Genomic DNA, 115343 nt, shown 5'->3' on the forward strand with positions numbered 1-115343 from the left:
CGGGAGTGGCTGAGGGCCGCGGGTTGGTCCTGGGCCGGGAGTGGCTGAGGGCCGCGGGTTGGTCCTGGGCCGGGAGTGGCTGAGGGCCGCGGTTGCTCCCGGTCAGGAATCGCGGATCACTCCTGCTCGCGCAGTTGCTCCTCGGCCAAGCCGCGGCGCCAGTAGCCGACGAAGGTGATGTGCCTGCGGTCGATCCCGCGCTCGCGCACGAGATGGCGCCGCAACTCCTTCACCTGGCCGGACTCGCCCGCGATCCAGACGTACGGCCGTTCGGCGGGCGGGAGTTGGGCGGCTCGCACGGCGTCGACGGCCATGGGGGAGCGGTCGTCCCGTACGAGCCAGCTGATGTCCGCGTCGGCCGCGATCGCCAGGTCCTGGACGTCGTCCGTGTGCTCGACCTCCAGCCAGGCCCGGGCGCGGGTGTCGGCCGGGAGTGCTTCGAGGATGGCGGAGGCGGCGGGTACGGCGGTCTCGTCGGCCCAGATGACCACCAGGTCGGTGTCCCCGGGCGGCCGGAAGCGGATCGCTCTGTTGTCCTCGATCGCCGGTCCGAGCAGCAGGACACGGTCCCCGGGGGCCGCTTCGTATGCCCAGCGGGAGGCGGGGCCCGCGGGTGTCGCCGCCCCCGGTTCGACGCCGTGCAGCACGAAGTCGATGTCGATCTCGTCGGGGTCGCGCCGCAGCGCCCGCAGCGTGTACGAGCGCATCACCGCCCGTACGTCGTCCGGGAGTTCGCGCCAGCCCTGCCACCAGTCGTCGCCCAGCTCGATCGGGACGCGGGGCTCGGCCTGGCCCGGGTGCGGCAGGAAGAGGGAAAGACTCTGGTCCTGGCCGCCGGAGGCGAACGCGCGCAGGTCAGGGCCCGCGAAGGTCACCCGGGCCAGCGACGGGCCGAGCCGTCTCGTCCGCAGGACCTGGAGAGAGAAGAAACGGAACGGGGCGGCTACGGTCGTCGGCATGAGTGCTCCTGAGGTGTGGTCAGGGTGCGCTGTCGCTGTCCGGGGTGGGTCAGGCGACCTTCTTGGCGTTCTCGATGGCCTCGGCGAGGCTGTCGAGAAGCGGGGTGCACTTGTCGTACGAGATGATCGGCTCGGGGGAGCGCGGGATGACCTGGCCTGCCTTGACGGCGGGCAGCTGCTTCCAGGTCGCCTCGGTGATGTCGGCGGGCTGGATGGTCGCGGAACGGTCGTCCATCATGATGATGTCCGCCGGGTACTTGTCGACGTTCTCCCAGCTCAGGCTCTCGTACCAGCCGCCGCTTGCCTTCAGGACCTTGGGGTCCGGCTCGACGATGTTCACGCCGAGCGCCTTGAAGTACTCCAGGTCGATGGAGAGGTTCGAGCCGGAGACGTAGAAGATGTCCTGGCTGGCGGAACCGGCGAGCACCTTGATGTCGGGGTGCGCCTTGGCGGCGGCGCGCAGCCGCTCGGCGGCCGTCTCGAACTTCTTCTTCGCATCGACGACCTTCGCGGCCTTCACATCGGCGCCGAGCGACTCGGCGAGCGCGTACATGCGCCCCAGCGACACGGGCAGCTGGCGGTCGTAGACGGAGATGCCGACGCTCGGGGCGAGCTTGAGGATCTTGTCCTTGGACTCCTCGGGGACATACCAGAGGGTGCCCGCGTCGTCGAAGAGGGTGGAGATCAGGACGTCGGGGGTGAGAGCGGCGTACTTCTCGATGTTGAACTGGCCCCACTCGTTGCCGAGGATCGTCACCTTGCTGATGTCGATGTCGCCGGCCTGCACGTCGGCCTTGCCGTCCGCGGTCTTGGTCGGGCCGAAGACGCCGTCGACCTCGATGCCGTAGTCGAACAGCGCGGCGGCGACGCCGATGAACGCGACGATGTTCGCCGGTATCCTGTCCAGCTTCACCGTCGTGCCACGGTCGTCCTTGAACGTCCAGGGACCGGCCGCCGCAGCCTTCGTCTCGTCCGCCGAGCCACCGCTCGTCGAGTCGTCGTCTCCGCAGGCGGCGAGAACGGCACCGAGGCCGAGGGCGCCGCCGGCGGCGAGGATGCCGCGACGGGTGAGGTGGGTGGCGCGGGCGTTGGACATGTATGGCTGCTTTCGACACGGGGCGGGAGCGCCCGCCTGACAGGTTCGAAGGTAGGTTAGCCTAACCTCATAAGGTGTCCAGGGGGTGGGGCTTTTCTCCTTTGGTCTGTGGGTTGCCGACGGGGGTGTGTGCGCGTCCGTGCGCCACGGAGCCGAGCGGGCGCGACGCCTCAACTCCCTTTCATCCCCTGGGTGTTCATCCTTTCCTTGCCGTCCGCTGTCCGGTGTCCGCAGCTCGGCCTTGCATGATCATGCGTTCTATTGCATAATCTTGCCATGTCCAAGGTTCTCACCTCCCTCCCCACCGGCGAGCGCGTCGGCATTGCCTTCTCCGGCGGGCTCGATACCTCGGTCGCCGTCGCCTGGATGCGCGACAAGGGCGCCGTGCCGTGCACGTACACCGCCGACATCGGCCAGTACGACGAGCCCGACATCGCGTCCGTGCCCGACCGTGCCTTCGCCTACGGCGCCGATATCGCCCGGCTCGTCGACTGCCGTGCCGCGCTGGTGGAGGAAGGTCTTGCGGCGCTCGCCTGCGGCGCCTTCCATGTCAGGTCGGGCGGGCGCCCGTACTTCAACACCACTCCGCTGGGTCGTGCGGTGACGGGCACGCTGCTGGTGCGGGCCATGCTCGAGGACGGCGTGCAGATCTGGGGCGACGGCTCCACGTTCAAGGGCAACGACATCGAGCGGTTCTACCGGTACGGGCTGCTCGCCAACCCGCACCTGCGGATCTACAAGCCCTGGCTGGACGCGGACTTCGTCACTGAGCTCGGCGGCCGCAAGGAGATGTCGGAGTGGCTGCTCGCGCACGAGCTGCCGTACCGGGACTCGACGGAGAAGGCGTACTCCACGGACGCCAACATCTGGGGCGCCACGCACGAGGCCAAGACCCTGGAGCACCTCGACACCGGCATCGAGACGGTCGACCCGATCATGGGCGTGCGGTTCTGGGACCCGTCGGTGGAGATCGCCACGGAGGACGTGACGATCGGCTTCGACCAGGGCCGCCCGGTCACCATCAACGGCAAGGAGTTCGCCTCCCCGGTCGACCTCGTCATGGAGGCCAACGCGATCGGCGGTCGGCACGGTCTGGGCATGTCCGACCAGATCGAGAACCGGATCATCGAGGCCAAGAGCCGCGGTATCTACGAGGCGCCCGGCATGGCGCTGCTGCACATCGTCTACGAGCGCCTGGTCAACGCGATCCACAACGAGGACACCGTGGCCGCGTACCACAACCAGGGCCGCCAGCTCGGTCGGCTGCTCTACGAGGGCCGCTGGCTGGACCCGCAGGCGCTGATGGTGCGTGAGTCGCTGCAGCGCTGGGTCGGCGCGGCGATCACCGGCGAGGTGACCGTGCGGCTGCGGCGCGGCGAGGACTACTCGGTCCTCGACACCCGGGGCCCCGCCCTCAGCTACCACCCGGACAAGCTCTCCATGGAGCGGACCGAGGACTCGGCGTTCGGCCCGGTCGACCGCATCGGCCAGCTCACCATGCGCAACCTCGACATCGCGGACTCGCGCGCGCGGCTCGAACAGTACGTGAGCCTCGGCCTCGTCGGCACCGCTCACCCCACGCCGATCGGCGCCGCGCAGGCTGCCGCGACCGGCCTGATCGGCGCCATGGACGAGGGCGGCGCCGAGGCCATCGCCTCACGCGGCGAGGCCCCTGATGAGGAGAGGTTGCTGGACCGGGCGGCCATGGAGGCGGGGACGGACTGAGACCCGGGGGCCGGTCAGGGGGAACGGTCACCGGCTTCGGTCGTTGGAACCTGGGCTGCGGGCCCCGGCGGATTCATTCCGCCGGGGCCCGCCGGTCTTGAGGCATCTCATAACCTTGGCGGTCAGCGACCCGAACAGAGAAAGCGAACGCAGCGCTTCATGAACAGTTCCGGTATACGCCGCTGTGGTGCCCGCACTGTCCGTACTGGTGCCTTCGCGGCCGTGTTCCTTCCCCTTGCCCTGGTTGCCGGTTGCGGCGACTCCACCACTTCCGGTGGTGAGGACGGTGAGGGCTCGGCCTCCCCTTCGACTGCCCGGAGCGTGTCCGAGGCGCTCACCGACGCTCAGTTGGACAAGGTGTCTCTGGCCGCGAGTGACCTGAAGGGCTTCCTCGTCAAGGAGCCCGGCGCGGCCGAGGTGCTCACGCAGGAGGACGTGCGTACGGGCGAGGCGGACTGTGCGGCGGTCAGCCAGGTCATGTGGGGTGTGGCCTTGGGCGATCCGGCGGCCACCGCACTGCGGCGGGTGACGTCCGAGCTCGACAACGCGGCGATCGACGCTGCGGACTCCGAGGAGGAGTTGGATGCGGCGTTGGCGGTCACCAGCACCACCGTGAGCCTCGCTTCGTACGACAGTCCGGAGCAGGCGCGGACGGCATTCAAGTCCCTCAGCAGCGGGATCGCCGAATGCGACGGAGGGTTTCAGTCCGGCGCCATCGGTACGGGCCACACCGGCAAGGTGAGTTCGGATACCCCGCCCGAAGTGGGTGGCGAGACTGTCGCCTTCACCGCGACGCTCGGTCAGGACGACGGGGGGCTCCTGGGCCCGACGAGGGCCGTGGTCTTCCGCCATGGCAGCACCATCGCCCAGTTCAGTACCGTGAACCCCAACGCTGGGGTGTCGGACATCGACTTCGACGTTCCGAGCACTCTGGTCCAAGCCCAGGACGCGAAGTTGGGCTGAGAAGCCTGGGCCGAGTTCAAGTGCTGTCCCGTAGCTGGTGACTGCGGTCCAGGGGCAGGGCGGCTGGAGTGCGGAAACGATGTGGCCGTGGGGCTCGCCGTGCCGGTATCGTCCGGTCTCCTGATCAGCCGTTTCGGCGGCTTTCGACATGCAGAGAGCGATGCCCGTGACCAGCCGGCAAGCAACGACGACCCTCTGGCGCCCAACTGGCCCCAAGGAGCTGGACCTGGTCCGGGAACTGAACTGGCGCGCCTGGCCGCCCCGCCTCCCCGAGCAGCCGATCTTCTATCCGGTTCTCAACGAGGACTACGCGGTCAAGATCGCGAGGGACTGGAACGTGAAGTACGACGGCGCCGGCTTCGTCACGCGCTTCGAAGTCGAGTCGGATTTCCTCGGCCGGTATCCCATCCAGCAGGCCGGCGGACGGACGATCCTCGAACTGTGGGTTCCGGCCGAGGAACTCGACGAGTTCAACGCCCATATCGTCGGTGAGATCCAGCTGGTTCACGAGTTCACCGAGGGGCGACAGGCATACTGACGAGCAGGGATACACAGTGCGATGATCAGGTTCGACTCGATGTGCCCAGCTTTGCTGCGGGCTCTTGGTGACGCGGGCTGGCACTCCAAGAGGAGGGTGAGTGTCGGCACGTGGCTCGACTCCTTGCACCGGGAAGGCTATTTCCCCAATCTGCAGGCTCAAGAAATCCTGGCCGCACTGGGAGGACTGGTCATTCAGCCGATAAATCGGTCTGGCCCAAACTTCAGTAATGACGAACCCTTCACCTGTGATCCTATTTCGGCAGGATCGGGTCAGCGAAGTCTGGCTTTGGAGATTGAAGGCGCCTTGGGTGGAAAATACTTTCCGATCGGCGAATGGCTCAGCTGGTCGAGCGTTTTTATGGGGACTGGTGGGGAAGTGGTCGCTGCCGGCCTCGGATGGATATGGGGAATGGGCTCCACCTTCGAAGACGCTTTGGAGTTGGCGGTCTGTGCAGACCGGCCCTTGGTGTGTCTGTATTCGCCCCCGGGGCTTCATCCGTGGCCTCGTTGAATCCTCGCCTGTGTGAAGGGTTGTCCCGTCGCGTGAGGGTGCGGGCTTGAGAGCGAGGGCTTCCAGCGGTCGAGATGGTTCGGTCCTTCGCCAACTGGGCCTGTGCGTCCTCGAAGGGGTCGCCGATGACCAGGCGGGAGGCGGCGTCTCGCCATGCCGGGCGGCCTGTGCGGGCCTGCATCTCCATGTCGGCGATCCTGAACTGGATGGCCTGATAGGAGCCGATGTTCCGGCCGAACGAAGCCAGGGATGGGCGGACTCGGATGACGCCCTGGCCAACCCCTGCGAACCCGCCTTTGGCGTCCGCTGCTGTCCGAACGTCGCCGTCTTGTTTTCAGCTTCCTTGCGGCGCTCGCTGGTTGCGATCATGTCCTTACGTGTTCGGCCTTGTGTGTCGGTGATCGGTGATGTTCGGGGGTGTGGTGGCAGCCACGGTGGATGCGACGGGTGTGGAGGCGGTGGTTCGGGGTGACGCGGCGCTGCGGCGGTCCCTGTACGGGCCGGTCGCCGATGCCGTCGGATCCAAGGTGGGGCAGCAGGCGCTGCCGTCCACCGGCGGTGGAGCTCCGCTGCGCCCTTCGATGGTGTACTGGGCCTACCGCAACTACGAGGCTTCCCTGACGAGTTCGGGGACGAGGCTGCGTCGGCGGATCTGGCGGTGGTCCGTCGTGCGGCAGTGGCGGTACGGATCCTGCTGAAGGCCGCGGTCGCGCTCGACGACATCCAGGACGGCAGCGACGTCCGCTATGGCGAGGCCGCACTCCACGTCGCCCATGGCACACCGCTCGCCCTCAACACCGGGTCCTGGCTGATCACCGCCGCGCTGCGGTATGCGGCCGATCCGGCCGTCGTGGAGAGCCTGGTGGGGGCCGTCGGCAAGGGGTTCACCGGTCAGGCCGTCGACATGTCCACGCGTTCGGCGCACACCCGCGCCGAACTGTTGGCCGAGCCCCACGACGCACGCGTCGAGTTCTGGGAGTCGATGTCCGCCCTCAAGACCGGCACGCTGTTCCGTATGCCACTCGACGCGGCGGTGGCAGGCCTGCGCGTCGTGGAGGCTGAGCGGCGCACACTGGATGACGCCATGCGCAAGCTCGGGCTGGCGAGCCAGCTGTTCAACGACCTGACCGACTTCGTGCCCGAACTCGGCGGGGCCAACACCCACGAGGACTTCGGCGGACTGAGCAACCGGGTCTTCCTCGAACTGCTCAAATCCGCGCCGCCCGTTGAGAGCACCGCGGACGAACTGGTCGGCGAGCGGCTGAAGTCGTACGTTCTCGGCCATCCCCAGCTGGAGGAGACGCTCCTCGTCCTCGCGGCGGAAGCGGTCGAACTGAAGCGCGCGGCAAAGGAAGCCGTGCACGGCGTGTGCCGCTCGGACCGCAGCGCGGCGTACTTCGACGTGACGATCGAACGCAAGGGGCACCTCATCGACCGTCTCCATCAGACGGTCCGGCAGCGGAGTGGCGCGTGAGGACCACAGTGGTCGAGCGCCTGCGGGCGGGCACGCGTGCATCGCACGAAGCGTTGGAGGCCACCGCCTTTTCGACCTCGATGTCCGCCGGGACACTGCCACTTGACCGCTACGTCGGGCAACTCGACGTGTACCGCGCGGTCCTGGGAGCGCTGGAGGACGAACTGTCCCGCGCGACCGACCCGTTCGTCCGCTCGGTGTGGTCGGCGGACCTGGCCAAGCTCGCACTCGTCGAGCGGGACCTGAGGTACTTCGCCGACTCCGGTACCGTCCCGAGGCCCTGGCAGCCGCGGAGGCGCAGCTCTTCACGAAGGACGTCCGCCTGACCGCGGCATCGGACCCCCGGGAACTGCTCGGCTTCCTCTACGTCATGGAAGGCTCCACCCTCGGCGCCCTCATGTTGCGCCAGTTCGTCACCGCGGCCTACCGGTTGCACACCACGGAGGGCGTCGCCTACTACAGCAGCGGCGACCGCGACCGTTGGGCGTGCTTCACCGCGCGCATGAACGAGGCCCACTCCCGGCCGGAGGACCAGGAACGCGTCATCGCCGCCGCCCAGCGGGCCTACCATCACATCGCCGTGATCTCACAGGCCCTGTCGGCAGGACTCACGCCGGGCACGTGAACCACAGCGACGATGAGCCGCCTCGCACGAAGACCTGAAACGAGTCAGCCCACCAACCCCAACTCCCGCGCGATCAGCATCCGCTGCACCTCACTCGTCCCCTCCCCGATCTCCAGGATCTTGGAGTCGCGCCACATACGGGCCACCGGGTACTCGTTCATGAAGCCGTAGCCGCCGTGGACCTGGGTGGCGTCGCGGGCGTTGTCGACGGCGACGGTGGAGGAGTAGAGCTTGGCGATGGCCGCCTCCTTCTTGAAGGGCTCTCCGGCGATCAGCCGGGAGGCGGCGTCACGCCATCCGACGCGGGCCATGTGCGCCTTCATCTCCATGTCGGCGATCTTGAACTGGATGGCCTGATAGGAGCCGATGTTCCGGCCGAAGGCGTGGCGCTCCTTCGCGTACTTCACCGACTCGTCCACGCAGCCCTGCGCAAGTCCGGTGGCCAGGGCCGCGATCGCGATGCGGCCCTCGTCCAGGATGCGGAGGAACTGGGCGTAGCCGCGGCCCTCCTCGCCGAGAAGGTTTGCGGCGGGTACGCGTACGTCGGCGAAGGACAACTCACGGGTGTCCGAGGCGTTCCAGCCGACCTTCGAGTACGGGGCCGCGACGGTGAAGCCGGGAGTGCCGGACGGCACGATGATCGCGGAGATGCGCGGCTTGCCGTCGGGCTTGCGGCCCGTGACCGCGGTGACGGTCACCAGGCCCGTGATGTCCGTGCCCGAGTTGGTGATGAAGCACTTGGTGCCGTTGATCACCCACTCGTCCGTGTCCGGGTCGAGCCGGGCCGTCGTACGCGTCGCGCCCGCGTCCGAGCCGCCGTCCGGCTCGGTCAGGCCGAAGGCGCCGAGGATCTCGCCCGAGCAGAGGCGGGGGAGCCACTGCGCCTTCTGGGCCTCGGTGCCGAAGAGGTGGATCGGCATGGCGCCGAGTGAGACGCCCGCCTCCAGGGTGATGGCGACCGACGAGTCGACGCGGGCGAGCTCCTCCAGCGCGACGCCGAGGGCCAGATAGTCGCCGCCCATGCCGCCGTACTCCTCGGGGAACGGCAGCCCGAACAGGCCCATGCGGCCCATCTCGCGCACGATCTCGTACGGGAACTCGTGCCGCTCGTAGAAGTCACCGATCTTCGGCGCGACGACATCGTGGGCGAACTCCTCGACCGTACGGCGGAGTTCGTCGAGTTCGGGGGAGAGGCGGTGGTCCAGGGACATGGGGATCACTCCTGGTGGGAGAGGGCACGGACAGTGCGGGACGGGCTGGGTCGGCCCAATCGGCCGGCCATCCACACGCTGGTGGCGGTGAGACGGCCGAGGTCCACCCCGGTGTCGATACCGAGGCCCTGGAGCATCCACACGAGGTCCTCGGTGGCGAGGTTCCCGGTGGCGGACTTGGCGAACGGGCAGCCGCCGAGGCCGCCCGCCGAGGCGTCGACGGTCGTGACGCCGTGCTGCAGCGCGGCCAGGGTGTTGGCGAGCGCCTGGCCGTACGTGTCGTGGAAGTGCACGCCGATCGAACTGGTCGGCACGCCCTCTTCGTTGAGCTCGGCGAGCAGGCTCTGCACATGGCCGGGCGTCGCCACGCCGATGGTGTCGCCGAGGCTCAGTTCGTCGCAGCCCATGTCGAGCAGCGCCTTGCTGACGCGGACCACCTGGTGGATGGGGACGGCGCCCTCCCAGGGGTCGCCGAAGCACATGGACAGGTAGCCGCGGACATGCAGCCTCTCCTGCCGCGCGTGGGTCACCACCGGCTCGAACATGGCCAGTGCCTCGTCGACCGTCCTGTTCAGGTTGGCCTTCGCGAAGGACTCCGTGGCGCTGGCGAAGACGGCCACGCGGGTGGCGCCCAGGGCGAGAGCCCGGTCGAGACCGCGTGCGTTCGGTACGAGGACGGGGAGGTGGACGCCCGGCAGATCCCGTACGAGGGGGAACAGCTGCTCCGCGTCAGCGAGTTGGGGCACCCACTTCGGGTGGACGAAGCTGGTGGCCTCGATGGTGGTGAGGCCCGCGTCGGCCAGGCGGCGGATGAACTCCGCCTTGACCTCGGTCGGGACCGTGGCGTTCTCGTTCTGCAGGCCGTCGCGCGCGCCGACCTCGTGGATCCGCACCCGGGCGGGAAGGTCCTGGGCCGGTACGACCATGGGGAGGCCGAGTTCGGGGGTGCTCACGCCGTCGCCTCCCCACGCACAGCTTCTGCCGGTGTGATGACCGCCAGGACCTGGTCCATGGCGACCGTTGTGCCCGGCGTGACGTCCAGCTCGCTCACGGTTCCGGCGTGCGGGGCGGAGATGACGTGTTCCATCTTCATCGCCTCGACGACCAACAGGCTCTGCCCGGCGGCCACTTCGTCGCCGACGGCGACCTTTACCACGGTCACCGTGCCGGGCATGGGAGCGGTGAGCGACTCGGCACCGGCGTGCACGGCGCCGGTGAGGGACGCGGCCACGGGGTCGTGGTCGCGGACGTGCCAGGCGTCGCCGTCGCGGCCCAGCCAGTCGCCGGCGCGGTGGAAGGTGTGGCGTACGCCGTCCAGGACCACCGACACCTGGCCGGCGGTGACGGTGTGGGTGCCGCGCGGAACGTACTCCACGGGGTCGAGCACGCGCAGATGGAATCCCACCGGCTTGGGTTCGCCGCCCAGCCGCCAGCCGTTCGGCACCGAGAAGGGGTCGGTCCAGCCGCTCGTGCGGGGGGTGAGGGCGTCGAGGCGTACGGCGGCCGCCGCCGCGTACACCTCCTCCGGCACCTCCGCCGGGACCAGCGAATCCGCCTCCCGCTCCACCAGCCCCGTGTCCAACTCCCCCGCCACCACGGCCGGGTGGGCGAGCAGCCGCCGCAGGAACCCGGCGTTCGTCTGCACCCCCAGCGTCACCGTCTCCGCAAGCGCCGCCCGGAGTTTGCGGAGCGCGGTCGCGCGGTCCGGACCGTACGCGATGACCTTGGACAGCATCGGGTCGTAGAGCGAACCGACCTCGCTGCCCTCGCTCAGCCCGGAGTCGGTGCGTACGCCGTCGCCCTGGGGTTCGTGCAGCGCGAGCACCGTGCCGCCGGAGGGGAGGAATCCGCGCGCGGGGTCCTCGGCGCACACCCGTGCCTCGACCGCATGCCCGGTGAGCGTGATGTCCGCCTGCCCGTACGGCAGTTGCTCGCCCGCCGCCACCCGGAGCTGCCACTCCACCAGGTCCAGGCCCGTGACCAGCTCGGTGACCGGGTGTTCCACCTGGAGGCGGGTGTTCATCTCCATGAAGAAGTACGAGGACGGGTCGCTGCCCGGCACGATGAACTCCACCGTGCCCGCGCCCTCGTAGCCGCAGGACCGGGCCGCCTGGACCGCCGCCTCGCCCATCGCGGCGCGGGTGGCGGCGTCGAGGAACACGCTCGGCGCCTCTTCGATGATCTTCTGGTGGCGGCGCTGGAGGGAGCACTCGCGCTCGCCGAGGTGGACCACGCGCCCGTGGGCGTCCGCCAGGACCTGGATCTCGATGTGCCGGGGGCGGTCGATCCACCGCTCGACGAGGAGGGTGTCGTCGCCGAAGGAGGCGCGGGCCTCGCGCCGGGCGGCCGCGATCTCGTCGGCCAGTGTCGAGGAGTCGCGCACCAGCCGCATGCCCTTGCCGCCCCCGCCCGCGCTGGGCTTCAGCAGTACCGGCATACCGATCTCCCGGGCGGCGTCGGCCAGTTCCGAGTCCGCGAGCCCGCTGCCGGAGGAGCCCGGGACCACCGGGACGCCGGCCGCCTGCACGGTCTCCTTGGCGCGGATCTTGTCGCCCATCAGCGCGATCGCGTCCGCGGGCGGCCCGATGAAGACCAGCCCGGCGTCGGCGCAGGCCCGCGCGAAGGAGGCGTTCTCCGCGAGGAAGCCGTACCCGGGGTGCACCGCCTGCGCTCCCGTCCGTGCGGCGGCTTCGAGGAGTCGCTCGGCGGACAGATAGCTCTCGGCGGCCGGCGCCGGACCGATCCGTACCGCCGTGTCCGCCTCGCGCACATGCCGGGCGTCGGCGTCGGCGTCGCTGAAGACGGCCACTGAGCGCACGCCGAGTGAGCGCAGCGTACGGATGACCCGGACGGCGATCTCTCCCCGGTTGGCCACAAGTACCGTGTCGAACATCAGGTCCCTCACATCCGGAAAACGCCGAACTGGGTCTGCGTCTGATCTTTTTGGCCCAGGGGCGCATTGGCGCACGCGGTCAAGGCAAGCCCCAGCACCTGCCGGGTCTCCATCGGGTCGATCACGCCGTCGTCCCAGAGGCGGGCCGTCGCGTAGTAGGCGCTGCCCTGGCGCTCGTACTGCTCGCGGATCGGGTCCTTGAAGGCCTCTTCGTCCTCGGCGGGCCAGGACTCCCCGCGCCCCTCCAACTGGTCGCGCTTGACGGTCGCGAGGACGGAGGCGGCCTGCTCGCCGCCCATCACGGAGATCTTGGCGTTCGGCCACATCCACAGGAAGCGCGGTGAGTACGCCCGGCCGCACATCGAGTAGTTCCCCGCGCCGTACGACCCGCCCACCACCACGGTCAGCTTGGGCACGCGGGTGCAGGCGACGGCCGTGACCATCTTCGCGCCGTGCTTGGCGATGCCACCGGCCTCGTACTGCCGCCCCACCATGAACCCCGAGATGTTCTGCAGGAAGACCAGGGGGATGCCCCGCTGGTCGCACAGCTCGATGAAGTGGGCGCCCTTCTGGGCGGATTCGGAGAACAGGATGCCGTTGTTGGCGACGATCCCGACCGGGTGGCCGTGGATGTGCGCGAAACCGGTGACCAGGGTCTGCCCGAACTCCGCCTTGAACTCGGCGAAACGCGAACCGTCGACCACGCGCGCGATGACCTCGCGTACGTCATAGGGGGTGCGGGAGTCGACCGGCACCGCGCCGTACAGCCCGTACGGGTCCACCTTCGGCTCGACCGACGTCGCGACCGCCCAGGGCAGGGGGCCGCGCGCGGGGAGGGTGGCGGCGATGTTCCGGACGATCCGCAGCGCGTGTGCGTCGTCCTCCGCGAGGTGGTCGGTGACACCCGACACGCGCGCGTGGACCTCGCCGCCGCCCAGCTCCTCGGCGGTGACGACCTCGCCGGTGGCGGCCTTCACCAGGGGAGGGCCGCCGAGGAAGATCGTGCCCTGATCGCGCACGATCACGGCCTCGTCGCTCATCGCGGGCACATACGCGCCGCCCGCCGTGCAGGAGCCGAGGACGGCCGCGATCTGCGGGATGCCGGCGCCGGACATCCGGGCCTGGTTGTAGAAGATCCGGCCGAAGTGCTCGCGGTCGGGGAAGACCTCGTCCTGCATGGGGAGGAAGGCGCCCCCGGAGTCCACCAGGTACAGACAGGGGAGGCGGTTCTCGAGCGCCACCTCCTGGGCGCGCAGGTGTTTCTTCACCGTCATCGGGTAGTACGTGCCGCCCTTGACGGTCGCGTCATTGGCGACGATCACGCACTCGCGGCCGCTCACCCGGCCGATACCGGCGATCACTCCGGCGGCCGGGGCCTGTCCGTCGTACAGCCCGTCCGCGGCGAGCGGGGCCAGCTCCAGGAAGGGCGAGCCCGGGTCGAGGAGAGCGTCCACGCGGTCGCGCGGCAGCAGCTTCCCGCGCGCGGTGTGCCGGTCGCGGGCCCGTTGGCCGCCACCCAGCCGGGCCGCGGCCAGCTTCCGCCGCAGCTCCTCGCCCAGCGCGCGATGGGCCGCCTCATTGGCGCGCCAGGCCTCCGACGCGGGGTCGCCCGCGCTCGTCAGCTCCGGTGCCTCGTGGTGCATTGCGCGGACCCCTCACCTTGTTAATGAGCGTTAACGCGTTTCCTCCAGGTTAACGACCGCTAACCTCTCTGTCTAGAATTACTTTCATGGCCATGAGAACCGACGCCCCCACCCGTCGCGAGCAGATCCTCAAGGAGGCCGCCCGGCTGTTCGCCGAGCGCGGCTTCCATGGCGTGGGAGTGGATGAGATAGGGGCGGCGGTCGGCATCAGCGGCCCCGGTCTGTACCGGCACTTCCCCGGCAAGGACGCGATGCTCGCCGAGCTGCTGGTGGGGATCAGCGGGCAGCTGCTGACCGGCGCCAAGCGGCGGGTCGCGGACGCCGACGGGAACCCTTCGGAGCGGGTCCTCGACTCGCTCATCGAGGGGCACATCGACTTCGCGCTCGACGACCGCCCCCTGATCACCCTGCACGACCGCGAGCTGGACCGCCTCCGCGACAGCGACCGCAAGCTCGTACGACAGCTCCAGCGGCAGTACGTCGAGCTGTGGGTGGAGGTCGTACGGGCGGTGTATCCGTCCCTGTCGGAGCCCGCCGCGCGCTCGGCCGTGCACTCGGTCTTCGGCCTGCTCAACTCCACACCGCACCTGGGCCGCCCGGGCTCACTGCCGGGCCGCGCCACCACTGCCGCCCTCCTGCACCGGATGGCACGGGGGGCCTTCGAGGCGGCGGGGGCGTGACGAGCGTCTCGGGACGGTTGCTCTGGACGCCGGTCGCGACTGCCCGGTAACCTAAGGCTGAGCAAGCGCTTAGCCATAGGAACCGCAACCATCAATTGAGCAACCCCTATGGCGAGCAACCACATACGCGAGAGCGGCGTCGGTTCAGCCGCAAAGAAGGGGTGTCGGCAGGTGCGCCGTACTGTGTTCAACGAGGACCACGAGGCGTTCCGGGAGACCCTTCGGGCCTTCATCGAGGCCGAGGTCGTCCCCGTCTACGACGAGTGGTTCGCCGCGGGCCAGGCGCCGCGCGACTTCTACTACAAGCTCGCCGAGCTCGGCGTCTTCGGTATCCGCGTCGATGAGGAGTACGGCGGCGCGGGCATCGACTCGTACAAGTTCGAGGCCGTGATGTCCGAGGAGACCGCGCGCGCGGGTGTCTCCTTCGGCGGCTCCGGTGTGCACGTGCTGCTCGGCCTGCCGTACATCAAGGCGCTCGCCACCGACGAGCAGAAGAAGCGCTTCCTGCCGAAGTTCGTCTCCGGCGAGGAGATGTGGGCCCTGGCGATGACCGAGCCGGGTACCGGCTCCGACCTCGCGGGTATGAAGACCACCGCGAAGCTCGCAGAGGACGGCACGCACTACGTCCTGAACGGCGCCAAGACCTTCATCACCGGTGGTGTGCACGCCGACAAGGTCATCGTCTGCGCCCGCACCTCCGCGCCCACGGCCGAGGACCGCCGCTTCGGCATCTCGCTCTTCGCCGTGGACACCAAGTCCGAGGGCTACTCGGTCGGCCGCAAGCTGGACAAGCTCGGCCTGAAGACCTCCGACACCGCCGAGCTGGCGTTCGTCGACGTGAAGGTGCCGGTCGAGGACCTGCTCGGCGAGGAGAACAAGGGCTTCTACTACCTCGGCGGCAACCTGCCCTCCGAGCGCTGGGGCATCGCGTTCGGCGCGTACGCGCAGGCCGCGGCGGCCGTCCGGTTCGCCAAGCAGTACGTCCAGGAGCGCGTCGTCTTCGGCAAGACGGTCGCCCACTTCCAGAACACCAAGTTCGAGCTGGCCGCCTGCCAGGCCGAGGTGGACGCGGCGCAAGCCGTCGCCGACCGCGCCCTTGAGGCCCTCGACGCGGGCGAGCTGTCGCCGGCCGAGGCCGCGAGCGCCAAGCTGTTCTGCACCGAGGTCGCGCACCGCGTCATCGACCGCTGCCTCCAGCTGCACGGCGGCTACGGCTTCATGAACGAGTACCCGATCGCCCGCCTGTACGCGGACAACCGCGTGAACAGGATCTACGGCGGCACCAGCGAGATCATGAAGTCGATCATCGCCAAGGACATGGGCCTCTGACGATCCTTGATAAGGACGATGACCGTTGATAAGGACATGGGCCCGTAAGGTTCTCGAAATTACTGGCCAGTAGAAATGGCTCCATGAGTCAGGCACTTCAGTCTCTCCTCGATCTGCTCGACCTCGAGCAGATCGAGGAGGACATCTTCCGCGGCCAGTCCCGGTCCTCCGTCGTCCCAAGGGTCTTCGGCGGACAGGTCGCCGCACAGGCGCTCGTCGCCGCGGGACGGACGGTCCCCGAGGACCGGTTCGCGCACTCGCTCCACTCGTACTTCCTGCGCACCGGCGACGCGGGCGCGCCCATCGTCTACACCGTGGACCGCATCGGTGACGGCCGCTCCTTCACCACCCGCCGGGTGGTCGCGATCCAGCACGGGCAGCCGATCTTCCACCTCTCCGCTTCCTTCCAGAAGCACGAGGAGGGCTTCGACCACCAGACGCCGATGCCGCCCGCGCCCGACCCCGCCACGCTGCCCACGGCCGAGGAACGGCTCACCTCGTACGAGAACCTCGACCCCGAGGTCGTGGCGAGGATCCTGGAAACGCGCGCCGAGGTCGATCTGCGCTACGTCGACGACCCGCCGTACGGCAGGTACGGGCAGCCGCGCGAACCGCGCTCGCAGGTGTGGTTCCGCGCCAACGGCAAGCTTGCCGACGACCCGCTGCTGCACGTCTGCCTCGCCACCTACGTCTCCGACATGACCCTCCTGGACTCCATCCTGCTCGCCCATGGACGCGGCGGCTGGGCCGTCGGCGACGTCGTCGGCGCCTCCCTCGACCACGCGATGTGGTTCCACCGGCCCTTCCGCGCCGACGAATGGCTGCTGTACGACCAGGAGTCGCCGTCCGCGTCCGGCGGGCGGGGCCTGGGCCAGGCCCGTATTTACACGCAAGACGGACAACTGGCCATCACGGTGATCCAGGAAGGCGTGGTCCGCGTCCCACGGTGAGCGTGGCCCGGGTATGACTTGAGACATGGCTGAGGTTTCTGAGCAGGACAGCGGCGGCGGCGAGAGCACCTCCACGGTGCTCGTGGCCGCCGCGGCCAATCTGGGGATCGCACTCGCCAAGGCCGTCGCCGGGGTGATCAGCGGGTCCAGCGCGATGCTGTCCGAGGCGGCGCACTCGGTCGCGGACACGGTCACCGAGGTGATGCTGCTGGCCGCACTGAAACGCAGCGAGAAACCGGCGGACGAGGACCACCCGCTCGGCTACGGCCCCGAGCGCTACATCTGGGCCCTCCTCGCGGCCGTCGCGACCTTCGTCGGCGGCGCGGTGTTCTCGCTCTACGACGGCATCCACACCCTCGTCGCGGGCGAGGAACTCGGCGACCCGCTGATCTCGTACATCGTGCTCGCCGTCGCCTTCCTCCTGGAGGGCTACTCCCTGCGCACCGGCGTCCGCCAGGCGCGCGGCGAGGCCGAGCGCTTCGGGGCGTCCTTCAAGCTCTACCTCCGGCACACCCCCGACACCGCCGTGAAGGCCGTCGTCCTGGAGGACACGGCCGCCCTGGCGGGCCTGCTGCTCGCCGCGGGCGGCCTGCTCGGCGGACAGCTCACCGGCTCCGGGGTCTGGGACGGCCTCGCGTCCCTGTGCATCGGCGTACTCCTGCTGTACGTCGCCTGGGTCCTCGGCCGTTCCAACGCCGAGCTGCTCATCGGGCGCCCGCTGCCCAAGCCGATGCGGGAGCGGATCAGGGCCGAACTGCTCGCGCTGGAGCACGTGGAAGCCGTACTGGACCTGACGACCCTGGTGCAGGGGCCGCACGAGGCGCTGGTCGCCGCGAAGGTCGACTTCCGGGACGCGTCGACCGCCGCGCAGATCGAGTGGGCCTGCGAGCGGGCGGAGCAGCGGCTGCGGGAGGTGTTTCCCGCGGTGAGCCGGGTGTACCTGGATCCGACGCCCGGGTATGCGCAGCGGCGGGAGGAGGGGCTCAACCCGTGGCCGTGACGGGCGGTACCGGTGGTCAGGTTCTCCCCCACCCGGACCTGTGAGCGGGGCCCCGCGGGCGGCAGGATGGGACGACCGGGCGCGCGAGGGGGAGACATGACCATGACCGAGGTGGACGGCGGTACGTGGAACTGGCGCGGGCCGGGGATTCGGGAGGCCTTCGTGGACGCCGCGGCGTCCGTCGTGGGACTGCTCGGCGAGCCGGCCGTCGCCGGGGCGTGGGAGAAACCCAGCGCGCTGCGGAAGTTCAGCATCGGGGGACTGGCCGGGCACACGGCCTGGCAGGTTCTGTTCATCCCGGAGCTGCTGGCCTCCCCGTCGGCCGACGGGGAGACGGTGTCGCTGCGCGAGTACCTCCTGAACCGCGTGGCGTGGATCGGCGCGGACGTCGACAGCGAGTTCAGCATCGGTATCCGGCGCAGCGGGGACACCGTGGCCGCCCTCGGCCCCGCGGAGCTGGCGGCGCGCGCCGGGGCCGTGGTGGACCTCCTGCGCGCCGAGCTGCCCGAGGCGCCGCCGAGACCGGTCCGGCTGCCGTCCTGGGACGGCTGGGCCCTCGGCCTCGACGACTTCCTCCTCACCCGGCTGCTCGAACTCGTCGTCCACACCGACGACCTGGCCTTCAGCGTGGGCATCCCGACGCCCGAACTGCCCGACCACGTCACGGATTCTCCTCGAACCGTCCCGAGGAGGCTTGATCAGGTTGGTGGGGGCGTTCGAGAAAATTCGCGTGACTCCGAATCGGAGTCACGCCCTCTGACCTGCTGCGGTAGGTACGGGATTTCAACCCACCGGGACTCTCGCCACGTCGGCCTTCACCAGCGCGCGTGGTCGTGGCGCCCTACCAACTGTTGCCGCTGACCGTCGCTTTGAAGCCGGTGGAGTTGTTGACGAACGCCGTCATTCCCGACTTCAGCCCGGTCAGGGTGTTGCCGGTGATCGTCGCGGACCCGGTGGGCGCCGGGTAGTTCGGCGGCGCGACCACGACGCCGTTGCGTCCGGGTGTGGTGATCGTGTTGTTCTGGAGCAGGGTGTTCGTGGACGTGGAGAAACCGACCGCGTCGTAGAACGAGTTGCTGATGGTGTTGCCCGTCAAGGTGACCTTGTCGACGACTCCCACGCCCTGGCCGTCACTGGCGTTGCCGATGTGCACCGTGGGCTGGTTCTGGCTGTAGGCGTTGCCTCCGGATCGCGTGATGACGTTGTTCGTCACCGTCGCCGACGTGAGGTCGCTGCCGTTGACGCCGAACCGGCCGGCCGCCAGGCCGATGAACCGTGAGGTGTCGCTGACGTAGTTGCCGCTGATGACGTGACCGCTGCCGCCGAAAATCCCGACACCCTTGCCACCCCAGGGGGCGATCGCGGTGTTGTTGGTGAACGTGGTGTTCGTCATCGGGGGGAAGTCGATCCTGGTGCCGCTACCGTTGATCTGGTAGGCGGTCGAGTTGATCGCCAACGAGTCGTCACCGGCGCCGCGGATGAAGTTGTTGGTCGCCGTCAGGTTGTTCCCGACCTGGCTCTTGCCGCCGCTGAGCGACTGGTTGTTCAGGTTGATCCCGTCGGCCCAGTTGTCGGTGAAGCGGCTGTTCTGCACCTTGCCGCCGGTGCCCGACGCCCAGATGCCGGACATCGTGTGCTGGGCCCACATGCCGTTGGTCACCCAGTTGGTACCGGTGGTGTCCAGCGCACCCCCGTCACCACCCAGAAGGTAGTTGCGGCTGATGGCGTTGGCGTCGATGTGGAAGTTCTGCACCGTGCACGAGGTCACCGAGAACAGTGCCGCCAGGCCGACGTTGTTGGGCAGCGGCACATCACGGTAGATGGTGCTGTACCACATCCCCGCCCCGGCGATCGTGATCCCGGTGGCCGTCAGGCCGGCGGTGCCCTTCACATAGAACGTTCCCTGCGGGATCCACAGAGTCTTCTTCTCGGTCTGCGCCTGGTTGATGCAGTTCTGGATGGCGGCCCGGCTGTCCACCGACCCGCCGGCAGCCGAACCGTTGGTCGGGGCGGTGCTGACGACCGCGCCGCAGCTCGTGATGGAGATCGAGTTGGCCGGCTGAGCGATCGGCGCCGGCGGGTTCTCCACATCGATCACGTCGATGTCGTAGGAGGACGCTGTGTTCGTCGAGCCCTTCTTCAGCATCAGCGTGCCACCGGCGGCGATGGGGGTGCCGGTGACGAAGGCGTCCGACTCGTCCCAGAAGACACGCGGACTGCCGTGCGCCGGGTTCTGGTCGTCGCTGCTGTTGTAGGTGGTGCCCTCGTAGATCCAGGTCTGCTTGGAGTTGAGGTTCAGCACCTGCCGGAACACACCGTCGACGTACAGGTCCAGCGTGGCGGTGATCCCGCCGCCCGACGCGGAGTCGGGAATGCTCGCGCGCACGTTGACGTAACTGATCGGCTTGCCCGTGTTGTTCGTCCACTGGACCGACTGCCCGGTCGCGCCGAGGTGCGCGTAGGAGTGCCCGGACGCCTCCAACGCCGCACTGGAGTACTTTGTCGTCGGCGCCGCGGTCACTGACACCCTCGTCGCACCGCCGGCCAGACCGCCGGCCTCCCCTTCATAACTGGTGAACGGCGTCGTCGCCCCGGCAGCGGTGACCGCCGCAGGCACGGCAGCAGTGACGGCGGCGGTGGATTCTGTGGCGGCGCTTGCCTCGAAGGAAAACCACCCCGCGCCCGCCACGGCAACGGCGCCGGCAGCGATCACAGCCGGTAGGCGCCGCCGCAACAGACCAATTCGGTGAACACCTCTTGAAATCGCATACATTCGGACACTCCTTGTGGGGGGGGAAATGCCCCGACGCTCGTCCTGGGCCCACGCAATACTCAGGTCGCACACAGGTTCCGACGACGGAGCGCCCCGACCGTACAGAACGCCGTATCGGGGCACAAGAGTTCGAGTAACGGATCAACGGATGAACGGAGATGAAAAGATCCACTAAAAAATGGAATTGGTCCGAGTCGCCTCATCGCCTCCCCTCGCGCAGGGCTGCGGTGCCTGATGAGGCATCAACGTCACCGCGTGGGCGCTGAGTTGGGTGCGTCGGTCAGCTGGGGTGGCCGAAGGCGTGATGGCCCAGGCACGCACCATCGAGCTGCCCAGGAGTCGGCACACCCGTCCCCCGAGCAGAGCAAGGGCAACCACGAGGCGGTCGGCCGCGGATCTCGACACACCCACTCCGCTCTCCCCATGACCGGCCTGTCGACCCACAATCCAGAACCCGCGACCAACCTCTGCGCGGGGTCAGGTCTCCTTATAGGGGGTCAAGGAGCATCCGCGCGAAATAGGGGGTCAAGGAGCATCCGCGCGAAGACCGCTGCTCGTACGTGGCACCACTCCTCCACCCGCCAAACGATCACCATCACTCCGAGCGGCTGGCAGCAGCAGGTCGCGCTCAGGACGCTTCTCTCCGGTGACGTTCCCCTGGACCCCGTGGTCGACCCGATCGATGCTCCGTCGGACTGGGCGGCACGGATCGACTTCAGCGCGGCCAGCGTGTTCACGGCACCCTTCCTGCGGCGGTTGACACCCCACATGCGGTCGTCGCCGACCGAGTAGCAGCCGTGGAAGTACCGGACCCCGAGGGTGCGGTGGTAGGTGGCCGGGAGCCGGTCGGGGCGCCCCTGGCAGTCAGCCCGAGCCTGCGGGTGGCCGGATCCCGCGGGGGCCGAACTCGTCGAACGCGAAGAGCCGGTCCGGGAAGCGGTCCAGGAGCTCCTCGATCCGGTCCAGTTTCGCCTCGCGATCCGGGTCGGGTGACTCCTTCCACGTCTTGGTGCGCTGGAAGGTGACGCCGCGGTCGCTTGACGTCCCTCCCGGCATGCGAGGTCGGCCGAAAGATCGGCGCCGTCCAGTGCCGCCGGGCGTCAACACCCACTACCGCAGGCGCCGCGACGGCCACGGAGACTGGCACGCAGCCGCCCAAAGGAACCTCTTCAACCGCATGCTCGGCCAGCTCTACCACTGCCTCCAGCACCGCGCGTTGTTCGACGAACACACCTCCTGCCCCGTCGAACTCGCCGCCGCAGCTTGACACGTGGAACGCCTGAGGTGTCCATGCGGCCACAGCACTAGCGGGGCCGGGTCAGACCAGGCCCGCCGCGTTCAGCAGGTACGCCGTCATCGGGTCGTAGAACCGCGGGCTGGTGACGTGGTCGTCGAGCGGGATCACGACCTGGAGGGTGCCCTCGGACTCGGCGAGGAACAGGGCGGGATCGTTGCAGTCGGCGTACCCGATGGAGTCGAGGCCCTGCTGGCCCGCGAAGCCGGCCCAGCCGTGGTCGGCGAAGACCAGGTCGGGCAGCGGCCGGCCCGCGCGCTCCAGACCGCCCAGGATCGCGCGCATCGGCTCACCCGAATGGGTGTGCCAAAGCGTGGCGCCGTGCTCAAGCACCGCGACGTCCGCGAACTGCATCACGTACCCTTCGTCCGTCTGCAGCCCGTCCGGGATGACCACGATCTCGCAGCCGGCGGCGCGCAGGGCGGCGGCGGTCGCGCGATGGACATCGAGCAGACCACCGGGGTGCCCGGTCGCGAACAGCACGCTCTGGGTGCCGTCGGCCGCCTTACGCAGTCGCGCCGCCGCCCGGTCCAGCGCGTCGACCGTCAGCTCCGGGTCGATGGTGTCCTGCCCGTAGCGGTACTCCGGGTCGTCGTTCACGCCGCAGCGCTCCGCCATCACCGCGAGCACGTCCTGCTCGTCGGTCCAGCGGTCACCGAGCTCAAGCCCGAGCCACCAGTTGCGCTCGCCGTTCGCCAGCTTGCGGTAGTGGGAGAGGTTGTTCTCGCGGGGCGTCGCTACGTCGCCCGCGATACGCGTCCTGACGAGGTGGTCGACGAGCTCTTGGCGGCTGGGGATCCCGGGTATCGGCATAGGTCCATTGTGCCGTCGGTGCGGGTGTGCGACCTGGATGTCCCGAACGCTGGGACGGGGGTCACTTGGTTCTACGAGGGTGGGGCGGCCCCGGATGGCCTCTTGCCGCCGACCTGCGCGAGCCCGCTACGCCGCTCCGCGGCGTGCCTTCCCCGTCCGCTCCGCCGCTCGGCGGCGTGCCTTCCCCGTCCGCTCCGCGGCAAGATCCGCTCCGCCGCTCCGCGCCGTGCTTCCCGCCAACCCACCCGTCTGGGTTACTTGGAGGGGGCTTGCCCCGCCCGGTCTCTCCACGCCCGCCGGATCCCTCCAAGCCCGCCCGATCCCCCACCCCTCACCCCTCCCGCAACACGAACCACAACTCCATCCGCACATCCGGATCATCGAGGTCCGCCCCCAGCAACGCCGAACACCGCGCGATGCGTTGGCGGACCGTGTTGCGGTGTACGGACAGGGCCACCGCCGTGCGGTCCCAACTGCCGTGCAGGGAGAGCCAGGTGCGGAGCGTCTCGGTGAGGGCGGGGGTCGCGGCGATGGGGGCGAGGAGGGCGCGGGCGTGGGCCTCCGCGTCGGACGCGGGGACGAGGTCGGCGAGGGCGGGGCGCTCGCCGTGGCGGACCAGCGCCGTACGGATCGCGCGGGCGCGGGCCAGCGCGCGGGCGGCCTGCGTGTCGGCCGCCGCCCACTCGTGCGGGCCTGCGGGCGCGCTGACCCCGCAGGTCCAGCCCGCCTGCGGGGCGGGTTCACGGTCGCCGGGCACGAGGACCCTTACGACCTCACCGCCCACGTCGACCAGCGCGGAGCCCAGCGCCGCCCCCAGCGCGGACGCGGCAACGGTGTCCGGCGCGGGGCCGTCCCCGGCGGGCCGCGCGTGTACGACGACCCAGCGCTCACCGCCGCCCAGCAAGGGGGCGACCGCCTCGGGGGAGGCCCCCAGCAGCAACCGCACGAGCGCCGCCGACCGCGCCGCCCCGCTTCCGCTCTGGTGCTCCCCGGTGAGGAGGGAGAGCAGCACGGCCGCCACGGAGGCGATGGTGTGATCCCCGGGCTCACGGCGCGCCGCCCCGATCCCGAGTACGAAGCCCTGTCCGGACCCGAGGGCGTAGGCGGCGAGGTGCGTGCCGCCCACGGTGTTGGTGGCGGAGGAGGGTGTGGCGCCGCCCTGGGTCCCTCCGGGCCGTACGACCCGTGCCAGCTCGGCGAGAGCCTGCTCAGCCGAGGTCTGCCCGCCCGGCGCCTGTGCGGTCGGCGTTTGCCCAGCCGAGGGCTTTGCCGCCGGCGCCTGCTCGCCCGGCGCCCGCGCGGTCGCCCCTTGCCCGCCCGATGCCCGCCCGCCCGGTGCCTGCCCCGCAGCCCCCGTCGGCACCGTCACCCTCCCCGCCCGCGCCAGCTCCGCCCCCTCCGGCCCGTACAGGACGGCCCAGCCGCCCACGCGCTGTGCGAGCTGCCGTAGTACCGTCGCTACCGGATCCGGGCGGGCGGCCGCCGCGGCGAGGCTCTGCTGGGCCTCTGTCACGCGGCGGAGTTCCGTGTGGCGGGCCTGGGCCATGAGCTGCCAGACCGCGCGGGCTACGCCGGAGAAGGTGGTGCGGGGCGGGACCTCGATGAGCGGGAGGCCGTACGTGTCGCAGGCCGCGACGAGCGCGCGCGGGACCGTGTCGTGGACCGGGGCCACGCCGAAGCCGAGGGCCGCGCCGCCCGCGGCGACGATGCGGGCGACGTAGTCGTCGAAGTAGGTACCGGAGCCCGCCGCCTCCGGGATGTGGACACCGGCGGTGAGGAGAAGCTCGCCGCCCAGCAGATACGGGTACGGGTCCGCCATCTCCGAGGTGTGCGCCCAGTGGATCGCCGTGTCCGCATCGGAAGGACCGGCGATCCGGACCAGGCCGAGATCCTCCCGGGCCAGCAACGCGGAGAGCAGCACCGGAGGGGTCGGCGGGACGGGCGGGACAGGTGAGACAGGTGAGACAGGTGAGACAGGCGGGGCGGATGCGTCCGGCACAGTGGACGTTCCCTCCATACAGATCGTCGGCAATGGATGAAACGTACACTTCAGTGTCGCTTTCCGGCCACCTAGTGTCGTGACCGCCGGCAGCCGCGGGTACGGGCGGATGTCCCCGCGACCAGCACCGGCCAAAGCGCCCCCACACACCACCTGCACGACACGCCACCGAGCGCGCGGAGGAGACCCATGGCCGTCGACTACACAGTGATCGTCGTCTATCTGGCCGGCATGCTGGCGATGGGCTGGTGGGGCATGCGCCGCGCCAAGTCGAAGAGCGACTTCCTCGTCGCGGGGCGGCGCCTCGGTCCTGCCATGTACTCCGGGACCATGGCGGCGATCGTCCTCGGCGGCGCGTCCACCATCGGCGGGGTCGGCCTCGGCTACCAGTACGGGCTCTCCGGCGCCTGGATGGTGTTCACCATCGGGCTCGGACTCCTCGCGCTGTCCGTCTTCTTCTCCGCCCGCATCGCCCGCCTGAAGGTCTACACCGTCTCCGAGATGCTCGACCTCCGCTACGGCGGCCGCGCCGGAGTCATCTCCGGCGTCGTGATGTGGGCGTACACCCTCATGCTCGCCGTCACCTCGACCATCGCGTACGCCACGATCTTCGACGTCCTCTTCGACATGAACCGGACGCTCGCGATCGTCCTCGGCGGCTCGATCGTCGTCGCGTACTCGGCGCTCGGCGGCATGTGGTCGATCACCCTCACCGACATGGTGCAGTTCGTCGTCAAGACCATCGGTGTGCTGCTCCTCCTGCTCCCCATCGCCGTCGTGAAGGCCGGCGGGTTCAGCGAGATGAAGGCGAAGCTGCCGACCGAGTACTTCGACCCGCTGGGCATCGGCGGCGAGACGATCTTCACGTACGTCCTCATCTACACGTTCGGCATGCTGATCGGGCAGGACATCTGGCAGCGCGTGTTCACCGCGCGCAGCGACACCACGGCGAAGTGGGGCGGCACGGTCGCCGGTACGTACTGCCTGGTGTACGCCGTCGCGGGCGCCGTCATCGGTACGGCGGCCAAGGTCATGTACCCGACGCTGCCCAGCGCCGACACCGCCTTCGCGACCATCGTGAAGGACGAACTCCCGGTCGGGGTCCGGGGTTTGGTGCTCGCCGCCGCCCTCGCCGCGGTGATGTCGACCTCCTCCGGCGCGCTCATCGCCTGCGCCACCGTCGCCAACAACGACATCTGGTCGCGACTGCGGGGAGCCGCCCCGGACAAGGACGGCGAAGAGCGCGACGAGGTCAGGGGCAACCGCGCCTTCATCCTGATCATGGGCATCGCGGTGATCTGTACGGCGATCGCGCTCAACAACGTCGTCGAGGCGCTGACCGTCGCGTACAACCTGCTGGTCGCTGGGCTCCTCGTCCCGATCCTCGGCGGCCTGCTGTGGAAGCGCGGCACCGCACAGGGTGCGCTCGCCGCCGTCGTGGTCGGTGGCGGCGCGGTCATCGGCCTGATGGCGACGTACGGCATCCTCGCGAACGAGCCCATCTACTACGGGCTGCTCTCCTCGCTCGCCGTGTACGTGATCGTCTCGCTGGCCACCCCCGCGACCGACGCCGCCGTACTGGCCGCCTGGCGTGAACGCCTCGCGGGCCTGCCCGCCGAACCCTTGTCCGAGCCGGTTCCGGCTCACCAGTAGAGTCGTACTAGCAGTACTTAGCAGTACTTAGCTGTATTTAGCTGTATTTAGCTGTATTTAGCTGTGCATACGCGATGTTGCGTAGGAGAGAAGGCATTTCATCATGAGCAGCAACGAGACGCCCCGCGGCCCCGTCGACTCGTCCCGCATTCCGCGGTACGCCGGCCCCGCGACCTTCGCCCGGCTGCCGCGCCTCGACGAGGTCGGCACCGCCGATGTCGCCGTGGTCGGAGTGCCGTTCGACTCGGGCGTCTCCTACCGGCCGGGCGCCCGCTTCGGCGGCAACGCGATCCGCGAGGCGTCCCGGCTGCTGCGCCCCTACAACCCCGCCCAGGACGCCTCGCCCTTCGCCCTCGCGCAGGTCGCGGATGCCGGTGACATCGCGGCGAACCCGTTCAACATCAACGAGGCCGTGGAGAGTGTCGAGGCGGCGGCCGACGAACTGCTCGGCACCGGCGCCCGGTTGATGACGCTGGGCGGCGACCACACCATCGCGCTGCCGCTCCTGCGCTCCGTCGCCAAGAAGCACGGCCCCGTCGCGCTGCTCCACTTCGACGCGCATCTCGACACCTGGGACACGTACTTCGGCGCCGAGTACACGCACGGCACGCCGTTCCGCCGCGCGGTGGAGGAGGGCATCCTCGACACCGAGGCGCTCTCGCACGTCGGCACCCGCGGCCCGCTGTACGGCAAGCAGGACCTCACCGACGACGAGAAGATGGGCTTCGGCATCGTCACCTCGGCGGACATCTACCGCCGCGGCGCCGACGAGGTCGCCGACCAGCTGCGCCAGCGCATCGGCGACCGCCCTCTCTACATCTCCATCGACATCGACTGCCTCGACCCGGCGCACGCGCCCGGCACCGGGACGCCGGAGGCGGGCGGCATGACCTCCCGCGAACTCCTGGAGATCCTGCGCGGGTTGTCGTCCTGCAACCTGGTCTCGGCGGATGTGGTGGAGGTCGCGCCCGCGTACGATCACGCCGAGATCACCGCGGTGGCGGCGTCCCACACGGCGTACGAACTCACCACGATCATGGCCCGCCAGATCGCCGCAGCCCGTCAGGAGGCCTGACCCAAGTGACCCACGACCACGACCTGGTGCTCCGCCCCACGGCCGCCCAGACCTCAGCCGCCCTGAACCCGCCCCCCGGGCGCACCGGCGGGGACCTGGTCGTGGAGACCCTCACCGGTCTCGGCGCGACAACCGTCTTCGGTCTGCCCGGCCAGCACGCGCTGGGCATGTTCGACGCCCTGCGCCGCTCGTCCCTCCAGTACGTGGGCCTGCGTGTCGAGAACAACGCGGGGTTCGCGGCGGACGCGTACGGCCGCATCACCGGCGAGGCGGCCCCCCTGCTGCTGTCGACCGGTCCGGGCGCCCTGACCTCACTGGCCGCGCTCCAGGAGGCGGCCGCGGCCTCCTCGCCCGTCCTCGCCATCAGCAGCCAGATCCCCACCGCCGGGCTCGGCGGCGGACGCCACGGCTATCTGCACGAACTCCCGGACCAGCAGGCGTCGTTCAGGGGAGTGGTGAAGTCCGTGCACACGGTCCGCAGCCAGTCCCAGATCCCGTCGGCGATCGCGGCGGCGTGGGAGTCGGCCCTGACGGTTCCGCACGGCCCGGTGTGGGTGGAGATCCCGCAGGACGTCCTCCTCGCCGAGACGGCCCTGCCGGTGGTGACGGCGATGGACGCGACCCCCGAGGACGTCGTCCCACGCCCCGAACTCACCGCGGTGGCGGCCCAGTTGCTGTCGCACGCCGTCCGCCCCGCGATCATCGCGGGTGGCGGCGTCGTACGGTCGGACGCGTCCGGCAAGCTTCGCCAACTCGCCGAGAAGCTGAACGCCCCGGTCGTCACCACCTTCGGGGGCAAGGGTGCCTTCCCCTGGGAACACCCGCTCTCCCTCCAGTCCTGGCTGGAGGACCGCCACACGACCGACTTCCTGGAGGACGCGGACGTTTTGCTGGTGGTCGGCTCGGGCCTGGGTGAACTGTCCTCGAACTACCACACGTTCAAGCCCCGGGGCCGGGTCATCCAGATCGAGGCGGACCTCGGCAAACTGGAGTCCAACCACCCGGCGCTCGGCATCCACGCCGACGCACGGCTGGCCCTGTCGGCGCTCCTCGAAACCGTGTCCGACCGCAAGGACGACACGGCGCCGGAGCGGGTGCGTACGGTGCTCGCCCGTGTCGGGGAGCGCATCGCCTCCCAGGAACTCACCCTGGAACAGGACGTGTTGGCGTCAGTCCGGCGGGCGCTCCCGGCCGGCTCCCCGTCCTTCTGGGACATGACGATCCTCGCCTACTGGGCCTGGTCCGCCTTCGACCCGCGCGGTGCGAACGCCATGCACTCCGCCCAGGGCGCGGGCGGCCTCGGCTACGGATTCCCCGCCGCACTGGGCGCGGCGACCGCCGACCCAACCCGCCCGGTCCTCGCGGTCTCGGGCGACGGCGGCGCGTTGTATTCCATCGCCGAACTGGCCACAGCCGGCCAGTACGGCCTGAACGTCACCTGGCTGATCGTCGACGACGGCGGCTACGGCATCCTCCGCGAGTACATGACGGACACCTTCGGCCAGTCCACGGCGACGGAGCTGACGCGCCCGGACTATGTGGCCCTCGCCGAGTCCTTCGGGGTGCCGGGCGTGCGCACCACCCCCGAGACGCTGGAGACGGACCTGGCGAAGGCCCTGGCGGCGCCCGGCCCTTCGGTGGTGCTGCTTCCGGCGGTACTGAGGATGTTCGCGCCGACGCACCTGGACTGACCGCCCCGGCCCCCCGGGGTCACCTGGCTCACCTGGGCAGCGCCAGCTCCGCCCAGGCCGCCTTTCCGGTGCCGTGCTGCCGGGGGCAGAAGCCCCAGCGTTCGGCCAGCGCCTGGACGAGGGTGAGCCCTCGGCCGCCTTCGTCTCCGGGGGCCGCCCGACGGGGAACCGGCCGGCGGTCGTCCGCGTCGGTGACCTCCACGCGCAGGAGTCCGTCGTACGTCGCCAGGCGCAGACCGAGTTCGCGGCCGGGCGGGGTGCACGCGTGCTTGAGGGAGTTGGTGATCAGCTCCGAGAGCAACAGCTCGGCCGTTTCGGCCACTTCGCCGTCGATCTGCCAGTCGGCGAGCTGGGTGCGGAGCAGCTGCCGGGCGTGCGGAGCGCTGCGCGCTGCGCGGGGGAGTTGCCAGGTGGCGTCGGTGACGGTGCTGTTGGTGGCAGCGGTGTTGGTGGCGGCGGCTTCGGGCATCGGGGTCCCCTCCTGGCCGAGCAGGTTACGGAGGTTGAACTCCCCGCTGGATACGGGGAGTTCAACCGGTCGGACCGTGCTACCGGATCACCGTCCTACCAGATCGCCTCGACCCACTCGGGGTGGTCGATGAACGGGTTGCGGTTGTGCTGGTAGGTGTCGTAGATGACCTGGTTGCGCTTCTCCTCGAAGGCGCTGGGCGGGTCCGCCTCGTTCCACGCCTTGAGTACGGAGAGCTTGCCCATGTAGGGGTTGCTGCCGTTGTTCACCAGCTGGTTGGGCTCAAGGTTGGCCCAGCCGTCGTCGCCTTCGTAGCGGACGGCCATGTAGAGGATCATGCGGGCGACATCGCCCTTGTCGGCGGCGCGCGGCTCGAACGAGTCGGTGTCCGTGTAGCTGCCGGTCGCGCCGCTGACGGCGCTGCCGCCGTTGTCGAAGTCCTTGTTGCCGCGGATGCTGTTGACCTGGACGTCGGCGGGACGCAGGTGGTGCAGGTCGGTGCCGGGACCGGTCGCCTCGCCGAAGTCGCCGTGGGACTTGGCCCACACGTGCTCGCGGTTCCAGTCGCCCACGTCGCCGCCGTTGAGGGACTTGGCGCGGGAGGTGCCGCTGTACAGCAGGATCACGTTGTTGCTGTTGTTCGGGTCCTGGTCGGTGACCTTGAGCGCGTTCCAGACCGCGTCGTACGAGATCTTGGTCTGGGGGGCGATGATCGTGTGCAGCGAGGACTTCAGGCTCGTGCCGGTCTTGCCGATCGCGTTCTTGTAGTACGTGGTGTCGTACGCGGTGGTTGTGGCGGCGGCGGGGGACGCGACCACGGTCGGGAGGGTGACGCCGACGAGAACGGCGGACGTGGCCACCGCAAGCGCCTTCCATCTACCTATCTGCGCAACGGACATGGGGGGTGCCCTTTCCCGTAATCGGCACGCTTGCGATCGCGGCGCTCGGCTCAACGATGCTGCGATCTACGCGTGTTGACTTTTTTTCGTAACCGGGAGCGTGGCATGTCTTGGGGGTCGGCCGTGTAACCGGTGAGAGGCGTTTGTGTGACGTTCCGGAATAGAGAGCAACCCCTGACCGTGGGAACGGTCAGGGGTTGCTTCAGTCGAGGGTTAACCCCAACTGGCCGAGGGTTTCCCCTAGTTGACGTCGGACGGGTCGAGCCGGTAGAGCGACTGGGTGTTCTGGGTTCCGGTCGCGGTCTCGGAATCGGAGGAAGAGGCGGTGCTGCTGTACTCGCTCGCCTTCACCGCCGTACCGTTCTTCTCCACCCAGGCGGTGACCTCCGAGCTGAGCGTGCTGTTGCCGCCGAAACCGCCGCCGCCGAGCTGGATGTAGTGCAACTCGCCCTTCTTCACCAGCTCCTCGAGCTTGGCGACCGTCATCGCCTGGTCGGTGCCGGTGAAGCCCCACATGGAGATGACGGGCTGCCCGGTGCTCACGATGAGCTGCGAGGCGGCCTGCGAACCGGACACCGCGAGCAGCCACTCGGCGCCGTCACGGTTCTTCTCCAGGTAGGTGATCAGTGCGGTGTCCGTGCCGCCGCCCTCGCGGCCGCCACCCATACCGCCACCCATAGCGCCGCGCTGGCCACCGGCGGCGCCACCGGCCGCCGCACCGGTCCCGCCCGCGCCGTTCGGAGGCGTACCCGTACCGCCGCCCGGTCGCGTACCGCCCTGCTGCCCCCCGGGCATCCCGCCGCCCGGTGCGCCACTGGGCAGGCCACTCGGCGGCGTACCACCGCCACCGGCCTGACCGCCACCGGCCTGACCACCGGGGGCTCCGGCCTGGCCGCCGGCCATGGCGGCACCGCCGCCCGGACGGCCGCCCCCGCCACCGAAACCGCCGCCGCCACCCGTCGAGGGCCCGGCCGTCGGGTTGGTACCGCCCATGCCGCCGCCCGTGCCCGAGGGTACCGACGCGGCGTACGCGGCCGGTCCGGCGAGCGACGCCACGATCGCCGCGACGACGGAGGCCGTCAGCAGCCGTGCCCGGTGACCGGAGCGGAAGACGAGCAGACCCACGATCGCCAGCACCATGACGACCGTGATCGCCGGCCAGAGCCAGGTGTTCCAGTCGGTGGCCCGGCGTAGCAGTACGACGGCCCAGACGGCGGTGACCGCGAGCCCTGCGGGCAGCACCCACGCCCACTTCTTGTCGGTGCGGAAGGCGCGCAGCAGCAGCGCTCCGCCGCCTCCGCACAGTGCCGCGATGCCGGGGGCGAGAGCGGTCGTGTAGTACGGGTGCATGGTGCCCTCGGCCATGCTGAAGGTGAGGAAGTGGAGCGCGGTCCAGCCACCCCACAGCACCAGCGCGGCGCGCGTCAGGTCCGTGCGCGGCGCACGACCGCACAGCACCAGGCCGCCGACCAGCGCGATGCCCGCGAACGGCAGCAGCCAGGAGATCTGGCCGCCCAGGACCTCGTTGAACATCCGGCCGATGCCGGCGGTCCCGGCGAAGGTACCGCCACCTCCTCCTCCGCCACCCGCGCCGTTGCCGTCGCCGCCGAAGACGCGACCGAAGCCGTTGTAGCCCATGATCAGGTTCCAGGCGGTGCCGTCCGTCGAGCCGCCGATGTACGGCCGGTCGGAGGCGGGCACCAGGGAGACGGCCGCCGCCCACCAGAAGCTGGAGACGGCCAGTGTCACGGCGGCCAGCGCCAGGTTCACGGCCTTCTTCTTCCAGCCGAGCTTCGACGCGTACAGGTACACGGCGAAGACGGCGGGCAGGGCGATGTAGGCCTGGAGCATCTTCGTGTTGAAGGCGAGTCCGAAGCAGACCGCCGAGCCGAGCAGCGGCAGCAGCCTGTCGTCCCGCGTCGCACGCAGCGCCAGTGCCGCGCCCGCCACCATGAGGAAGACGAGCAGTGTGTCGGGGTTGTTGTCGCGGTTGATGGCCACCGTGATCGGGGTCAGTGCGAGGACCAGCGCGGCGACGAGGGCCGCGCCGTGTCCGAAGATCCGCTTCACGGAGGAGTGCAGGATCCAGATGGTGCCGAGCGCGGACGCGATCAGGGGCGCCATCATCTGCCACGTGCCGAAGCCGAAGACGCGGCAGGACAGGCCCATGACCATCAGTACGACGGGCGGCTTGTCGACGGTGAGGAAGTTGCCCGCGTCCAGCGAGCCGAAGAACCAGGCCTTCCAGCTCTGCGTGCCGCTGAGCACAGCGGCGCTGTAGAAGGTGTTCAGGCCGGACGAGGACAGACTCCAGGAGTACAGGATCCCGGCCAGCAGCAGAATCGCGATCAGTGCGGGGAGTGACCAGCGCGGTGCCTTGTCCGGTGGCCCGAGGGGTACGGGCGGCGTCGGAGTGGGCGAGTCGGGGGCGGCCACAGGGGCGTGGGGGAGGGGGTCGGTGGCAGATGTCACGGGTGGATCTTCCGCGACCCATGTGGGCGACAGCTGTGCTGAACCTGGGACTTCGCTGTGGGTGGGTGAAGGGGGGCCCATGAATGCGTATGAATGTGTAAAGGGCACCCTTCGGCGCCCTCGCCGACCCGGACGATGTGTCGCGCAGATGCGGTGCTGCCGGTCGAAACAGTCCGCCGGACCGGCCTGGGGCAAGTGATAGTGATCACCGGTACGTACACGGCACGCGGGGACCTCGATCGCCTCATCGTGTTGTTGCGGAAGGAAGTTCCCTAGGGCGGCGGCCCGGGGCGGCCAACGGGCAGGCTGATGTCGCCGAGCTCACACCCCCGGATCAGGGGCCACCGCCGGGGTGTTGGGCACCTCACACCTTCGAGGCAACCGTCGTACAACCATTCCCCCCATCCTGTGAGTCAAGAGATGCGAGCGTGCCGGGGGCGCGTTCGCATCGCTTCTAGGGGATGGGAAGCCTCAATGACTCACCGAATATCGCGGCGTACCCGTGTGCTCGGCGCGGGTGTCGGCGCCGGGATGCTCATGCCGTTGGTGGCGGCGGCCGCGCCCGCCGCCGCGGTGGCGCCGCAGGTCAGCTGTACGTCCGCGAAGGCGGCCCTGGCCACCAAGCTGCAGAAGGACATCACCACGGCGCTCGCGAACCGTACGGGGACCATCGCGGTCGGGCTGTACGACCGTACGACCAAGACGACCTGCACCCTGCGGAACAGTACCGCCTACGACTCGGCCAGCGTCGTCAAGGTCGCCGTCCTCGCCACGCTGCTCTGGGACGCCAAGAAGCACAACCGCTATCTCACGCAGCGTGAGTCCGACCTCGCCAAGGCGATGATCACCAAGTCGGACAACACCGCGACCAGCACCCTGTGGAAGCAGCTCGGCCTGACGAAGATCAAGGGCTTCCTCGCAGCCGCCGGGATGACCCAGACCAAGCCGGGAGCGAACGGCTACTGGGGCCTGACCCAGATCACCGTGCGCGACGAACAGAAGCTGCTCGCGCTCACCACCGCGAAGAACTCGGTGCTCAGCGACAACGCCCGCACGTACATCCTCAAGCTGATGAGCCAGGTCATCTCGTCGCAGCGCTGGGGTACGCCGGCGGGGGCACCCTCCGGCGTCGCCGTGCACGTCAAGAACGGCTGGCTGTCGCGGGCCACGCACGGTTGGCGGGTGCACAGCGTCGGCACCTTCAAGGGCGGCGGCCACGACTACACGATCACCGTCCTGACACACGGCAACAGCACCATGCAGTACGGCATCAACACCATCCAGGCGGTGGCCAAGGTCATCCACAAGGATCTGGCGGCGAGCTGAAGCCCAAGCCCCTGACGCCTAAGACGCCGACCCCTAGGACGCAGGCACCACCTGCGGATACAGCACGCTGGGGTCGGCTGACAGCGCCGCCTTGAGCGCGGCCGTCGCGTCGTCCGCGACGACCTCGATGCGGCCCGCCTCGATGCCGTCAAGAGCGGTGCGTACGACGTCGGCGGGATCGTTCTTCTCGATGTCGAAGCCGGCCATCATGTCGGTGTCCGTGCTGGCCAGGTGTATGCCCGTGACGAGGGTTCCCTGGGCGGCGAGTTCGAGGCGGACGCCGTTGGTGAGGCTCCACTCGGCCGCCTTCGCCGCTCCATAGGCGTTGGCACCGTCGTATGCCAGCCACGACATCGCCGACAGGACGTTCAGGATCGCGCCGCCCTCGTTCGCGGCCAGGACGGGAGCGAACGCCCGGACCACATCGAGCGTGCCGAAGAAGTGCGTGTCCATCTCCAGCCGGATCTTGTCCAGGTCCCCGGCGATGAGGTTCTGGGAGGTGAAGACGCCGGCGTTGTTGATGAGGAAGGTGACATCAGGCGCGGCGGCTGCCGCGGCGGCGACCGACTTCGGGTCGGTGATGTCGAGCCTCAGCACCTCCACACCGGGGATGTCGACGAGCTCGGGCCGGCGTGCGGTCGCGTACACCTTGGCCGCGCCCCGCTCAAGCAGCTGCTGGGCGAAGTGCCGACCGATGCCGCGGTTGGCGCCGGTGACGAGGGCGACGGAGCCTGCGATCTTCATGGGTGTCCTCCTGGATGGACCCGGGTGGGTCCCTGCGCCGCTACGCTAAAACCTGACGTTGACGTCAGGGGCAAGGGCTGTGATCCGGAACACCAGGGAAGAAGCGGTCCGGGACTCAGAGATGACGGAACTCAGGGAAGAGGGAATACGGCATGCGCATCGGTGAAGTGGCCACCAGGGCGGGTGTGAGCGTGCGCGCCCTGCGCTACTACGAGGAGCAGCAGCTGCTCACCTCCGAGCGCAGCCCCAGCGGGCAGCGCCACTACTCGGACGACGCCGTCGAGCGCGTACAACTGATCCAACAGTTGTATGCGGCCGGGCTTGCGAGCCGGACGATCGCGGACCTGATGCCGTGTGTGTTCACCCGTGAGGTGACGCCGGAGCTGCTCGACCGGCTCGTGGCCGAACGCGGCCGCATCGACGAGCAGGTCAGGGGTCTGACGAAGACCCGGAACCGGCTCGACGAGATCATCGGCATGGCCACCACGGCTCATGGCCTGGGCCGACTGTGCCCCAAGGAAGCCCGCGGCTGAAAGCCTCCCCCGGCTCCCGACTCCCCGGAATTCACGACCAGTACGCCTGCCCTGAACCAGCCGCCGCCTACCGTGGCGCCATGCGCCTGCGAACCGTACTCGCCACCGTCACCGCCGGCCTGGCGGCGGCCACCACCCTGACCGCCGCCGGGCCCGCCACCGCCGCTTCGAGCACCAGTGGCCACGCCTGCTCGCCCTCCGTCTCCCTCGCCGGCTTCTCCGACGCGCTCGACAAGACGGCGTACGAGGGCACCTTCGTCGGAAACTTCTCGGCGCTCGCCGTCGACGGGAACGGACAACTCGTCGCCGTCTCCGACCGGTCCGCGCTCTTCACCCTCGGCGCTAAGACGCTGAAGACCCTGGCGCCCACCGGCGTCGTCCCGCTCGCCGACGAGAACGGCGCCGCGCTCGACTCCGAGGGCCTGGTCGTGGATCGCGACGGCACGCGGCTGATCTCGTCCGAGACCGAGCCGTCCGTACGCCGTTACTCCCGCGACGGCAAGATCCTCGACCGTCTCCCCGTGCCGGACGCCCTCAAGGTCGCCCCGGCGGGCCGCGCCACCGCGAACCAGACCTTCGAGGGGTTGACCCTGCTCCCGGGCGGCCGCACCCTCCTCGCCGCGATGGAGAACAGCATCAGCGGCGACGGCACGGGCGTCGTCCGCTTCCAGACCTGGGACCGCCACAAGGGGACCTTCCAGCTCGCCGCCCAGTACGGCTACCGCATCGACACCGGTCTCGGCGTCTCCGAGGTCACCGCCACCCCCGACGGCCGCCTCCTCGTCCTGGAGCGTGGTTTCACCGCGGGCGTCGGCAACACCGTCCGCCTCTACCTGGCGGACCCGCGGCCCGCCACGGACACCGGCGACGAGGCGACACTCACCGGGCAGGACGGTGTACGCCTGGTCGGGAAGACCCTCCTCGCCGACCTGGTGAACTGTCCTTCACTGGGCGCCACGGCCAAGCAGCCGCAGCCCAACCCGCTCCTCGACAACATCGAGGGGCTGACGATCACCGGCTCCGCCCAGGGCCGCCTGAACGTCCTCCTGGTCAGCGACGACAACCAGAACCCGGCCCAGACAACCCGCTTCTACTCCCTCCGGGTCCGCCTGCCACAGAGGCTGCCGTAGGACTCCAATTGTTGCGGAGGGATGAAATCCGCTTCGCCGAGCGTTGGTGCCTTCCGGCGGACTGAGATCTACGGAAGGCACCCGCGTGGCAGCGCAAGGGGGATGGGCACGGCGACTCGCCGGGTACGCGTGGCGGCACCCGAGGGAAGTCGTGCTCGCGCTCGGTTCCTCCTTGGCCGGTATGGCCGTACTGGCGCTCGTCCCGTTGATCACCAAGGTGATCATCGACGACGTGGTCGGGAACCACACCAGGGACATGGCCCCCTGGGCGGGCGCACTGATCGGCGCCGCCTCCCTCGTGTACGTCTTCACCTATATCCGCCGCTACTACGGCGGCCGCCTCGCCCTCGACGTCCAGCACGACCTCCGTACGGCGATGTACGCGACGATCACCCGGCTCGACGGGCGCCGTCAGGACGAACTGTCCACCGGGCAGGTCGTCGGACGCGCCACCAGCGACCTCCAGCTGATCCAGGGCCTCCTCTTCATGCTGCCGATGACCATCGGCAACGTGCTTCTCTTCCTGATCTCGCTCGCGATCATGGCCTGGCTGTCCCTCCCGCTCACCCTCGTCGCGCTCGCCGTCGCGCCCGCTCTGTGGGTGGTCGCCAAGCGGAGCCGCTCCAGGCTCCACCCGTCCACCTGGTACGCGCAGGCCCAGGCGGCCGCCGTCGCGGGTGTGGTCGACGGCGCCGTCAGCGGCGTACGGGTGGTGAAGGGCTTCGGACAGGAGGAGCAGGAGACCGGGAAGCTCCGGGAGGTCGGGCGCAGGCTCTTCGCGGGGCGGCTGCGGACGATCCGGCTGAACTCCAGGTACACCCCGGCCCTCCAGGCCGTCCCCGCCCTCGGCCAGGTCGCGATGCTCGCGCTTGGCGGCTGGCTCGCGGTGCGCGGGCAGGTCACGCTGGGTACGTTCGTCGCGTTCTCCTCGTACCTCTCGCAGCTGGTCGGGCCCGTGCGGATGCTCGCCGTGGTGCTGACCGTCGGGCAGCAGGCCCGTGCCGGTGCCGAGCGCGTGCTCGAACTCATCGACACCGAGCCGTCGATCAAGGACGGGACGAAGATCCTGCCAGCCGACGCGCCCGCGACCGTCGAGTTCGACGACGTGTCCTTCGGATACGAGGAGGGGCGGCCGGTTCTCGACGGGCTGAGCTTCGAGATCCGCCCGGGCGAGACCCTCGCCGTCGTCGGTTCCTCCGGCTCCGGCAAGTCGACCGTCTCGCTGCTGCTGCCGCGCTTCTACGACGTGACGCGCGGCGCTGTTCTCGTCGGCGGCCACGATGTGCGCGAGCTGACCACGGAGTCGTTGCGGGCCGCGATCGGCCTCGTGCCCGAGGACTCCTTCCTCTTCTCCGACACCGTCCGCGCCAACATCGCGTACGGCCGCCCGGACGCGAGTGACGAGGAGATCGTGTCCGCCTCCCGTGCCGCTCAGGCGGACCGTTTCATCGCGGAGCTGCCGAACGGCTACGACACCAAGGTCGGCGAGCACGGCCTCACCCTCTCCGGCGGCCAGCGTCAGCGCGTCGCGCTCGCCCGCGCCATCCTCACCGACCCGCGCCTGCTCGTCCTCGACGACGCCACCTCCGCCGTGGACGCCCGGGTGGAGCACGAGATCCATGAGGCGCTCGGCCAGGTGATGCAGGGCCGCACCACGCTCCTCATCGCGCACCGCCGCTCCACCCTCAACCTCGCCGACCGCATCGCCGTACTCGAAGGCGGGCGGCTGGCAGACATCGGCACGCACGACGAACTCCAGCGGCGCTCCGCGCTGTACCGGCGGCTGCTGACGGACCCGGACGAGCTGGGCGGCGTCTCCCCGGGCCACGCCCTGCCGGTGGCGCCGCAGGAGGACACCTCCGTACGCGACGAGCTGGACGCCGAGTTCGACGCCGAGCGCGGGGTCACTCCCCGGCTGTGGACGGGCGATCGCGAGCCCAAGGACAACGCGCTCGCCGGGATGCCGGTCACCCCCGAACTCCTCACCCAGGTCGAGGCCTTGCCCCCGGCCACCGACACCCCGGGCATCGACGAGGCACGGGCGGTCACGCCTGAGGAGTCGTACGGACTGCGGCGGTTGCTGCGCGGCTTCGGGGCGCCGTTGCTGATCAGCCTCGGTCTTGTCGCCGTCGACGCCGGCATGAGTCTGCTGCTGCCCGTGCTGATCCGGCACGGCATCGACCAGGGTGTCTCCGAGGTCGCGCTCGGCGCGGTGTGGGCGGCGTCCGGTCTTGCGCTGGTCACGGTGCTCGTCCAGTGGGCGGCGCAGATCGGCGAGACACGGATGACCGGACGGACCGGGGAGCGGGTCCTGTACTCGCTCCGACTGAAGATCTTCGCGCAGCTGCAACGCCTCGGACTCGACTACTACGAGCGGGAGTTGACCGGGCGGATCATGACCCGGATGACGACGGACGTGGACGCGCTGTCCACGTTCCTGCAGACCGGTCTCGTCACCGCCTTCGTCTCCGTCGTCACCTTCTTCGGCATCCTGGCCGCGCTGTTGGTGATCGACGTACAGCTGGCGCTGGTCGTCTTCGTGACGCTGCCGCCGCTGATCGTCGGCACCTTCTTCTTCCGCCGGGCGAGTGTGAAGGCGTACGAACTCGCCCGCGAGCGGGTGTCGTTGGTCAACGCCGAACTTCAGGAGTCGGTCTCCGGGCTGCGGATCCTCCAGGCGTTCCGGCGTGAGGGCTCGGGCGTGCGGCGGTTCACGGAGGGCAGTGACAGCTACCGTCAGGCACGCAGGCGCGGGCAGTGGCTGATCTCCGTGTACTTCCCCTTCGTACAGCTGCTGTCGTCGGTGGCCGGCGCGGCGGTGCTCGTGGTGGGTGCGCAGCGTGTCGACGCCGGGACGCTCACGACCGGCGCGCTGGTGGCGTACCTCCTCTACATCGACCTGTTCTTCGCGCCCGTGCAGCAGCTCTCGCAGGTCTTCGACGGCTACCAGCAGGCGACCGTGTCGCTGGGCAGGATCCAGGAGCTGCTGCAGGAGCCGACCTCGACGAAGGCCGCGGACGAGCCGCTGAAGGTGTCCTCCCTGCGGGGCGAAATCGCCTTCGAGGACGTCGACTTCGCGTACGGCGACGCCGAAGAGGCCCTCAGCGGGGTGTCGTTGACCATTCCCGCCGGGCAGACCGTCGCCTTCGTCGGGGAGACCGGCGCGGGCAAGTCGACGCTCGTGAAACTGGTCGCCCGCTTCTACGACCCGACCGGCGGGCGGGTGACCGTCGACGGCAAGGATCTGAGGTCGCTGGACCTGACCTCCTACCGGCACCGGCTCGGCGTCGTCCCCCAGGAGGCCTACCTCTTCCGGGGGACGGTCCGGGATGCCATCGCGTACGGGCGTCCCGACGCGACCGACGCCCAGGTGGAGGCCGCCGCCCGCGCGGTCGGCGCGCACGACATGATCGCCACGCTCGACGGCGGCTACCTCCACGAGGTCGCCGAGCGCGGCCGCAACCTGTCCGCCGGACAGCGCCAGCTGATCGCGCTGGCCCGCGCCGAACTCGTCGACCCGGACATCCTGCTCCTCGACGAGGCCACCGCCGCCCTGGACCTGGCCTCGGAGGCACTGGTCAACCAGGCCACCGACCGGATCGCGGGCCGCCGTACGACCCTCGTCGTCGCCCACCGGCTGACGACGGCCGCACGCGCGGACCGGGTCGTGCTCATGGACCACGGCCGGGTCGCCGAGGACGGCACCCACGAGGAGCTGCTCGCGCTGGGCGGCCGGTACGCCGAGTTGTGGCGGACCTTCGTCGGGGCGCCCGAGCCGGGAGAGCCCGTCGGCCACCCGGCCTGACCCCCTCGCGCAACCATTCGACAGGCGTCGTGCGTCCGTACACCAGTACGCGCATAGGGTTGCGGTACGGGAGGGACGACAGTGGTGGACAGTGCTGCGGTACGCCGGCGGACGGCGCTCGGCGCTGCCGTGCTGACCGCGTCCGTACTGCTCGCGCTGGTGAGCCCCGGCAGCGCGGAGGCCGCGGCCTCGTCCTGCGCGGGGCGCAAGGTCCGCACGCTGCCCTTCTCGACCGGATCCGTGCAGGTCTACAAGCGCGGCGGCTACATCTGCGCCATGACCTTCGCCAGGACGCCGGGGCCCCGCAAGAAGATGTCCGTCAGCGTGCAGGCGCGTGGGGGTCGGCCGGTGGTCGACGACGGGCTCTTCTCGCACCGCGCGGGCCCGGTGACGGTCCATGCGGGGCGGCGCTGCGTGTGGTTCAAGGGCTCCGTCGGCGGGGGGTCGGTGAGTTCGGGCTGGATTCTCTGCTGAGCGCTCCGGATGCTCTGCTCGGCGCGCCGGATCCTCTGCCCGGCGATCCGGATCGCTCAGCAGAATGATCTCGATTCTCGGCCGATTCACCACATACCCACAGGGTTCGCGCAATTGCCCCTGGTGTCACGCGAGTTGCTCCGCTAGGTTCCGGCGGACATCTGCGTTACTCCAGGGGAGGGTGCATGCGCAAGGCGCTCAGATGGCTGCTGGCGCTCACGGTGCTCATAGGCACGTTGAGCACGGCCGGGGCGGCCACCGCCGCCCAGCCGGAGGCCACCACCGGCACCACAGGTACGGCAAGTACAGCTAGTACAGACATACTGGACCGGCTTCTCGCGATACCCGGGATGAGCCTCGTCCAGGAGAAGCCGTACACCGGCTACCGCTTCTTCGTACTCAACTACACCCAGCCGATCGACCACCGGCACCCGTCCAAGGGCACGTTCCAGCAGCGCATCACCGTGCTGCACAAGGACACCGCGCGCCCGACGGTCTTCTACACCGGCGGCTACTTCGTCTCCACGACCCCCAGCCGCCGCGAGCCCACCCAGATCGTGGACGGCAACCAGGTCTCGATGGAGTACCGCTTCTTCACTCCGTCCCGGCCCGACCCGGCCGACTGGTCCAAGCTCGACATCTGGCAGGCGGCCAGCGACCAGCACCGCATCTTCCAGGCCCTCAAGCCGATCTACGACAAGAAGTGGATCTCCACGGGCGGCTCGAAGGGCGGCATGACCGCCACGTACTACGAGCGTTTCTACCCGCGTGACATGGACGGCGTCGTCGCGTACGTCGCGCCCAACGACGTGGTGAACAACGAGGACTCGGCGTACGACACCTTCTTCGAGAACGTCGGCACCAAGGAGTGCCGCGACAGGCTGAACGCCGTGCAGCGCGAGGCGCTGGTACGCCGGGAACCGCTGGAGAAGACGTACGCGGCCTACGCCGCCGAGAACGGGTACACCTTCACCACGATCGGCAGCCTCGACAGGGCGTACGAGGCGGTCGTCCTCGACTACGTGTGGGGCTTCTGGCAGTACAGCCTGCTCGCCGACTGCGACACCATCCCGGCGGACGCGGTGAACGCCACGGACGAGGAGATCTGGACCTCCATCGACACGATCTCCGGGTTCTCCTTCTACACGGACCAGGGCCTGGAGCCGTACACGCCGTACTACTACCAGGCGGGTACGCAGCTCGGTGCGCCCACCATCGACTTCCCGCACATCGAGTCCAGCCTGATCCACTACGGCTACCAGCCGCCGCGGAACTTCGTGCCGCGGGACATCTCCATGAAGTTCCAGCCGTCGGCGATGCGTGACGTGGACTCCTGGGTCAAGAACAACGCCAACCACATGCTGTACGTCTACGGCCAGAACGACCCGTGGGGCGCCGAGCGCTTCCGCCTCGGCAAGGGCGCGCACGACAGTTACGTCTTCACGGCACCCGGCCTGAACCACGGCGCCAACGTCGCGGGCCTCGTCGCGGACGAGAAGGCCCTCGCCACCTCCCGCATCCTGCAGTGGGCGGGCGTCGCCTCGGCCACCGTCCAGGCGGACCCGTCGGCGGCCAAGCCGCTCGCGAAGTTCGACGCGAAGCTGGACACGCGTGACGTGGAGCGCGAGCCCGCGTTGCGGCCGTAACTCCCGGACCGCTCCAGTAGGCAAGTAGGCAACGTCGGTGCTGCGTCCGCCCGTTCAGTAGACCGGGCGGGCGCAGCCCACCGGCCTGGTGCCGCCGAGCTGGACGTACAGCTCCGTGGAGGCCGGGCACTGGGAGCGGTCCTCGACCGACGACATCACCTTGTACTCCGGCGGTTTCCTCCCCTTGCCGTCGCACGCGGTCTCGCGGACCTGGCCGCTGCCGGAGCTGTAGACGCAGTCACCGACGACGGTGCGCGGGCCTCCGCCGCCGCCCGGGTCGCCGGGGTGCGGGGGTTCGAGCTTGCGCATACAGGCGTAGCCCTGCGGGATCACGCCGTCGCCGTCCTCGTCGGAGTCGGGACGCATCTCGCTGATGTGCAGGACGAAGTCCGTGTTCGCGGGGCAGGAGGGGCCGTCCGCCACCTTGCCGTCGTAGCGGGCCACCACCCGCGCGGCCGCCCGTTCGCTGGTGCAGGGCACCTCGGTGAAGCTGGTCGTCCCGAAGGAACTGCACTCCTCGACGCCGAGGAACACCGCGCCGTAGCCCGCGGGCGCCGTCGACGCCGTACCCCCGGAGGCTCCGGACGCGGACGGCTCGGACGGCCCGGACGAGGTCGACAGCGCGTCACAGCCGACGAGTCCCGACACCACCAGCACACACGCCGGCACGCACATCAGCACCCGCGTCGGCAATGTGCGCAGCACGGCACGTGCACTCCGCATGGTTCGCATGGCAATCCCCCCGGTACCCCAACCCAGCGTGACCCGCGACAGCGGGCCACGCCAGGCGTACGGGGGGCTTTGCGCCACTTGGTGTGGGTCCGCCGGGTGTGCGGCGTACGCGCCGTACGTCGGATGACTCGTTCGTACGACACCCCCTGTCCGGCTGTCCGACTAGTACCGCAACCCGTACCCGATCGGATACAGCACCTGCGCCGGATCGTCCGCCCGCTGGACCGGTACCGGTAGCCCGCCCCGTGGCTCCGCGCGGCCCGCGATCACCCGGGCCGCCGCGCGCAGTTCGACGTCGGTCCAGGAGTATGCCGCCAAGTAGGCAGGAACGTCCGGAAGTTGGGCCACGTCGTACGGGTTGCGGATGGCGACCGCGATCACCGGGACGCCCGTGGCGAGGAGTTGGGCGACGAGGGTCTTCTGGGAGCTGGTCGCCGTCACGTTGTACGTCCCGACGACCACCGCGTCCGCGTCGCCGGCCGCCGCGACCGCGCGGGCGATCGTCGCGGCCGAGGGGGCGGTGCCGGTGGACAGTGCCGTCGCCGAGAAGCCCAGCTCGGTGAGGGCGGTGGCGAGGACCCTGGTGGGCGGTCCGTCGGTGCCGGACGGGGAGGCCGGGTCGGCGCCGACGACCAGCACCTTGGGGAAGCGCCGCCGGGAGAGCGGCAGCAGGTCCTCCTCGTTGACGAGCAGGGTGGTCGTGCGCTCGGCGATCCGGTCCGCGGTCCTGAGGTGCGCCGCCGTGCCGACGGCCCTGTCGACACCGGCGTCGGTGACGTAGGGGTTCCTGAGCAGCCCCAGCTTCGACTTGAGACGCAGGACGCGCAGGATCGACTCGTCGAGGCGTGCCTCGGTCAGCTCGCCGCCCCGCACGGCCCTGAGGACGGCGTTCCAGGCGATGTCGAGGGAGGGCGGGTTGAGGAGCTGGTCGACACCGGCCTTGAGGGCCAGTACGGGGACGCGGTCGTCGCCGTACTTCGTGCGCACCCCCTCCATGCCGAGCGAGTCGGTCACCACGAGACCGTCGTAGCCGAGTTCCCCGCGCAGGATGCCGGTGAGGATCGTCGGCGAGAGGGTGGCCGGATCACCGGAGCCGTCCAGCGCCGGGACCATGATGTGCGCGGTCATGATCGAGTCGATGCCGGCGCGGATGGCCGCCCGGAAGGGCGTGGCGTCCAGGGTCTCCCACAGCTCCCGGCTGTGCGTGATGACCGGGAAGCCGTAGTGGCTGTCGACGGCGGTGTCCCCGTGCCCCGGGAAGTGCTTGGCCGTGGACGCCACGCCGGCCCCCTGATACCCCGTCACCTGGGCGGCGACCAGCTCCGCCACGGCGTCCGGGTCGGCGCCGAAGGAACGTACGCCGATCACCGGGTTGGCCGGGTTGACGTTCACGTCGGCGACCGGGGCGTAGTCCTGGCGGATGCCGAGCGCGTGCAGTTCGACGCCGGCGATCCGGCCGGCCGTGCGGGCGTCGCCCCGCGAGCCGCCCGCGCCCAGCGCCATCGCGCCGGGGAGCAGCGTCGCGGGCTTGCCCACCCGTGCCACTATCCCGTGCTCCTGATCGGTGGAGATGAGGACGGGCAGCCCGCGGGGCTGTGCGAGTGAGGCCTGCTGGATCCCGTTCGACAGGGCCGCGATCTGGTGCGGATCACGGGTGTTGTGCGCCCAGGCGAAGTAGATGATCCCGCCGACGCGATACCTGGCGATCAGCTCGGCCGCCGTCCTGACGCCGATCTCCTTGAGATTGGCATCGATGTCGGCCTGGTCGGGCGCGGTCGCCGAGTGCCCGTACACCCGCATCACGAAGAGCTGGCCGACCTTCTCCTCCAGCGTCATACCGGAGATGAGGGCGCGGAGTTCGGTGTCGTCGTGTGGGCCGGTGCCGGCGTACGCGCCCGTACCGCCGGCGAGGGCGGCGGTGACGCCCGCCGTGGCGGCGAGAACGGTACGTCTGGACGGTCGTGCCGTGCTTCCCGTGCTGGAGTCGCGCACGTGGCGCTCCTTCCCTCGTGAAGGAAACTTCCGAGGAGTCACGAATATCCGGGAAGTTTCTTCCAGTCAAGGGTGCGCACATTGACGCGCGGCGGGGTTGTGGTGGGGCCGCCACCGGCGCTGTTGGAGGGGGGCGCGCCGGTGACGGCATGCTGCCGGCCGCAAGTGGCGGAGAGGGTAAGTCAGCTTTCGCAGCCAGCAGCGAGGCCGACACCACTCTGCGGAGACTCATCCAGCAGCGTGGAGGTTGGACGAAGGGGAGGGGGTCCGGGTTCCCCGGAATGCGCGGATGGTCGGAAGTTGGGGTGGGGGGTTCGGGTGGGGGAGAGGGGCCGCTATAACCGTCCTGGCTGTGGGCATGCGTGCCGCTCTGCGGCCGACTTAGCTGTGGGCATGCGTGCCGCTAGGGGCGGCGCCCGTCCCAAAGGAGCGGCACCCCGTACAGCGCCGGGCTGCGCGACCCACCCTGGCCTCCGCCCCCACGCGGGGCAACCGGTAACGCCCCTGACCTCAGCCTCCCACCGGGCACCCGGAAAGCAGCGCCTCAGTGAGAATCGTGCTCCGACACCGCGGGCCAGTGCGCCTGGAGTGTCCGGACCATCTCCGCGATGGCGGGCCGCCGCGTCGCCCCCGTACGCCACAGCGCGTACAGCCGCCGTACGGGCACGGGATCGAGCGAGACTTCGACGACCCCGTCGGGAAGCGGCCCCCGCCCCAGCCGGGGGATGAGCGTGACCCCCAGCCCCGCCGCGACCAGCGCGACCAGCGTCGGGTTCTCTTCCGCCTGATGGGCGATGTCCGGCTCGCACCCCGCCGCCCGCAGCGTCCGTACGAGCCAGTCGTGGCACACCCGCCCCGGCGGCTGACAGATCCACCGCTCACCCTTGAGATCCTCCCGCCGCACGGCCGCCCGCCCGGCGAACGGATGCCCGGTAGGCACCAGCAGATCGCAGGGGTCGTCCCCGATCACCGCCTGCTCCAGCCCTTCGGGGGCGGGCAACCGGGCGATGTCCCAGTCGTGGGCCACGGCCACGTCCATGGCACCCTTGGCGACCAGATCGACGGACAGGTGCGGATCGATCTCGGTCAGCCGGGTGTCCAGCGCGGGATGCCGCCGCGCGAGATCCGCGAGTACGCCGGGCATCAGCCCTCGCGCCGCCGACGCGAACGCCGCCACGCCGAGCCGTCCGGCCGGCAGCCCCCGCCGCTCCTCCAGCTCGATCTCCGCCCGCTCCACAATCGCCAGCAACTCCCTTGCGGTGGCGGCAAGTTGCTCGGCCTGCTCGGTGAGCCGTACGCCACGCCCCTGACGTTCGAGGAGTACGGTCCTGGTCTCCCGCTCCAGTTTCGCGATCTGCTGGGACACGGCCGAGGGTGTGTACCCGAGTGCGGCAGCGGCGGCGCCGACGGTGCCGTGGACGGAGACGGCGTGCAGGGCGCGCAGCCGTTGGAGATCGAGCACGGGGCCTCCCGGGGTGGCGGTGACGTAGCCGCATCGCAGGCGACGTACCCACATCGCATAAGCATCGCTACATCCAACCATGCAGAAATCGGTGCTGGTGCTACATGGTGTGAAGGCCCGATGCTCGACCCATGCGACCCACCCACATTTCCCTCGCCGTCCTCGTCGCCGCCGTCTGGGGCGTGAACTTCACGGTCATCGAGGTCGGCCTCGACCACTTCCCGCCCCTGCTCTTCTCAGCCCTCCGCTTCCTGGTGGCCGCACTGCCCGCGGTCTTCTTCGTGGGCCGCCCGAAGGTGGCGTGGAAGTGGATCGTGACGGTGGGTCTGGTGCTGGGGGTCGCGAAGTTCGGGCTTCTCTTCATCGGCATGGACGCGGGCATGCCGGCCGGCCTGTCCTCCCTGGTAATCCAGATCCAGGCGGTGTTCACGGCCCTGTTCGCCATCGCGTTCCTCGGTGAACGCCTCACCCGCGTAAGGCTGTTGGGCATGGCGGTGGCCCTGTGCGGGGTGGGCCTGGCGGCCGTGGACGAGGGCACGGCCGGCCCCGTCGGCGCCTTCGCCCTGGTCATGGTGGCCGCGGCCTGCTGGGGCGTGTCCAACGTCCTCACCCGCAAGGCGTCCCCGCCGGACTCGCTGAACTTCATGGTGTGGGTCAGCACCGTTCCCGTACTGCCGCTGCTCGGCCTCTCCCTCCTCACCGAGGGCCCGTCCCGCGACCTCGACGCGCTACGCGCCCTGGACTGGCAGGGCGCGGGTGTCGTTGTCTACGTCGCCTGGATCACGACGGTCTTCGGCTTCGGCGCGTGGGGCTGGCTGCTGCACCGCCACCCGGCGTCCACGGTGGCGCCGTTCTCCCTCCTGGTCCCGGTCTTCGGGATGTCGTCCGCGGCGCTCTTCCTGGGCGAGACGATCAGCCCGTTGCGGTGGGGAGCGGCGGCGTTGCTGGTGGGCGGAGTGGGGCTGACGTCGGTGGTGAGGCGGCCCGGGGCAGGGGGAAGGCCCGGGGTGGCTGGAGAGTCCGGGGTGGGGGAAGCGAAGGCGCAGGCAAGGGGGGCTTCCCCCTTGCCTGCGCGAGCCGACGTGTCGTCATGACCCCGCTTATGGGGTGCTCCCGCTGGGTCCCAGCGGTTCTCACTCGTTCCCGCTGGGGCCCGGTGGTTCTCGCCGGCCCGAGTTACTTCAGCCGGAACGGCGCCGACATCGCCGTCAGCATGCTGTGGTCGGCGTCGTCGTCGGACAATTCCCACATGAAGGTGCCCAACAACCCGCTCTGCTCGGCGTAACGGGCCCTGATGCCGATCGACGCCGGATCCTCGTAGCTCACGAACTTCCGCTCGGCGGCGTTGTACAGCCACGGGGACTGCGCCTGCGGACTCCAGTACCGCTGCCAGGCCGGGTCGTCGAGCAGCGGCTCGATCGAGTGCCAGCCGCCGACCTCGAACGTGGACTCGTACGTCTGGTACAGACCGTGGTTCTCGCCCTCCTCGTTCACCACGACGCCGCGGCCGTAGAACGGAGTGCCCAGCACGAGACGGTTGGCGGGGACGCCGTGCAGCCGGTAGTAGGCCACCGCGCCGGTCACGTTGTTCCAGCTCTTGTCCGGCTGTGCCATCGGGTCGGCGGACACCGGCCGCATCGGGGCGTTGAAGGTGGACACCGGTGAGAATCCGGTGCCCATGTCGTAGGTCATGAGGTTGATGAAGTCCAGGAGCTTGGCCAGCTTGCCGAGTTCGAAGCTTTTCGCCGGGTCGTAGGCCCCGTCGGTCTGCAGCCGTCCCGTGGGAAGCGCGGCCGTCACCTCGTACCGCTTGCCGTCCTCCTGGCCGCGCTTGTCGATCTGGGTGCGGAACTCCTGCGTCAGCAGGGTCATGTTCCGGCGGTCCTCGGGCCGGTCGGTGATCTCCGTCGGGCCGCCGTAGACCGGGAACTCCCAGTCGAGGTCGACTCCGTCGAAGCTGCCACGGTAGGTGGAGAAGAACAGATCCAGACAGGAACTCACGAACGTCTGTCGGGAAGCGGCGGTGAGCGCGGCGTCGGAGAACCCGGCCGCACCCCAGCCGCCGATGGAGATCAGCGTGCGGAGCTGGGGGTGTTCACGCTTCAGCTCCGCCAGCTCCGCGAAATCCTGCGCGGCTGACGGCTGAATTGTGCACTTTCCCTGGTCGATCGTCGAGAATGCGTAGAATAGATGGGTTATTCGGTCAGCGGGAATCTGCGATACGGGATACGACTCGCTGTTCCATCCCGCGTAGTACGCGCCGATTACCGGACGCGGCTCCGCGGGTGCTGTCGCGGGTGCTGTGGCGGCAGCTGTATCGGCTCCGACCAGGCACGCCGCCGACGCCAGGCATGTCAGCAACAAGGCCCGCATTCGGCGGAATCGCAACATTCATTACCTCCATGAAGAGTGGGTAATGGTCACGGTAGCGGGCTGGGCGGGCAGGCAGGTATTTTCACCGCGAAGGGCGGAGAATTCGGGAGCGTACGAGTGCCTGGCGCATTGAGTTCGCCTCCCGATTCGGATATTCACGTTCCTCTGAGGCGTTTACGGCCCAGGTGGGGGCGAAACGTCAGTGAGGGATGCCGTCGATGAGTTCGCGGGCGCCCTGGCGCAGGAGGGCGACGGCGACGGAGGTGCCCAGGGTCGCGGGATCGAGGCGGCCCGCCCACTCGTGGGCGTTGAGTACGGTCTTGCCGTCCGGGGTGAACACACAGGCCCGCAGGGACAGTTCGCCGCCGCGCTCGGACTTCGCGTAGCCGGCGATCGGCGAGTTGCAGTGGCCCTGGAGGACGTGCAGGAACATGCGCTCGGCGGTGGCCTCACGGTGCGTGGCCGGATCGCCGAGGCCGCTGACGGTGTCGATCACCGCCGTGTCGCCCTCGCGGCACTGGAGGGCCAGGATGCCCGCGCCGATCGGCGGCATCAGCGTCTCCGGCGACAGGATCTCGGTGATCACGTCCACTCGCCCGATGCGCTCCAGGCCGGACACCGCGAGCAGCAGCGCGTCCGCCTCACCGGCCGCCAGTTTCTCCAGACGCCGGTTGGCATTCCCGCGGAACGGCACGCAGTCCAGGTGCGGATGGGAGGCGGCGAGTTGCGCGACGCGGCGCACGGAGGAGGTGCCGACCCGGGTGCCCGGCGGCAGTTCGTCGAGGGTGAGCCCGCCGGGGTGGATCAGCGCGTCACGGATGTCGTCCCGCGCGAGGAAGGCGGCGAACATCGTCCCGGCCGGCAGTGGCCGGTCCGCCGGGATGTCCTTGACGCAGTGCACCGCGAGATCCGCCTCGCCCGCCAGCAGCGCGGCGTCAACCTCCTTGGTGAACGCCCCCTTGCCCTCGACCTGCGCCAGATCACCCATCCACTTGTCCCCGGTCGTCCTCACCGGGACGACCTCGGTACGGACACCGGGGTGCAGCACGGCCAACTCGGCGCGAACACGCTCCACTTGGGCCAGCGCCATGGGCGAGTCGCGGGAGACGATACGGAGGGTTTCCGGGGCGGACATGACGTTCACGATAGCGGCCCGACGGGCGGACCGACGCTCGCGTAGGGTCGTACGCCATGATCCTCTGGCTGAACGGCACCTTCGGCGCGGGCAAGACCACCACCGCGAAGGAACTGGCCTCCCGCATACCGGAGGCCAGGCTCTTCGACCCCGAACAGGTGGGGTACATGCTCTGGCACGTCCTGGGGAAGCCACGGGACTTCCAGGACTTCCCGCCGTGGCGCGGGCTGGTGGTCGAGACGGCACGCCAGGTCCTTGACCACGTGGGCGGAACGCTCGTCGTCCCGCAGACGGTCCTCAACGAGCGGTACTGGCACGAGATCCGCACGGGCTTCGCCAAGGCGGGCATCCCGGTACGCCACTACCTCCTCCACAGCGACCACGACACCCTCGTCCACCGCATCGAGACCGACACCGACCCCGAGAGCGCCGGCGCCCGTCAGTGGCGCCTGGACCACCTCGCCGACTACCAACGCGCCCTGCCCTGGCTCCGGGAGAAAGCGGAAGTCGTCGACACGACCGGCATCCCGCCGTCGCGGGTCGCAGAACTTGTCATCGCCGGGCGGGGGAACGGGTGAGTTGGTCCCGCTGGGCCCGGGTGCCAGGAATATGGTTCGACGGCTCCCGGAGGGAGCCGTCAAGACCCTGTGGGCCCGTGTACTCAGCTGACCAACTCGGCCGCCGTGGCGAGCAGTTGTTCCTGTACGGCGGTCAGTACGGGGTCGCCCTCGGACCCCGTACGTACCGCCATGAAGACGTTGCGGGTCGGTGGGGTGCCGTCGGGGGTCAGGAGGGCGAGGCGGCGGTGGGCGTACAGGGGGTGGACCATGCGGGGGATCAGGGCTACTCCCTGGCCTGCCTCGACCAGGGCGGCGAGTGCGCCCCAGTCGTTGACGGCATGGCGGATGTCGGGCGTGAAACCGGCCGCCGCGCAGATCGTGCGGGCGACCGCGCCGCAGCAGCTGTCGGCGTCGCCGACGATCCAGGGGTCGGTGGCGAGCTCGCGGAGCGCGACCCGGTCGCGGTCGGCGAGGCGGTGGCCGGACGGTACGGCGAGGTCGAGGACGTCGGTCAGCAGGTCGGTGCGGGCGTAGCGGAGGTCGGTGTGCGGGGGCGTGGCCGGGAAGTCCACGGCGACGGCGATGTCGACCTGGCCCGCGTCGAGGGCGGTGAACAGGTCGGGCGGCTGGGCCTCGACGACGTCGATACGGACGTGGGGCAGCCGCTCGGCGAGGGCGGCGAGCGTGTCGGGCAGGAGGCCGAGGATGCCGCTGGACAGGGCGCCGACGGTGACGGACGCCCGGCCGCCGCCCTCGCCGTAGGCGGCCAAGTCGGCGCGCGCCCGCTCCAGTTGGGCGGCGATGAGATCGGCGTGCGCCAGTAGTACCCGGGCCTGACCGGTCAGTCGTACGCCCCGGCCGTCGCGCTCGGTCAGTGGGACGCCGGCCTCGCGGGCGAGGGCGGCGATCTGCTGGGAGACCGCCGACGGGGTGAGGTGCAGGGCTTCCGCGGCCCGGGCGAGGCTGCCGCGCCGCTGGAGTTCGCGCAGGACGGTCAGTCGGCGGAGGTCCATGGTGAAGGTCTCGCTTACCTGTTCCACCCTGAAAGATTAACTGGACCGTCGTGCGGGTGATCGGAAACCATCAACCCATGACCTCCCGGAACTTTCTCATCCTCCACGGCTGGCAGAACCACCGCCCGCCCGGCCACTGGCAGCACTGGCTGGCCGACCAACTGACCGACCTGGGGCACCTCGTCGTCTACCCCCAGCTGCCCGACCCCGACGACCCGGACCTGGAGGTGTGGCTGGCGGAGTTGTCCCGACACCTCGAAGGTCTGCCGCGCGGCGCCGAGCGCGTGGTGATCGCCCACAGCCTGTCCGTTCTGCTGTGGCTGCACGCGGTCGCGCGCGGTGCCAAGGGCCTCGACGTCGACCGGGTCCTGTTCGTGGGGCCGCCGTCCGCGTCCACACTCCTGGGGATCCCGGAGGTCGCGGCGTTCGCCCCGCCCGCCTTCCCGCTCGCCCTGCCGGGGCCGACCCGCCTGGTCGCGGGCGACGACGACCCGTACTGCACGGAGGGCGCCCTCGCCGCCTATGGCGACCCCCTGGGCATCCCCACCGAGCTCATCCCGGGCGCGCGCCACCTCGACCTGGACGCCGGGTACGGGTCCTGGCCGGCGGTACTGGACTGGTGCGTCGACGGCACCGATTCCGGCGCTGTCGGAGGTTCCGGTTCCGGTTCCGGCTCCGTGAAGTTCACCGCCCGACTCAGTTGACGACGACGCCCTTCGTGCGGGGTTCGTCCGGCTCGCCGGACTCGGAGCCACGCAGCTCCGGCGTGGTCGCCGCCACGGCGGCGACCGCCAGTACGCACAGCACCCCGCCGCTGACCAGCGCGGTCACGCCGGACGTCCAGCCGGCGACCAGGCCGCCGCGCAGGTTGCCGAGGTTGGGCCCGGCCTGGCCCACGATCTGCTCGGCGGCTGTCACCCGGCCGAGGAGGGCGTCCGGCGTACGGGTCTGCACGATGGTGCCGCGCGAGATGACGGAGACGGTGTCGGCGGCGCCCGCCAGGACCAGCAGGCCCAGGCCGGCCCACGGGTTGGGGACCAGGCCGAACAGCGCGAGCGCGGTCCCCCAGGTCGCCGCTCCGCAGAGCATCACCAGGCCCGGACGGCCGAGGCGGGTGATCGAACCGGACAGGGTCGACGCGGTGATGCCTCCGACGGCCACCGCGGACAGGAACAGACCGAGGGTGCGCGGGTTGTCGCCGAGACGCTCGGCGTTGACCAGCGGGAAGAGGCTCATCGGCATCGCCAGCACGGTGGCGGCCAGGTCGGTGATCAGCGCGCCGCGCACCGCCCGGTGCCCGGCCAGGAAACGCAGCCCGTCCACCACCCCGCGCAGCCCGGCCCGGGCCGGCTCGCCCTCGGGTGGCAGCTTCGGCAGGCCGAGGGCGCCGTAGAAGGCCATCCCGAAGCTCAGCGCGTCGATCAGGTAGCAGCCGCCCACGCCCAGCCAGCCCACCAGCAGGCCGCCGAGCGCGGGACCGGCCAGCATTGTCGCCTGGAACGAGACCATGTTGAGCGCCAGCCCGGCACCCACCTGGTCCTTGGCCAGCAGACGCCGGACGAACGAGCCCGCCGCGGGGCCGCCGACCGCCCCGAAGCAGGACTGCGCGGCAACCAGCGCGAGCACCCCGATCACCGGCACATGACCGAAGAAGCCCTGCACCGCGAGCAGCAGCGAGACGACCGCCTGCCCGACCGTGCTCACCAGATAGATCTGCCGCCGGTCCCGCCGGTCGGCCAGCGAACCCGCGAACAGCCCGAACGCCACCATCGGCAACGCCTGCGCCAGCCCGACCGCACCCGTCCAGACCGTGCTGTGCGTCATCAGCCAGACCTGGTACATGACGGCGACCATGGTCATCATGGCGCCCAACATGGAAACCGTCCGCCCGATCAGCAGCCTTCGGAAGGCGGGAGAGGCCCGCAACGGCCGGACATCGAGCAACGTACGGGTCAGCTGCGGCTTCAGCTTCATGAGAGGGCGACGGGGCGCACGGGCGGAATCACCGGGCGGAGGCTAGCCTGCCGGCCCGGCCCACGGCCACTGAATAACCGGGGGCCGCGCTCGGATACGCCGACTTCGTTGTGCAGGGGTGCGGGGTGTTCCCGCCTTACGCGGTCTCGTTGTGCAGGGGTGCGGGGTGCTTCCGGCTACGCGGTCTCGTCGAGCAGCCGTGCGGGGCGCTCCCGGCTACGCCGACTGGTTGTGCAGTGGTCCGGGGCGCTCCCGGCTACGCCGACTCGTTCAGCAGGCGTGCGAGGTGCTCCCGGCTACGCCGACTGGTTGTGCAGTGGTCCGGAGTGCCCCCGGCTACGCCGACTCGTTCAGCAGGCGTGCGAGGTGCTCCCGGCCCGCGCCCAGCAGGTCCGCGAGCGGCGCGGCCCCCTCGTACCACCGCTTCTCGTACTCCCAGCACAGCCAGCCGTCCCAGCCCTCGCGGGAGAGCAGGTCCACGCACTCGGTGAGCGGGAGCACCCCCGCTCCGAGCGGCAGCGGGGTGGTGTCCTCGGCGGACGCGATGTCCTTGACCTGGACGTAGCCGAGGTGAGGGGCCAGCGCCGCGTACGTCGACGGCGGCTGTTCGCCGCCCAGCCAGGTGTGCATGACGTCCCACAGTGAGCCCACCTGCCGGTGGCCGACCGGGCCGAGGATGCGGATCGCGGCCGCGCCGGTGCGGTGCGAGTCGTGGGTCTCCAGAAGGATCCGTACGCCCACCTCGGCGGCGTACTCCGCCGCGGTGCCCAGGCGTCGGGCAGCCGTCGCGTCCGCCTCCTCGGGGCGCTGGTCGGTCCCCGCCCCCGGGAAGACGCGGACGAAGGGAGCACCCAAGTCCCTTGCCAGGTCCAGGAGTTCACGGATCTCCGCGAGTACGGCGGTGTCGTCGCCCGGCGCGGCGACGCGCGCGTATCCCGCCAGGCCGAGGATCTCGATGCCGGACGCCTTGAACTCCGCGGCCACGTCCGCCCGTTCGGCCGGTCCGATACCGGGGTGCACGGGTTCCTCAGGATGCGCGCGCAGTTCGACGCCGTGGTAGCCGTGGGTGACGGCCAGGCGCAGGACGTCGGAGATGGGGAGTGCGGGGACGCCGAGGGTGGAGAAGGCCAGCTTCATGAGGGCGACTTTACCCGTCACTCAGCGTTGCCGCGCAGGTCCAGGCGCCAGTCCTGGCCGACCAGATCCGCGCCGAAGGAGCGGTGCGGTTTCTCGGAGACGAGGACGAAACCGTGGCGCTGGTAGACGCGGCGGGCGGCGGCGAGAACGTCGTTGGTCCACAGGACGAGATCGTGGTAGCCGACGCCGCGTGCGAAGTCCTTTACGGTCGTGACGAGTTGGTCGCCGACGCCGAGGCCGCGCGCGTCCGGTTCGACGAGGAGGAGGCGCAGGCGGGCCGTCGCCGGCGCGTCGTCCCGTACGCACATCACGCAGCCCACCGGCCGGCCGTCGAGCTCGGCGATCCACACCCGCTCCAGGTGCGGATCGCGATCCTCGGCGAAGTCGGCGACGATCCTCGCCACCAGGCCCTCGTAGTCGGTGTTCCACCCGTACTCCGCCGCGTACAGCGCGGCGTTGCGCTGCACGATCCAGCCGAGGTCACCGGGGCCGGGCTCGCGCAGCACCACGTCCTCGCGGCGGGGAGCCCGGCCCCGTCCGTCGCCCAGGAGCGTCCGTACCGTCCGCAGCGCCTCCGCGAGCCGCGGCCGGTCGGCCGGGGGCACCGTGGCGAGCAGCGAACCGACCGTCTCGCGCGCCCTCTCGTCCAGCAGGCCGGCCGCCTCCCGGCCACGCGCGGTGAGAGTGACGCGACGGCGCCGCGGGTCCTTCTCCGACGGGGCGCGCTCGACCAGGCCGTCCTGCTCGAACCTGTTGAGGATGCGGCTCAAGTACCCCGCGTCCAGGGAGAGTTCGGTGCGGAGATCGGCGACGTCCGTACGAGGGGAGTGCGCGAGTTCGTACAGGACGCGCGACTCCGTGAGCGTGTAGGGGGCGTAGAGGTGGCGGCCGTAGTCGAGCGCGCCGATGACGTTCGTGTAGAAGCGGTTGAAGGAGCGGATGTCCTGGACGGTCATGATCGGTCCCGGTTTGTCGGCTCTGGGGCGGTTCTGACGGCAGCTCTGGGGGCGGCTCTGCGTGTGGTTCTGGGGTGGTTCCGAGGGTGTTTGTGAGGCGGCCCAGATGGTTGACTCAGTCAGAGATGTCCTTCGAGCCTAAGGGGCGGCCTGGCTGCCGTCCACCGTTTCGATCCTGATCCGTCCGTACCGGCACGGCCCCTTCCGTGCTTCGGCGGCTGCCGGTGCGCGGGGGCTCGTGCCGGCTCCGCGCTCAGCTCAGGTGCTGGGCGAAGAAGGGCATCGTTGCGTCCATGGAGGCGGGCCACTGGGGGCCGAAGGCGTGGCCCTCGCCCTCGTACTCCTTGAGTTGTACGTCCTTGCCCGCTGCCTTGAAGGCGGCCATGGTCTGGCGCGACCAGGTGATGGGGCAGGTGTCGTCGCCGGTGCCGTGGTGGATCAGCAGCGGCTCGCTCAGGCGGTCGGCGTACGTGATGGGGGAGACCTCCTGCCGGAACGTCGGGTTCTCCTCGGGTGTGCCGTGGGCTGCCTCGATCTCGGCGACGAGCGGGTCGCCGTCGCTACGCTGGAACCGGTCGACGTCCTCGGCAGGACGTGAGCTCACCGGCGCGAACACCACGGCGGCGTCCACCAGGCCGGGTGCCACGACCAGCGTGTTGTACGCGATGCCGCCGCCCATCGACCGGCCCAGCAGGCCGATCCGGTCGCCGTCGATCTCCGCGCGGGTGGAGGAGCGAGGGGCCAGAACGGCGCCGATGACGTCCTCGGTGTATCCGAGGCGGAGGTTGACGTCGTTGTCCGGGTCGTTGTCGGAGCCTGCGTGGTTGCGGTAGTCGGTGTGCAGGACGACGTAGCCGTTGCGGGCGAGGTGGTCCTGTTCCCGGGCCAGCCCGCGACCGGTGGTGTAGACGTCCGGGTCGATGTATCCGTGCGCCGGCACGACGGACGGGAAGGGGCCCTTGCCTTCGGGGATGTTCATGATTCCCGAGATCGTCAGACCGTTGGCCTCGTACCTCACCGCGTAGCGGGGGTAGGCGTCGGTTCAGTCGAGTACGTCGCCGAGGCGGAGGTTCGAGCCCGTGTGCTTGCACTCCATCAGGGCCGGGATCGACACCGGGTTGGCGGGGGAGGGGGGAGGAGTTGACGTCCTGGTGGGGGCGGAGGGATCGGCTGTGGTCGACGTCGGCACGCCTGTGGGTTCGGCGGCATCGGTGGCGTCGCCGCCGGTGCCGCCGGCCGTCGTCAGGAGTAGCAGCCCGGTGGCTGCCGCAGCCATGTCGCGAATTAACCGCCTGGGGCCAGTATCCCCCTACGGGGATGCGGGGGCGGAGTGTGGTCGCTCGGGGGTGAGGCCCGTGGGTATCTTCAGGGGGCTCACCCCCTTGGCGGCGCGAACTCGAACGCCGGAGTCGACGACTCAGCTGGTTATGTCTAGCTTGCTCACCTTGATGACCGAGGTGTCGTACTCCCAGACGACGAAGAACTTGCCGGGCGCGTACTCGTCGGCCATGGGATAGGTGTCCCAGCCGGCGCCCGTGCCTGCCGGTGTCGGGTCGTATGCGGGGCCGTCGGCGAAGAGCTTGCTCGTTCCCCAGGCCGCGCCGGGGCTCTTGACCTTGTAGTTCAGGGTCAGCCGATAAGCGCTGGTGGCGTAGGAGGTGTTGGCGATGGTCAGATACCGGCCGGCGCTGTCCTTCGTGAAGTAGACCTTGGAGTCGTTGCTGGGAATGTTGCTGTCCAGCGCGAAGTTGGACCAGGACTTGCCGCCGTCGGTGCTGGTGGCCGTCACCGCGGATGTCTTCGAGACGGCGTAGCTGCTGCGGGCGACCATGAGCAGCTTGTTCGGGTCGTCCTGCGAGACGACCAGCTGCGGTTCACCGCCGAGGTAGCTGTTCGGGTCCCCCGCAGGGGTGCCGGCCGTCCAGTTCACCAGGTCGGTGGAGTACAGCGCCCCGTTCTGCCGGCCCGACGCCCAGTACGGCATGACGTGCGTTCCGTCGGCCAGTTGGACCGGGCGTCCGGCGAAGGCGAGGTTCCCCAGGCCCTCGACGACGGTCGGGGTGTCCGGGTTGTCGAGCGGCATGTTGACGGTGAAGTCCTGCCAGGTGTGTCCCTGGTCGGTGCTCTTCTTGGCGACGATGGCGTTGATCGGCAGGCCCGTGCGGTTCGCGGGCGAGGTCCGGCCCAGGTACGCGTAGATCGTGTCGCCCACCTGGTAGAGGGTGACGAAGTGCCAGGAGTACTCGCTGGTCTCCTGCGCCAGCGTCTGTGCGGGGCTCCAGGTCGCGCCGCCGTCGGTGGTGTACGAGTACCGCATGTACCCGTGGTCGACGACGCTGCCGGACTCGCCGACCACCGCAGCGGTCGTACCCTCCCGCCAGACCACGACCGCGTTGTTCGCGCTGGTGCTGATGATGTCGGGCACCCGGGTTCCGTCGCCCTCGGTCGCGGTGTTCTCGTAGACCGTCACCGCGCCGGAGACCCCCGCCGCGGACGCACGGTCGGGGAAGACGAGGAAGCCCCCGACCAGGGCGGCGACGAGGGCGAGCAGTGCCGTCAGGAGTACCGGCCGGGTCCGCCGCGTGGTCCGCTGTTCCGCTACCAGAGCCACTGCTGGTCCTTGTTCCCGGAGCAGGCCCATTGGAAAGCCTTGGTTCCGTCGGTAGTTGAGGTGTTGGGGATGGCCAGGCAGAGCGAGCTGGCCTTGTTCGTCAGCTGGCCGAGGTCACCGCGAATCCAGATCTGCGAGTTGCTGGTGCTGCTGCACGTCCACTGGATGGCAGTGACGCCCTCCGTCGGGCTGCCGCTGGGGATGGCCAGGCACTGGTCGCTCGCCTGGTTGCGCACCAGGTAGCCGCCCGTCACCGCTTCGAGCTTCCAGTACTCGCTCGTGCTGGTGCTGCATGGCCACTGGATCAGCTCGGTTCCGGCGGTCGGGCTGCCGCTGGGGACGGCGAGGCACTTGCCGGTGCCCTGGTTGTAGAGCCGTGCGTAGACGTCGGTCGCGACGGCCGTAGTGGTCTCGGCGGCCTTGGCGCTCTCGGCTGCCGATGCCGTGCCGGTCAGTGAGGAGCCCGTGAGCACGGGCGCGCTCAACAGGGCGACGGCCGCCGCGGCGACGGCAAGTCTTCTTATTCGGGAGGTTCCTGGCAATCCGCGCTGCATCTGGCTTGTCCGTTCCTTCGCATTCGCTAGCGATGGGCGGCTCTGAGCAGAGCCTTCCTCGAAGTTCATCGAATCGTTCCATCGGTGGGGTACGACAGCGTTCCCGGATCGAGAACAGTATGCGAAACCATCCCACCAGTTTGGGGGGCGACTCCTGAGGCTGTCGTTGGCTGTGAGTCCACTGATGCTCGGCATCGCGTCTACTCCGGCGCGGAGATGGACGCTGGCTTGAGGCTGTGGCGGCCGCGTGCGGCGCAATTCGATCGCCGAACGGACCGGCGGTCAGCTCGATAGCATCTACGAGGTTCACTGAGCGGAGCCCGTCGGCATGCGGCTGATCATCAAGGGGTACGCCGACCAGTGGCGCTGGAAACAGGCGAAGGAAGCGCGCGTGTACTGGCTGCCCGTCGGGCACGGGGCGGTACGGGTCCCCTCCGCGCCGGTTGAGGGAGGTGTCTTGCCTCGGTGCACCGCATCGGGCAGGGCTCCTACGGTTACCTCGCCACCGGGTTCGGGGCTCATGCAGGTTCTACGCCCAAGCCCCGTGAGTTCCTACGACCGCGGCGCTCCCGTCGAACCCCGTACCGTCAACTCCCCTCGCACCGAGGCGATCCCCCCGGGCGGCGGTTCCTCACGCCCCATGGCGATCCGCCCGGCCCGCGCCCCCGCCTCGGTCAGTGGCAGCCGTATCGTCGTCAGTGCGGGCACCGCGTCGATGCTGAACGGGAGGTCGTCGAACCCCGCCACGGACACGTCGTCCGGAATCCGCAGGCCCGAGTCCCGCAGGGCGGCGCACGCGCCCAGGGCGACGGTGTCGTTGGCGGCGACGACGGCGGTCAACGACGGTTCGCGGCGCAGGAGTTCGAGTGTCGCCTCGTAGCCGGAGCGGCGGTCGTAGCGCCCGTGCACGGTGCGCAGGGGGTCGTCCTTGATTCCGTGTGCGGCCAGTGCGTCCCGGTGGCCCTCGAGTCGGTGCCGGGTCGTCGTGCGCTCCTCGGGGCCGGCGATATAGCCGAGCCGTCGGTGCCCGAGGCCGATCAGATGCTCGGTGAGCTCCTGGCCGCCGCCACGGTTGTCGAAGGTGAGGGCGATCGCCTCGGCGGCCTCGGGCGAGGGCGGCCGTCCGCAGAGGACGACCCTGGTCCCGGCCTCCGTCAGCCGGCGCAGCTTCGCGGCGACGGCGGTGGCGTGCGTGGCGTCCTCGATCGCGCCGCCGGTGAGGACGACGGCGGCGGCGCGTTGGCGCTGAAGGAGCGTGAGGTACGTCAGTTCGCGCTCCGGGGAGCCGCCCGTGTTGCACACCACCCCGAGGCGCTCCCCGCCCGCGCGGCCGCCGGGGCCGCCGATCTCCGACTGGATCGCGGCCGCCATGATTCCGAAGAAGGGGTCGGCGATGTCGTTGACGAGGATCCCGACGAGGTCGGACGTCGCGGCGGCCAGCGAACTCGCGGGCCCGTTCAGCACGTAGTCCAGCTCGTTCACTGCGTGTAGCACCCGCTCGCGGGTGGCCTCCGCGACGGGATAGTTCCCGTTCAGCACCCGGGACACGGTCGCGGGCGAGACCTGCGCACGCGCTGCCACGTCCGCCAGGGTCACGGTCATCTCGTCGTCCTCCGGTTGCGCAACTCGTTGTCGTCTTCGTCAAGGGCGTGCGGCCACATATTTCCCGACTTCCCGGGCTCCGGGTGTTCGTACGGCCCCCATCCCTCTGTGGTCTTGTCCAATCGGCTCAGCAGAGGCTAGCTTCTCCCTGTGTAGAAAGCGCTTGCTGTCGCGCTCGCCAGTTCCTCGATGGGGCGTACGGGGCGCGGAACCCGCGTACGAAGGGAATGACGTGACACGCAAGACGGTGCGTATCGCCATGAACGGCGTGACGGGGCGCATGGGTCACCGCCAGCACCTTGTCCGCTCGATCCTCGCCCTGCGCGAACAGGGCGGCCTCGACCTGGGCGACGGCACCGTGCTGTGGCCCGAACCCGTCCTCGTCGGCCGCCGCGAGTACGCCCTGAAGGCGCTCGCCGAGCAGCACGGCCTGGAGGAGTGGTCCACCGACCTGGACGCCGTTCTGGCCGACCCCACCATCGACCTCTACTTCGACGCGCAGGTCACCTCCGCCCGCGAGGAGGCGCTCAGGGCGGCGATCGCGGCGGGCAAGCACATCTACACCGAGAAGCCGACCGCGACCGGTCTCGACGGCGCGCTGGAACTGGCCCGCCTCGCTCACGACAGGGGCATCAAGCACGGCGTCGTCCAGGACAAGCTCTTCCTCCCCGGCCTGCTCAAGCTCAAGCGCCTCATCGACGGCGGCTTCTTCGGCCGGATCCTGTCCATCCGCGGGGAGTTCGGCTACTGGGTCTTCGAGGGCGACTGGCAGTCCGCCCAGCGGCCCTCCTGGAACTACCGTGCCGAGGACGGCGGCGGCATCGTCGTCGACATGTTCCCGCACTGGGAGTACGTGCTGCACGAGCTCTTCGGGCGGGTCACCTCCGTCCAGGCCCTCACCGCCACCCACATCCCGCAGCGTTGGGACGAGGGGGACAAGCCGTATGACGCGACGGCGGACGACGCGGCTTACGGCGTCTTCGAGTTGGAGAGTGGTGCGATCGCCCAGATCAACTCGTCGTGGGCCGTGCGCGTCCATCGCGACGAGCTCGTGGAGTTCCAGGTGGACGGTACGGAGGGGTCTGCGGTTGCCGGGTTGCGCAACTGCCGTGTGCAGCACCGAAGTTCGACCCCCAAGCCGGTCTGGAACCCCGACATCCCGGCCACCTACTCCTTCCGCGACCAGTGGCAGGAGGTCCCCGACAACACCGAGTTCGACAACGGATTCAAGGCCCAGTGGGAGCTGTTCCTCCGGCACCTGTACGCCGATGCGCCCTACCGCTGGGACCTCCTGGCCGGCGCCCGCGGTGTCCAGCTCGCCGAACTCGGCCTGAAGTCCTCGGCCGAGGGCCGCCGTCTCGCCGTACCGGAGATCTCGCTGTGAGTGTCATCCAACTGCCGGGAACGGGAGGAGAGCTGCGTGCCTATACACCGCGCTGCGAATCCCTCGTCCGCGCTGCCGGCGCGGCCTTCACCTCCCGTACGGTCTTCTCGGCGGCGCACGTCGTCGCCGACCCGTACGCGGACGTGTCCCCCGACTCGGCCGCGGCCGTCGACTGGGACGCGACCCTCGCCTTCCGGCGCCATCTGTGGTCCCACGGGCTCGGTGTCGCCGAGGCGATGGACACCGCGCAGCGGGGGATGGGCCTCGACTGGGCGGGCGCGGCGGAGCTGATCCGCCGGTCGGCCGCCGAGGCCAGGGCCGTCGGCGGGCGGATCGCGTGCGGCGTCGGCACGGACCAGCTCGCGGACGGTTCGCCGGCCGAGATCCGGAAGGCTTACGAGGAGCAGCTGGCCCTCGTCGAGGAGTCGGGCGCCCAGGCGATCCTGATGGCCTCACGGGCGCTGGCAGCGGCCGCCACCGGGCCCGAGGACTACCTGGAGGTGTACGGCCAGCTGCTCCGGCAGTCGTCCGAACCCGTGATCCTGCACTGGCTCGGGCCGATGTTCGACCCGGCGCTGGAGGGCTACTGGGGTTCCAGCGACCTTGACGCGGCCACGGAGGTTTTTCTCCAGGTCATCGCGGCCCACCCGGACAAGGTGGACGGCATCAAGGTCTCGCTGCTGGACGCCCGGCGCGAGATCGAGATCCGCCGCCGCCTTCCGCAGGGCGTGCGCTGCTACACCGGCGACGACTTCAACTACCCCGAGTTGATCGCGGGCGACGAACAGGGCTTCAGTCACGCACTGTTGGGCATCTTCGACCCGCTGGGGCCGCTGGCGGCGGAGGCGGTACGTGTCCTGGACACCGGTGATGTGCAGGGCTTCCGTGAACTCCTCGACCCGACCGTCGAGTTGTCCCGGCACCTCTTCCAGGCCCCGACCCGCTTCTACAAGACGGGAGTTGTCTTCCTGGCATGGCTCGCCGGTCACCAGTCCCACTTCACCATGGTCGGCGGTCTGCAGTCGGCGCGCTCGCTCCCGCACTTCGCCCGCGCCTACGAACTGGCCGACGGCCTGGGCCTCTTCCCGAACCCGGAGCTGGCCGAGACGAGGATGAGGACGATGCTGTCCCTGTACGGAGTGGCTCAGTGAACCTGTCGCGATTCTCCATCAACCAGATGACGGTGAAACAGCTGTCCATGCCCGAACTGGTCGATGCCTGTGTGGAGTTGGGCGTCCGGGGAGTTGGTCTCTGGCGCGAACCGGTCCAGGTGTACGGGCTCGACGCGACCGCCAAGCTGGTCCGTGACGCGGGTCTGGCGGTGACCACCCTGTGCCGGGGCGGCTTCCTCACGGCGATCGGTCCGGCCGAGCGGGCCGCCGCCCTGGCGGACAACCGCTCGGCGATCGACGAGGCGGCCACGCTCGGCACGGACACCCTGGTCCTGGTCTCCGGCGGACTGCCGCCCGGAGACAAGGATCTGCGCGGCGCGCGGGAGCGCATCGCGGACGCGCTGGGGGAGTTGGGCCCGTACGCTGCGGAACGGGGCGTACGCCTGGCCATCGAGCCGCTGCACCCCATGTACGCCTCGGACCGTTGTGTGGTGTCGACCCTGGCCCAGGCCCTGGACCTCGCGGAACGCTTCCCCGCGGACCAGGTCGGCGTCACGGTGGACACGTACCACATCTGGTGGGACGACACGGCTCCCGATCAGATCGCCCGCGCGGGCGCCGGCGGCCGTATCCACACCTTCCAACTCGCCGACTGGATCACCCCGTTGCCCGAGGGTGTCCTCAACGGACGCGGGCAGATCGGCGACGGCTCGATCGACATGCGGGAGTGGCGCTCGTACGTCGAGGCGGCGGGCTACACCGGTCCCATCGAAGTCGAGCTGTTCAACGACGGGTTGTGGGCGCGGGACGGGCGTGAGGTGCTGGCGGAGACGGCGGCGCGGTTCGTGGAGCACGCGGGGTAGGGCCGCCCGGGGCGTGAGGCCCGGGGCGCGGGAATGTCTTGGTGTTCCATCCCTCCCCGGTAGGGATGGAACACCAGGTTCCAGAATGCGGGGTGATCCTGTGGCTGTCGTTGGCAGTGAGTCCACAGGTACTTGGCGTTGCGTCTACTTCCGTACAGCCGACACCTGGAACCGGTACTCCTGGGGGGAGATCCCGTACGCGCTGCGGAAGACGCGGGTGAATCCGGCGCTGTGCGGGAGGCCCCAGCGGGAGGCGATGACGTGGATCGGGGTGGCGTGCAGTGCCGGGTCCGCCAAGTCGCGGCGGGCGGCCTCCAGCCGCCGGCCGCGGATCCAGGCCGCGACCGTTTCGCCGCCCGCCTCCTCCTGGAAGAGGCGGTGCAGGTAGCTGAGGGAGATGTGGTGCGCGGCGGCGATCGCGGGCGGTGTCAGCTCGGGGTCGTGCAGGTTCTGGCGGATGAACGCCCGTATGCGCTCGGTTATGGCCCGATGGCGGGTCTCCGGCGGCAGGGCCGCCTCCGCCTCCAGCAGCTGGGCGAACCAGGCTGACAGGAGGTCGACCAGGACCGTACCCAGGCGTGGCGCGTCGGACGGCTGGAGGGAGTCGGCCTGCCTGTCCAGGCCGGTGAGGAACCCGGTCAGCAGGGCGCCGGTTCCCTCCCGCCCCGACAGCCGTCTGCCCAGCAGTTCCCCGATCCGGTCCTGGGGCAGGGGCAGTAGTGCCTTGGGGAAATCCACACCCACCCCCGTGACCACCTGGAGGTCCGAGGCGTCCGACGGTCCTACGTCGTAGGGCCGCGAGCTGTCGGACACCCACAGGTCGCGCGGGCCGTACATGTCGCTGCGCCCGGCGTGGTCGACGCCCAGCCCGCCGCCGAGCACCAGCGACAGATGGAACAGTTCGGGGTCGGTCTGCAGCACCATCTTCTCGGTGCGCCGGAACCGAGTCGGCAGGAACGACGTCGGCCACACCATCACAGGACCCAGTTCCAGCAGCCGCTGCTCGGCCCAGAAGTCGGCGGCGTGCTCGCTGCTGATGTCGGTGGGCGCGATCGCCCTGTGGACCAGATCCCGCCAGTACTCGAACCTGTCCTCCGCGGGCACGTCCTCGCTCCGGAACACCGTCCCGATCATTCCGCCCCGTTCTTCCCCAAGTCCCCCTGCCATACGCTTCTTTCGGCGCAGTGGCACCTTATCTTCGCGGGGAGACCCGCGGGTCGGCGGATTTCGAGAGGAAGGCCCGGCGTGGGGAGCGCGCCGGGCCTTCCAGGTTCAGCAGATCGGTCTCCCGGGCAGGTCCGCGTCGAGGCGGGCGCCTGCGTCGCCGGTGGCTGTGTCGGTCGCGTGAAGTCGGGCGGCTGGTCCGGGGGAGTGCGCGGCCTGTTCCAGAAGTTTATCGAGACTCAATTCCACAGGCCTTTCAAATACGTGCAGATCAGGGTTGATGCATCTGACACGTTTCCTGTGATTTAGCTGTTGACCTGGTCTTTCTTGCGGATTGAGGGAACCGCAATTGCTTGGGCCGTGTCTGTATGGTCAAGTTCGCTGCAAGGGGTGTGCGGCGGGTTTCCAGAGAAAAGGCAATTGACCAAGGAGTTCGCTGTGAACATTCGAATCGCCGCTGTTTCCCTCGCCACCGCCGCACTCGTCGCCGGAGGTGCCACGGCTGCCAACGCCGCCGTACCGACGGCGAAGGCTCCCACCATCACCGTCTCGACGAGCACCACCAAGGCGAAGACCGGCCAGTCGATCACCGTCACCGGCCGTGTCACCGGTCTGAAGGACGGCAGCAAGGTGACCCTCCAGGAGAAGGTCAACGGCAAGTGGGTCACCCTGTCGGAAAGCGCCACCGTCAAGAAGGGCACCTACAAGATCTCCGACAAGCTCAAGACCAAGGGGACGGAGACCCTGCGCGTCGTCGACGGCAAGACGGTCTCCAAGGCGGTGACCGTCACCGTCCGGTAACGCTCCGGCGGCGGGAAAACCCGCAACGGCGGTATCGCCGCGCCCGCACCCTGCCCCACCTCTGCCGTCGCGGGGTGGGGCAGGGCCGTCGGGCCCCTCCGCCGAGCCGACCCGATTCCTTAGCGAAAGAATCTCAGAACTCCGTGCAACCGTTCCCCCACCTTGTGGGTCGTACATGGCATCAGGACTTCTGGAGGGGGATCTGGGGGGATCGCGGGGGTTCTGATGTGGAGGGGAACCCGAGGGGGGCCCGGTCGACGGACCGGACCCCCCTCGAAACACTTTCTGGTGCAGAAGGCCGGGTCCTGAAGACCGTGCCCGGAGGACTTGGCTGAAGCAGGCCGGTTCCGGAAGGCCAGACTGAGCCAGGCCGGTTCCGGAAGACCAGACTGAGCCAGGCCGTGCCCGGAAGACCTGGCTGAATCAGGCCTGGTTAAGGCCTGATTCAAAGGCCTGGTTCAGAAGAACACCCCGCACCGCAGCAGCACGTTCGCGTACGGCCGGGCCTCCCCGGTCCGTACGATCAGCCGCGCCCCCGCCGACAACGCCTTCAGCTCCTCGTGCGAGACCGTCCACAAACCCGGGAAGCGCGCTTCCAGCAGCGCCATGGCCTCCGGGTTGGCCTTGCGGACCTCACGCGCGGCGGTGGCGCCCTCCAGCACCAGCTCGTCCAGCAGCCCGTCCAGCACCTCGGCGAAGGACGGCACCCCGGCCCGGAAGGCCAGGTCCACGACCCGCGGCCCCGCCGGTATCGGCATCCCCGCGTCGCACACCAGAACTCCGTCACCGTGGCCCAACTCGGCCAGCGCGCCCGCGAGATGACGGTTCAGAATTCCGGCCTTCTTCACAGAGAAGCGACCTCCTCCGCCGTCGGGAAGGACTCCTGCGCCCCGGCCCGCGTGACCGCCGCGGCCCCGACCCGGGCGGCGTACGCGGCGGCCTCGGCCAGCGACTCCCCACGCCCCAGCCGCCAGGCCAGCGCCGCGGTGAACGCGTCACCCGCCCCGGTCGTGTCCACGGCCTCCACCCGCACGGACGGCACCCGGACCCGGGCCCCGGCCCGCCGGGCGACCAGCGCGCCCTCCCCGCCCAGCGTGATGACCACGGAGATCGGACCGAGAGCGAGCAGGCGCCGCGCCCAGTCCTCGGGCTCCGGACCCGCGTCCGCGCCGATCAGCACCCGCGCCTCGTGCTCGTTCACGATCAGCGGGTCGCAGGCCACCAGCACCTCGCGGGGCAACGGCCGGGGCGGCGAGGGATTCAGTACGAAACGGCTGTCGTCGGCGAGATTCCGTACGACCTCCACGACGGTCTCCAACGGGATCTCCAACTGCGCCGAGACCACCCGGGAGGCCTGGAAGAGGCTCCCGGCCGCGCGGATGTCCCCGGGCGTCAGCCGCCCGTTCGCGCCGGGCGAGACCACGATGCTGTTGTCCCCGGACGGATCCACCGTGATCAGCGCGACCCCGGTGGGTGCCCCGCCGACCAGGACGCCCACGGTGTCGACACCGGCCGCCCGCTGCGAGTCGAGCAGCAGCCGCCCGTGCGCGTCGTTGCCGACGCGGGCCAACAGGGCCGTACGGGCGCCGAGTCGGGCGGCGGCGACGGCCTGGTTGGCGCCCTTGCCGCCGGGGTGGACGGTCAGGTCGGAGCCGAGCACCGTCTCCCCGGCCGCGGGCCGTCGCTCGACGCCGATCACCAGGTCGGCGTTGGCCGAACCCACGACCAGCAGGTCGTAGTCGTACATGAAGTGTCTCCCCACAATGGTGACTTGACCGCTGTCAGCCGGTGAACCCGGCAACGTTCTCCTTCGTGACGACCTTCACCGGCACCTTCACCGTCGTCTGCACCTTCTTGCCCTGGGCGGCGCGCAGCGCGTTGTCCACGGCGATCTTGCCGAGCCGGCTCGGCTGCTGTGCCACGGACGCGTACAGGCTGCCCTGCTTGACCGCCGTCAGGCCGTCGGGCGTGCCGTCGAAGCCGACGACCGAGACCGACGTGCCGGCCCTGGAGCCCAGCGCCTTGATCGCGCCGAGCGCCATCTCGTCGTTGGCGGCGATGACGCCCTGGACGTCGGGGTGGGCCTGGAGCAGGTTCGACATCACGTCGAGGCCCTTGGTGCGGTCGAAGTCGGCCGGCTGCTGGGCGAGGACCTGGATGCCGGGGTAGGCCTTGAGGCCGTCGGCGAAGCCCTGGGCGCGCTCGCGGGCGGCCGATGTGCCCGCCTGGCCCTGGAGGATCACGATCTTGCCGGTGCCGCCGAGCTTCTCGGCGATCGTCTTGGCGGCGAGTTCACCACCGGCGATGTTGTCGGAGGCGACCAGCGCGTCCACGGTCGCCTTGTTGACGTCTCGGTCGACGGCGATCACGGGGATCTTCGCCTTGTCGGCGGCCTTCACGGAGTTGCTCGCCGCGTCCGAGTCCACCGGGTTGACGATGATCGCGCCGTAGTTCGAACTGGTGAAGTTCTGGAGTTGGTTGGCCTGCTGGGAGGCGTCGTTCTGGGCGTCCGTGACCGTCAGGTCCAGGCCCAGCTTCTTCGCCTCGGCCTGGGCGCCCGCCCGGATCTGCACGAAGAACGGGTTGTTGAGCGTGGAGAGGGACAGGCCGACCTTGGGCTTCGTGCTCGTGGCGGAGTCGTGGTGCAGGAACGAGGTCGCGCCGACGATCGCCACCGTGACCACGGCCGCGAGCACGTACGTCGTGGCCTGCCTGCCCTTGCCGCCGCCGCCCGCACCGGCGCCCACCGGCGTGGCACCGGCCTTGCGGCGCACGGTGTCGAGCAGCACCGCGAGCGCGATGACGACACCGATGACGACCTGCTGCCAGAAGGCGGACACGGAAAGGAGGTTGAGCCCGTTGCGCAGCACCGCGAGGATCAGCGCGCCGATCAGGGTTCCGGACGCCTTGCCGGTGCCGCCCGCGAGGGAGGCCCCGCCGATGACGACCGCGGCGATCGCGTCCAGTTCGTAGCCGTCGGCGGCCTGCGGCTGCGCGGAGGAGAGCCGGGAGGCGAGGACGATGCCCGCGGCGGCGGCGAAGACACCGGAGAAGGCGTAGATGGCGAGCTTCTGCCTGGACACGCGCAGCCCCGACAGGCGCGCGGCCTCCTCGTTGCCGCCGATCGCGTACATGGAGCGGCCGATGTACGTCCGGCCGAGCACGAAGGCCGCGACGAGGCCCATCACGATCATGACGAGGACCGGCACCGGCAGCCAGCCGCCCAGGGTGTCGCCGAGGTGCGAGACCGAGGCCGGGAAGGCGATCGGGGAGCCCTGGGAGATCACCAGCGAGAGACCGCGGGCCACCGACAGCATGGCCAGCGTCGCGATGAACGGCGGCAGCTTGCCGTAGGCGATGAGGAAGCCGTTGACCAGGCCGGCCGCGATGCCGGTGGCGATGGCCACCAGAACGGCCAGGACGACCGGCACACCATGTGAAGTGGCGCTCCAGGCAAGGACCGTGGCCGACAGGGCCGCCACCGAACCGACCGACAGGTCGATGCCCGCCGAGACGATCACGAAGGTCACGCCGAAGGCGAGGATGGCGGTCACGGCCGCCTGCACGCCGACGTTCAGGAGGTTGTCGGTGGTCAGGAAGTCGCCGGACAGCGCCGACATGGCGATGACCAGGACGATGAGCGCGGTGAGCGCGCCGTTGTCGAGCAGGAGCCGGCGGATTCCCGAGGCGCCACTCGCGCCCGTCGTGCTCAGATGCGTGTCAGTGGCCACGGCGGCCCTCCACAGCGGTAGTTGCCTGGGTCGGTGTGCTGACGGCGAGTGCCATCACGGAGTCCTGGGTCGCCTCGTCGGCGGACAGCTCGCCCGCGATCCGGCCCTGTGCCATCACCAGCACCCGGTCGCTCATGCCGAGGACCTCCGGCAGATCACTGGAGATCATCAGCACCGCGGCACCGGCCGCCGTCAACTCGTTGATCAGCTGGTAGATCTCGACCTTGGCGCCGACGTCGATACCGCGCGTCGGCTCGTCGAGGATCAGCACCTTGGTGTCGGCGAGCAGCCACTTGCCGATGACGACCTTCTGCTGGTTGCCGCCGGACAACGTCCGTACGTGCTGGCCGAGTCCGGCCATCCGTACGCCCAACTTCTCGGCGATACCGGCGGCGGCCTCGCGCTGCCCCTTGAGGTCCACCAGGCCGCCCTTGGTGGCGGCCCGCATGGTGACGAGCCCGAGGTTCTCCTCCACCGACTGGTCGAGCACCAGCCCCTGGCCCTTGCGGTCCTCGGGCACCAGCCCGATGCCCGCGGTCATCGCCGCGCTGACGTCGTGCCCGGGGACGGAGGCACCGGAGACCCTGACAGCCCCCTTGTCGTACGGATCGGCCCCGAAGACCGCCCGTACGACCTCCGTACGACCGGCCCCGACGAGCCCGGCGATCCCGACGACCTCACTGGCCCGTACCGCGAAGCTCACGTCGTGGAAGACGCCGTCCCGGGTCAGCCCCTCGACCGTGAGCAACGCGGCCCCGGAGTCGGCCCGTTCGCGCGGGTACTGCTGCTCGATGGAACGGCCCACCATGAGCCGTACGAGCTCGTCCTGGGGCGTGGAAGCGGGCACCTGGCCGACGCTCCTGCCGTCGCGGATGACCGTGACCCGGTCGCCGATGGCGGCGATCTCCTCCAGGTGATGGGTGATGAACACGATCCCGACGCCGTCCTCGCGGAGCAGACGCACGATCGCGAAGAGCTTCTCGACCTCCTCGGAGGTGAGCACCGCGGTCGGCTCGTCCATGATCAGCACGCGCGCGTCCAGGCTCAGCGCCTTCGCGATCTCGACCATCTGGAGGCGTGCGATACCGAGTTCACGCACCCGCGCGCGGGGGGACACGTTCACCCCGACCCGATCGAGGAGCAGGGCGGCCTCGGCCTCCATCGTCCTCCGGTCGATCATCCCGAAGCGGCGCGGCTGCCTCCCCAGGAAGATGTTCTCGGCGACCGTCAGATCGGGGACGAGATTGAACTCCTGGTAGATGGTCGCGATCCCGAGACGCTCGGAGTCCTGCGCCCCCTGGATACGGACCTCCTCGCCGTCCACGAGGACCCGCCCGGCGTCCGGGTGGTAGGCGCCGGAGAGCATCTTGATGAGGGTGCTCTTGCCCGCGCCGTTCTCGCCGAGCAGCACGTGCACCTCACCGCGGCGCAGATCGAAGTCCACGCTGTCGAGCGCGACGACGCCGGGAAAGGTCTTGCGCATGCCTTCGATACGCAGCAGTTCGCGTGAATCGGCAAGCGGCAACTTGTTCGAACCGGTGCGAGGTGACTCGTCCGAGTCGCTACCCGGCAACTCGTCTGGGCGGCGGCTCACGGGTTGCACCTCTCTGTGACGGGTTCTGTGACAGGGGCCTCGCCGCACGAACGGCGTACGACGAGACGGGCGGGGAGGGTGACCGACTGCGGGGGCCGCCCCTCGATGCGGTCGATCAGGGCGCGTACGGCGGTCCGGCCCAGCTCGCCCGTCGGCTGGGCGATCGCGGTGATCGGCGGATCGGTGTGCACGAACCAGGGGATGTCGTCGAACGCGGCGAGTGCGATGTCGTGAGGAATCCGCATCCCGCGCGCGCGGACCGCGTCCAGCGCGCCGAGCGCCATCAGGTTGTCGGCGGCGAAGACGACTTCGGGCGGCTCGGGGAGTTCGAGGAACCGCTCGGTGGCCCGGCGCCCGCTCTCGGCCTGGAAATCGCCCTGCCCCATGTAGGCGTCGGGGAGCGGAAGCCCGTACGCGGCCAGGGCCTCCCTGAAGGCCTCGACCCGCTCGCTGCCGGTCGTGGTTGCCGCCGGGCCCGTGATGATGGCGAGCCTGCGGTGCCCGAGCCCGTGCAGATGGGCGACGAGATCGCGTACCGCCGCACGCCCGTCCGCCCGTACGACGGGCACGTCCAGGCCCGGGATCCAGCGGTCCACGAAGACCATCGGGGTCCCCGCGCGCGCGACGTCCAGCATCCCGGGGGAGCCGCCGTCGGTGGGGGAGACCAGGAGGCCGTCGATGCGGCGGTCCAGCAGGGTCCGTACGTGGTGATCCTGAAGGTCGGGACGCTCGTCGGCGTTTCCGATGATCACGCTGTAGCCGAGGGCACGGGCCGCCTCCTCGACGGAGCGGGCCAGCTCGGTGAAGTACGGGTTCATCACGTCGCTGATGACCAGGCCGAGGGTGCGGGTCCGGTCGGTGCGCAGGGAGCGGGCGACGGCGTTCGGGCGGTAGCCCAGAATCTCCACGGCGGTCAGCACACGCACGCGTGCGTCCACGCTGACCGACGGATGGTCGTTCAGGACCCGCGAGACCGTGGCGACGGATACGCCGGCCTCGGCGGCAACGTCCTTGATGCTCGCCATCGCCGCTCCACCTCCTTGTGGAATCGATTACACGGAGGATTGGAATCGATTCCACCGGCGATGACAAGACCCTGAGACCGGATCGTGATGAAGCGGGCGGACGGGAAGACGGCTTCGGAGTTGTTCGCAGGCGTCCCGGGCTGTCAGACCTTGGCGGTAGCGTCGGATCATGTCTCAGCTGGCTGTCCTGGAAGGCGTGCTCGAACGGATCACGTACGCCAACGAGGAGAACGGATACACCGTCGCGCGCGTCGACACCGGCCGCGGCGGCGGCGATCTGCTCACCGTCGTGGGCTCGCTGCTCGGCGCGCAGGTGGGGGAGTCACTCCGCATGGAGGGCCGCTGGGGCTCCCACGCCCAGTACGGCAAGCAGTTCACGGTGGAGAACTACACGACCCTGCTCCCAGCCACCGTCCAGGGCATCCGCCGTTATCTCGGCTCCGGCCTGGTCAAGGGCATCGGCCCCGTCTTCGCCGACCGCATCACCCAGCACTTCGGCCTGGACACCCTGCAGATCATCGAGGAGGAGCCGAAGCGGCTCATCGAGGTCCCCGGGCTCGGCCCCAAGCGCACCAAGAAGATCGCCGACGCCTGGGAGGAGCAGAAGGCGATCAAGGAGGTCATGCTCTTCCTCCAGACCGTCGAGGTGTCCACGTCCATCGCGGTCCGCATCTACAAGAAGTACGGCGACGCGTCGATCTCCGTGGTCAAGAACCAGCCCTACCGGCTCGCGTCGGACGTCTGGGGCATCGGCTTCCTCACCGCCGACAAGATCGCCCAGTCCGTCGGCATCCCGCACGACAGCCCGGAGCGCGTCAAGGCCGGTCTTCAGTACGCCCTTTCGCAGTCCACCGACCAGGGCCACTGCTACCTCCCCGAGGAGCGGCTGATCGCGGACGCGGTGAAGCTGCTCCAGGTGGACACGGGCCTTGTCATCGAGTGCCTCGCGGAGCTGGCGGCACCTTCCGAGGAGGGCGAGGACCCCGGTGTCGTCCGGGAAAAGGTGCCGGGCCCGGACGGCGACCCGGTGACGGCCATCTACCTGGTCCCCTTCCACCGCGCCGAACTCTCCCTCTCGGCCCAGCTGTTGCGCCTCCTGCGCACCGACCAGGACCGGATGCCCGGTTTCCACGACGTGGTGTGGGACAAGGCACTGGCCTGGCTGAAGGGGCGTACGGGCACGGAGTTGGCGCCCGAGCAGGAGGACGCGGTCCGGCTCGCGCTCACCAAGAAGGTCGCCGTGCTCACCGGCGGCCCCGGCTGCGGCAAGTCGTTCACGGTCCGCTCGATCGTGGAACTGGCGCGCGCCAAGCAGGCGAAGGTCGTCCTGGCCGCCCCCACGGGCCGCGCCGCCAAGCGTCTCGCCGAGCTGACCGGCGCCGACGCCTCCACCGTGCACCGGCTCCTGGAGCTGAAGCCGGGCGGCGACGCGGCATACGACAAGGACCGGCCGCTGGACGCCGACCTGGTGGTGGTGGACGAGGCCTCGATGCTCGACCTCCTCCTCGCCAACAAGCTGGTCAAAGCGGTCCCTCCGGGCGCGCACCTCCTCTTCGTGGGAGACGTCGACCAGCTCCCCAGCGTCGGCGCCGGCGAGGTGCTGCGCGATCTGCTCGCCGACGGCGGCCCGGTCCCGGCGGTCCGCCTCACCCGGGTCTTCCGCCAGGCCCAGCAGTCCGGGGTGGTGACGAACGCGCACCGGATCAACTCGGGGCAGCACCCGCACACGGAGAACATGAAGGACTTCTTCCTCTTCGTCGAGGACGAGACCGAGGAGGCGGGCCGGCTCGCGGTGGACGTGGCGGCGCGGCGGATTCCGGCCAAGTTCGGGCTCGACCCGCGCCGCGATGTGCAGGTCCTCGCGCCGATGCACCGGGGCCCGGCAGGAGCGGGAGTCCTGAACGGCCTTCTCCAGCAGGCCATCACACCCGCCCGCCCCGACCTCCCCGAAAAGCGCTTCGGCGGCCGGGTCTTCCGCGTCGGCGACAAGGTCACCCAGATCCGCAACAACTACGAGAAGGGCGAGAACGGCGTCTTCAACGGCACGGTCGGAGTCGTCACCTCCCTCGACGTGGAGGAGCAGCGTCTGACGGTGCTGACGGACGAGGACGAGGAGGTGCCGTACGACTTCGACGAACTCGACGAGCTGGCGCATGCGTACGCGATGACCATCCACCGCTCGCAGGGCAGCGAGTACCCGGCGGTGGTGATCCCGGTGACCACGAGCGCGTGGATGATGCTGCAGCGCAACCTCCTCTACACGGCCGTCACCCGCGCCAAGAAGCTGGTCGTCCTCGTCGGCTCCCGCAAGGCGATAGGCCAGGCGGTCCGTACGGTGTCCGCCGGACGGCGGTGCACGGCGCTGGACTTCCGCCTGGGACAGGCCTGATGGCTCCCGGGGAGCCTCGTGGGAGCCCTCGTACGGCCCCTCGTGAAAAATGATCGATCAAACGAGTCGCAAAGGTCACACAGCACTTCCGGAACCAGGGCGAAGGGGGGCAGGATGAGTAAGTTGGCGGCACTCAGTGCCGCCAATAGGCCCAATGGTCGACCCCGAGTGCACTCTCCAGGGCCAAATGGGGGATGGTAGAGACAGTCAGGGCACCTCGAAGAAGAGGGACAACGTCGGTGAGGGATGACGTGAGCGACAACTCTGTAGTAGTGCGTTACGGCGATGGCGAGTACACCTACCCGGTGATCGACAGCACCGTCGGCGACAAGGGCTTCGACATCGGGAAGCTGCGCGCACAGACGGGTCTGGTGACGCTGGACAGCGGATACGGGAACACCGCCGCCTATAAATCCGCGATCACCTATCTCGACGGTGAGCAGGGCATCCTCCGGTACCGCGGGTACCCGATCGAGCAGCTCGCCGAGCAGTCCACCTTCCTTGAGGTGGCCTCGCTGCTGATCAACGGTGAACTGCCGAACGTGGACGAGCTCTCCACCTTCAAGAACGAGATCACGCAGCACACCCTGCTGCACGAGGACGTCAAGCGTTTCTTCCAGGGCTTCCCGCGCGACGCCCACCCGATGGCGATGCTGTCGTCGGTGGTCAGCGCCCTGTCGACGTTCTACCAGGACAGTCACAACCCGTTCGACGAGAAGCAGCGGCACCTCTCGACGATCCGCCTTCTCGCCAAGCTTCCGACGATCGCGGCGTACGCGTACAAGAAGTCGATCGGCCACCCCTTCGTCTACCCGCGCAACGACCTCGGGTACGTCGAGAACTTCCTCCGCATGACGTTCTCGGTCCCGGCGCAGGAGTACGAGCCCGACCCGGTCGTCGTCTCCGCGCTGGAGAAGCTGCTCATCCTGCACGCGGATCACGAGCAGAACTGTTCGACCTCCACGGTCCGTCTGGTCGGCTCCTCGCAGGCGAACATGTTCGCCTCGATCTCGGCCGGCATCTCCGCCCTCTGGGGCCCGCTGCACGGCGGCGCCAACGCGTCCGTCCTGGAGATGCTGGAAGGCATCCAGGCCAACGGCGGAGACGTCGACTCCTTCATCCGCAAGGTGAAGAACAAGGAGGACGGCGTCCGCCTGATGGGCTTCGGCCACCGGGTGTACAAGTCCTTCGACCCGCGCGCGAAGATCATCAAGGCCGCCGCGCACGATGTCCTCTCGGCCCTCGGCAAGTCCGACGAGCTGCTGGACATCGCCCTCAAGCTGGAGGAGCACGCGCTCTCCGACGAGTACTTCGTCTCGCGCAACCTCTACCCGAACGTGGACTTCTACACCGGCTTGATCTACCGCGCCATGGGCTTCCCGACCGAGATGTTCACGGTCCTCTTCGCGCTGGGCCGCCTCCCGGGCTGGATCGCCCAGTGGCACGAGATGATCAAGGAGCCCGGCTCCCGCATCGGCCGCCCTCGCCAGATCTACACGGGCGAGGTCCTGCGCGACTTCGTCCCGGTCGAGAGCCGCTAGCCAGGCCCGGGTCACTCGCAGTGCTCTGAGGCGAACCGAGCCACGCGAGTCGCATGGCTGCACGAGCCACAAAAAATACGGAAAGCGCCCTGCTACCGGTCCCCCCACGGGCCGGCAGTCAGGGCGCTTTCCTTGTCCCGGTGCGGATTCCCCCCACGGGATCCGGCCGGGCGTCTATGGACAGCGCCTGAATCGCTGTGATCTTGCTACGGGCTGATTGCGAACTGGTTGCGAGCAAAACGAGCAAAACTTCGGTCACGCCGGTGCGGTTGGCCGGGACGCGTACCTCCGGGAGGGCCGCTCAAAGCTCCCCGGTGTACGTGCCCCGGCAACGCAGTTCCAGGAACGTCCCCCAAGACATCCCCAGATGCCAGTCACGCCCCCCAAGACGCTTCTGACATCGCCAACTTAGACTCACGAACCCCTTCGATGGTTACGTTCACATCACTGTGACCTGCGTCTCTTGCATATGTCCTGAAGATAGGCAAGAGACCTATATGCGAATCGGAGCCCAAGCGTAAGGAAGATGCGCGAGCCTTGTGAAGAGCTTATGTGAGGCTCTCTCCGGACTCTAGGGGGGCTCTCACTCGAACATCATGAGAATGCCTTGAGCCGGAGGCTGTTCGTCACCACGAACACCGACGAGAAGGCCATCGCCGCCCCCGCGATCATGGGGTTGAGCAGTCCCATCGCCGCCAGCGGCAGCGCCGCCACGTTGTATCCGAACGCCCAGACGAGATTCCCCTTGATGATGGCGAGGGTCCGGCGCGACAGCCGGATCGCGTCCGCGGCCACCCGCAGATCCCCGCGTACGAGCGTCAGATCGCTCGCCTCGATCGCCGCATCCGTGCCGGTGCCCATCGCGAGACCCAGGTCGGCGGTGGCAAGGGCTGCCGCGTCATTCACCCCGTCCCCCACCATCGCGACGCTCCGCCCCTCGCCCTGGAGCCGCCTGACGACGTCGACCTTGTCCTCGGGCAGCACCTCGGCGATCACGTCTGCGGTGTCGATCCCGACGGCACGCGCCACGGACTCGGCGACCGCCCGGTTGTCGCCGGTCAGCAGCATCGGCGTGAGCCCGAGGGCGCGCAGTGCGCGTACGGCCTCGGCGCTGGTCTCCTTGACCGCGTCGGCGACGGTCAGCACACCGATCGCCGTACCGTCCCGGGTGACCACGACGGCCGTACGTCCTTCCGCCTCGGCCGCCGACTTGGCCCGCGCCAACTCGGCGGGGAGTACGCCCTCGAACCGGCCCACCGTGACCTCGTGACCCTCCACGCGCCCGCGCACACCCCGCCCCGGAACGTTCACGAAGTGCTCCGGCGGCGAAAACGCGCCAACGCGCTCCTGAGCGCCCGCGGCGACCGCCTGGGCAATCGGATGCTCCGAGGCGTGCTCCAGGGCGCCTGCGAGCCGCAGAACGTGGTTCTCGGCGGTGCCGTCGGCGACGTAGACCTCTTGAAGTTTCATCCGTCCGGTCGTCACCGTCCCGGTCTTGTCCAGGACGACGGTGTCGACGCGGCGCGTGGACTCCAGGACATCGGGTCCCTTGATGAGGATGCCGAGCTGCGCGCCGCGTCCCGTGCCGACCATCAGGGCGGTCGGCGTGGCGAGCCCCAGCGCGCACGGGCAGGCGATGATCAGTACCGCGACGGCGGCGGTGAAGGCGGCGACCGTGTCACCGGTGACCGCCAGCCAGACACCGAAGGTGCCGAGCGCGATCAGCAGCACCACCGGAACGAAGATCCCGGAGATCCGGTCGGCGAGCCGCTGCACCTCGGCCTTGCCGTTCTGCGCGTCCTCCACGAGCCGCGCCATCCGCGCGAGTTGGGTGTCCGCGCCGACCCGGCTCGCCTCGACGACCAGCCGGCCCCCGGCGTTCACGGTCGCGCCGGTCACCGCGTCACCGGCCGACACGTCGGCCGGCACCGACTCGCCGGTCAGCATGGAGGCGTCGACGGCCGAGACGCCCTCGACGACGGTGCCGTCCGTGGCGATCTTCTCGCCGGGCCGTACGACGAAACGGTCCCCGACGGCCAACAGGTCCACCGGAACACGTACTTCACGGCCGTCCCGCAGTACGGACACGTCCTTCGCGCCCAGCTCCATCAAGGCTCGCAGCGCGGCCCCCGCCTGCCGCTTGGAGCGGGCCTCCAGATAGCGGCCGAGCAGGATGAACGCGACGACACCGGCGGCGACTTCGAGATAGATCGCCGAGGTCCCCTCCGTACGGGAGACGGTGAACGAGAAGCTCTCCTGCATGCCCTCCATCCCAGCGTCCCCGAAGAACAGTGCCCACAGGGACCAGCCGAACGCGGCCAGCGTGCCGATCGAGATGAGGGTGTCCATGGTGGCCGCGCCGTGCCGCGCATTGGTGAACGCGGCCCTGTGGAACGGGAGTCCGCCCCACACGACGACGGGCGCGGCGAGCGTCAGCGCCAGCCACTGCCAGTTGTCGAACTGCAGCGCCGGGATCATCGACAGAAGGGCCACGGGGAGGGCGAGGAGGACGGAGACGACGAGCCGCTCGCGCAGGGCGGCCAGTTCGGAGTCGCGCTCGCCGACGGTGTCCGCCGCGGGCTCCGGCGGCGCGGGCTCCTCGGCCGTGTACCCGGTCTTCACCACGGTGGCGATCAGATCGGCGACCCGCACCCCCGCCGGGTACGCGACCTTCGCCTTCTCCGTCGCGTAGTTGACGGTGGCGGTGACGCCGTCCATGCGGTTGAGCTTCTTCTCGACGCGGGCCGCGCAGGAGGCACAGGTCATGCCCCCGATGGCGAGCTCGACCTCCGACGTGCCGGCGGTCTCCGTTATGGATGTCTCGGGTGCTGCGATGGTCATGGTCCGGCTCCAAGGAAGGAACCGGGCCGTACGGAGCCAGTATCAGCTGGTCGGTACGGCCCGGTGGGGAGAGCTAGAGCCTGTCTGACAATTCCCGTCTGCCCCGCCGGGCGACGACGGGAATTGTCAGACAGGCCCTAGGTGATACGCGGAGGTCCGCTCAGGCCTTGCCGACAAGCTCGAAGCCCGCCTCGTCGACCGCGGCGCGCACCACGTCCTCGTCCAGGGCGGCGGCGGAGACCACGGTCACCTCACCGGTGGAGGACACCGCCTTCACCGAGCTGACGCCGGCGATCCCGGAGAGCTCGCCGGAGACGGAGCCTTCACAGTGCCCGCAGCTCATTCCGCTCACCTGGTAGACGGTCGTGACGGAACCCTGGGTGTCGGTCTGCGCGGTCATGGCGTTACTCCTCATTGAGGCAGGTCGGGCGTGCGTACGTAGAGCGGGGGAGGAGTCCTGTGGCTCCAGGGTTTCCTCCTGCTACGCAGGCTATACCCCTAGGGGGTACTTCTCCAAGTGGGGTCCCGACGGGCGAGCGAGCGCACCCAGCCGATGCCGGCGAGCGAGACGATGACCATGGCGCCGATCGAGAACAGCGTGAAGAGATGCTTCTGCACGTCGGTGGGCCCCGGGATGTAGCCCTCCGCGAACAGCGCCCTGTCGAGGCCCGTGTCGGTCAGCCGCGCCACCAGCCAGAGTGCGATGCCGTGCGTCGAGTCCCACAGGGCGTGCAGCAGTGAGACGCCGACATAGGTGCCGAGCACGGGCCGGTTGAACTGGAAGCGCCCGCTCGGGTGGCGGTACGCGAGCAGCACCGCGCCCGCGATCGCCGTCCACAGGCCGTGCCCGAAGGGGGCGAGCACCCCGCGCAGGATCTCGGTCTCCAGGAGTGCGCGCAGGTCGACGCCCTTGAGTGAGACGGCGGCGTTGAACGCGTACCCCGCGCTCTCCAGGGCCGCGAAACCGAACCCGACGGTCGCGCCGAGCACGAGCCCGGACCGCAGCCCGTGGATCCGGGGGTGCCTGCGCAGCATGAACATCAGCGCCGCGAGCTTCACCGCCTCCTCGATCAGCCCGACGCCGACGTACATCCACAAGGAGGGGTGCAGCAGGTAGTACTCCATGACCGACGCGCCCAGCACGCCGAGGGTGCCGCCGGTCAGGAAGCAGCCGAGGATCAGGTTCACGCCCAGGTCGCGGCCGTGCCGCTCGTACGCCCAGAGCACGAAGGTGACGGGGACCAGGAAGCTGCCGAGCAGGATCAGGGTCGGCAGCAGGGTGGTGTTCTTGGTCGCGTACGTGACGATCGCGGTCAGCACCCAGAGCGCGAGTCCGCCCCACAGGCAGTGCTTCCAGAGTCCGGCGCGGATCGGCAGGTACGACGACGGGGGCTGCTGGGGTGCGGGAATGCGGGCTTGAGGTGCACCGGGCGGCTGATTCTGGGTCACGGCTCATCCCTCGGGCTCGGACAGAGGCTGTCCATTCGGGCGGAGGCTGTCCACGGGGCGTCGGCTGTCCGACCGGGACGGATTTGTAGAACCCTATGGCGAACAGTCCGGCGCCGCAGTTCGGGAAAACTGGTCTCCGGGAACGGTGATCTGCGCACCGAAGGCGACGGGTGACGGACGAAGGCGAGGGGTGAGACGGATGCGGGCAGTGGTGTTCGAGCGGTACGGGAAGCCGGCCGAGGTACGTGAGGTGGCTGATCCGGCGCCCGCGGAGCACGGGGTCGTGGTGCGGGTCGAGGCCACCGGGCTGTGCCGGAGCGACTGGCACGGCTGGATGGGCCATGACCCGGACATCGCGCTGCCGCACGTACCGGGTCACGAACTCGCCGGGGTCGTCGAGGCGGTGGGCGCCCGCGTCACCGGTTGGCACCCCGGAGACCGGGTCACCGTGCCGTTCGTGTGCGCCTGCGGAAGCTGTCCCTCGTGCGCCGCGGGGGACCAGCAGGTGTGCGAGCGCCAGACCCAGCCGGGGTTCACCCACTGGGGTTCCTTCGCGCAGTACGTGGCCCTGGAGCACGCCGACGTGAACCTGGTCGCGGCGCCGGACGAACTGTCGTACGCGACGGCGGCCTCGCTGGGCTGCCGGTTCGCCACGGCCTACCGCGCGGTGGTCGCGCAGGGCCGGGCGGCCGCGGGGGAGTGGGTCGCCGTACACGGCTGCGGGGGCGTCGGTCTGTCCGCCGTGATGATCGCGGCGGCCGCCGGGGCACGGGTCGCCGCCGTCGACGTGTCGCCCCAGGCGCTGGACCTGGCCCGCAAGTTCGGGGCGGCGGAAACGGTGGACGCGTCGGGGGCGGTGGACACGGCAGAGGCGGTACGCGAACTGACGGGCGGCGGCGCCCACTTGTCACTGGACGCCCTCGGATCGCCGGTCACCTGCGCGGCCTCGGTGAACGGCCTGCGCCGCCGGGGCCGCCACGTCCAGGTCGGGCTGCTGCCCGTGGCTCCCGAGATCCCCATGGCCCGGGTGATCGGCTTCGAACTCGAACTCCTCGGCAGCCACGGGATGGCGGCGCACGCCTACCCCGGGATGCTGGAGCTGGTCCGGGCCGGCGTACTCCGCCCCGACCTCCTGGTCACCGCCACCATCCCGCTGGACGCGGCACCGGCCGCGCTGGCGGCGATGGGGACGGCGCCAGGAGCCGGCGTGACGGTCATCGAGCCGTGGACGTGACTGTGCCCCGCGCACGGGCGGGGCACAGGGGAGGAAGGGGTCAGGCCTCTCTGCGACCGCGGTTTCCCGGCCGGGAGGCGACCCAGGCCCGGACGGTGTCCGCGTACCAGTAGGGCTTGCCGCTCTCCACGTGGTCGGGCGGGGGGAGCATTCCGTGCTTGCGGTACGACCTCACGGTGTCCGGCTGCACCTTGATGTGCGCCGCGATCTCCTTGTACGACCAAAGCCTGCGGTCGGTCATGAGTGGCACCTCCCTGCGCGTACCGCGGCGGCGGCCGGGGGCGGCCGTCGGGGGAGCCGGGCACTGCGCTGGTGATCAACAAACCCTGTGCTTCGTGAACGACACAGAGTGAGTGCCGGGAAGTGCCTGTGGTCCGGGTGTGACCCAAGACCCGCGTACACGCGACATGTGTGACGGGAAGGGGTCATTTGTGACAGGAGCGATGCAATTGGCAGGCGGTCACCAGTAGGCCGGGTGGGCCCGCCGAGCCCCGAGCACTCGGCGGGCCCCTCCCACGGCGCCCCCGCACTACGCCCCGCAGGACCTCAGGAACGCCCGCGTGCGCTCCGCGATCGGCAGCGGCTTGTCCGGCGGACACGGGTACATGTCCTGCTCGACGATCGCGAAGAGCTCGACGTCCAGCTTCTGTGCGGCGGCCAGGACGGGCTCCAGAGCCGGTACGCCCGTCGGTGGTTCGCACATCACGCCACGCGCCACGGCCGGACCGAACGGCACCTCGTCCGCCCGCACCTCGGCCAGGATCGCCGGATCCACCTGCTTGAGGTGCAGGTACCCGATGCGTTCCCCGTACGTCTCGATGAGCTTGACGCTGTCGCCGCCGCAGTACGCGTAGTGCCCGGTGTCCAGGCACAGCGACACCAGCGAGGAATCCGTCGCGTCGAGGAAACGCGTGACGTTCTCCTCGCTGTCGATGTGCGTGTCGGCATGCGGGTGGACGACGATCCGCAGCCCGTACCGCTCACGCACCTCATGCGCCAGCCGCTCGGTCTGAGCGGTGAGATTGCGCCATTGTGCGGGCGTCAGCGTGCTGTCCTCCAGCACCTCGCCCGTCTTGTCGTCCCGCCAGAACGCGGGGATGACCACCAGATGCTCGGCGCCCATCGCCTGGGTGAGCGCCGCGATGTCCGAGACGTGCGCCCAGGTGGACTCCCACACCTCGGGGCCACGGTGCAGCCCGGTGAAGACCGTTCCGGCGGAGACGGTGAGCCCGCGCTTGGCGGTCTCGGCCTTCAGGACGGCCGGATCGCTGGGGAGATAGCCGTACGGGCCCAACTCGATCCACTCGTAGCCGGACCCGGAGACCTCGTCGAGGAAGCGCTGCCAGGGGACCTGCTGGGGGTCGTCCGGGAACCAGACGCCCCAGGAGTCGGGAGCCGAACCGATCCGGATACGGGACAGTGAGGACGGAGGCGATGCCTCCGGTGACAACGACGTCATGGGCGTCAGCTTCCGGCGGCCTCCAAGGACGTGTCAATACCTCGTCCGAATGTCTGGACAAAACGTTGACAGGGCTCCCCGGACCCGACTAGACCTTTGGGTGCAGCCGAAGCGAAGGGAACTCGATGGCGTACGACCTGATCACCATGGGGCGGATCGGCGTGGACCTCTACCCGTTGCAGACGGGGGTCCCGCTGGCGAGGGTGACCACGTTCGGGAAGTTCCTCGGTGGCTCGGCGACGAACGTCGCGGTGGCCGCGGCCCGGCTCGGCCGGCGTACGGCGGTGATCACGCGCACGGGCGACGACCCCTTCGGCACCTACCTCCACGAGGCGCTGCGCGACTTCGGCGTCGACGACCGCTGGGTCACCCCGGTCCCCGGCCTGCCCACCCCGGTCACGTTCTGCGAGATCTTCCCGCCGGACGACTTCCCGCTGTACTTCTACCGGCAGCCCAAGGCCCCCGACCTGGAGATCGACGCCCACGAGCTCGACCTCGACGCCGTCCACGAGGCCCGCATCTTCTGGATGACGGGCACCGGCCTGAGCGAGGAGCCCAGCCGCACGGCGACGCTCGCGGCGCTGGCCCACCGTGCCAGGTCCGGTACGGCGGTCTTCGACCTCGACTGGCGCCCCATGTTCTGGACGGACCCCGACTCCGCCCGCCCCTTCTACGCCGAGGCCCTGCGCCACACCACCGTCGCCGTCGGCAACATCGACGAGGTCGAGATCGCCACCGGCGAACGCGAACCGCATGCCGCCGCCCGCGCCCTGCTCGACGCCGGCGTCGAGCTCGCCGTCGTCAAGCAGGGCCCCAAGGGCGTCCTCGCCGTCCACCGCGACGGCACCTCCGCCGAGGTCCCACCCCTCCCGGTGACCGTCCTGAACGGTCTCGGCGCCGGCGACGCCTTCGGCGGCTCCCTCTGCCACGGCCTGCTCGCCGGCTGGGACCTGGAGCGGATCATGCGGTACGCCAACGCCGCGGGCGCCATCGTCGCCTCCCGCCTGGAGTGCTCCTCCGCGATGCCGACCCCGGCCGAGGTCGAGGACGCGCTCACGGCAGGAGCGGTGCTGTGAGGGCGGGCCAGGTCGGGGGCGCGAGACACGAGGGCGGCGATCCGGCGTCGCGCGAGGGCGCCGATCCGGCGCCGCGTAGAGGCGGTGGCTCGGGTGTGCGCGGGGGCGGCGATCCGGCGTCGCGCGAAGGCGGAGACTCGGCCGCGCGCGAAGGCGGCGCTTCCGCGACGTACGAAGGCGGTGACGCTCGCGAACGCGGTGGCGCGGCTGCGCGCGAGGGCGGCGATCCGGCGCCGCGTAGAGGCGGTGGCTCGGGTGTGCGCGGGGGCGGCGATCCGGCGTCGCGCGAAGGCGGAGACTCGGCCGCGCGCGAAGGCGGCGCTTCCGCGACGTATGAAGGCGGTGACGCTCGCGAACGCGGTGGCGCGGCTGCGCGCGAGGGCGCCGATCCGGCGCCGCGTAGAGGCGGTGGCTCGGGTGTGCGCGAGGGCGGCCACCCGGCGCCGCGCAAGGGCGCCGGTACAACCGTGCGCAAAGGCGGCCATCCGGCGCCGTACGGGCGAGTCGACGTAGCCGACCTCGTCCGCACCCGCACTCACCACCCCGAAGCCATCGCCGAGGCCGCGGCCCGTCGCCTCCGCCGCCCCCTCGTCGACGACAGCGGCCGTCTGATGATCGTCGCCGCGGACCACCCGGCCCGCGGCGCACTCGCCGTCGGCGACCGCAAGTTCGCGATGGCGAGCCGCGCCGATCTGCTGGAGCGGCTCTGCACCGCACTCGCCCGCCCGGGAGTCGACGGCGTCCTCGCCACCGCCGACATCCTCGACGACCTGCTGCTGCTCGGCGCGCTCGACCACAAGGTCGTGCTCGGGTCGATGAACCGAGGCGGACTCGCGGGCGCCTCCTTCGAGTTGGACGACCGGTTCACCGGGCACCGCCCGCAGGACATCGAGCGGCTCGGCTTCGACGCGGGCAAGCTGCTGCTGCGTATCGACTACGACGACCCGGGCTCGCTGCGCACCCTGGAGTCCACCGCCCGTGTCATCGACGAGATGGCGCAGCGGCAACTCCCGGTGTTCGTCGAGCCGTTCCTCTGCCGTCGCCGCGAGGACGGCACCCTCCGAAACGATCTCAGCGCCGAGGCGGTCACCAAGTCCATCGCCATCGCGAGCGGCCTCGGCGGCAGTTCGGCGTACACCTGGCTGAAGGTCCCCGTCACCGAGAACCCCGACGACATGGCCCGCGTCATGGAGACGTCCACGCTGCCCGCCGTGCTCCTCGGCGGTGATGTCGGCGAGGACCAGGAGGGCGCGTACGAGAAGTGGCGCGGCGCTCTTCAACTCCCCACCGTCCAGGGCCTGGTGGTCGGCCGTTCGCTGCTCTACCCGGCGGACGGCGATGTGACCGCGGCCGTGGACACCGCCGTCGGACTGCTGTGAGGACCGGATGACCAGCAACGGCCTGTACGTCCCGAAGGGGAGCGCTGCCAACGCGCAGTACGTCCTCGACATCGACCCCAAGCGGGCCGGCTGGTCCCACACCAGCCTGCGCGTCGTCGAACTCGCCCCCGGCGGCACGCACACCTTCACCACCGGCGACAGCGAGTGGATCGTGCTGCCGCTCAGCGGCGGCTGTACGGTGGACATAGAGGGCGAACACTTCCAAATCCTGGGCAGGGACAGTGTGTTCAGCGGGGTCACCGACTTCGCGTACCTGCCCCGTGACGCCCGGGCACAGATCGCCTCCGGCGTGGGAGGCCGCTTCGCCCTGGCAGGAGCGAAGTGCGAGCGACTACTCCCCGCCCGCTACGGCCCCGCGCCGGAGGTACCCGTCGAAGACCGCGGCAGCGGCAACTGCGCCCGCCAGGTGCGCAATTTCGCCTCCGCCGACGCCTTCGAGTGCGACAGGCTGATCGCCGTCGAGGTCATCACGCCCGGCGGCAACTGGTCCTCGTATCCGCCCCACAAGCACGACGAACACCGGCCGGGCCTGGAGTCGGAACTCGAGGAGATCTACTACTTCGAGATCGACGGCCCGAACGGATTCGGCTATCAGCGCGTATTCCCTTCGCACGAGGGCGGATCCGACGTCCTCACCGAGGTCCGTACCGGCGATGCCGTCCTCGTTCCCGACGGATGGCACGGCCCGTCCATCGCCCAGCCCGGCCACACGATGTACTACCTGAACGTGATGGCGGGACCGGGGGAGGGGCGGGAGTGGCGGATCTGCTTCCACCCAGAGCACACCGAGGGGTACCAATGACGGATCCGATGGCAACGGTGCCAAGGGCGACGAAGGTGTCGAGGACGCCGGGCGCGACGACCAGGCTGACGGTCGCCCAGGCGCTGGTGCGGTTCCTGGCCGCGCAGTACACGGAACGGGACGGCGAGCGGCGGCGGTTGATCGGCGCCACCTGGGGGATCTTCGGCCACGGCAACGTCGCAGGGCTCGGCCAGGCGCTCGTCGAGTACGCGGACGAGATGCCGTACCACCAGGGCCGTAACGAACAGTCCATGGTGCACGCGGCAGTCGGCTTCGCGCGTCAGTCCAACCGGCTCGCCACGCACGCCGTCACCACGTCCATCGGCCCCGGCGCCACGAACCTGGTGACCGGCGCCGCCCTCGCGACGATCAACCACATCCCGGTCCTGCTCCTCCCCGGCGACACCTTCGCGACCCGCCCCGCCGATCCGGTCCTCCAGCAGCTCGAAGTCCCCTACGCGGGCGATGTGTCGGTCAACGACTGCCTGCGCCCGGTGTCGAGGTACTTCGACCGGATCACCCGCCCCGAGGCCCTGATCCCCGCCGCCCTCCAGGCGATGCGGGTGCTCAGCGACCCGGTCGAGACGGGTGCGGTCACGCTCGCGCTGCCGCAGGACGTGCAGGCGGAGGCGTACGACTGGCCCGAGGAGTTCTTCGCGGAGCGGACCTGGACCGTGCGCCGCCCGGCGGCCGATCAGGGCGAACTGACCGCCGCCGTAAGGGCGATCCGCGAGGCCCGCCGCCCCCTCATCGTCGCGGGCGGCGGCGTCCACCACAGCCGCGCCGAGGAGGCGCTCGCCGAACTCGCCGCCGCCACCCGCATTCCCGTCGCCTCCACGCAGGCAGGCAAGGGCTCGCTGCGCTTCGACCACCCGCAGGACGTCGGCGGCATCGGCCACACCGGCACGGCGACCGCCTGCGAACTCGCCCGCACCGCCGACCTGGTGATCGGCGTGGGCACCCGCTACACCGACTTCACCACCGCCTCCGGCACCCTCTTCGCCGGCTCGGGCGTCCGCTTCCTGAACCTCAACATCGCGCCGTACGACGGTCACAAGCTCTCGGGGATCCCGCTGATCGCCGACGCGCGCGCCGGACTCGAGGCCCTCACCGAGGCCTTGCTGCTGCACAAGCACCGCACCGAACCGGCGTACGCCACCGAGTACAGCGACGACAAGGAGCGCTGGGAGTACCGCGTCGACGCGGCCTACGAGGCCGAGGACCTCGACATCCGGCCCACCCAGCCCCAAGTCCTCGGCGTCCTGGACGAGTTGGTCACGGAGGACGACATCCTGATCAACGCGGCCGGCTCACTCCCCGGCGACCTGCACAAGCTGTGGCGGGCGCGGTCGCGGGACCAGTACCACGTCGAGTACGGCTACTCGTGCATGGGCTACGAGATCCCGGCCGCGATCGGCGTACGGATGGCGGCGCCCGACCGTCCCGTCTGGGCGCTGGTCGGCGACGGTACGTATCTGATGATGCCGACCGAGATCGTCACGGCCGTGCAGGAGGGCATCGCGATCAAGGTCCTCATCCTGCAGAACCACGGGTACGCCTCCATCGGCGGCCTCTCCGAGTCGGTGGGCGGCGAGCGGTACGGCACCGCGTACCGCTTCCGGGCCGAGGACGGTACGTACACGGGGGCGCCGCTGCCGGTGGATCTCGCCGCCAACGCGGCCAGTCTGGGGATGCGCGTCCTACGCGCGAAGACCGTCCGTGACCTGCGTGCGGCCCTCGCCGAGGCACGGAGCGCGGACACTCCCACTTGTGTCTACGTGGAGACCGAAACGGCAGACACAGTGTCGGGCGCGCCTCCAGCCCAAGCCTGGTGGGATGTACCTGTGGCCGAGACCGCGACCCGCTCGTCGGCGGTCAAGGCGCGCGAGGAGTACGAAAGGCACGTCGCCGCCCGACGCCGCCATCTGTGAAGGAGTTCTTGGCCATGACGAAGACTGTCGACCACTGGATCGGTGGCAAGGTTGTCGAGGGTGCGTCGGGTACGTACGGGCCGGTCACCGACCCGGCGACCGGCGCCGTGACCACCCGGGTCGCCTTCGCGACCGTCGACGAGGTGGACGCCGCGGTCGCCGCCGCGAAGGACGCCTACGCGACCTGGGGCCAGTCCTCGCTGGCCAGGCGGACCACGATCCTCTTCAAGTTCCGCGCCCTGCTGGACGCCAACCGTGACGCGATCGCCGAGCTGATCACCGCCGAGCACGGCAAGGTCCACTCGGACGCGCTCGGCGAGGTGGCGCGCGGCCTGGAGATCGTCGACCTGGCCTGCGGGATCACCGTGCAGCTGAAGGGCGAGCTGTCGACCGAGGTGGCGTCCCGCGTCGACGTGGCCTCGATCCGGCAGCCGCTGGGCGTCGTCGCGGGCATCACGCCGTTCAACTTCCCGGCCATGGTGCCGATGTGGATGTTCCCGCTCGCCATCGCCTGCGGCAACACCTTCATCCTCAAGCCGTCGGAGAAGGACCCGTCGCCCGCGATGAAGATCGCCGAGCTGCTCGCGGAGGCGGGTCTGCCGGACGGCGTCTTCAACGTCGTGCACGGCGACAAGGTGGCCGTCGACCGCCTCCTGGAGCACCCGGACGTCAAGGCGGTCTCCTTCGTCGGCTCGACCCCGATCGCCCGCTACATCCACACCACCGCAGCCGCGAACCACAAGCGCGTCCAGGCCCTGGGCGGCGCCAAGAACCACATGCTGGTCCTCCCGGACGCCGACCTGGACGCGGCGGCGGACGCGGCGGTGTCCGCGGCCTACGGCTCGGCGGGCGAGCGCTGCATGGCGATCTCGGCCGTCGTGGCCGTCGGCGCGATCGGCGACGAGCTGGTGGAGAAGATCCGCGAGCGCGCCGAGAAGATCAAGATCGGCCCGGGCAACGACCCGGCCTCCGAGATGGGCCCGCTGATCACGGCCGCCCACCGCGACAAGGTCGCCTCGTACGTGACGGGCGCGGCGGCGCAGGGCTCCGAGGTCGTCCTCGACGGCACCGGCCACACGGTGGAGGGCTTCGAGGACGGCCACTGGATCGGCCTCTCGCTGCTCGACCGGGTGCCGGTCACCTCGGACGCGTACCGGGACGAGATCTTCGGCCCGGTGCTGTGCGTGCTGCGCGTGGAGACGTACGAGGAGGGCGTGGCCCTCATCAACGGCTCGCCGTTCGGCAACGGCACCGCGATCTTCACGCGGGACGGCGGCGCGGCCCGGCGCTTCCAGCTGGAGATCGAGGCGGGCATGGTCGGCGTGAACGTGCCGATCCCGGTCCCCGTCGGCTACCACTCCTTCGGTGGCTGGAAGGACTCCCTCTTCGGCGACCACCACATCTACGGCAACGACGGCACGCACTTCTACACCCGCGGCAAGGTCGTCACCACCCGCTGGCCCGACCCGGCCGACGCCCCCACGGGCGTCGACCTCGGCTTCCCGCGCAACCACTGAGACCCTCCGGCAGGGCTTGTGAGGCCGTCCGTATCGCGGACGGCCTCACTTTTTTCTTCGCCCGCGCTGCGGTTCCCGTAGGGAGGCAAGAAACCCCTGCGCTTGACCTGTTGTGCCCTGATGGGCATTCGGGAGGCCTTCTGAGTGCGGATTCCGTAGGTGAACAGCCATTGACGCACGGTTTCCGTCAAGGTTCCATCAACGCCGGGAGCGGACAAAGAGATGAACGACACGAGCCGCCGGAGGCGATAACGCTCCCGCCCGAGCCATCTGACGCACGACACGAGTCGATCGGAACCGCCGCATGACCGACACGCTCCGCCCTGTCGAGACCGCCGTCCCGGACCCCGCCCCCACGGCGTCCGACGGCCCCCGCAAGCTCAAGCGCTCCATCGGCATCGTCGGCGGCACCCTGCTGACGCTCTCCTGCGTGACACCGGCCTCCACGCTCTTCGTGGTCGTGCCCGACCTCTTCTCGTCCCTCGGCACGGCGACCGCGCTCACCATCGCGATCGGCTCCCTGCTCTGTATCGCCGTGGCGTTCTGCTACTCCGAGCTTGGCACCCTCATCCCCAGCGCGGGCGGCGAGTACGCCATGGTCTCGACGATGGCCGGCCGGCTCGCGGGCTGGCTGGTCTTCGTCCTCTCCCTCCTGGTCGTCATGATCGTGCCGCCGGTGATCGCCATGGGCACGGCGGACTACCTGGCACCGATCGTGCATCTGAACCCCTCGATGGCGGGCGCCGGCGTGATGCTGCTCGCCACCCTCGCGGGCCTGCTCGACCTGCGGGCCAACGCCTGGATCACCGGCGTCTTCCTGGTCCTCGAAGTCATCGCGGCGGCCGTCGTCGCGGTCCTCGGCTTCTCGCACAGCGAGCGCGGCCTCGGCAGCCTCACCTCGATGCAGGTGGCCGGATCCGGAGGCCATACGGACACGGTGACCGCCATGCTGGTGGTCTCCGGACTCGCGATCGCGCTCTTCATCACCCAGGGCTTCTCGACCGCGGTCTACCTCTCCGAGGAGCTGGAGAACCCGCGCCGCAACGTCGCCCGCACCGTCCTGGCCACCCTCGCCATCTCCACGGTGATCATCCTGGTCCCGGTCGTCGCGATCACCATGGGCGCCCCCGACCTCGCCGCCCTCACCGGGGGCGACATCAGCACCATGGTCACCGCCTGGTCGAACTCCGCCGTCGGCACCTTCGTCAGCCTCTGTGTGGCCCTCGCGATCATCAACGCCGGCATCGTCATGGTCATCCAGAACTCCCGCGTCCTGTTCGCCTCGGCCCGCGACAAGGCCTGGCCCGAGCCGGTCAACGGCGTCCTGTCCAGGCTCGGCCGCTTCGGCTCCCCGTGGGTCGCCACCCTCCTGGTGGGCATCCCCGGCGCGGCCCTCTGCTTCGTCAACCTGGACACCCTGTACGGCGTCACGGGCGTCTCGGTGACCGGCATGTACCTGCTCGTCGCGGTCGCCGCACTGTTCGCCCGGCGCGGCCCGCACACCCACACGCCCGCCTGGCGCATGCCCCTGTGGCCCGCCGTACCGGTCCTGCTGATCGCCGTCCTCGCGTACGTCCTCAGCATGCAGGCGGCCGAGTACCTCCTGTGGACCGGCGGCATCGTGGCCGTCGCCACCCTGTACTGGGCCTTCTACCTGCGGCCGCGCCGCGGGACCCGGTGGCTGGTGTCGATCCCGGAGGACGCCCGGGCATAACCGGACAGTCGGGCAGGCAGCTCGTACCACGGTCGCGGTATGCCGGAGCGGGCCCGTACTCCCGTGGGAGGGGCGGGGGTTCAGACCGGCGGCGGCATCGGTTGACAGCGGTGGGCCTTACCGTTGACGCATGGATCTTCGACTGCCCCGACCCCGGGTGCCCGTACTGCGGAGGCCGCGACGGTGGATCGCCGCCGCGGCCGCCGTCGTGGTGCTCGCCGGCGCCGGGACGTGGACGGCTGTCGCCTCCGACGACGCCCCGTCCGTACAGCGCGCCGACCGCCTCATGGACATGGGCGACGGGGTGAACATCGACACCTCGTACTTCACCGCGGGACCGAGCGCGGACCGCCGCCCCGCCGTACTTCTCGGGCACGGCTTCGGCGGCAGCAAGGACGACGTGCAGGCGCAGGCCGAACAGCTCGCGCGGGACGGATACGCGGTGCTGACCTGGTCGGCGCGCGGTTTCGGCAAGTCCACGGGCAAGATCGGGCTGAACGACCCGAAGGGCGAGGTCGCCGACGTCTCCAAGCTCATCGACTGGCTGGCGAAGCGCCCGGAGGTCCAGCTCGACAAGACCGGTGACCCGCGCGTGGGCGTCACCGGCGCCTCGTACGGCGGGGCGATCGCTCTGGAGGCCGCCGCCTACGACCAGCGGGTGGACGCGATCGCCCCGGAGATCACCTACTGGAACCTGTCGGACGCGCTCTTCCCGAACGGCGTCTTCAAGAAGCTCTGGGCCGGCATCTTCATCAACTCCGGCGGCGGCTGCGACAAGTTCGAGACCCAGCTGTGCGAGATGTACAACCGTGTCGCGGAATCCGGACAGCCGGACGCGGCGGCCACCAAACTCCTTGAGGCACGCAGCCCCTCCGCGGTCGGCGACCGCATCAAGGTGCCCACCCTCATCGTGCAGGGCCAGACCGACTCCCTCTTCCCGCTCGGCCAGGCCGACGCCATGGCCCAGCAGATCCGCGCCAACGGCGCACCCGTGGACGTCGACTGGATCTCCGGCGGGCACGACGGCGGCGACTTGGAGGCGGGCCGCGTCCAGGCCCGGGTCGGCTCCTGGTTCGACCGGTATCTGAAGGACGAGACGGGCGTCGACACCGGCCCCGCGTTCCGCGTCACTCGCACCGGAGGCGTCGACTCCACCGACGGCGCCGCCCTGCTCCGGGGCGCGAGCGGCGACAGCTATCCCGGCCTGGAGAACGGCGAGCACGCCGTGGCGCTGGTCGGCCGCGAGCAGAGCTTCGAGAACCCGGCGGGCGCGAACCCGCCCGCCATCTCGGCCCTCCCCGGCCTCGGTGGCGCGGGCGGCCTCTCCCAGCTCTCCTCCCTCGGCGTCGGGGTGTCGCTCGACTTCCCGGGCCAGTACGCGCAGTTCGTGTCCGCCTCCCTCGGCAGCGACCTGCGGATCACCGGATCGCCCACGGTGACCGTGCACGTCACGTCCAGCACCGACGAGGCGGTCCTCTTCGCGAAGGTGTACGACGTCGGCCCCGGCGGCGGACAACAGGTGCTCCCCTCCCAGCTGGTGACCCCCATCCGGGTCGAGGGAGCCAAGGCGGGCAAGGACGTCACCATCACCCTGCCGGCCATCGACTACGAGGTGCAGGAGGGCCACCGGCTGCGCCTGGTCCTGGCCTCGACGGACCTCGGCTATGCGTCGCCGTCGGCCCCGGCGACGTACACGGTCTCCCTGAAGGGCGACCTCAAGGTCCCCACCGCCCCCGCCGTGACGACGGCCGCCGCGGCGCTCCCCTCCTGGGTGTGGTGGCTGCCGCTCGCCGGAGCACTGGCCGCGCTCGCCCTGCTGCTGACCGGCCGGCGCCGTACGACCGCCGGACCGCCCGACCCCGAGCTGGCCGAAGTCCCGCTCCAGATCACCGACTTGAGCAAGCGGTACGCGAAGTCGGCGGACCGGTACGCGGTACGGGAGCTGTCGTTCCGCGTGGAGAAGGGCCAGGTGCTGGGTCTCCTCGGGCCGAACGGCGCGGGCAAGACGACCACCCTGCGCATGCTGATGGGTCTGATCAAGCCGGACGGCGGCGAGATCCGCGTCTTCGGCCACGAGATCCAGCCGGGCGCGCCGGTCCTCTCCCGGGTCGGCGCCTTCGTCGAGGGCGCGGGCTTCCTCCCGCACCTCTCGGGCCGCGACAACCTGGAGCTGTACTGGCAGGCCACCGGCCGTCCGGCCGAGGACGCCCACCTGGAGGAGGCTCTGGAGATCGCGGGTCTCGGCGACGCGCTGGCCCGCGCGGTCCGCACCTACTCCCAGGGCATGCGCCAGCGCCTGGCCATCGCCCAGGCCATGCTCGGCCTCCCGGACCTGCTGATCCTCGACGAGCCCACCAACGGCCTGGACCCGCCGCAGATCCGTGAGATGCGCGAGGTGATGATCCGCTACGCCGCCGCAGGGCGTACGGTCATCGTCTCCAGCCACCTGCTGGCCGAGGTCGAGCAGACCTGCACCCACCTGGTGGTCATGGACCGCGGACGGCTGATGCAGGCGGGCCCGGTCTCTGAGATCATCGGCTCGGGCGACACCCTCCTCATCGGCACCGGGTTCCCCGTGGACGAACCGGTCGCCGAGAAGATCGGCGCGCTGCCGGGCGTGGCCTCGGCCGTCGTCACGGACGACGGGATCCTGGTCCGGCTCGAAACCGGCGCAAGCGCACAGCGCCTGGTCGTGGAGCTCGTACGGCTCGAAGTACCCGTGGAATCGGTGGGCCCGCACCGCCGACTCGAAGACGCCTTCCTCACCCTGATCGGGGGCAACGCATGAGCACCCTCGTCGAGCGGGCCGAGACGGCCGACGGATACCGGGCGCGGCGGACACTGCCGCTGCGTGTGGAGCTGCTCCGGCAGCTGAAGCGGCGTCGCACCCTCGTGATGGGGGCGATCCTCGCGGCGCTGCCCTTCGTGCTGGTCGCGGCGTTCGCGATCGGCGGTACGCCGGGTGGGCGGAGCAATCAGATCACCCTGATGGACACGGCCACCGCGTCGGGCGCGAACTTCGCCGCGGTGAACCTCTTCGTCTCCGCGGGCTTCCTGCTGGTGATCCCCGTCGCGCTGTTCTGCGGGGACACCATCGCCTCCGAGGCGAGCTGGTCCTCGTTGCGCTACCTGCTGGCGGCTCCCGTGCCCAGGGCCCGCCTCCTCTGGTCCAAGCTGACCGTCGCGCTGGGCCTCAGCCTCGCCGCGATGGTGCTGCTGCCGATCGTCGCACTCGTGGCCGGCACCGCGGCCTACGGCTGGGGCCCCCTGGAGATCCCCACCGGCGGTGCGCTCTCCGCGGGCACCGCGGCACAGCGCCTGCTGGTCGTGGTGGCGTACATCTTCGTCTCCCAACTGGTCACCGCGGGGCTCGCGTTCTGGCTGTCGACCAAGACGGACGCCCCCCTCGGCGCGGTCGGCGGAGCGGTCGGCCTGACGATCGTGGGGAACGTGCTGGACGCCGTCACCGCCCTCGGTCACTGGCGCGACTTCCTGCCCGCACACTGGCAGTTCGCCTGGGCGGACGCCGTCCAGCCACAACTGGAGTGGTCCGGCATGATCCAGGGCGCCGCGATTTCGGTAACGTACGCGCTCGTCCTGTTTGCCCTGGCCTTCCGGGGTTTCCGGCGCAAGGACATCGTGTCGTAGGTCTCCGGAGGATCTCCTACCGGTCTCGACGGCCGCCCGCCGTGGCCGCTTCGAGATCCATCCGCAACGCTCCGTCACGCACAGCTCGGCCCCCTCGGACGTCACAGTCACAGACGTAGGCCCATATACAGGCCGCTCACCGAGGGGGCACAGATGGGGAACGACCACATACGGGCGAGGGCTGTCACCACTCGCAGCCGTCGACTGCACGGCACGCTGCTCGCCCTGACAACCGCGGGCGCCCTGCTGCTCACCGGCTGCAGCGGCGCGGGCGACAGCGACCACGGCTACTCATCGGACCGGAACGACGGCACGGCCCCGCTGCCCGCCCCCGCCTACCCCTCGGGTACCGCGCAGGGCGAACAGAGCGGTGAGCAACAGGGCGACGAGGGCCGCGAGTTCGCCCCGTCCCCCGACTACCTCTCCACCTTCGCCCTGGACGTCGACACCGCCTCGTACGGCTACGCCCGCCGCACCCTCGCGGACGGCAGGATGCCCGACCCGTCGACCATCCGCCCCGAGGAGTTCGTCAACAGCTTCCGGCAGAACTACGAACGCCCCGACGGCAACGGCTTCTCGGTCACCGTCGACGGCGCCCGCACCGACGAAGAGGACTGGTCGCTCGTCCGGGTCGGCCTCGCCACCCGCGCCGAGGAGGACGACGACGAACGCCCGCCCGCCGCCCTCACGTTCGTCATCGACGTGTCCGGCTCCATGGACGAACCGGGCCGCCTCGACCTGGCCAAGGACTCCCTCGACGTGATGACGGACCGTCTCCGCGACGACGACTCGGTCGCCCTGGTCACCTTCAGCGACGAGGCCGAGACCGTCCTCCCGATGACCCGGCTCGGCGACCACCGGGGCCGCGTCCACGATGCCGTCGACCGCCTGGAACCCCAGTCCTCGACCAACCTCGGCGCCGGCGTCGAAACCGGCTACGCCACCGCCACCAAGGGCCTGCGCGAGGGCGCCACCAACCGCGTCGTCCTCGTCTCCGACGCCCTCGCCAACACCGGCGACACCGACGCCGACACGATCCTGGAGCGCATCGCGGACAACCGCCGCGAGCACGGCATCACCCTCTTCGGTGTCGGCGTGGGCAGCGACTACGGCGACGAGCTGATGGAACAACTCGCCGACAAGGGCGACGGCCACACGACGTACGTCTCGGACACCGAGGACGCCCGCGAGGTCTTCTGCGAGGAACTCCCGCAGAACATCGACCTCACCGCCCGCGACGCCAAGGCGCAGGTAGCCTTCGACCCGGAGACGGTCGAGCAGTTCCGGCTCATCGGCTACGACAACCGCCAGGTCGCCGACGAGGACTTCCGCAACGACCGCGTGGACGGCGGCGAGGTGGGTCCCGGCCACACGGTGACCGCCCTCTACGCGGTCCGCACCAAGCCCGGCACCTCCGGCCACCTCGCCACGGCGAGCGTCCGCTGGCTCGACCCCGAAACCCGCTCCCCGCACGAGGAGTCCGGCCAACTGGAGGCCGGGACCCTCGACGACAGGCTCTGGACCTCCTCCGACGGCCTCCAGGTCGCAGCCGTCGCCGCCTACTTCGCCGACGCCCTCCGCCAGGGGGACAAGCGCTGGACACGACTCCCGGGCAGCCTCCCCCTGACCGAACTCGGCTCCCGCGCCCACGAGTTGGCGAACAGCACAGCGGACAAGGCGGTACGCGAACTCGCCGACGCCATCGAAACTGCGACCGGCCTCAGGCGCTGAGTCAGACGGCGCCGGGCCGCCGCCCGGCGCCGTGCAGCAGCGTGTCGACGATGAGCGTCGCGAGGGCGTCGGGATCGGCGTCCGGCTGTTCGTCGCCGTGCATGGCCTCGCCGATCAGGGCGTAGTAGACGCGGCGGACCCACTCCAGGTCCGCCGCCGGGTCGAGCAGGCCTTCGTCCCTGGCTCGTCCCAGGAGTTCGAGGCAGCGCGCCCCGAGCTCGTTCCAGTCTGCCGGGGCGCCGCCGCCCTCGTCGGTCGGCTGTCCCAGGGCATAGCTCCAAGCCCCCTTGATCCGCAGTACGTTGGCGGTGACGCGGTGCAGCGCGACCAGCGGCGGCGTGGTCTCGGGCCGCGCGTCGTCGATGGCCCGCACGAGCTGCCGTACGGCCGACTCGGCGAGCGCCTCGATCAGCGCCTGCCGACTGGCGAAGCGCCGGTGGACCGTCGTTCTGGCGACCCCGGCCGCCTCGGCGATCTGCTCCATGGACGCGCCCGGATCGGCGGCGAGCACCCGCTCGGCCGCCTCCAGAATCGCGCGCACACTGCGCTCGGCATCGGCCCGCAGCGCTCGGCCCATGGGCTCCTCCACTCCGTCGGCTCCTGACCCCAGTGAACATAGACGATACGTGCAAGTTGCCGTTGCTCGGATATCTGCATCAGCACTGTTGCAATTAATGGAATAAGAGATACAGTCGTGTCTTAGTTAATTGTTCCGGCTCGTCTTAACCCCGACCTTCTGAAGGGGAACAGTCATGACCGACACATCCACCGGACCCACTGCCCTCGTCACCGGCGCTTCCTCCGGGCTGGGCACCGAGTTCGCCACCCAGCTCGCCGCCCGCGGCCACGACGTGATCCTCGTCGCCCGCTCCCGGGACCGCCTCGAAGAGGTGGCCGACCGGCTGCGTAAGCTGCACGGCGTCCAGGCGCACGTCCTGCCCCAGGACCTCGCCGAGCCCGACGCCGCCGACCGCGTAGCGGAGGCCCTCACCGCCCGCGGCCTCACCGTCGACCTGCTGGTCAACAACGCCGGCTTCGGCACCTGCGGCCGCTTCGAGGAGATCGACCCGCGACGCGAGCACGACGAGATCATGGTCAACGTCGTCGCTCTCGTCGACCTCACCCACGCTCTGCTCCCCGGAATGCTGGAGCGCGGCTCCGGAGCCGTTCTCAACGTCGGTTCCACGGCGGGCTATCAGCCGGGCCCGTACTTCGCGGTCTACTGCGCCACCAAGGTTTTCGTCCTCAACTTCTCGCTGGCGCTGCGCCAGGAGTACCGGGGACGCGGTATCCGTGTCACGGCCCTGTGCCCGGGCCCGGTCGAGACGAGCTTCTTCGAGGCGATCGGCACCCGCAAGGCCGCATTGACCGGCCCCTTCACCACCACGGAACCGGTCGTCCGCGCCGCCCTGCGCGCCCTCGACCGCGACCGCGCGTACGTCACACCGGGGTTGGCCAACGCACTCGGTGCCCACCTGACCCCGCGTCGCCCGCGCACCATGGTGGCTGCGATCGCCAAGCGCGTCACGCGCAGGGTGCTGGAGCCGGAGCAGAGGTCCTCCGAACCGGCGACCACGTGAACGAGGCGGTCTCGCGCGCCGAGTCCATCCGCCGGTTCACCCTGGTGGCAGGCGAGTTCACCTGATTCTTGCGAGGATGCCCCGGCGTTCACGCCGGGGAGGAATCGCATCCCAACCGGTGACGCGGAGCGTCACCGCGTCGAGGTCGAGTACGGAGTGTCCGTATCACTGTCCGGCGGAGCCGGGAAATGCGCACGCGTGTGCGGGACGGTCGCGTTCACCTCGCAGCGCTGCCCGCGCTGCGGGCACACCGAGAGGGCCAACCGGCCCGATCGGGACCGCTTTTGTTGTCGTCGGTGCGGCCTCGCTGGGCCTGCCGACCACATCGCCGGGGTCAACGTGCGTGATCGCGCACGCTCGGCGTGGGTGTTTGTCACCGCACCCGTCCCCGCACCGGCCTGACCAGGCCGGACTGTGGGGAGATGCGACCCGTGACCGTCCTGTCGTAGGGGCAGTCGGGAGCGCGACAAGGTGTGAACGACCGAGTACACAAGCTCGGCCGTCCACGGCCGAGAAGGTGACCGAGGACAACGGACTGCTCACCCCGTCCCTGGAGGTCAGACGCCACGCGGTGACTGCGGCGTACGCGGAGGAGATAGAGGCGCTGTACCGGAGCTGAGAATCCCACCCGCGGACCCGGGAGGGGGAGACCTTCCGGCGGGCATGAGAACAGCGGGCCGCTCCGAAGAGCGACCCGCTGTCCATGGTGCCGAGAGTGATCAGCTGTGGCTGGCGCCGTTGCCGGACAGGACCGGGATGTTGTCCAGGATGTGCGAGAGCGGCTCGTCGCCCTTGGCCTGGGTGGAGTTCTCGGTGCACTGCTGGTTCTGCGGGGCCGAGAGGATCGGCACGTCCTGGAGGACGGTGACCGGCACCAGGCCGACGAGCGAGGCCAGGTTGGCCTTGGCCGGCAGGCCGACACACGGCTTGTTCAGGGAGCCCTGCACGAGCGCGAGCTGGGGGCTCATGTCGCCGTGCGTGGCCTGGTTGCCGTAACTCTGGACGGCAGCGTTGCCGTTGGTGGTGGTGACACCCTCGTCGTTGCCGATGGCGAGGGCCTGGGGCGCGGCGGTGGCTGAGATTCCGGCGACGGAGGCGGCGATGGCGGCGGTTGCCCACAGCTTCTTCATGTTCGTTCGTTCCCTTCGGAGAGTGGACTCCGTTTGTGGAGCCGCGTGGTGATCAACAGTGCGGTGGACGGCGTGGTTGCGCGGTGTGCCCCATTTGGCCCACAGGGGTTCCGCAGGACCGGAGCTGACGCGTCGCCGTTGATGGTGAGAGGAGCCGCGGGCCGCGCGAAGAGCGTCCCGCGGCCCGCGATGCTGAGTGATCAGCTGCGGTCGGCACCGTTGCCGGACAGGACCGGGATGTTGTCCAGGATGTGCGAGAGCGGCTCGTCGCCCTTGGCCTGGGTGGAGTTCTCGGTGCACTGCTGGTTCTGCGGGGCCGAGAGGATCGGCACGTCCTGGAGGACGGTGACCGGCACCAGGCCGACGAGCGAGGCCAGGTTGGCCTTGACCGGCAGGCCGATGCAGGGCTTGTTCAGGGAGCCCTGGACGAGCGCCATCTGCGGGCTCATCTTCCCGTAGGTCTCCTGGTTGCCGTAGATCTGCTGGGCAGCGTTGCCGTTGGTGGTGGTGACACCCTCGTCGTTGCCGATCGCCAGCGCCTGGGGCGCGGCGGCAGCCGAGATACCGGCGACGGAAGCGGCGACCGCCGCGGCAGCCATAACCTTCTTGATCACTTGCATGGTCCCTTCTGGAGTAACCCCGTCCACCGGAGCGCTCTGGACAACTGCGCCCGGGCCGCATAGTTGCTGCGATTCACCCCAATGGCCCATTTGCGAAAGCCGTTGGTACGGAGCACGCGCGCGAGCTTTTCCGTGAATTCCGGGAACCTGAACGGGCCAATCGGGTGACCTTGAGGAACCATTCGCCCAGCCCACAGTTGAGGCGGAGCAGGCACGTGTGTGTCTCGCCACGAAAGGAAACCGGAGAAATGTTCAAGAAGGCAATGGCCACGGCTGCGGTCGCCGTTTCAGTCGTCGGTGTCTCGGCGGCTTCCGCCCCTCAGGCGCTTGCCATCGGGAACGACGAGGGTGTCACCACCATGAACGGCAACGGCGCCGAGCAGTCGTACGGCAACGCCAAGACGAAGGGAGAGAAGAGCCCCCACCTCTCACTGGTACAGGGCTCCCTGAACAAGCTCTGCGTCGGCCTGCCGGTCAAGGCCAACCTGGCCTCGATCGTCGGCGTCCTGGTGCCGGTCACCGTCCTCCAGGACGTGCCGATCCTCTCGGCCCCTCAGGACCAGCAGTGCACCGAGAACTCCACCCAGGCCAAGGGCGACGAGCCGCTCTCGCACATCCTGGACAACATCCCGGTCCTGTCCGGCAACGGCGCCAGCCACAGCTGATCCGTCGCCCCGTAGCGGCTCGGGCCGCCCGTCGTGTTCACGTGCGGGCCGCCCGGGCTCTTCCGTAATTCTTTCCGTTGAGTGAAGTGTTCGGCCGAAGCCTTTTGTCGAAGCGCCTCTTCCCTTGTGAAGCCTCCGTATTGACGCGACACAGGGCGATTCGAGTGAATTCCCAAACGGCTTACTTCGCGTAGTTTCTTCGGCCGTCTTTCCCTCGTTTACAGCCTGTAGGTCATGGTGCGAGCCGTTCATGCTGTGCTCGCTCGGTTTCGGCCGTCATAGGGGCATGACCGTAGAGAAGGGAAAGCACATGAAGCTCAAGAAGAGCGCTGCCATCGTCGCGGGCGCGATCATGGCCCTGGGACTCGCCTCCCCCGCGTTCGCGGACGCCGAAGCCGAGGGTGCGGCCATCGGTTCGCCGGGCGTCCTGTCGGGCAACGTGGTCCAGGTTCCCGTCCACGTTCCTGTCAACGTGTGCGGCAACTCGATCGACGTCATCGGTCTGCTGAACCCCGCGTTCGGCAACACCTGCGTCAACGACTGACGCAGACAGCACAGCAGCCACATCGGCTGGGTCACAGCCGGTCTTGGAACGCCTTTCGGTTCCAGGGCCGGCTTTCCTCACTTCATCGAGCAGGAAGGCAAGAGATTGCGACAGACCCTGAGTAGGGGAATGGTCGTGGCCGCGGCCACGACGAGCATCCTGTCCCTGTACGGCACCCCCGCCTTCGCCGACTCGCACGCGAACGGAAGCGCCCAGGACTCGCCCGGCGCAGGGTCGGGCAACAACCTCCAGCTTCCGGTGAACGTACCGGTGAACGCCTGTGGCAACACCGTCGACGTGATCGGCGCGCTCAACCCGGCGTTCGGGAACTCCTGTGCCAACGGCTCCGGTTCGGGTTCCCACGGGTCCCACGGCGCGCCGCACGGCTCCTCCGGCCGTGACGACTCGTCGGGCTACGGTTCCGGCCACTCGGGCGGCTATGGCGGTGACCAGGGTGGTGGCTCCGGCTCCTCTGCGTACGGCGAGACGCACGGTTCGCCCGGCGTCCTGTCGGGCAACAGCGTCCAGGCCCCGGTGGACGTGCCGGTGAACGCGTGCGGCAACACGGCGGACGTGGTCGGTGTGGGCAACCCCGCCTTCGGCAACGACTGCGGCAACGGCCCCGCGGGCTACGGCGACACCCCGCCGACCACGCCCCCGACGACGCCTCCCACCACCCCTCCCAAGACACCCCCGACGACGCCTCCCACGACGCCGCCGACCCTCCCACCCACCAAGCCGCCGACGGCGCCTCCCACGACGCCGCCGACGACACCTCCCACCACCCCGCCGACGACCCCTCCCACCACCCCGCCCACGACCCCTCCCCCTACCGTTCCCGGCACCCCGCCTGGGACTCCCTCCGGGCCCCCGCCCGCCCTGCCGCACACCGGCAGTGAGGGACTGCTCGCCACCTCGGCCGCCAGCGCCGCTCTCCTCGTGGGCGGAACCGTCCTGTACCGACGAGGCCGAGCCGCGTCCCGTCGCTAGGTTCTGTCGTCACATTCCCGTCGCGAGGCAGACGGGCATGTGACGACAGGGCTTAGCACGTCCCTCGGGTGCCGGACGCGTCACGCGCCCGGCACCCGGGCCTGCGTCACCGCCGAGCCGGGTCCGGTGCCTCGCGCCGCCGCTGCGGTACCGGCACAGGCATCGTGCGCAGCCGTCGCCGTACCCCGCGTACGAGTGTCTCGGCCGTGAACGCGGCGCCGTGCACGAAGCGCATCGCGGGGCCGAAGCCGGCCGCCGTCACCAGGCCCGCCATGAAGAGGCCGGGCACCGAGGACTCGAAGTCCCGGCCGACCTCGGGGGAACCGTCGGCCACCGCGGCGAGGTCCCCGCGCAACTCGTCGGCGAGCAGGCCGAGCCGTTCGCGGGTCGCCCTGAACCCCGTGGCGGCGATGACGTGTTCGGTCTCCAGTGACGTCAGCTCACCGCCGCCGCCCACCGTCTCCAGGCGTACGCCGCCGCCGGAGGGGTAGGCCGCCGCGACCTGGTGGCCAAGGAGCAGTTCGACGGCCGGCTCGACGCGGTCGCGTACCCACCAGGCGCCCGCCGGACCCAGGGCCGTGGCCGCGATCCGGGCGCGGGTGGTCTCCGGGAGCCGGTGGAAGAGACCGGGGCGCTCGGCGTAGAACCAGTTGCGCCAGCCGGGGCCCAGACCGCTGTGCGGGGTGCGGACCGACTCCCACCACGGGCGCTCCCAGGCGGGCGGCACGTCGTTCCAGTTCAGTTGGTCGGCGCGGGCCAGGACCCGGACACGGGTGCCCTGTTCGGCGAGGATGGCCGCCGTCTCCAGCGCTGCCTGACCACCGCCGATCACGGTGACGTCCTGGCCGCGGAAACGGTCGAGGTCGCCGTGGTGACTGCTGTGCGAGACGTACGAGGGACCGAGCTCACGCAGGGCGGCCGGTACCTCGACGAAGGGCAGGACGCCGATGGCGAGGACGACCGTGCGGGCGTGCAGGATCCCGCCGTCGTCCAGGACCGCCTCGAAGCCGCCGGGGACGGAGCTCACCCGGACCACCGTGCGCTCGTCGACCTCGGGCACCGCGTTGCGGGCGAACCACAGCCCGTACGAGGCGAACATCTCGACCGGGATGGGCTCGCCGTGCCGGGCCTGGACGCCCTGACCGGCGCAGTAGGTGTCGAGGCGCCAGCGGCCCGCGGGGTCGGAGAGGTTCGACGCCCACGGCTCCGACTTCAGGAACATGCCGCGGGGCATGTGGTCACGCCAGGACGCCATGGGCCGGCCGAGGACGCGCAGGCTCAGCCCGGCCGCCGCGGCGTGGGAGGCGACGGACAGGCCGTACGGGCCGGCTCCCACCACCAGGAGGTCGTACATCAGCAGCTACTCGCTTTCTCGTCGTCGGTCAGGGGAGCCGGGGTCGGGGTGCCCGGCTGTCGTACGACCCGCGCCCGATCGGCGACAGGCGCCGAACGCCGTACGCGGTCCAGCAGGCGCCGGATCACATGGCGGCCCCACAGGGCCCACATCGTGAGCCCGGGCGCGAGATCGTCCCGTGCGTGCCAGGCGAGCTCGCACCCGTCGGGCCGGGGGAGCAGCGCGCTGAGCGGGGCGTAGTTCTCCACCACGAACGCGCGGCCGGGAAGCGGCGCGGGGTCCGGCAGCGGACGGTGCGTCAGGTCCAGGTGCAGGGCGCGTACGACATCCAGGCCCGCCCCGTCGGCGAAGAGCCGGAACTGGGCGCCGGGGCGGGGGTTGAAGTCGAGCAGGTGGTAGCGGCCGCTCGCGCCGTCCCTGCGGAAGTCGAGGTCGAAGACGCCGCGGTAGCCCAGCGCCCCGATGAGCTGTTCAACGAGCGACTGGAGCTGTGGGTTGGGGGTCCAGCGGCCGACCGCGGTCAGCCCGGCACCGCGTGGCCAGGCGCGCTGCTTGCGGCCGGGCCCGCCTCCGCACACCGCCCCGGACCGGTCGGCGTACCCGTGGAAGAACCAGTCGCGGTCGGGACCCGGCGGCAGGAACGCCTGCAACAGCAGTCGGCTGCCCGCCTCCTCGGTGCGCAGATACAGCGCCTGCGCCTCCTGCGGCGAGCGCACCACCACCGTGCTGCGCAGCCCCGACCCGGCGGGCACCAGCCAGGGGCGGCTCCACTTCGCCACCACCGGCAGCCCCAACTGCAAGGCCGCAGCGACCGCCTGCGCCGGACTGTCCGGAATCAGCGTCACCGGGTGCGGAATGCCCGCGCTCTCGCACACGGCGGCCAGTTCCGCCTTGTCGGCCACGCGCTCGGCGAGCGCGTCGGGCTGCTGAGGCAGCAGATAGGAAGGGGCGAGTTGTTCACGGCACCGGCCGACCGCGACGGCGCTCGCGTCATCCATCGGGATGAGTACGGCGGGACGGGATACGCGCGCGGCCACTCGGCGCAATGCGGTGACGATTTCTCCGGCGGATGCGCCGGGCGGTGGCGGGGGATGCATCTCGCTGACAAAACGCGACCTGCGGACGGGACTTCCCGTTGAATCGGCGACGACATGCACCTCCACGCCCGCTCTGCCGAGCGAGCGTGCGGCCCCCAGCGTTCCGTGGTGAAAGGGGTTCCGGTCGATCCGTAGAAGCACGGCGGGGACGCGGGTGTCGAGAAGCGGCACGGAATTTCCTTCGGGTCGGTCACCCGTGCGGGTGATCGGCGCACACAAAGGCCGGAGCCTCGGTTGGCGGAATGGGTATTCATATGACTGAGTGTCAGTAGGCAGAAGTAGCCAGAAGGCAAATCGAGTACCGGAAGACGGAATGTGCCGTCGGAACAGCAGAGTGGAGAGAGGAGCAGGCATGGCCCCTCAGCAGCAACGGCTCCGGAGCAGACGGCTGGCGTGCGTCGCGGCCGGCATCGTCGCGTCGGTCGCCCTGGCGTCGGGTCCGGGATACGCCGTGGGCGCCGGGGTGGTGGGAGTCGACGACCCGGCGCCGACACCGGCGTCGGTGACCCCGGCGACGACACCTGTGACGCCCGCACCACTCACGCCACCCGCGTCACCTACGGTGCCCGTGACTCCCACGGACACGACCGAACCGAAGCCCGCCGACAAGGCACCCGCGTTCGGCGCCTACCTGGACTACGGCGCCCGCGGTGTCGCCCGGATCGCCGAGCTCAGCAAGTGGCTGGGCGGCACCGAACTCCGCGTCGGGCACACGTATCTGCCCGGCGACCGCTGGAGCAACATCGAGGGCGCCCCCGGCTTCCTCGACGTCTGGGCGGACTGGCGGCGCGAGCAGGACGACCGGATGCTCGTCCTCAACGTGCCGATGATGGAGCGCAATGAGGAGCGCGTCTCCGACGCCGAGGTCAAGGTGCTGCTGCGCCAGGCCGCGTCCGGAGCGTTCGACAAACACTTCCGCGCGCTGGCCGAGCGCCTTGTCGAACTGAAGGTGCCGGACACCGTCATCGTGCTCGGCTGGGAAATGAACGGCATTACGTACACCCATCGCTGCGGTCCCGACCCGGAGGCCTGGAAGAAGTACTGGAACAGAATCGTCACCACCATGCGGGCGGTGCCGGGACAGAAATTCCGGTTCGACTTCACCCCGAACCGCGGCCGGGACGCCATCCCCTGGACGCAGTGCTATCCGGGGGACGACACGGTCGACATCATCGGTATGGATTCGTACGACCAGCCGTCGGGACTGTCATTCGACGAGCAGGTGAAAGAGCCGTACGGCCTTCAGGAGCACGTGGACTTCGCCAAATCCCATGGCAAGCCCATTTCCTATCCTGAATGGGGACTCTTCCGCAACGGTGACAATGCGGCGTACATGAAGCGCATGCTCGCGTGGATGGACGAGCACAAGCCGCTGTACAACACGGTCACCGACTACTGCCCGCACGGTGTGTGGCAGTGCGCGGACAACCCGAAGGCGTCCGAGATCTACCGCTCGGCGCTGTCCGGCCACACGGATCCCACCCCCGTTCCCACACCACCCACACCTGAACCGACTCCGCCGCCCAACCCGGTGCGCCCGCCCAACTGCTCGCCGGTGGACCTGAGCGACTGGGTCGAGTACTGGATCGGCGGGAAGCTCTGCCTCCGCTTCGACTGGTGGTCGCGCGACAGGTGAGGTGGGCATGAGAGCGGTGGCAGCGGGTCGTTCACGGCCTGCCGCCACCGCGCTCCCTCCAGCGACGCAAGAGCTCCTTGCCCCGGCTGCGCGCGGCGACGTCGCAGACGACCGCCGACATCAGCGGCGCCGTTCGCCGCCGGGCGAGCAGCAGGCGCTGGTTGACGACGGGTTCCGGGCGCCAGTGGTGCTTGTAGGGCTCGTCACCGCGCAGCAGGCTCAGCGCCGCGCGTCCGCCCGCCTCGGTGTGCTGGGCGCAGGCGTTGAGCAGTATCACCGCGACATCCGCCTTCCGTTCGCGCAGTTGCGGGTGGGCGCCGTACAGATAGCCGCCCGCCAGGCGCCGCGACAGCAGCGTGAGGTCCACGGCCATCACGGTGTCGTCGAGCCGGAACTCGGTGACCACCGCGTCCCCTGAGCGCACCATCGGGCCGACCGACCGGACCAGATGCTCGGAGAACCGCTCCTGAAGGTGTTCCGACGTCACCTTCCGTCCCTGCCACTGCAGTTGATGCAGTTCGAGCAGCCGTCGCAGCGCCGCGTCCACCTCGTCATGGCCTACGACACGCTGCTCGACCCCGAGCGCGCTGAGCTTGCGCAGCTTGGCCCGCACCCGCTGGGCCTTCGAGGAGGGGAGCCGGCCGACCAGTTCGTCCATCGAGGTGCCCGGCAGCTCCAGGCAGAGCGAGTCGCGTACCCGGCTGCGCGGCCCGCGCCAGCGCTCGAAGATCCGCTCCACCGCGCCGCCGGGCCGCACCTCGCGGAAGTCGATGAGCACGGTGCGGGCGGCCGCCGACAGCCCCTCGGTGAGCGTGGCCGCCGCCCGGTCGGCGTGCTCGTCGTCGATGAGGACGTCCCCGTAGTCGGAGATCGCCCCGCCGAGCGGCACGAGCGCGGGCAGCGGACGGCGTACACGCATCAGCGGTGCCACCGCACGCAGTTCGCCGCAGTCATCACGCACGAGCACCAGCCGCAGTCGGCCGGGGGTGCCGTAGGAGAGCCACCAGGAGTGCAGCCAGGCGTGACTCTGGAACGGGGTGGCCGTGGCGCAATTCCGGTACAGGCGGCCCCAGGCCGGGCCGAGCTCCGCGAACTCGCGTTCGTCGGTGACGAGTTCGGCCACCAGCGTCCCGGCGGCGGCGGTCTGCAGCGTGCCGCTCACATCTGCCCGCGCACATCGGCGGCCGTCGCGGGGCTCGGCACGGAGGCCGGGCGGGCGGCGTCCACGGTGCGCCGGGGACGGACCAGCAGCACCAGACCGCCGAGCAGGCCGCCCGCGCTGGCGCCCACCAGACCGGTCACGCCCGGCGAGGCCGAGGACGCCTCGGTGGGCTTCGTGGCGCGGGCGAACTGCTGGAGTTCGACGTTCGTCTCGGCCTTGGCGTCGTTCGCATGCCGGGTCAGCGCGCGCGAGACGGCGTTGGCCATGTCGGCGGCGAGGTCGGGGCGCGAGGACGTCGCCGAGACGGAGACCATCGGGGCATCCGGGGAGGTCGCGGTCTGCACGCTCTCCTGGAGCGTCTTCACCGGCACCCCGGCCCACACCTGCGCGTCGCCGAGCACGGCGAGCTGGGTGGCGACCCGGCCGTAGGCCTGGGCGAAACCGAGGGCGGCCGCCGGGTCCGACTTCTCGGTCGGTACGGCGACGACGTAACTCGTGGCCGTGTACGTCGGTGCCTTCACGACCCCGTACGCGCCGCCGAGCAGCCCGCCGAGCACGGCGCCGGCGGCGAGCAAGGACCAGGGGGGCATGGTCTTCGCGCGGGCGATGGCCGCTGCGTTCGGGCGGAGGCCTCTGGTGAGGTTTTCGGTCATCAGGAACTCACTCCCAGTCAGGTGCGGGTCACAGCGGCCGCGTACACGTCCATGAGCTGTGCGGCGCTGCGGGTGATGCAGTAGTGGTGGGCGGCGTCCGGTACCGAGCGGGGCGCGGGACCCTCCTCGCGGACCCTTCTCAGGGCGCGGGCGAACGAGTCCGAGCCGCCCTGGACCCGACGGGCACTGAGGCCTGCTTGTACCGGCAGGTCCTCGACGGCCGGGCAGGACACGTACAGCACGGGCAGTCCGGCCGCCATCGCCTCGACGACGGCCAGGCCGAACGCCTCCTCGGCGCAGGGCGAGGCGAGGACGTCCATGGCGGCTATCAGCGACGGCAGATCCGCGCCGGGCAGGCCGCCGGTGGGGCGCTCGCCGGTGAACAGCACCCGGTCCGCGACCCCGGCCTCATGTGCCGTCCGCCGCAGCACGTTCTCCTCCACGCCGCCGCCGACGAGCAACAGCCAGTAATCGCTGGGCAGTTCGGCCAGCGCGCGGATGAGTACGTCGAACCGCTTGCCCGCCGTGAGCCTGCCGACCCCGCCGACGACATACGCGCCCTCCGGCAGCCCGAGCCGGCGCCGGGTGCGCTCGCGCAGCACCGGGTCGAAGCGGAAGCGGGCCAGGTCGATGCCGTTCGGGACGACCTCGATGCGTGGTGCGGGCACGCCCCAGCGGCGCAGCCGGTCGGCGACGGTCGGCGAGACGGCGACGGTCGACCGGCCGAGCCGCTCGCTGGCCAGATACAGCGCCCGCACCCCCGCGCTCAGCCTGCGCCCCTCCATCTGGGAATCGCCGAGGGAGTGTTCGGTGGCGACGACGGCACTGACCCCCGCCAGCCGGGCGGCGAGCCGGCCGTACACGCAGGCCCGGTAGAGATGGGTGTGCACGAGGTCGTACCGGCCCGCGCGGATCAGCTTCACCAGGCGGGGGAGCGCGGCGAGGTCGCGGTTGCCCGCCATGCCGAGGTGAGTGACGCGCACACCGTCGTCGGTGAGCCCGTCGGCGACGGCGCCCGGGTTGGTGAGGGTGACGACATCGCAGTCGACCGGCAGGTGGCGCAGGAGCAGCCTGAGTTGCTGCTCGGCGCCGCCGACACCGAGGCCCGTGATGATGTGCAGGGCCTTCATCAGACTCCCTCGGCGGGACGCCGGCGCAGGCGGTGCAGCTTGAGCTTCAGCAGCAGGCGTACGGCGGTGTCGTTCTCGCCGATGTGGACGCGGGGGAGGGCGTGCGGGCCGGTCAGCGGGCCGGGGTCGATCGCGCAGGCGTACGTGTATCCGGCGTTCCGTACGGCGTCCACGACCCGCTGGTCGATCGTCCCGTACGGATAGCAGAAGCCCTCGACGTGAGCACCGATCAACTCCGAGAGCACTGCTCTGCTTTCGGCGACCTCGGCGTACACGAGGGCGTCGTCGGCCTGGGTGAGGTCGACGTGGGTGAGCCCGTGCGAGCCGATCTCGACACCCACGGAGGCGGCGGCGAGCCGGATGCCCTGCTTGCTCAGCAGCGGTTTGCGGGGGCCGAGCGGATCCCAGGCGTTGTCACCGCTCAGCCGGCCGGGCAGGACGAAGAGGGTGGCGCCGCAGTCGTGGCGCTGTAGGAGCGGCAGGGCGTTCTCGACGAAGTCGGCGTACCCGTCGTCGAAGGTGAGACCGACGAGGTCGCGCCCCTTGCCCCGGGCGCGGGCCGCGAGCAGGTCGCTCATGCTCACGCCTCGCAGACCGCGCCGCCGCAGCCAGGTCAGCTGCTGGTCGAGGCGGTCCGGGGAGACCGTGATGCGGTACGGGTCCTCGGAGGGGTCGCCCACCGAGTGGTACATGGCCACCCACGGAGCCGTCGTGTCGAGGCGTCTGGTGGCGGGTGTGTCAGCGGAAACGGGCATGCGGGAGCCTTTGTGTGAGCGAACGGAGGGCGGGTGCGAAGCCCTGGACCCCCAGGGCCCGGGCGAGCAGGGCGAAGACGACGGTCACGACTGTGCCGCCGGTGACAAGAGCGAGCAGGGGGGAGTCCACACGGCTCGCGCAGAGACCGCCCACCACGGCGGCGACCACCGCTGCGCGCACCGGTTTGCTGATCTCGGCGAGCACCTGGCGGGTACGGATCGGCACACTGCGCGGGCCCATGCCGTACAGCAGGAACACGGCGCTGATGGTGATGCCGAGAGCGTTGGCGGCGGCGATCCCGAGCACCCCCCAGTAGCCGACGGTCAGCGCGCCGATCCAGGAGGTCGCGATGATCCCCACGGTCATCGCGAACAGCGGGTACCAGGTGGGCCGCCCGCCCGAGAAGTACGAGCGGACGAGCGCGCCGACCAGGGTGTGGCCGAGCAGCCCGAGGGCGTACACGCGCATGACGGAAGCGGTGACCGCCGTGTCCTGCGCGGTGAACGCGCCCCGCTGGAATAGCAGTTGGATCATCTGAGGCGCGCACGCGACGACCACCGCCGTGCCCAGGAGCACCGTGCAGGAGACCAGCGCGAGATCGCGCTCCACGCGGTTGCGGGCGCGCTCTGTGTCACCCTCGGCGATCGCCTGCGCGACCACCGGGAAGGTGACGGTGCACAGCATCAGCGAGAGCACCATCGGCATCTGGGCCACTTTCTGGGCGTAGTTCAGATGCGAGATGGCTCCGGCGGGCAGCGAGGAGGCCAGGAAGCGTTCGATGAGGACCTGGGACTGGCGGCACAGGGCGAAGAGCAGCACCGTGGTGACCAGGCTCAGGTCCATCGGGCGCGCCTCCTCGGCGGTGCCCGGGCCTTCTGCCGCCTCCTGCTTGCGCCGGAGCTGCCGCCACAGCGAGGGCGCCTGCGCCGCCACCATCAGCGCGCTGCCCACCGCGACCCCGAGGGCCGCCGAGCGCACGCCCCAGTGGTCGCCAAGGACGAACATCGCCGTGATGATCCCGGTGTTGTACGCCACGTAGATGGTTGCGGGCGCGACGAACCGCCGGTGCGCCCGCAGCACCGCGCTGCAGTACCCGGCGAAGCCGAAGCCCAGGACGCAGGTCGCCGTCAACCGGGTGCAGTCCACGGCCAGTTGGGGATCGGGCAGACCGGGTGCGAGTGCCTCGACCAGGTAGGGCGCCCCGACGATCAGCAGCGCACAGGCGGCCACGAAGGCCAGCGACAGCCGGGGCAGGGTACTGGCGACCAGCGCACGGACCGGATCGCCCGCGGCTCCCTGCGCGCGCCGGGCCACCGCCATGCTGAACGCCGGGATGAGGATGAAGGCCAGCCCGTCCTCGATCAGCAGCGTCGAGGCGAACTCCGGCACCGTCCACGCCACCAGGAACGCATCCGTCTCCGACCCGGCCCCGAACAGATGCGCCAACGCCTGGTCCCGGCCGAGGCCGAGCAGCGCTCCCGCGATGGACAGCGCGACGGTGACAAGAGCGGCCTTGGCGAGGAAGCGGCTACCGGAGGAGGGCGGGTCATCGGGCTTCGGGGCGACCGGGGGCGCGGTACGAGCAGCAGGGAGAGGGACGGAAGCCGCCTGCCCCCGGGAACCGCCGGCGCCACCCGCGACGACACCGGGACCGGTTGAGGCCGGAGCTTTACTGCCGCCGGCTGTGTGCGTCACCGTGCTGGGGTTGGTTGTGCCTGGAGCCTTGGCGGCGTTGTCTGGGCGTGCCACGGCGCTGGGGTCGGTTGTACCCGGAGCCTTGGCGGCGTCGGCCGGGCGCGCCACCGTGCTGGGAGCGGTTGTGCGCGTACCTTTGCCGCCGCTGGGAGCGCGCGTCACCGTGCCGGCGCCGGTCGTGCCCGGAGGTTTGCCGGCGTTGGCTGTGTGCGTCACCGTGCTGGGGCCGGTTGTGCCCGCACTTTTGCCGGCGTCGGCCGGGCGCGCCACCGTGCTGGGATTGGTTGTGCGCGTAATTTTGCCGCCGCTGGGAGCGCGCGTCACCGTGCCGGCGCCGGTCGCGCCCGCAGTCCTGCCCGCGTCGGCCCGGCGCGCCACCGCGCTGTGACCTGTACCGCTGACCGTAGGCCCGGTCGCGCCGTCGACCTCGCCACCCGCCCCACCCTCGGCCTCCGCCCGAGGCGGCGTCACCGTCATCGCGTCGAGGCCTTCTCCAGTGATCCCGGAGCCGCCACCGGCCGAGACGGCGACCGCGGTGCCGAGGACGCCGGATCCATCAGCGCCCACCAGCCCACGAGCCCGAAGCAGACGGCGGTCAGCACGGTCGAAGGCCCGCCGATGTCGGCGTACATGAAGTCGATCAACTGCCAGCCGAGCAGCCCGCACGCGACCAGCGCGCAGTCGAGGCCGCCCCAGGCGGTGCCGATGCCCGACGTGGTCCGCCGGGTCCGTACGAGCCCCCGCAGCGCGCACGCCAGGAGTGCCAGCCAGCTGCCTGCGAGGGCGAGCAGTCCGATGAGCCCCTGTTCGCTGAGGACGAGGAGGTACATGTTGTGCGGCGAGAGCAGCGGCTGCTTGCGGAAGGCGGCGCCGGCGCCTCCGGTGTCGCTGCCCGAGGAGAGCGCGAGGGAGGCGTGGCCGTCGCGGTGGTCGGGGAAGCCCTTCAACCCGACGCCGGTCAGGGGGTGTTCACGCCACATGCCGGCGGCCGCCGCCCACATCGTGTACCGGTCTGTCACCGACTGGTCCGGCGCGTCGGTGACCTGCGTGATGCTGCTGACCCGCTCCTGGAGCATCGCGGAGCCGACACCGAAGCCGCCCACGAGGATCACCACCACGGCGGCCACCACCGCGCCCACCTTCACCGCCCGCCGCAGTCCCGCGAGCACCAACTGCGCACCGCCCGCCGCCGCCGTGGCGATCCACGCGCCCCGGCTGAAGGACAGCGCGAGCGGCAGCAGCAGTACCAGCGAGCACACCACGGCGGCCGTCCGCTGCCGGGCGGCGCCCGACCCGAGCGCCAGCCCCACCGCACACACCAGCCCGAACGCCACCACGGTCGCCATCCCCATGATGTCCGAGGCCCCGAAGGTCCCCACCGCCCGGATGTCCTCGCCCTGATAGGAGGCGCCGGTCCCGGTGAGGTACTGGTGCACCCCGATCGCCCCCTGCCACAGCGCGAGGCCGACGAACGACCAGGCCAGCAGCCGGAAGTCACGCCTGTCCCGCACCAGCAGCAGCACCGCCGCCGGGACCAGCACGAACACCTGGAGGTAGCGGGCGAGGCCGGTGATCCCGGCCCCGGGGCTCGCCGCTCCGGCCGCCGCGACCGCGATACCGATCACGGGCAGCCCGATGACCACCGCCGCCGTACGGGACAGGGGGCGCCGCCGGCCTCGTACGAGACGCACCGCGCAGCACAGCACGACGAGCCCGGAGACGGCGTCGGCCACCGTCGCGCCGCCCTCGCCGCCGGGCGCGACCGGCAGCCCGAGCAGGGCGATCACGGCGACGACGGGCAGCACGGGCAGCGCCCGCCCGAGGACGGATGTCAGGGTGCCCAGGGGCGAGAGGGGCAGGACTTGGCTCACCGGCTCAGCTCCCCGTCGGACGTACGAGCGCGGCGGCCGTGCGCAGCAGGATGCAGATGTCCTGCCACAGCGACCAGTTGTCGATGTAGGCGTTGTCGAACCGGCAGCGGTCCTCGATGGAGGTGTCACCGCGCAGCCCGTGGATCTGGGCCAGTCCTGTGATGCCGGTCCGCATCCGGTGGCGGGCCGCGTAACCGGGGTAGGTCTGGCTGAACTTCCCTACGAAGTACGGGCGTTCGGGGCGCGGCCCGACCAGGCTCATGTCGCCCCAGAACACGTTCCACAGCTGGAGCAGCTCGTCCAGCGAGGTGCGCCGCAGGAAGTGGCAGAACCGGCTCATCTCCCGTTCGTTCGCCACACTCCAGCGGGTCGCGGCCTCGTGCGCGTCGACCGGGCGATGGGTGCGGAACTTCAGCAGGGTGAAGGGGCGCCCGTCCTTGCCGATGCGCTCCTGCCGGAAGACCACGCCGGGCCCGTCGCTCAGCCGCAGCACGACCGCGCACACCAGCAGCAGCGGACTGACCAGCAGCAACAGCGTTCCGGAGACGGCGACATCGAGCAGCCGCTTGCCGATGCTGCCACGGCGGCCGGGGGCGGCCAGCTGTCGGCAGGAGAACCCCGCGAGCTGGCCGTGCAGTGCGTGCGTCCCGCTGTCGTACGACGGCGAGTCCGCGTCGATCTCCCACACCACGCAGCCCGCCTCGGCCAACGCCCGCAGCAGCGGCCCGCGTTCGCCGCCGGACTTCACCACGAGCGCGACCCGCACACTGTTCTGGATGAGGGCCCGCTGCACCTCCTCGCCGGTGGTGAGGACCGGCAGCCCGTCACCTCCGGTCGGCTGGTCGGCGACGATGCCCACCGGCCGCACTCCGCAGGCCGGATGGCGCAGGAAGGCCGCGGCCACCCGCTGAGCCGTTGCGGCCGGACCGATCACCAGGGCGGCACCGGGGCGCAGCACGAGGGACCTGCGCCGCCGCCAGTGCAGCGCGCCGCGGCCCGCGCAACTCGCCGCCGACTGCAGAACGCAGCCCACGGCCAGGGTCCGGGCGGACAGCGCGCCGGCGGGGAAGAGCGCGGCCAGCAGGGCCGCCGGCACGCACCAGGCCACCGCGATCCGCGCGCAGACCGCGGGCAGTTCGTCCAGTACGGCGGGCACGGGCTCGGCGCGGTACAGCGACGCGTGCGCGTTCAGCCAGACCACCCCGAGCACCAGCGCGAGGACCAGCAACGGCTGGCGCTGGGTCTGGGCGAGCGCAAGGCCGGCCAGCAACGCCGCACCGCCGTCCACGGCGAGCAGCGGCAGCCTTGAAGCCCGCCGCGTGGAAGACCGTTGGCCGGCCGGGAATCTGAAGCCGTCGGCGACCCCGCGAGGAGGGATGACCGAGACGGGCGAGAATCCGTACTCCCGGGGCTGTCCGCCCGGGGAGGGAACGGTGCTTTCCGCAGTCACGAGTGGATGGACTCCCTGCACTCGGTGGGTTCCCCGCTCGCGGTGTCCACGCCGAGCCTCGGAGTGAGCAGCTCGCGGTAGACGTCCGCGACCGCGTCGGCCGTACGG

98 protein-coding genes and 3 pseudogenes (1 of these 101 running past the window's edge) are annotated in these 115343 nt (G+C 70.1%); 48 read left to right on the forward strand and 53 right to left on the reverse strand.

Going from position 1 to position 115343, the window contains the following annotated elements; genetic code table 11:
- Positions 1–116: 116 nt before the first annotated feature.
- Together ACFWP7_RS00080 and ACFWP7_RS00085 are read right to left on the reverse strand one after the other, a co-directional pair.
- Entirely contained in the window at positions 117–959 is an 843-nt protein-coding gene (locus ACFWP7_RS00080) for a siderophore-interacting protein (RefSeq protein WP_384373433.1), read from the reverse strand.
- Positions 960–1008: 49 nt separating this feature from the next.
- Positions 1009–2055, reverse strand: a complete 1047-nt coding sequence (locus tag ACFWP7_RS00085; protein ID WP_384373436.1) for an ABC transporter substrate-binding protein — start codon at positions 2053–2055, stop codon at positions 1009–1011.
- A gap of 276 nt (positions 2056–2331) precedes the next feature.
- Between ACFWP7_RS00085 and argG the strand changes: the two genes are divergently transcribed.
- From argG to ACFWP7_RS00105, 4 genes are all read left to right on the forward strand, one after another.
- The gene (gene argG / locus ACFWP7_RS00090; RefSeq protein WP_384373439.1) at positions 2332–3780 is read left to right on the forward strand and encodes an argininosuccinate synthase; all 1449 of its coding nucleotides are present in this window, start codon (positions 2332–2334) and stop codon (positions 3778–3780) included.
- A gap of 321 nt (positions 3781–4101) precedes the next feature.
- Entirely contained in the window at positions 4102–4743 is a 642-nt protein-coding gene (locus tag ACFWP7_RS00095; protein ID WP_384373442.1) for a hypothetical protein, read from the forward strand.
- A 160-nt stretch (positions 4744–4903) separates the two neighbouring features.
- Positions 4904–5281: a hypothetical protein gene (locus ACFWP7_RS00100; protein WP_384373445.1), complete on the forward strand. Its 378-nt coding sequence runs from the start codon at positions 4904–4906 to the stop codon at positions 5279–5281.
- A 21-nt stretch (positions 5282–5302) separates the two neighbouring features.
- Complete coding sequence (locus ACFWP7_RS00105) at positions 5303–5794, forward strand: SUKH-3 domain-containing protein (RefSeq protein ID WP_384373448.1); 492 nt, start codon at positions 5303–5305, stop codon at positions 5792–5794.
- Between the two features lie 94 nt (positions 5795–5888).
- On the opposite strand, the pseudogene ACFWP7_RS00110 reads toward ACFWP7_RS00105, so the two are convergent.
- A pseudogene (locus ACFWP7_RS00110) lies at positions 5889–6059 on the reverse strand (acyl-CoA dehydrogenase family protein); the annotation flags it as partial.
- A gap of 154 nt (positions 6060–6213) precedes the next feature.
- Between ACFWP7_RS00110 and ACFWP7_RS00115 the strand changes: the two are divergent.
- The 4 genes from ACFWP7_RS00115 to ACFWP7_RS00130 are packed head-to-tail and all read left to right on the forward strand — an operon-like array spanning position 6214 to position 7893.
- Positions 6214–6492 (forward strand): hypothetical protein, encoded by a 279-nt coding sequence (locus tag ACFWP7_RS00115; protein WP_384373451.1) that lies wholly within the window; start codon positions 6214–6216, stop codon positions 6490–6492.
- Positions 6471–7268 (forward strand): polyprenyl synthetase family protein, encoded by a 798-nt coding sequence (locus ACFWP7_RS00120; protein ID WP_384373454.1) that lies wholly within the window; start codon positions 6471–6473, stop codon positions 7266–7268. The genes ACFWP7_RS00115 and ACFWP7_RS00120 overlap by 22 nt, the downstream gene beginning before the upstream one ends.
- Positions 7265–7594: a biliverdin-producing heme oxygenase gene (locus ACFWP7_RS00125; RefSeq protein WP_384373457.1), complete on the forward strand. Its 330-nt coding sequence runs from the start codon at positions 7265–7267 to the stop codon at positions 7592–7594. Before ACFWP7_RS00120 ends, ACFWP7_RS00125 begins: the two co-directional genes overlap by 4 nt.
- Complete coding sequence (locus tag ACFWP7_RS00130; protein WP_384374082.1) at positions 7591–7893, forward strand: biliverdin-producing heme oxygenase; 303 nt, start codon at positions 7591–7593, stop codon at positions 7891–7893. Before ACFWP7_RS00125 ends, ACFWP7_RS00130 begins: the two co-directional genes overlap by 4 nt.
- A gap of 44 nt (positions 7894–7937) precedes the next feature.
- Here ACFWP7_RS00130 and ACFWP7_RS00135 read toward each other — a convergent pair whose 3' ends face one another.
- From ACFWP7_RS00135 to ACFWP7_RS00150, 4 genes are read right to left on the reverse strand one after another with little or no spacing between them, the layout of a single operon-like run.
- Entirely contained in the window at positions 7938–9098 is a 1161-nt protein-coding gene (locus ACFWP7_RS00135; protein ID WP_384374085.1) for an acyl-CoA dehydrogenase family protein, read from the reverse strand.
- 11 nt (positions 9099–9109) lie between these two features.
- The gene (locus tag ACFWP7_RS00140; protein WP_384374088.1) at positions 9110–10030 is read right to left on the reverse strand and encodes a hydroxymethylglutaryl-CoA lyase; all 921 of its coding nucleotides are present in this window, start codon (positions 10028–10030) and stop codon (positions 9110–9112) included.
- Positions 10031–10053: 23 nt separating this feature from the next.
- A complete protein-coding gene (locus tag ACFWP7_RS00145) occupies positions 10054–11997 on the reverse strand; it encodes an acetyl/propionyl/methylcrotonyl-CoA carboxylase subunit alpha (protein WP_384373460.1) in 1944 nt (647 codons plus the stop codon).
- 8 nt (positions 11998–12005) lie between these two features.
- On the reverse strand, positions 12006–13640 hold the full coding sequence (locus tag ACFWP7_RS00150) for a carboxyl transferase domain-containing protein (protein ID WP_384373463.1): 1635 nt from the start codon (positions 13638–13640) through the stop codon (positions 12006–12008).
- Positions 13641–13726: 86 nt separating this feature from the next.
- Between ACFWP7_RS00150 and ACFWP7_RS00155 the strand changes: the two genes are divergently transcribed.
- From ACFWP7_RS00155 to ACFWP7_RS00175, 5 genes are all read left to right on the forward strand, one after another.
- Positions 13727–14320 carry a TetR/AcrR family transcriptional regulator gene (locus tag ACFWP7_RS00155; RefSeq protein ID WP_384373466.1) on the forward strand — a complete coding sequence of 198 codons (594 nt, stop codon included), beginning with the start codon at positions 13727–13729 and terminating at the stop codon, positions 14318–14320.
- A gap of 171 nt (positions 14321–14491) precedes the next feature.
- Positions 14492–15649: an acyl-CoA dehydrogenase family protein gene (locus ACFWP7_RS00160; RefSeq protein WP_384373468.1), complete on the forward strand. Its 1158-nt coding sequence runs from the start codon at positions 14492–14494 to the stop codon at positions 15647–15649.
- 83 nt (positions 15650–15732) lie between these two features.
- Positions 15733–16599 carry an acyl-CoA thioesterase II gene (gene tesB, locus ACFWP7_RS00165; protein ID WP_384373471.1) on the forward strand — a complete coding sequence of 289 codons (867 nt, stop codon included), beginning with the start codon at positions 15733–15735 and terminating at the stop codon, positions 16597–16599.
- Positions 16600–16624: 25 nt separating this feature from the next.
- Entirely contained in the window at positions 16625–17599 is a 975-nt protein-coding gene (locus ACFWP7_RS00170) for a cation diffusion facilitator family transporter (RefSeq protein ID WP_384373474.1), read from the forward strand.
- 96 nt (positions 17600–17695) lie between these two features.
- Entirely contained in the window at positions 17696–18460 is a 765-nt protein-coding gene (locus tag ACFWP7_RS00175) for a maleylpyruvate isomerase N-terminal domain-containing protein (protein WP_384373477.1), read from the forward strand.
- On the opposite strand, the gene ACFWP7_RS00180 is transcribed toward ACFWP7_RS00175, so the two are convergent.
- Both ACFWP7_RS00180 and ACFWP7_RS00185 read right to left on the reverse strand, forming a co-directional pair.
- A complete protein-coding gene (locus ACFWP7_RS00180; protein ID WP_384373480.1) occupies positions 18441–20312 on the reverse strand; it encodes a right-handed parallel beta-helix repeat-containing protein in 1872 nt (623 codons plus the stop codon). The two genes, ACFWP7_RS00175 and ACFWP7_RS00180, sit on opposite strands and share 20 nt — an antisense overlap.
- Before the next feature lie 737 nt (positions 20313–21049).
- Positions 21050–21404, reverse strand: a pseudogene (locus tag ACFWP7_RS00185) (IS630 family transposase); the annotation flags it as partial.
- 61 nt (positions 21405–21465) lie between these two features.
- Here ACFWP7_RS00185 and ACFWP7_RS00190 point away from each other — a divergent pair.
- A pseudogene (locus tag ACFWP7_RS00190) lies at positions 21466–21639 on the forward strand (IS110 family transposase); the annotation flags it as partial.
- A 51-nt stretch (positions 21640–21690) separates the two neighbouring features.
- On the opposite strand, the gene ACFWP7_RS00195 reads toward ACFWP7_RS00190, so the two are convergent.
- A complete protein-coding gene (locus ACFWP7_RS00195) occupies positions 21691–22479 on the reverse strand; it encodes a phosphatase (protein WP_384373482.1) in 789 nt (262 codons plus the stop codon).
- 331 nt (positions 22480–22810) lie between these two features.
- Entirely contained in the window at positions 22811–24496 is a 1686-nt protein-coding gene (locus tag ACFWP7_RS00200) for a PucR family transcriptional regulator ligand-binding domain-containing protein (protein ID WP_384374091.1), read from the reverse strand.
- 171 nt (positions 24497–24667) lie between these two features.
- On the opposite strand from ACFWP7_RS00200, the gene ACFWP7_RS00205 reads away from it, so the two are divergent.
- The 3 genes from ACFWP7_RS00205 (at position 24668) to ACFWP7_RS00215 (ending at position 28897) form a co-directional block, all read left to right on the forward strand.
- A complete protein-coding gene (locus ACFWP7_RS00205; protein WP_384373485.1) occupies positions 24668–26131 on the forward strand; it encodes a sodium:solute symporter in 1464 nt (487 codons plus the stop codon).
- Between the two features lie 103 nt (positions 26132–26234).
- Positions 26235–27206: an agmatinase gene (gene speB / locus ACFWP7_RS00210; RefSeq protein ID WP_384373488.1), complete on the forward strand. Its 972-nt coding sequence runs from the start codon at positions 26235–26237 to the stop codon at positions 27204–27206.
- A gap of 5 nt (positions 27207–27211) precedes the next feature.
- Positions 27212–28897 (forward strand): thiamine pyrophosphate-binding protein, encoded by a 1686-nt coding sequence (locus ACFWP7_RS00215; protein ID WP_384373491.1) that lies wholly within the window; start codon positions 27212–27214, stop codon positions 28895–28897.
- A 28-nt stretch (positions 28898–28925) separates the two neighbouring features.
- Here the strand turns inward: ACFWP7_RS00215 and ACFWP7_RS00220 are convergent, their stop codons facing one another.
- The 3 genes from ACFWP7_RS00220 to ACFWP7_RS00230 all read right to left on the reverse strand — a co-directional run bounded on the left by ACFWP7_RS00220 (position 28926) and on the right by ACFWP7_RS00230 (position 32737).
- On the reverse strand, positions 28926–29366 hold the full coding sequence (locus tag ACFWP7_RS00220; protein WP_384373494.1) for an ATP-binding protein: 441 nt from the start codon (positions 29364–29366) through the stop codon (positions 28926–28928).
- A gap of 95 nt (positions 29367–29461) precedes the next feature.
- Entirely contained in the window at positions 29462–30265 is an 804-nt protein-coding gene (locus ACFWP7_RS00225) for an endonuclease I family protein (protein ID WP_384373497.1), read from the reverse strand.
- A 240-nt stretch (positions 30266–30505) separates the two neighbouring features.
- Positions 30506–32737 (reverse strand): glycosyltransferase family 39 protein, encoded by a 2232-nt coding sequence (locus ACFWP7_RS00230; RefSeq protein ID WP_384373500.1) that lies wholly within the window; start codon positions 32735–32737, stop codon positions 30506–30508.
- A 474-nt stretch (positions 32738–33211) separates the two neighbouring features.
- Here ACFWP7_RS00230 and ACFWP7_RS00235 point away from each other — a divergent pair, with 474 nt between their 5' ends.
- Positions 33212–34063 (forward strand): serine hydrolase, encoded by an 852-nt coding sequence (locus ACFWP7_RS00235; protein WP_384373503.1) that lies wholly within the window; start codon positions 33212–33214, stop codon positions 34061–34063.
- Positions 34064–34096: 33 nt separating this feature from the next.
- Here the strand turns inward: ACFWP7_RS00235 and ACFWP7_RS00240 are convergent, their stop codons facing one another.
- Positions 34097–34807 (reverse strand): SDR family oxidoreductase, encoded by a 711-nt coding sequence (locus ACFWP7_RS00240; RefSeq protein WP_384373506.1) that lies wholly within the window; start codon positions 34805–34807, stop codon positions 34097–34099.
- A gap of 152 nt (positions 34808–34959) precedes the next feature.
- On the opposite strand from ACFWP7_RS00240, the gene ACFWP7_RS00245 reads away from it, so the two are divergent.
- The 5 genes from ACFWP7_RS00245 (at position 34960) to ACFWP7_RS00265 (ending at position 42395) form a co-directional block, all read left to right on the forward strand.
- Positions 34960–35340, forward strand: coding sequence for a MerR family transcriptional regulator (locus ACFWP7_RS00245; protein WP_384373509.1), 381 nt, complete (start codon positions 34960–34962; stop codon positions 35338–35340).
- 80 nt (positions 35341–35420) lie between these two features.
- Positions 35421–36470 carry an esterase-like activity of phytase family protein gene (locus ACFWP7_RS00250; protein ID WP_384373512.1) on the forward strand — a complete coding sequence of 350 codons (1050 nt, stop codon included), beginning with the start codon at positions 35421–35423 and terminating at the stop codon, positions 36468–36470.
- A gap of 85 nt (positions 36471–36555) precedes the next feature.
- Positions 36556–40275, forward strand: coding sequence for an ABC transporter ATP-binding protein (locus ACFWP7_RS00255; protein ID WP_384373515.1), 3720 nt, complete (start codon positions 36556–36558; stop codon positions 40273–40275).
- Between the two features lie 84 nt (positions 40276–40359).
- Positions 40360–40749, forward strand: a complete 390-nt coding sequence (locus tag ACFWP7_RS00260) for a hypothetical protein (RefSeq protein WP_384373518.1) — start codon at positions 40360–40362, stop codon at positions 40747–40749.
- Between the two features lie 185 nt (positions 40750–40934).
- Entirely contained in the window at positions 40935–42395 is a 1461-nt protein-coding gene (locus ACFWP7_RS00265) for a S28 family serine protease (RefSeq protein WP_384373521.1), read from the forward strand.
- A 54-nt stretch (positions 42396–42449) separates the two neighbouring features.
- On the opposite strand, the gene ACFWP7_RS00270 is transcribed toward ACFWP7_RS00265, so the two are convergent.
- From ACFWP7_RS00270 to ACFWP7_RS00280, 3 genes are all read right to left on the reverse strand, one after another.
- Complete coding sequence (locus ACFWP7_RS00270) at positions 42450–43070, reverse strand: hypothetical protein (RefSeq protein ID WP_384374094.1); 621 nt, start codon at positions 43068–43070, stop codon at positions 42450–42452.
- Between the two features lie 219 nt (positions 43071–43289).
- Complete coding sequence (locus ACFWP7_RS00275) at positions 43290–45119, reverse strand: glycoside hydrolase family 3 protein (protein ID WP_384373524.1); 1830 nt, start codon at positions 45117–45119, stop codon at positions 43290–43292.
- A gap of 544 nt (positions 45120–45663) precedes the next feature.
- Complete coding sequence (locus tag ACFWP7_RS00280) at positions 45664–46581, reverse strand: LysR family transcriptional regulator (RefSeq protein ID WP_384374097.1); 918 nt, start codon at positions 46579–46581, stop codon at positions 45664–45666.
- A gap of 131 nt (positions 46582–46712) precedes the next feature.
- On the opposite strand from ACFWP7_RS00280, the gene ACFWP7_RS00285 reads away from it, so the two are divergent.
- Positions 46713–47675, forward strand: coding sequence for an EamA family transporter (locus tag ACFWP7_RS00285; RefSeq protein WP_384373527.1), 963 nt, complete (start codon positions 46713–46715; stop codon positions 47673–47675).
- Between the two features lie 82 nt (positions 47676–47757).
- On the opposite strand, the gene ACFWP7_RS00290 is transcribed toward ACFWP7_RS00285, so the two are convergent.
- Together ACFWP7_RS00290 and hemC are read right to left on the reverse strand one after the other, a co-directional pair.
- Entirely contained in the window at positions 47758–48972 is a 1215-nt protein-coding gene (locus ACFWP7_RS00290; RefSeq protein WP_384373530.1) for a glycoside hydrolase family 18 protein, read from the reverse strand.
- 181 nt (positions 48973–49153) lie between these two features.
- Entirely contained in the window at positions 49154–50089 is a 936-nt protein-coding gene (gene hemC / locus ACFWP7_RS00295; protein WP_384373533.1) for a hydroxymethylbilane synthase, read from the reverse strand.
- A gap of 56 nt (positions 50090–50145) precedes the next feature.
- On the opposite strand from hemC, the gene ACFWP7_RS00300 reads away from it, so the two are divergent.
- Positions 50146–50667: an AAA family ATPase gene (locus tag ACFWP7_RS00300; RefSeq protein WP_384373536.1), complete on the forward strand. Its 522-nt coding sequence runs from the start codon at positions 50146–50148 to the stop codon at positions 50665–50667.
- A gap of 83 nt (positions 50668–50750) precedes the next feature.
- Here ACFWP7_RS00300 and ACFWP7_RS00305 read toward each other — a convergent pair whose 3' ends face one another.
- Positions 50751–51689, reverse strand: a complete 939-nt coding sequence (locus ACFWP7_RS00305) for a LysR family transcriptional regulator (protein WP_384373539.1) — start codon at positions 51687–51689, stop codon at positions 50751–50753.
- Between the two features lie 50 nt (positions 51690–51739).
- Between ACFWP7_RS00305 and ACFWP7_RS00310 the strand changes: the two genes are divergently transcribed.
- Positions 51740–52366, forward strand: a complete 627-nt coding sequence (locus ACFWP7_RS00310) for an RBBP9/YdeN family alpha/beta hydrolase (protein ID WP_384373542.1) — start codon at positions 51740–51742, stop codon at positions 52364–52366.
- Here ACFWP7_RS00310 and ACFWP7_RS00315 read toward each other — a convergent pair.
- The 8 genes from ACFWP7_RS00315 to ACFWP7_RS00350 all read right to left on the reverse strand — a co-directional run bounded on the left by ACFWP7_RS00315 (position 52359) and on the right by ACFWP7_RS00350 (position 60496).
- A complete protein-coding gene (locus tag ACFWP7_RS00315; protein ID WP_384373545.1) occupies positions 52359–53636 on the reverse strand; it encodes an MFS transporter in 1278 nt (425 codons plus the stop codon). The genes ACFWP7_RS00310 and ACFWP7_RS00315 overlap by 8 nt on opposite strands.
- A 336-nt stretch (positions 53637–53972) precedes the next feature.
- Positions 53973–54773, reverse strand: coding sequence for a sugar phosphate isomerase/epimerase family protein (locus ACFWP7_RS00320; RefSeq protein ID WP_384373548.1), 801 nt, complete (start codon positions 54771–54773; stop codon positions 53973–53975).
- A 17-nt stretch (positions 54774–54790) separates the two neighbouring features.
- The gene (locus ACFWP7_RS00325) at positions 54791–55729 is read right to left on the reverse strand and encodes a GNAT family N-acetyltransferase (protein ID WP_384373551.1); all 939 of its coding nucleotides are present in this window, start codon (positions 55727–55729) and stop codon (positions 54791–54793) included.
- Between the two features lie 253 nt (positions 55730–55982).
- A complete protein-coding gene (locus tag ACFWP7_RS00330) occupies positions 55983–56708 on the reverse strand; it encodes an alpha/beta hydrolase family protein (RefSeq protein WP_384373554.1) in 726 nt (241 codons plus the stop codon).
- A gap of 63 nt (positions 56709–56771) precedes the next feature.
- A complete protein-coding gene (locus ACFWP7_RS00335; RefSeq protein ID WP_384373556.1) occupies positions 56772–57005 on the reverse strand; it encodes a hypothetical protein in 234 nt (77 codons plus the stop codon).
- A gap of 141 nt (positions 57006–57146) precedes the next feature.
- Positions 57147–58340 (reverse strand): sialidase family protein, encoded by a 1194-nt coding sequence (locus ACFWP7_RS00340; RefSeq protein WP_384373559.1) that lies wholly within the window; start codon positions 58338–58340, stop codon positions 57147–57149.
- A complete protein-coding gene (locus tag ACFWP7_RS00345; protein ID WP_384373562.1) occupies positions 58328–58894 on the reverse strand; it encodes an RICIN domain-containing protein in 567 nt (188 codons plus the stop codon). Before ACFWP7_RS00345 ends, ACFWP7_RS00340 begins: the two co-directional genes overlap by 13 nt.
- A 552-nt stretch (positions 58895–59446) precedes the next feature.
- A complete protein-coding gene (locus ACFWP7_RS00350; protein WP_384373565.1) occupies positions 59447–60496 on the reverse strand; it encodes a LacI family DNA-binding transcriptional regulator in 1050 nt (349 codons plus the stop codon).
- Between the two features lie 232 nt (positions 60497–60728).
- On the opposite strand from ACFWP7_RS00350, the gene ACFWP7_RS00355 reads away from it, so the two are divergent.
- From ACFWP7_RS00355 to ACFWP7_RS00365, 3 genes are read left to right on the forward strand one after another with little or no spacing between them, the layout of a single operon-like run.
- On the forward strand, positions 60729–61880 hold the full coding sequence (locus tag ACFWP7_RS00355; protein ID WP_384373568.1) for a Gfo/Idh/MocA family protein: 1152 nt from the start codon (positions 60729–60731) through the stop codon (positions 61878–61880).
- Positions 61877–63031 carry a dihydrodipicolinate synthase family protein gene (locus ACFWP7_RS00360; protein ID WP_384373571.1) on the forward strand — a complete coding sequence of 385 codons (1155 nt, stop codon included), beginning with the start codon at positions 61877–61879 and terminating at the stop codon, positions 63029–63031. The genes ACFWP7_RS00355 and ACFWP7_RS00360 overlap by 4 nt, the downstream gene beginning before the upstream one ends.
- A gap of 26 nt (positions 63032–63057) precedes the next feature.
- Positions 63058–63855 carry a sugar phosphate isomerase/epimerase family protein gene (locus ACFWP7_RS00365; protein ID WP_384374100.1) on the forward strand — a complete coding sequence of 266 codons (798 nt, stop codon included), beginning with the start codon at positions 63058–63060 and terminating at the stop codon, positions 63853–63855.
- Between the two features lie 144 nt (positions 63856–63999).
- Here ACFWP7_RS00365 and ACFWP7_RS00370 read toward each other — a convergent pair whose 3' ends face one another.
- Positions 64000–64989, reverse strand: coding sequence for an AraC family transcriptional regulator (locus ACFWP7_RS00370; protein ID WP_384373574.1), 990 nt, complete (start codon positions 64987–64989; stop codon positions 64000–64002).
- A gap of 468 nt (positions 64990–65457) precedes the next feature.
- On the opposite strand from ACFWP7_RS00370, the gene ACFWP7_RS00375 reads away from it, so the two are divergent.
- Positions 65458–65820 carry a hypothetical protein gene (locus tag ACFWP7_RS00375; RefSeq protein ID WP_384373577.1) on the forward strand — a complete coding sequence of 121 codons (363 nt, stop codon included), beginning with the start codon at positions 65458–65460 and terminating at the stop codon, positions 65818–65820.
- Positions 65821–66278: 458 nt separating this feature from the next.
- Here the strand turns inward: ACFWP7_RS00375 and rbsD are convergent, their stop codons facing one another.
- The 5 genes from rbsD to ACFWP7_RS00400 all read right to left on the reverse strand — a co-directional run bounded on the left by rbsD (position 66279) and on the right by ACFWP7_RS00400 (position 72170).
- Positions 66279–66668, reverse strand: a complete 390-nt coding sequence (gene rbsD, locus ACFWP7_RS00380; RefSeq protein WP_384373580.1) for a D-ribose pyranase — start codon at positions 66666–66668, stop codon at positions 66279–66281.
- Entirely contained in the window at positions 66665–67567 is a 903-nt protein-coding gene (locus ACFWP7_RS00385; protein WP_384373584.1) for a ribokinase, read from the reverse strand. The genes rbsD and ACFWP7_RS00385 overlap by 4 nt, the downstream gene beginning before the upstream one ends.
- Before the next feature lie 34 nt (positions 67568–67601).
- Positions 67602–69551: a substrate-binding domain-containing protein gene (locus ACFWP7_RS00390; protein ID WP_384373587.1), complete on the reverse strand. Its 1950-nt coding sequence runs from the start codon at positions 69549–69551 to the stop codon at positions 67602–67604.
- Positions 69541–71034, reverse strand: a complete 1494-nt coding sequence (locus ACFWP7_RS00395; RefSeq protein ID WP_384374102.1) for a sugar ABC transporter ATP-binding protein — start codon at positions 71032–71034, stop codon at positions 69541–69543. The genes ACFWP7_RS00390 and ACFWP7_RS00395 overlap by 11 nt, the downstream gene beginning before the upstream one ends.
- Before the next feature lie 107 nt (positions 71035–71141).
- Positions 71142–72170, reverse strand: coding sequence for a LacI family DNA-binding transcriptional regulator (locus ACFWP7_RS00400; RefSeq protein WP_384373590.1), 1029 nt, complete (start codon positions 72168–72170; stop codon positions 71142–71144).
- A gap of 169 nt (positions 72171–72339) precedes the next feature.
- Here ACFWP7_RS00400 and ACFWP7_RS00405 point away from each other — a divergent pair, with 169 nt between their 5' ends.
- Both ACFWP7_RS00405 and ACFWP7_RS00410 read left to right on the forward strand, forming a co-directional pair.
- A complete protein-coding gene (locus ACFWP7_RS00405) occupies positions 72340–74559 on the forward strand; it encodes an ATP-dependent RecD-like DNA helicase (RefSeq protein WP_384373593.1) in 2220 nt (739 codons plus the stop codon).
- A 251-nt stretch (positions 74560–74810) separates the two neighbouring features.
- Complete coding sequence (locus tag ACFWP7_RS00410) at positions 74811–76100, forward strand: citrate synthase (RefSeq protein ID WP_384373596.1); 1290 nt, start codon at positions 74811–74813, stop codon at positions 76098–76100.
- A gap of 594 nt (positions 76101–76694) precedes the next feature.
- On the opposite strand, the gene ACFWP7_RS00415 is transcribed toward ACFWP7_RS00410, so the two are convergent.
- From ACFWP7_RS00415 to ACFWP7_RS00425, 3 genes are all read right to left on the reverse strand, one after another.
- Complete coding sequence (locus tag ACFWP7_RS00415; RefSeq protein WP_384373599.1) at positions 76695–78941, reverse strand: heavy metal translocating P-type ATPase; 2247 nt, start codon at positions 78939–78941, stop codon at positions 76695–76697.
- Between the two features lie 160 nt (positions 78942–79101).
- Positions 79102–79341, reverse strand: a complete 240-nt coding sequence (locus ACFWP7_RS00420) for a heavy-metal-associated domain-containing protein (RefSeq protein ID WP_384373602.1) — start codon at positions 79339–79341, stop codon at positions 79102–79104.
- 98 nt (positions 79342–79439) lie between these two features.
- Positions 79440–80390 (reverse strand): PrsW family intramembrane metalloprotease, encoded by a 951-nt coding sequence (locus ACFWP7_RS00425; RefSeq protein WP_384373605.1) that lies wholly within the window; start codon positions 80388–80390, stop codon positions 79440–79442.
- 199 nt (positions 80391–80589) lie between these two features.
- Here ACFWP7_RS00425 and ACFWP7_RS00430 point away from each other — a divergent pair, with 199 nt between their 5' ends.
- Complete coding sequence (locus tag ACFWP7_RS00430) at positions 80590–81624, forward strand: zinc-dependent alcohol dehydrogenase family protein (RefSeq protein WP_384373608.1); 1035 nt, start codon at positions 80590–80592, stop codon at positions 81622–81624.
- 40 nt (positions 81625–81664) lie between these two features.
- Here ACFWP7_RS00430 and ACFWP7_RS00435 read toward each other — a convergent pair whose 3' ends face one another.
- Both ACFWP7_RS00435 and ACFWP7_RS00440 read right to left on the reverse strand, forming a co-directional pair.
- Positions 81665–81865, reverse strand: a complete 201-nt coding sequence (locus tag ACFWP7_RS00435; RefSeq protein ID WP_384373611.1) for a helix-turn-helix transcriptional regulator — start codon at positions 81863–81865, stop codon at positions 81665–81667.
- A 288-nt stretch (positions 81866–82153) separates the two neighbouring features.
- On the reverse strand, positions 82154–83083 hold the full coding sequence (locus tag ACFWP7_RS00440) for a sugar phosphate isomerase/epimerase family protein (protein WP_384373614.1): 930 nt from the start codon (positions 83081–83083) through the stop codon (positions 82154–82156).
- Between the two features lie 125 nt (positions 83084–83208).
- Here ACFWP7_RS00440 and iolC point away from each other — a divergent pair, with 125 nt between their 5' ends.
- The 9 genes from iolC (at position 83209) to ACFWP7_RS00485 (ending at position 96902) form a co-directional block, all read left to right on the forward strand.
- Positions 83209–84159, forward strand: coding sequence for a 5-dehydro-2-deoxygluconokinase (gene iolC / locus ACFWP7_RS00445; RefSeq protein WP_384373617.1), 951 nt, complete (start codon positions 83209–83211; stop codon positions 84157–84159).
- 467 nt (positions 84160–84626) lie between these two features.
- Complete coding sequence (locus ACFWP7_RS00450; protein WP_384374105.1) at positions 84627–85538, forward strand: deoxyribose-phosphate aldolase; 912 nt, start codon at positions 84627–84629, stop codon at positions 85536–85538.
- 7 nt (positions 85539–85545) lie between these two features.
- Positions 85546–86361 (forward strand): 5-deoxy-glucuronate isomerase, encoded by an 816-nt coding sequence (iolB, locus tag ACFWP7_RS00455; protein ID WP_384373620.1) that lies wholly within the window; start codon positions 85546–85548, stop codon positions 86359–86361.
- Positions 86362–86369: 8 nt separating this feature from the next.
- On the forward strand, positions 86370–88292 hold the full coding sequence (gene iolD, locus ACFWP7_RS00460) for a 3D-(3,5/4)-trihydroxycyclohexane-1,2-dione acylhydrolase (decyclizing) (RefSeq protein ID WP_384373623.1): 1923 nt from the start codon (positions 86370–86372) through the stop codon (positions 88290–88292).
- Positions 88293–88306: 14 nt separating this feature from the next.
- A complete protein-coding gene (gene mmsA / locus ACFWP7_RS00465) occupies positions 88307–89809 on the forward strand; it encodes a CoA-acylating methylmalonate-semialdehyde dehydrogenase (RefSeq protein ID WP_384373626.1) in 1503 nt (500 codons plus the stop codon).
- Between the two features lie 304 nt (positions 89810–90113).
- Positions 90114–91523, forward strand: coding sequence for an APC family permease (locus tag ACFWP7_RS00470; RefSeq protein ID WP_384373629.1), 1410 nt, complete (start codon positions 90114–90116; stop codon positions 91521–91523).
- 130 nt (positions 91524–91653) lie between these two features.
- A complete protein-coding gene (locus tag ACFWP7_RS00475; protein ID WP_384373632.1) occupies positions 91654–94311 on the forward strand; it encodes an alpha/beta fold hydrolase in 2658 nt (885 codons plus the stop codon).
- Positions 94308–95171 carry an ABC transporter permease gene (locus ACFWP7_RS00480; protein WP_384373635.1) on the forward strand — a complete coding sequence of 288 codons (864 nt, stop codon included), beginning with the start codon at positions 94308–94310 and terminating at the stop codon, positions 95169–95171. The genes ACFWP7_RS00475 and ACFWP7_RS00480 overlap by 4 nt, the downstream gene beginning before the upstream one ends.
- A 153-nt stretch (positions 95172–95324) precedes the next feature.
- Positions 95325–96902, forward strand: a complete 1578-nt coding sequence (locus tag ACFWP7_RS00485; RefSeq protein WP_384373638.1) for a von Willebrand factor type A domain-containing protein — start codon at positions 95325–95327, stop codon at positions 96900–96902.
- Position 96903: 1 nt separating this feature from the next.
- Here the strand turns inward: ACFWP7_RS00485 and ACFWP7_RS00490 are convergent, their stop codons facing one another.
- Entirely contained in the window at positions 96904–97479 is a 576-nt protein-coding gene (locus ACFWP7_RS00490) for a TetR/AcrR family transcriptional regulator (protein WP_384374108.1), read from the reverse strand.
- A 175-nt stretch (positions 97480–97654) separates the two neighbouring features.
- Between ACFWP7_RS00490 and ACFWP7_RS00495 the strand changes: the two genes are divergently transcribed.
- On the forward strand, positions 97655–98482 hold the full coding sequence (locus ACFWP7_RS00495; protein WP_384373640.1) for an SDR family NAD(P)-dependent oxidoreductase: 828 nt from the start codon (positions 97655–97657) through the stop codon (positions 98480–98482).
- Between the two features lie 198 nt (positions 98483–98680).
- Positions 98681–98884 (forward strand): zinc ribbon domain-containing protein, encoded by a 204-nt coding sequence (locus tag ACFWP7_RS00500; RefSeq protein ID WP_384374110.1) that lies wholly within the window; start codon positions 98681–98683, stop codon positions 98882–98884.
- A 317-nt stretch (positions 98885–99201) separates the two neighbouring features.
- Here the strand turns inward: ACFWP7_RS00500 and ACFWP7_RS00505 are convergent, their stop codons facing one another.
- Together ACFWP7_RS00505 and ACFWP7_RS00510 are read right to left on the reverse strand one after the other, a co-directional pair.
- Complete coding sequence (locus tag ACFWP7_RS00505) at positions 99202–99612, reverse strand: rodlin (protein WP_384373643.1); 411 nt, start codon at positions 99610–99612, stop codon at positions 99202–99204.
- Positions 99613–99812: 200 nt separating this feature from the next.
- Entirely contained in the window at positions 99813–100226 is a 414-nt protein-coding gene (locus tag ACFWP7_RS00510; protein ID WP_384373646.1) for a rodlin, read from the reverse strand.
- A 254-nt stretch (positions 100227–100480) separates the two neighbouring features.
- On the opposite strand from ACFWP7_RS00510, the gene ACFWP7_RS00515 reads away from it, so the two are divergent.
- The 3 genes from ACFWP7_RS00515 to ACFWP7_RS00525 all read left to right on the forward strand — a co-directional run bounded on the left by ACFWP7_RS00515 (position 100481) and on the right by ACFWP7_RS00525 (position 102431).
- The gene (locus ACFWP7_RS00515) at positions 100481–100897 is read left to right on the forward strand and encodes a rodlin (protein WP_384373649.1); all 417 of its coding nucleotides are present in this window, start codon (positions 100481–100483) and stop codon (positions 100895–100897) included.
- A 352-nt stretch (positions 100898–101249) separates the two neighbouring features.
- Complete coding sequence (locus ACFWP7_RS00520) at positions 101250–101441, forward strand: chaplin (RefSeq protein ID WP_384374113.1); 192 nt, start codon at positions 101250–101252, stop codon at positions 101439–101441.
- Positions 101442–101570: 129 nt separating this feature from the next.
- Positions 101571–102431 carry a chaplin gene (locus ACFWP7_RS00525; protein ID WP_384373652.1) on the forward strand — a complete coding sequence of 287 codons (861 nt, stop codon included), beginning with the start codon at positions 101571–101573 and terminating at the stop codon, positions 102429–102431.
- Between the two features lie 106 nt (positions 102432–102537).
- Here the strand turns inward: ACFWP7_RS00525 and ACFWP7_RS00530 are convergent, their stop codons facing one another.
- Positions 102538–103785 (reverse strand): NAD(P)/FAD-dependent oxidoreductase, encoded by a 1248-nt coding sequence (locus ACFWP7_RS00530; RefSeq protein WP_384373655.1) that lies wholly within the window; start codon positions 103783–103785, stop codon positions 102538–102540.
- Positions 103785–105053: an ATP-grasp domain-containing protein gene (locus ACFWP7_RS00535; RefSeq protein ID WP_384373658.1), complete on the reverse strand. Its 1269-nt coding sequence runs from the start codon at positions 105051–105053 to the stop codon at positions 103785–103787. The genes ACFWP7_RS00530 and ACFWP7_RS00535 overlap by 1 nt, the downstream gene beginning before the upstream one ends.
- 181 nt (positions 105054–105234) lie before the next feature.
- On the opposite strand from ACFWP7_RS00535, the gene ACFWP7_RS00540 reads away from it, so the two are divergent.
- The gene (locus tag ACFWP7_RS00540) at positions 105235–106518 is read left to right on the forward strand and encodes a glycoside hydrolase family 26 protein (RefSeq protein WP_384373660.1); all 1284 of its coding nucleotides are present in this window, start codon (positions 105235–105237) and stop codon (positions 106516–106518) included.
- A gap of 31 nt (positions 106519–106549) precedes the next feature.
- Here the strand turns inward: ACFWP7_RS00540 and ACFWP7_RS00545 are convergent, their stop codons facing one another.
- The 8 genes from ACFWP7_RS00545 to ACFWP7_RS00580 form a co-directional block, all read right to left on the reverse strand.
- The gene (locus ACFWP7_RS00545) at positions 106550–107680 is read right to left on the reverse strand and encodes a GNAT family N-acetyltransferase (protein WP_384373663.1); all 1131 of its coding nucleotides are present in this window, start codon (positions 107678–107680) and stop codon (positions 106550–106552) included.
- Positions 107677–108333, reverse strand: coding sequence for a lipopolysaccharide biosynthesis protein (locus tag ACFWP7_RS00550; protein ID WP_384373666.1), 657 nt, complete (start codon positions 108331–108333; stop codon positions 107677–107679). Before ACFWP7_RS00550 ends, ACFWP7_RS00545 begins: the two co-directional genes overlap by 4 nt.
- Before the next feature lie 17 nt (positions 108334–108350).
- Positions 108351–109463: a glycosyltransferase gene (locus tag ACFWP7_RS00555; protein WP_384373668.1), complete on the reverse strand. Its 1113-nt coding sequence runs from the start codon at positions 109461–109463 to the stop codon at positions 108351–108353.
- Entirely contained in the window at positions 109463–110218 is a 756-nt protein-coding gene (locus tag ACFWP7_RS00560; RefSeq protein WP_384373671.1) for a polysaccharide deacetylase family protein, read from the reverse strand. Before ACFWP7_RS00560 ends, ACFWP7_RS00555 begins: the two co-directional genes overlap by 1 nt.
- Positions 110202–111968, reverse strand: coding sequence for a lipid II flippase MurJ (locus ACFWP7_RS00565; RefSeq protein ID WP_384374115.1), 1767 nt, complete (start codon positions 111966–111968; stop codon positions 110202–110204). Before ACFWP7_RS00565 ends, ACFWP7_RS00560 begins: the two co-directional genes overlap by 17 nt.
- 419 nt (positions 111969–112387) lie before the next feature.
- The gene (locus ACFWP7_RS00570; RefSeq protein ID WP_384374118.1) at positions 112388–113773 is read right to left on the reverse strand and encodes an O-antigen ligase family protein; all 1386 of its coding nucleotides are present in this window, start codon (positions 113771–113773) and stop codon (positions 112388–112390) included.
- Positions 113774–113789: 16 nt separating this feature from the next.
- On the reverse strand, positions 113790–115235 hold the full coding sequence (locus tag ACFWP7_RS00575) for an exopolysaccharide biosynthesis polyprenyl glycosylphosphotransferase (protein ID WP_384373674.1): 1446 nt from the start codon (positions 115233–115235) through the stop codon (positions 113790–113792).
- On the reverse strand, positions 115232–115343 hold the 3' portion of the coding sequence (locus ACFWP7_RS00580) for a glycosyltransferase family 4 protein (RefSeq protein WP_384373677.1). The gene runs 1085 nt beyond the window's last position; 112 of the gene's 1197 nt are visible here — the last part of the coding sequence; the start codon falls outside the window, past its right edge; it ends in the stop codon at positions 115232–115234. The genes ACFWP7_RS00575 and ACFWP7_RS00580 overlap by 4 nt, the downstream gene beginning before the upstream one ends.

Origin of the sequence: Streptomyces sp. NPDC058470 (genome assembly GCF_042721055.1) — a bacterium.
Lineage (GTDB): Bacteria > Actinomycetota > Actinomycetes > Streptomycetales > Streptomycetaceae > Streptomyces.

Bases quoted from the DNA above. Each gene is read 5' to 3' on its own strand.
- ACFWP7_RS00080 (WP_384373433.1), bottom strand. From the start codon at position 959: ATGCCGACGACCGTAGCCGCCCCGTTCCGTTTCTTCTCTCTCCAGGTC.
- ACFWP7_RS00085 (WP_384373436.1), bottom strand. From the start codon at position 2,055: ATGTCCAACGCCCGCGCCACCCACCTCACCCGTCGCGGCATCCTCGCC.
- argG (WP_384373439.1), top strand. From the start codon at position 2,332: ATGTCCAAGGTTCTCACCTCCCTCCCCACCGGCGAGCGCGTCGGCATT.
- ACFWP7_RS00100 (WP_384373445.1), top strand. From the start codon at position 4,904: ATGCCCGTGACCAGCCGGCAAGCAACGACGACCCTCTGGCGCCCAACT.
- ACFWP7_RS00105 (WP_384373448.1), top strand. From the start codon at position 5,303: ATGATCAGGTTCGACTCGATGTGCCCAGCTTTGCTGCGGGCTCTTGGT.
- ACFWP7_RS00140 (WP_384374088.1), bottom strand. From the start codon at position 10,030: ATGGTCGTACCGGCCCAGGACCTTCCCGCCCGGGTGCGGATCCACGAG.
- ACFWP7_RS00145 (WP_384373460.1), bottom strand. From the start codon at position 11,997: ATGTTCGACACGGTACTTGTGGCCAACCGGGGAGAGATCGCCGTCCGG.
- ACFWP7_RS00150 (WP_384373463.1), bottom strand. From the start codon at position 13,640: ATGCACCACGAGGCACCGGAGCTGACGAGCGCGGGCGACCCCGCGTCG.
- ACFWP7_RS00155 (WP_384373466.1), top strand. From the start codon at position 13,727: ATGGCCATGAGAACCGACGCCCCCACCCGTCGCGAGCAGATCCTCAAG.
- tesB (WP_384373471.1), top strand. From the start codon at position 15,733: ATGAGTCAGGCACTTCAGTCTCTCCTCGATCTGCTCGACCTCGAGCAG.
- ACFWP7_RS00170 (WP_384373474.1), top strand. From the start codon at position 16,625: ATGGCTGAGGTTTCTGAGCAGGACAGCGGCGGCGGCGAGAGCACCTCC.
- ACFWP7_RS00175 (WP_384373477.1), top strand. From the start codon at position 17,696: ATGACCATGACCGAGGTGGACGGCGGTACGTGGAACTGGCGCGGGCCG.
- ACFWP7_RS00195 (WP_384373482.1), bottom strand. From the start codon at position 22,479: ATGCCGATACCCGGGATCCCCAGCCGCCAAGAGCTCGTCGACCACCTC.
- ACFWP7_RS00200 (WP_384374091.1), bottom strand. From the start codon at position 24,496: ATGGAGGGAACGTCCACTGTGCCGGACGCATCCGCCCCGCCTGTCTCA.
- ACFWP7_RS00205 (WP_384373485.1), top strand. From the start codon at position 24,668: ATGGCCGTCGACTACACAGTGATCGTCGTCTATCTGGCCGGCATGCTG.
- speB (WP_384373488.1), top strand. From the start codon at position 26,235: ATGAGCAGCAACGAGACGCCCCGCGGCCCCGTCGACTCGTCCCGCATT.
- ACFWP7_RS00220 (WP_384373494.1), bottom strand. From the start codon at position 29,366: ATGCCCGAAGCCGCCGCCACCAACACCGCTGCCACCAACAGCACCGTC.
- ACFWP7_RS00225 (WP_384373497.1), bottom strand. From the start codon at position 30,265: ATGTCCGTTGCGCAGATAGGTAGATGGAAGGCGCTTGCGGTGGCCACG.
- ACFWP7_RS00235 (WP_384373503.1), top strand. From the start codon at position 33,212: ATGACTCACCGAATATCGCGGCGTACCCGTGTGCTCGGCGCGGGTGTC.
- ACFWP7_RS00240 (WP_384373506.1), bottom strand. From the start codon at position 34,807: ATGAAGATCGCAGGCTCCGTCGCCCTCGTCACCGGCGCCAACCGCGGC.
- ACFWP7_RS00245 (WP_384373509.1), top strand. From the start codon at position 34,960: ATGCGCATCGGTGAAGTGGCCACCAGGGCGGGTGTGAGCGTGCGCGCC.
- ACFWP7_RS00250 (WP_384373512.1), top strand. From the start codon at position 35,421: ATGCGCCTGCGAACCGTACTCGCCACCGTCACCGCCGGCCTGGCGGCG.
- ACFWP7_RS00265 (WP_384373521.1), top strand. From the start codon at position 40,935: ATGCGCAAGGCGCTCAGATGGCTGCTGGCGCTCACGGTGCTCATAGGC.
- ACFWP7_RS00270 (WP_384374094.1), bottom strand. From the start codon at position 43,070: ATGTGCGTGCCGGCGTGTGTGCTGGTGGTGTCGGGACTCGTCGGCTGT.
- ACFWP7_RS00285 (WP_384373527.1), top strand. From the start codon at position 46,713: ATGCGACCCACCCACATTTCCCTCGCCGTCCTCGTCGCCGCCGTCTGG.
- ACFWP7_RS00290 (WP_384373530.1), bottom strand. From the start codon at position 48,972: ATGTTGCGATTCCGCCGAATGCGGGCCTTGTTGCTGACATGCCTGGCG.
- hemC (WP_384373533.1), bottom strand. From the start codon at position 50,089: ATGTCCGCCCCGGAAACCCTCCGTATCGTCTCCCGCGACTCGCCCATG.
- ACFWP7_RS00300 (WP_384373536.1), top strand. From the start codon at position 50,146: ATGATCCTCTGGCTGAACGGCACCTTCGGCGCGGGCAAGACCACCACC.
- ACFWP7_RS00310 (WP_384373542.1), top strand. From the start codon at position 51,740: ATGACCTCCCGGAACTTTCTCATCCTCCACGGCTGGCAGAACCACCGC.
- ACFWP7_RS00315 (WP_384373545.1), bottom strand. From the start codon at position 53,636: ATGAAGCTGAAGCCGCAGCTGACCCGTACGTTGCTCGATGTCCGGCCG.
- ACFWP7_RS00320 (WP_384373548.1), bottom strand. From the start codon at position 54,773: ATGAAGCTGGCCTTCTCCACCCTCGGCGTCCCCGCACTCCCCATCTCC.
- ACFWP7_RS00325 (WP_384373551.1), bottom strand. From the start codon at position 55,729: ATGACCGTCCAGGACATCCGCTCCTTCAACCGCTTCTACACGAACGTC.
- ACFWP7_RS00330 (WP_384373554.1), bottom strand. From the start codon at position 56,708: ATGAACATCCCCGAAGGCAAGGGCCCCTTCCCGTCCGTCGTGCCGGCG.
- ACFWP7_RS00335 (WP_384373556.1), bottom strand. From the start codon at position 57,005: ATGGCTGCGGCAGCCACCGGGCTGCTACTCCTGACGACGGCCGGCGGC.
- ACFWP7_RS00345 (WP_384373562.1), bottom strand. From the start codon at position 58,894: ATGCAGCGCGGATTGCCAGGAACCTCCCGAATAAGAAGACTTGCCGTC.
- ACFWP7_RS00350 (WP_384373565.1), bottom strand. From the start codon at position 60,496: ATGACCGTGACCCTGGCGGACGTGGCAGCGCGTGCGCAGGTCTCGCCC.
- ACFWP7_RS00365 (WP_384374100.1), top strand. From the start codon at position 63,058: ATGACGGTGAAACAGCTGTCCATGCCCGAACTGGTCGATGCCTGTGTG.
- ACFWP7_RS00370 (WP_384373574.1), bottom strand. From the start codon at position 64,989: ATGATCGGGACGGTGTTCCGGAGCGAGGACGTGCCCGCGGAGGACAGG.
- ACFWP7_RS00385 (WP_384373584.1), bottom strand. From the start codon at position 67,567: ATGTACGACTACGACCTGCTGGTCGTGGGTTCGGCCAACGCCGACCTG.
- ACFWP7_RS00395 (WP_384374102.1), bottom strand. From the start codon at position 71,034: ATGCGCAAGACCTTTCCCGGCGTCGTCGCGCTCGACAGCGTGGACTTC.
- ACFWP7_RS00400 (WP_384373590.1), bottom strand. From the start codon at position 72,170: ATGGCGAGCATCAAGGACGTTGCCGCCGAGGCCGGCGTATCCGTCGCC.
- ACFWP7_RS00405 (WP_384373593.1), top strand. From the start codon at position 72,340: ATGTCTCAGCTGGCTGTCCTGGAAGGCGTGCTCGAACGGATCACGTAC.
- ACFWP7_RS00415 (WP_384373599.1), bottom strand. From the start codon at position 78,941: ATGACCATCGCAGCACCCGAGACATCCATAACGGAGACCGCCGGCACG.
- ACFWP7_RS00420 (WP_384373602.1), bottom strand. From the start codon at position 79,341: ATGACCGCGCAGACCGACACCCAGGGTTCCGTCACGACCGTCTACCAG.
- ACFWP7_RS00430 (WP_384373608.1), top strand. From the start codon at position 80,590: ATGCGGGCAGTGGTGTTCGAGCGGTACGGGAAGCCGGCCGAGGTACGT.
- ACFWP7_RS00435 (WP_384373611.1), bottom strand. From the start codon at position 81,865: ATGACCGACCGCAGGCTTTGGTCGTACAAGGAGATCGCGGCGCACATC.
- ACFWP7_RS00440 (WP_384373614.1), bottom strand. From the start codon at position 83,083: ATGACGTCGTTGTCACCGGAGGCATCGCCTCCGTCCTCACTGTCCCGT.
- iolC (WP_384373617.1), top strand. From the start codon at position 83,209: ATGGCGTACGACCTGATCACCATGGGGCGGATCGGCGTGGACCTCTAC.
- iolB (WP_384373620.1), top strand. From the start codon at position 85,546: ATGACCAGCAACGGCCTGTACGTCCCGAAGGGGAGCGCTGCCAACGCG.
- iolD (WP_384373623.1), top strand. From the start codon at position 86,370: ATGGCAACGGTGCCAAGGGCGACGAAGGTGTCGAGGACGCCGGGCGCG.
- mmsA (WP_384373626.1), top strand. From the start codon at position 88,307: ATGACGAAGACTGTCGACCACTGGATCGGTGGCAAGGTTGTCGAGGGT.
- ACFWP7_RS00470 (WP_384373629.1), top strand. From the start codon at position 90,114: ATGACCGACACGCTCCGCCCTGTCGAGACCGCCGTCCCGGACCCCGCC.
- ACFWP7_RS00475 (WP_384373632.1), top strand. From the start codon at position 91,654: ATGGATCTTCGACTGCCCCGACCCCGGGTGCCCGTACTGCGGAGGCCG.
- ACFWP7_RS00480 (WP_384373635.1), top strand. From the start codon at position 94,308: ATGAGCACCCTCGTCGAGCGGGCCGAGACGGCCGACGGATACCGGGCG.
- ACFWP7_RS00485 (WP_384373638.1), top strand. From the start codon at position 95,325: ATGGGGAACGACCACATACGGGCGAGGGCTGTCACCACTCGCAGCCGT.
- ACFWP7_RS00490 (WP_384374108.1), bottom strand. From the start codon at position 97,479: ATGGGCCGAGCGCTGCGGGCCGATGCCGAGCGCAGTGTGCGCGCGATT.
- ACFWP7_RS00495 (WP_384373640.1), top strand. From the start codon at position 97,655: ATGACCGACACATCCACCGGACCCACTGCCCTCGTCACCGGCGCTTCC.
- ACFWP7_RS00505 (WP_384373643.1), bottom strand. From the start codon at position 99,612: ATGAAGAAGCTGTGGGCAACCGCCGCCATCGCCGCCTCCGTCGCCGGA.
- ACFWP7_RS00515 (WP_384373649.1), top strand. From the start codon at position 100,481: ATGTTCAAGAAGGCAATGGCCACGGCTGCGGTCGCCGTTTCAGTCGTC.
- ACFWP7_RS00520 (WP_384374113.1), top strand. From the start codon at position 101,250: ATGGCCCTGGGACTCGCCTCCCCCGCGTTCGCGGACGCCGAAGCCGAG.
- ACFWP7_RS00525 (WP_384373652.1), top strand. From the start codon at position 101,571: ATGGTCGTGGCCGCGGCCACGACGAGCATCCTGTCCCTGTACGGCACC.
- ACFWP7_RS00530 (WP_384373655.1), bottom strand. From the start codon at position 103,785: ATGTACGACCTCCTGGTGGTGGGAGCCGGCCCGTACGGCCTGTCCGTC.
- ACFWP7_RS00540 (WP_384373660.1), top strand. From the start codon at position 105,235: ATGGCCCCTCAGCAGCAACGGCTCCGGAGCAGACGGCTGGCGTGCGTC.
- ACFWP7_RS00550 (WP_384373666.1), bottom strand. From the start codon at position 108,333: ATGACCGAAAACCTCACCAGAGGCCTCCGCCCGAACGCAGCGGCCATC.
- ACFWP7_RS00555 (WP_384373668.1), bottom strand. From the start codon at position 109,463: ATGAAGGCCCTGCACATCATCACGGGCCTCGGTGTCGGCGGCGCCGAG.
- ACFWP7_RS00560 (WP_384373671.1), bottom strand. From the start codon at position 110,218: ATGCCCGTTTCCGCTGACACACCCGCCACCAGACGCCTCGACACGACG.